This is a genomic window from Leifsonia sp. SIMBA_070 (assembly GCF_046534635.1).
Classification (GTDB): Bacteria; Actinomycetota; Actinomycetes; order Actinomycetales; family Microbacteriaceae; genus Leifsonia.
Genome location: NZ_JAWRYK010000001.1, coordinates 57,672 through 173,014 on the forward strand (window position 1 = coordinate 57,672; position 115,343 = coordinate 173,014).

A 115,343-nucleotide genomic window follows, 5' to 3' on the forward strand; every position below is an offset into this window, starting at 1 on the left:
TGTTTGTCGCGGGCATCGGAGCGAAGACGAAGCTGTCTTTCGGTGCTTTTGCCTCGACGGCGCCGATGACAGCCGAGACGTCGACGATACCCAGGGCTTTGCCCGCAGCGACCTCATCGCCACCTTGGTTTCGATCGCGACCGAGCGCGCCCTCACCGAAGCAGCCCTTGTCCTGCATCTTCTTATAGATCTCCAGCTGGTCCTTCCAACCGGATTTTGCGAAGTTGAAAGTGCCGGCGGGAGTCTGCTTGGCTGCATCCGGGTGCGGGCCGTAGACCAGTGAAGCGGTCTGCGCGTATGAAAGCATCTGCGGCCCGGAGAGTGCGTCGCCGAGCCCCTGCGCGTAGGCGTAGACGCCTGCCTTCTTCGCGGCGGCGCAGAGGGTGTAGACCTCGTCGATCGTGGTCGGGATCTTGAGTCCGAGCTTGTCGAGAGTGCTCTGGTTGTAGATGGCGCCCATACCCTGCGCGATGCCGGGGTACGCGTAGGTCTTGCCTTTGTAGTCCACCTCGCTCTTCCACTGGTCAGGGATCGTCTTGGTCCACGCCGAGGAGGAGATGTCGAGGAGCCGGCCCTGGGACGCGAGGGTAACGACGTTGGTGCCGCCGCCGGCACCGGGTGTGCCGCCGGGGAATGTGATGAGGAGGTCTGGGGCCGTTCCGGCCTGAAGCTGAGTGCTGAGGACACCGCCCAGGTCTCCGCCCTGGTAGGAGATGTCCATCTTGACTCCGGGATGCTTCTTCTCGAAGGCTTTTGCGATCGGATCGATCGAGTCCTTGAAGGTCGAGTCCCAGATGCCCGTCACCGTTCCGGTGATCTTTCCGTCGGAGCTTGCGGGGGCGGGGCTGGCGCTGCCGGAGCAGCCGGCAAGGAGGCTGCCGGTCATGACTAGCGCGCCGATGGCTAGTCCAGTTCGAATCTTCATCGATCCTGCTTTCTGTGAGTGCTGGTGGTGGTTGGGGGTGATGCCGACCGGTTCGGGACCGGAAGCGCTGGTTGTAGCGGGTCGCGCCAGAGGCGTCAGCCCTTGAGGCCTCCTGCGAAGCCTTGGATGACGTACCGCTGGAAGAGGAGGTAGATCGTCAGCACAGGGACCATCGAAATGATCAGCGCGGCGAAGATGAGCGACCAGTTGGTCGAGTAGGCGCCGACGAACTGGTAGATCGCGACAGGAATGGTGGTGATTCCGCTACCGGCGAGGTAGAGCAGTGGGCTGAAGAAGTCGTTCCAGATGCCGACGCCGATGAGGATGATGAGGGTTCCGAGCACTGGTCGAAGCAGCGGCAGGACGACGTGGAGGAACACTTGCGAGTCACGGCATCCGTCGATCCGTGCCGCTTCCTCGAATTCCAGGGGAACGCTGGAGCGAAGGAAGGTCGTGGTCAGGAAGATCGCGAACGGCATGTTGCCGCCCACGTACAGGACGATGAGTGCCCAGGGGGTGCCGAGCAGGCCCAAGTCGCGCATTGTCAGATAGAGCGGAAGCAGAGCAACCTGCGCCGGCAGGAGCAAGCCGATGAGGAAGAAGTAGAAGGTCGTCGTCGAGAGCTTTGCCGTCGATCGCGCGAGCGGGTACGCCGCCATCGTCGAGATGATCAGGATGGCGAGGCAGGACACGGTCGTGATGAGCATGCTGGTCACGATGGCTGAGGGCAGTCCCGACTGGGCCCAGACTTGGGCGAAGTTGTCACCTGTGGCGTGGATGCTCGGGACGAACGCCGGCGTGAAGTCACCAGCGGGCCGGATCGCCAGGTTGACGAGAAGGTAGACAGGAATCAGAAACAGGAGACTGCTGCCGTAGGAGAAGGCGTAGGCGCCGGCGCGACCGGCCTTGAGGGCGTTCATACGTTTCTCTCCTGACGTCGGAGCACGGCGAATTGCACGAGCGAGAGGATGGCGACACCGATAGCGAGAACGACCGCCAGAGCGGCGGAGAGCCCGTAGTCGCCAAATTGTGAGAAGTATTTGAAGATGAGGGTCGAGATCGTCTCCGTCGAGCCGGCCGGTCCGCCACCTGTGATGGCGAAGATCTGATCGAAGATTTTCAGGCCGCCGATCAACCCGATCATGAGGTTGATGGTCACAGCGGGTGCCAGTAGCGGCAGGGTGATGTGCCGGAACTTCGCCCACGTTCCCGCGCCGTCCAGGGAAGCCGCCTCGAGCAGCTCGGGTGGCACCCCCTGGAGTCCTGCGAGGTAGATGATCATCGTCGATCCGGTGAACTGCCACACGACGACCAGAATGATGATCCACAAGGCGGAAGTCGGATTGCCGAGGAAGTCGATCTGCTGCACACCGAACGACTTCAAGGCGACGTTGATCGCGCCGGTTCCCGGGGGCCCGAAGATGTACTTGAAGAGGTATCCGACCACGAGGGGTGACACCACCATCGGCGCGAAGATGATGGTTCGAAGGACGTTTCTTCCTCTGAGACGCCCGTTGAGCATCATCGCCAGGAGAAGTCCGATCACGTTCTGAACGAGGACGGTGGCGACCGCGATGAAGAGCGTTCTCAGGGCCGCGGCGCCGGAATCCCCATGGAAGAGGGTCACGAAGTTGTCGAATCCGATGAAGTTCGGATCGAGCTTGAAGGCCGACCAATTGGTCAGGGCCATGTAACCGCCCTGGACGGTCGGGATGATGACGATGAGCAGGTAGACGGCGACCGCGGGCAGGGCGAACCACCACAGTGCGCGCCCGACGGAACTGCGTCGGCGGCGTGGCCTGCGCGTCTCGGTCGGGGTCACCGGCGCGATGTCGGGAGTCTGGAGCGTCGTCGTCATTGACCTACCTGCTTGGAGCTGTGGGTTCGGGGCCGCGGTGGGGTGGGCTGCGTCCGGGGGATCGCGGGTTAGTGGTGTGATCGTACGTCGATGACCTGTAGTGACGCGTAGCGTTTGCGCAATAAGATGTGACTCAGGTCGGGAGGGAGAACGGGCCGATGCAGAACGCCGGACGCGTTTCGATGGCGGATGTCGCGGCCGCAGCAGGTGTGTCCCTGTCCACTGTGTCCCGTGCCCTCTCGGGTCGGGGGGACCTGCCTGCGGATACGCGTTCTCGGGTCCAGATCGTGGCTCGAGAGCTCGGGTATCAACGGAGCCCGACACCTCGTGGACGACCGTCGACGACGGACCCGCGCATGATCGAGCTCGTCCTCGGTGTTTTCGATGACCCGTGGACGGATGAAGTTGCCAGCGGAGCTCGGTCCGCTGCCGCCCGACTCGGTTACGACCTCGTCCTCACCTCCGAACGTGACGACCCTGCTGACGACTGGCCTACGCGCGCCGCTGCCCGGAAGTCGGGTGGCATCATCCTCGGTCTGATCCGCCCGACCCAACGTCAGTTGGCGCAGTTGCGCGGCTTCAACATCCCGGTGGTGCTGCTTGACCCGCGCTCTGATGCGCATGGGGAATTGGAGAGCATCGGCACGACGGATGAGGCTGGTGGGTATGACGCCGGCATCCATCTGGCCGAGCTCGGAATCCGACGCTTCATCGTGGTCGTCGGCCATCCGCCGTTCCGGTTCGGTCGAGCTCGTGAGGCCGGCTTCCGGCGCGGTATCGAGGAGCGCGTCCCGGACGCTGAGGTGACGACCGTCAAGGCTTCGTGGACGGACGCCGATCTCGCACCCGCGTTTCGCCCGCTACTGAGCAACGCATCGCTCCCGGTCGGAGTGTTCACCTGCAATGACGCCATGGCAGCCGGGGTGTACCGAGCGGCGAAGACGCTGGGCCTGCGGATCCCGGAGGACCTGTCCGTTGTCGGGTTCGACGACACCCCTCTCGCGGTCTCCCTCGTACCGCCGCTCACAACCATTCGTCAGCCGATCCGCCAGATGGCATCGCGGGCGGTCGAGTTCATTCAGGAAGTCCGATCCGGTACTGCCCGGCCGGGTGAGCGCATCGAGCTTCCCACCAAGTTGATCGTGCGTGAATCAACGTGTGCGCCTGGGAGTCGATAGCCCCTGTCCTTGGGGCTGGAGGTGGAGCACCTGTGGAGTGATTGCGAAGAACCGCTCCCACTCGCTCTCGATCTCTCCGCCGGGGACGACCGGCCCGGCTGGTGCCCCGTATCCTCCGCGGCCCGGCCGCCGGCACTGCGACGCCGGTCACGGACGTTCCGTTCGGTCTAAAACGGAATCACGAGCGTAGGTACTCGAGGAAGGGCGCTACGTGCGCTTCCATGTCGATAGTGGGGTCGTAAAGCCATTGCAGCTGCAGACCTCTGATCATCGCGGTGAGTTGGCGAGTGGCGATATCGAGGTCAAGGTCGGGGCGGATGCGCCCGCGATCGCGTTCCCGTTCGAGTTCACGGTTGACGTCGATGTTGAGCTGGTTGATGCGCTGTTTCATGTAGCGGTGCGCGGGGTGTTCGGGGCGGATGCTTTCAGCTTGCATAGTTGCGTCGAGCAGGACGAGGCCGGGTGTCGTTTCGCTTTGCCTGATCAGTTCGGGGAGAAGGTCCAGGATGCCCCGCTCGGCGAGCGCCTTCTCTAGCAAGGGGAGGTCGTTCTCGGTCTGCTTGTCGAAGACGGCTTCGAGGAGATCTTCTTTCGCGGGGAAGTGGTAGCTCAGGGCGGCGTGGCTGACGCCCAGTTCTTCCGCGATCTTGCGGAGGGAGAGCCGCTGGAACCCTTGGTTGGCGAAGAGGTCGAACGCCTGGTTGACGAACTCTTCCCGACGTTGCTGGCCGTTCGCGTACCGGCCCCGCCTGCCTTTCGCTCGCTCGGCCGGTGGCTCTGTGGTTGTCACGGGCTCCTCCGCTCCTCGCTGCCTCCAACGCTCTCCGTCAAGTTTAGCCACATCGAAACCTGTCCGCCACGAATACTTTCAATATGGCTAAAGTTGCGGTATGGTCGGGCTTGCGTCCTTGATCGAGGAAGTCAGCCAGGGTTCCGGGCAAGGGGTCCAGCTTCGAGGGAGAAGACAATGACCGAGCTCTCAGCACCACAGCGACGGGCCGTGAACCCCTGGTGGGTGGGCTGGGTCGCCGGGATGGCATCGTTCGTAGATGGGGCGGCCCTGGTCGGAACCGGCTTGGCGCTGGTGATCTACCAGCAGACGATCGGGCTGAAACCGGAGGAGATAGGGCTGCTGACCAGTGTGCTGACCTTCGGCGTCGCAGTGGGCGCCATCATCGGCGGTCGGCTGGGGGACCGTTTCGGTCGCCGGCGCGTCTTCATCACCACGATGCTGCTCATTGCGGTCGGTGCCACCACGGCGACCTTCGGCACCCAGTTCCCGGTGATCTTCGCCGGCATCGCCCTCATGGGAATTGCGATCGGCGCGGACATTCCGGTATCGCTGTCCACCATCGCGGAAGCTGCGACCGATGAGAACCGAGGCAAGATCCTCGTGTTGTCGAACCTGCTCGCCGGCGTCGGAATCGGCGCGGCCGTGCTCGTTGCAACGTTCACTGGCGGCATGGGCAGGGCCGGTGCTCAGGCGATCTTCGGCATGATCGCTGTCGTCGCGGTCCTGGTCCTGGTTCTGCGGCTCAGCATCCCGGAATCGGCGTCATGGATTCAGGCCCGGAATGAGCGACGCAGTGGGATCCACACCATACGAGCGGAGCGAACCCGGTTCCGTGACCTGGTGAAGCCGCCCCTGCGCTTCCCGTTCCTCGTCCTCGCGGCGTTCTTCACTCTGGTGAGCATCCCGATCACGCTGGTCAGCTCCTACGCAGCGTACATCGCGGCCAACTTCGCCGGCGTCCCAGTCTCCCAGTTCTCCGTCTTCATCCTGCTCCTGGTACCTCTGGCGATCATCGTCCAGTACCTGTTCATGCGCGTGGTCGACACCCGGTTCCGGCTCACCTTCTTCCTCATCGGCGGAGTGATGTTCGTCGCCGCGTATCTGATCCCTGTGGTGTTCGGCGTGAGCCTCATCACCCTGGTGGCGATGATCCTCACCTCGGGGTTCGGCACCGTGTTCTGCGGAGAGCCGATCTTCCGAGTATGGGTCAACGAGGCCTTCCCGACCCTGTTGCGTTCCACCGGTCAGGGAGTCATCTTCTCTGGGGCCCGCCTGGTCCCCGCGCTTCTGCTCGCCCCGATCCCGGTGCTGCTGACCACATCGCTGCCAGGGTTCCTGATTGTGATGTCCGTGCTCGCCGCGGTCGGTGTCGGGATCGGCTGGTGGGGGGTGCGCAGCGGCCGCATGATCAACGAATTCGACCACGAGACCGAACCGGTCGACGAGACCGCCGTTTCGGCGTGAGGACCCAGGAACAACGATGATGACGTTAATCAGCACCGACGGGTACGTGGCCAAAGGATTCGGGAAGGTCGCGGACGCCTTCGCCGAGAACTTCGCCGAGCGAGGTGACACCGGAGCGGCATGCACGGTCTACGTGGACGGCGAACTTGTCGTCGACCTCTGGGGCGGCAGCACCGGTAGCGGCCCCTTCACCCGCAACACGCGGAGCGTGATGTTTTCCGTCAGCAAAGGGATCACCGCGGTCTGCCTGCTGATGGCCGCCGAGGAAGGCCTGCTCGAGCTCGACGCACCCGTCGCGCAGTACTGGCCCGAATTCGGCGAGCAGGGCAAAGAGCGGCTCACCGTGCGGCAGCTGCTGGCGCACCGAGCCGGCCTAATAGCCCCCGACGAGACCATGACCGTCGAAGAACTGCGCGCCTGGTTCCCGGTCACCGACGCCCTCGCCCGGCAGGAGCCGCTCTGGCAGCCAGGCACGGCCTTCGCCTACCACGCTCTGACCATTGGCTGGCTCGCGGGAGAAGTGCTGAGGCGAACCACGGGCAAGCGACCCAGCGAATGGCTCCGTGACAGGGTCGCCGGCCCGCTCGGGCTGTCGATGACCTTCGGAATCGGCGCGACTGATGCGGATTTCGCCCCTCTGGGTGAGCCGCTGCCCAGCACCCCCCCGGCGGCCGTTGCCATCCCAGACCTTGACCTGATCGAGCGGGTGATGGGGATGAACGGCGCGTTCGACGGCCTGGACATCTTCGCCAGCGCGAACGGACCAGAGTTCCTCTCGTATGAGATCGCCGCGGGGAATCTGGTCTCGTCCGCGCACGACCTCGCCCGGGCGTATGCGGCGACCGTCAGCGACGTCGACGGGATCCGGCTTCTGCGACCGGACACCATCCGGGATGCGCGCCTCCCAGTCTCCGCCGGCGCCCCGTTCGTCGGTGTCGATGCCGGCCACCGGTGGGGGACCGGCTTCATGCTGAACTCCGCAACCCGGCAGATGGCCGGCGAGGGAAGCTTCGGCCACGACGGAGCTGGAGGGCAACTCGGCTTCGCCCGCCTGGAAGGCGAGGTCGCCCTCGGATACCAGACCCTCCGCCCCGGCGGCGAATCCGACACCCGGGCGGAAGAACTCTGCCGCGCACTACGCCACTGCCTCTAACGTCAGAAGGAATTCTCATGGCACTTGATCCGATCCTCACCGCCTTCGTCCCTACCCCCCCGCTGCCCGCCGAGATCGACTTCCCCGCGTGGCGCGCCCTGAGCGAGGCGGACGGGGCTGCCCTGGTCGAGCTGGTCGCGGAACCCGGTCCCGAAGTTGCTGAGAAGCGCATCGTGCACATTCCCGTCGAGGGGGGCACGATCGCTCTCGCGATCTACCGCCCCTCTCTGGACGAGACGCTTCCCGCGCACCTGTACTTCCACGGCGGCGGCTGGGTCGCCGGTACCGGGCTGAGCGTATACACAGACATCATCGGCCGGGAACGAGCCGTCGGCGCCCACTGCGTCGCCATCACGGTCGACTACCGGAAGGCACCCGAGTACCAGCACCCCATCCCGCTGAACGACTGCCAGGCCGCACTGCTCTGGGTCATCGAGCACGCCGACGAGATCGGTGTCGACGCGTCGCGGATCACCGTGGGCGGCGGATCGGCCGGCGCGAACCTCGCTGCCGCGCTGTGCCTCAAGAACCGCGATGAAAACGGTCCCACTATCCTCTTTCAACTTCTCGAAGTGCCGGCAGTCGACCTCACCATGAGCCTGCCCTCACACTCCGACGCGGAACTCGGCTCCAACTATGCCCTCCATCGCGCAGACGTCGAACGGCTCGTGACCTTTTACCTGGGCGAGGACGGCGATCCGCGTGACCCGTACGCCTCACCCCTACTCGCGAAAACTCACGCCGGCCTGCCGCCGGCCCACATCATGCCCTCCGAGTTCGACCTGCTCCGCGACGACGCCGAGGCCTACGCCGAGAAGCTCCGGGACGCCGGCGTTTCCGCCACGTCCTCCCTGCAGCACGGCCACATCCATCCCTCCAGCGCGTTCACGAAGATCATGCCCGCCGCCCGCGCATGGCGGGACGAGGCAATCGCCACCCTGCGCGCAGTCCACAGCGGACACCTCGACGATGCCCGTTCTGCCGACCAAGCTGCGGAGTCGTGACCGCGTCGTCGGTTTCCGCGTGACCGCAGCCACTCCCGGTGCCGGCGGCGCGGGCGCCTCCTACGGGTCCGGCACCAGCATGACGCCTCTTCTCGGGCAGACCATCGGCGAGAAATTCGATGAGATCACCGAGCGCTTTCCTGACCGGCTCCGTTGGTTGACTGTGCCAGCGGGCGCAGGTGGCCACTGGTTCGCGCATCAGGCAATCCTCGGACTACCCAGGAAAGAGGATCGTGTCGAAGGCGCCCAGAAGCGAATGGCGAATATCGACCGGACCACGCTGACGAGCTGCACCCCCTCTACCAAACCGCATGGGTCGTAGCGGTCAGGGCATCCGGTCGAGCTCCGCCATCGCGTGCACCGGTTGATGCCGTCCTAGGGGCGCCGCATTGTCTGTCTGCATCCCGTTCGATACCCGGTACACGAGCCTGAGCGAGGAGCGGTATTCCAGACCCTGGCGCAAGAACGCTAGCGCCGTCAGGCGGGATCGAGCTCAACTTTCGTTGCCGGGCCCATCGGAGCGCTCGTCGACGACGGTGTGCCCTGCCGCGACCAAGCTCGACACGGCGGCCTCAAAGGAACGCGCGGGGACGAATACCAGGTCTGCTGACATGGTGGAGGCGACAAAAATGGGGATACCTGCGACCGACAAGGGAGCGATCAGGGACACGGTCATGCCAGCCGTATCGAGGTCGTGCGCCGTGTCGCCCGTGTACAGAGCTATCCAGTCCCCGCCACTGCCCGCGTCCTCCACAAAGGTCTGCTCATCGTCCACGACGACCGTGACCATGCGGGCGTTGTCAACGTCAGCCAATCGAGTCGAGTCGACCACCTTGTAGGTGCCGGGGAGCCGCCTTACCCGCTGTGCAACGATTGAGATCGTCAGCTTAGGGGTGGGCGTCGGGTATTCAGTCACGTGAAGACATTACAAGTCAGGCCTTCATCAGCTGTGGCAGTGTTGCACCCGACTTCTCGGGGGAGAGAGCGCGCCGGGGAGGCCAACGCTGTGAATCTATTCCTCGTACATGACTGATGGCGTTTGTCGACAGTCGGGTCTTCCACTTGGCAGGCCCCAACATCTCCGTGGGCTGCCACTACAGCGGCGTGAGTCGGCAGGCGTCCTAGTGCTAGCGTCGCCCGCATGACTGTCACCTCCCTCCTCGACCTGCGCTTTGCGACCGACCACCTCGAGGACGGACCGCGCGCGCTGCTCGATATCCTCGCGGACACGCGCGCTTTCGACGGTTGCCTTGGTGTGCAGGTCGTCACGGATGTGACAGACCCCGCACACGTGCTTGCGGTCGAGCACTGGCAATCGCTTGAGCATGACGAGGCCTACCGGGCCTGGCGGGCCGGGCCCGGCGCTTCGGGACTAGGCAACTACCTGGCCGGACCGCCAGCACTGACACGGTTCACCGACGTCGTTTCACTGTGACTCTCGATACCTTCTGCCGGCTGGCTCCCACTTGACGCCGCACTCCACGCGAACAACTCGTGAGGGGGGAGTGCCGCATTTTCAGCCTGTACTTGGACATCGACGTCGGGCGACCAGCCCCCACAAAAACCCCACACTGAGGTCCTTGAAGGCCGCCCCATATGCGTGAACAAGCGCGTCATCTCGCTAATTTGAGGGCACCTCGAAACCGCTTAAGAGGCCGCGGCAGGGGTTCAAATCCCACCGTCTTCGTCGATGTGCGAGTCAGCACCGGCCAGACCTGCTGAGCGAGTACGTGGACACAATTTGGACACACTTGTGCGGCGTGCGTGTGATTGGAGGCGGCTCGATTGGCCCGCGATTCCTTGGATTTCCGGGACTTTCGACCTTCGCACAGAGCACGCGAACCCTGCCATACGAGCACACGGCTCATAATCGTGGTGTCGCGGGTTCGAGTCCCGCCCTCGCTACAAGGCTTATCAACAGTGGGAACGGCGGTCCTTATCGGACCGCCGTTTCTTCGTTTCCGGGACGATTTGCCCGCATTATGTCCCCACGTGAAATCGCGACTGCGAAGGTCGCAGTTCGAGTCCGTGCGAACCGTGATCCAGGGGTTGGCCGGTGAACGTTCCCCGCCGCGTGCCGCCTGCTGGTCGAAACTCAGGATGGCCATGACCCGATGTCAACGTTGACACGAATTGTCATCGTTGACATACTGTGCGGGAACCGAGCACGGCGCCCGGGCACTCACTGAGGAGCGGCGGTCACGATGGCACATCGTAGGTGGATCAGCGCGGTAGGAACGTTAGGCGCCGTGCTGGCGCTTTCGGTGGCCTCACCGGCGGTGGCGGTCGCGCCTTCATCCGCACCGGTAGGTCAGCCGGCTCAAGCGAATGGCGGCCTCACGGTCAAGGATGTCCATATTCTCGGCCCCGTCGACCAGAACGCCCACGTCGCTGCCCGTGACAACGGCCAGAGCGTCGAATACCACGGCAAGTCGTACTGGTTCTTCGACGACACCATGCTCCAAGACCCGACCGGCTTCCTCTCCAGTACGGCTGCTGTCACCACCGACCTCGACGCCAGCGACGGGATCAGCGTGCAGTCGGCGAACCCATTCGATCTCACTGACACGAGCTCGCCCACCGAGTTCGTCCCGTACTCCGCAGCGGAGACGCAGTTCCAGAACGCGCACGCCTCTAGCGACTGCTCCGGATCGACGGATGTCAACTGCGGGACGCAGTTCGCATTCTGGCCCGGTTCTGTGGTGGCCGACCCGGCTCACCAGCGCATCCTCGTGTTCTACGGCAAGCTGTGCCGGGGCGGGCTCGACACCGGACCGTGTGCATCCGGATTCGTCGGACAGGCTCTCGGCAGCGGCATCGTCTCAGTGGACATGCGAACCCACCAGATCACTCGACTGAACGTCGAGCACCAGGATTCCTCCCTGACCAGCCCCGAGGGCGAAGATCCCACCCTCCTGTTCTCCCCGTCGCAGAACTTCGGCAACGGTGGAACCGTGCTCGTAGGAAACGAGCTGTACGCCTATGGCAATTGCACGAACACGAACGCGTGCGGTGTTGCTCGGGCGCCGATCGACCGGGTTCAGGATCGGGCTGCCTGGAGCTTCTATGCAGGAACGGCGAACGGCCGGCCGGTGTGGTCCGCCGATGCGGCATCCTCGGTAGCGGTCATGAACGGCGGCGCAGCCGGGGAGACGGTCCACTTCGACCCTGCGACGAAGCTCTACATGAATAGCTACATGCCCTTCCTGAGCCATCAGGTCTACTACCAGACGTCCGCGACTCCCTGGGGGCCATGGAGTGCTCCGGACGTCCTGTACACGGCACCGACGACGTCGGGCGTCGAATACGCCGCATTCGCGCACCCGGAATACACCACTGATCATGGGCTGACCCGTTACTACACGTACTACACGTCCTCGACCGGTCAGCAGATCCTCGTCAGGGTCGACTTCACGAAGGGCTGAATCGCCGATGACGGTGAAGGCATCGTCATGTGCAGGCCACCAGCGCTCCCTGCCCGCCCCGCATCCGCGGCGGTGGGCAGGGACGTTCGGCGGTCCGGGCACACGCGTAGGTCGAAGACCTCCTATTCTTTGATCCAGCAGTGCACCGAACTGGAGGAAGGGGGAGCAGTGAGCGAACACGGAGCGAGCACGCCCGCGATCCGGCCGCGAATGCAGGATGTGGCCGACGCGGCGGGGGTGAGCGTCAAAACCGTGTCTCGCGCCCTGATGGGTGGCGTCGTGCGCGAGTCGACCCGCCAGCGGATCCTGCTCGAAGCTGAGAAGATCGGCTTCCAGCGGAACGACATCGCCGCAGGCCTGCGCCGCTCCGGCCAGGCGATGCGGACGATCGGAGTCATGCTGGGCGACCTGTCGAATCCTTTCTTCCCTCCGCTGCTGCGTGGCATCCATGAGGTCGCTGCAGCGCATGACTTCCTCGTGCTCAGCGCGGACGCCCAACGCGACCCCGCGATCGAACGGCGTTCGATCGAGTCCTTTCTCGCCAACCGTGTGTCGGGGCTCATCGTCGCGCCTACCGGAACGGATTTCTCTTACCTTGCTGCGCAGACGCGATTCGGGTCGGCGCTCGTCTTCGTGGACTCCGATCCGCTCGGCACCGGGGCGGACTCGGTCGTGACGACGAATACGGCGAGCTCGCGGGAAGGCGTCGAGCATCTGCTCTCGCTCGGCCATCGGCGGATCGGTTACCTTGGTCATCCTGCTGCAGGCCACGGCGTGCCGAAGCGGTGGGACGGTTATGCGGAGGCCCTAGCGGCGGCGGGCATCCCGATCGACGCGTCGATAGTGCGGCGGGGATTGCGTACGGAGGCGGAGAGCGCAGCGGCGACCACGGAGCTGCTCGGATTGGACGATCCGCCGACGGCTCTTTTCTCGGACAACAACCGACTCACGATCGGCGTTCTCCAATCGAAGGCATTCGCCCGCCGCCCCATCGCCATGGTCGGCTTCGACTCCTTCGAGCTGGCGGAGCAGTTCGGCGTGACGGTGATCGACAGCGACCCCTTCGCTGTGGGTCAGGCGGGTGCCGAGCTGCTCTTCGAACGCCTGGCGAATCCGAGCGACGAGCCGAGGCGCCGAACCATCCGGGCGCGGCTTCAGGTGCACTCCGACCCCATTTACGGCCCCGCTCGCTGAAACGGCCGGAAGTCGGCTTGCGTTCTAGCACCGTTCTATGTCAACGTTGACATTAATGCCAACGTTGACATTTGCGGTTCGTCCGCAGATCAGGAGAACCTCGTGCACGACACCACCGCGCTGACCCTTGCCCGGGCTCGGCGACTTTCCGCTGAGCGGCTGACGCCGGCCATCGAGCTGGGCACCGCGGAGGTGCAGATCACCAGCCGCACGCTGCCGGGCGAACCGGAGCCATTCGCCGCAGCCGTCGCAGCCGAGTTCGCTCCCTTCGAGGTCGGGATGCCCTGGGGACCGGCCTGGTCGACGACCTGGTTCCGACTGCGCGGAGTCGTTCCCCCGGAATGGCGCGGCCACCGGGTGGAGGTCGCCATCGACCTCGGATTCGACCCAGGGGCCGGCCCCGGGTTCCAGGCGGAGGGCCTCGCCTTCGCCGCGGACGGCCGCTACCTCAAGGGCATCGAACCGCGAAATCAGTACGTCACCGTCGTGCACGATGCCGAGGGAGGTGAGGCGGTGGACATCTACGTCGAAGCCGCCGCGAACCCGGACATCATCGCGAATGCCTTCCTGCCCACCGACCTGGGCGACAGGCTGACCGCCCCTGATCGGCCCCTGTACGTGCTGAAACGCGCGACGTTGACCACGCGTGACCCGGAGGTCGAGGCACTCGTCGTCGACATCGACGTCGCCGCAGGGCTCATCGAGCAGTTGGCCACCACGGATCCCCGGCGTGCGCGCCTGACCGCCGCGCTCTCCCGAGCGTGCGACGCCGTCCGTCTCGACGACGTGCGCGGCACGGTCGGAGAGGCGCGCGCGCAGTTGGCCCCTGCACTGTCCGGGCCCGCCGCGCCGAGTGTGCACCGCGTGTCGGCGATCGGGCACGCGCACATCGATTCAGCGTGGCTGTGGCCGACACGCGAAACGGTGCGCAAGGTCTCACGGACCTTCTCCAACGTCCTGGCGCTGATGGACGAGTATCCGGAGCTGCTCTTCGTCGCCTCCTCGGCACAGCAATACGCCTGGCTGCGTGAACACCATCCCGCACTGTTCGAGCGGGTGCGCGATCGCGTGGCCGAAGGGCGCTTCCAGCCGATCGGCGGCATGTGGGTCGAATCCGACACCAACCTGCCAGGAGGAGAGGGACTGGTTCGCCAGTTCACCCAGGGCACGCGCTTCTTCCGCGATGCGTTCGGCACGGAGTCCGACGTGCTCTGGCTCCCCGACTCGTTCGGATACACTGCTGCGCTGCCTCAGATCGCGCGTCTGGCGGGGATGCGCTATTTCGTCACCCAGAAGCTTGCGTGGCAGCCGGTGAACCGATTCCCGCACCACACGTTCGTCTGGGAGGGGATCGACGGGTCGCGTCTGCTCGCCCACATGCCGCCGGTGGACTCCTATCTCTCCGAGCTCACACCGGCCGAACTGGCCCATGCGTCGCGGAATCACCGCGACCACCACGACTCCAGCGCGTCTATCGTGCCGTTCGGGCACGGCGACGGAGGTGGCGGGCCGACCGCCCTCATGATGGAGAGGGCGCGCCGCCAGGCCGACCTCGAAGGCTCTCCGACCGTGAAGGTGGAGGCGCCTGCCGACTTCTTCCGCACACAGGTCGAGCCCCAGAAGGACCTGCCGGTGTGGGTCGGAGAACTGTATCTGGAGGGACACCGCGGGACCTATACGTCCCAGGCGGCGATGAAACGGGGCAACCGGCGCAGCGAACACCTGCTTCGCGAGGCCGAGCTGTGGAGTGCGCTGGCATGCGTCCGCACCGGCGCGACCTATCCCTACGACGAACTGGACGACCTGTGGCAGCGCGTGCTGCTGAACCAGTTCCATGACATCCTGCCTGGAAGCTCGATCGCGTGGGTGCACCGCGAGGCGCGCGAACAGTACGACGCGATCCTCGCCGACGGGCAGGGAATCGTCGAGCGGGCGATGCGATCGCTCGCCGGCGAGGGTGACCGGGCCATCGTCTTCGACGCCGTGATCGGCGCGGCCTCGGCTGTCGACGGCGATGGCCCGGCCGGCGGCGCCGTGGCGCCGACGGTGACCGAGACGGAGCACGGCATACTGGTCGATAATGGGCCGCTCCGGCTGAACATCGACAGGGACGGCCGGATCGTGAGCGTGCGGGACATCGCTGCCGGTCGCGACATCGTTCCAGCAGGGGAGGAGCTGGGACGCCTCGTCATGCACACCGACCTCCCGAACGCATTCGACGCCTGGGACCTGGACGAGTCCTACCGTTCGTCGCGACGTTCCCTTGGGGCCCCCTCCTCCGTGAAGATCGGCACGGAAGACCGCGCGGTCGTCGTCGACACCGAATATGAGGTCGGTGCGTCGCGCATCCGCCGCCGGGCGACGATCGTCCAGGGGGAGCGTGCTGTCGATTTCGGCCTCTCCGTGGACTGGCAGGAGCGGGAGACGATCCTCAAGGCTGAGTTCCCCCTGCAGGTCAAAGCCGAGAGCGCGCGGTCCGAGATCCAGTTCGGTTACATCGACCGGCCGATCACGACCAACACCACGTGGGAGGCGCAGAAGTTCGAGGTCAGTGCGCACCGTTGGGTGCATGTCGGCGAACCGGGCTACGGTGTGGCGATCGTCAACGACTCCACGTACGGGCACGACTTCCGGCGAGAGGTGTTCGGCGACCGGGCGCGGCCGGGAGTCGTCGCCCGGCTGTCCATCCTCCGGTCGCCCAGCTTCCCCGATCCTGCTGCCGACCGCGGCGAGCACGCGTTGCGTTACCGCGTCGTGTTCGGCGTGACGCCGCTGGACGCGACTGACGAGGGATTACGCGTCAACCTCCCACCGCGACAGGTCGCGGGTACCGGCGCTCCTGTGGCGCCTCTTGCCGTCGCCTCCGGCTCTGCGCGAATCTCGGCGATCAAGCTCGCCGACGATCGCAGCGGCGATCTCATCGTGCGGCTTTACGAGGCGGCGGGGGAGTGCTCCCGCGCCGTCGTCCGCCTCGACGAGTCAGTGGTCGGGGTCGGTCGCGTCGATCTGCACGAGTCACCGCTCGACGACGAGCCCGCGCTCATTCTCGAAGACCACGCGGTCGAACTGGACCTCGCGCCGTTCGAGATCGTCACGATGCGAGCCACCCGGAAGCCATGACGCGCGCGCGCGGCGGACTGCGCCTCCTCAGGGGCGTCGGCCCCTCGGTGGCTCCGGCCGACCGCGCGGGTGTCGCCTTCGACCGAGGGCCGTGCCTGGCGTATTCGGTGGACCCGCGGGCCTCAGATGCCGGCGTCGCTACACTCGCCATCATCGACCACCTGATCCGTACCGACGACGAGGTGCGCGTTGCCGTCTTCCCCGAATGGGGACACCCGGTGGGAGAACAGCTCGATGTCGGCGGGTCATACGTCGGCATCCGCTTGCGCCTGGCCGACGGTACGACGACGGGAGACGACCTGCTGGACCAGTACGGTTTCGCCGCCTCGCCGCTGGCACAGGGCGATTCGGGGACGCTCCCACCATTCCAGTGGACCCTCAAGCGTTTCGGGTTGTCGCCGTGGGTGGGCGCGCGGGCCACAGCCATCGAGTTGCTCTGGGCCGCACCGGAGTCGTCGCGGTCGCCTACGACGCGTCGAGTCACCGGCTGGGTCGAGTTCGACGGGATGGGCCCGGTGTCCCGGCGCGGACCCGATCCCATCGACTGGGCCGACACCCGGCGGGGCACACGCTCGACGATGGAGCTCTCGCGCGGGAACACTGCTCCTCTTGCCGCTCTTCCGCACGGTTCGGTTTTCGCAGTCCCGGTGACGGACGCATCCCGGGACGACTGGATCTACTCGTGGTCCGCGCACGCCGACGAGCACGGGCGGACCGGACTCGAGGCGCTTTCCGTTTCGAGCATCCCCAGTCCGTGGGTCGGGGAGCGCGGCGCCCTGCAGGTCTTCCCTCGCGCCCGGAGCGGCGCCTCTGGCCGCCGTGCACGGCGACGGACCTTCCGGCACGATGCCGAGTCGGCGCGGCCGCACGAATACACCGTCAGGTTCGACGACGGGTCGAGCGCCGCGGCTCGCGCGGCCGGACATGCGGTGGAATTCGCATTCGCCGATCCCGCTGGGATCTCAGCGCTCGTGATCGACCAGCTCACCGACGACGGCGTCATCGCCGAGGAGCGCGACCGTGACGGCCGTACCGTCGTGGTTGCACGGGTGGATGGGACGTCCGCGGCCTCCGTGGGCGCGCCGGCGCGCTTCGTCTGGATCACCTGTGACGCGGAGGTTCGAGGGATGGACGCGGACAGCGATGGGCCGCGTCCGCGCACACGCAGAACGCTGGAGTTCGCCGCGCCGGTGGTCGCCGTGCGCGTGCGCGTTGGCGTCTCGTACGTCGGAGTCGCCGAGGCGCGGGCTCACGTGGAGCGCGAGATGCCCTGGTCGGTGAGTTCAGCGGAGCTCGCCGATCATGGGCGGCAGGCTTGGGAACCGTATGTCGCGGCTCTCGCATTCGATGGCGCGTCCGACGAGCAGCGACTGAGCCTGATCTCTTCACTTGCGCGGATGCACGTCTACCCCAACGATGTCGGTGAGCCCCGTCCCGATGGTCGCGTCGTCCATGTCGACAGCGTGAGCCCGAGATCGTCGCCCGACGCCACGTGGCGCAGTTCACGGCGCGTGCTCGACGGTCCCGCCGTCGTCAACAACGGCTTCTGGGACACCTACCGGACGGTCTGGCCGTGGTTCGCCCTCCGGGATCCGGAGGAGGCGGCGCGCCTGTTCGACGGGATGGTGGCGCACGGCATCGACGGCGGATGGATGCCGCGTTGGAGCGCTCCAGGCTGCCTGGACGCGATGGTCGGCACCAACTCCGATATCGTGGCCGCCAACATCCTGCAGGCCCTCCCGGATTGGAGCGGCGCCGAAGCCGCCTATGATCTTGCGGTGCGCAACGCCACGGTGCCGTCCCGTCGCTCTGCGGTCGGCCGCCGCGGTCTGGGCCGCTCCCGTTTCCGCGGATGGGTCGACGACTCCGTTGCGGAGTCTGTCTCGTGGACGCTGGAGGGCGCGAGTTGTGACGCAGCCATCGCACAAATGGCGCGCACCCTGCACCATCGTGACCGGCACGGGCCACGGGCGGACGAGTTCGCGGCCGACGCCGTGTACTTCGGCCTGCGTGCGCGGGACTACGTCAACGTCTTCGACCCCGGGACGGGATTCTTCCGGGGGCGGGACGATCAGGGAAGGATGCGCGACGGATTCGACCCGCGACGTTGGGGTGGCGACTACACCGAGACCAACGCGTGGGGGATGGCCTTTTCGGTACCGCACGATCCGGACGGCCTGGCAGCCCTGCACGGAGGCCGCGGTGGGCTCGCTCGTGCCCTTGACGCGTTCTTCTCAACACCAGAGACTGCGCAGCAGCGGTGGCGCGGCAGCTATCCCACGGTGATCCACGAGATGATCGAGGCACGCAACATGCGCATGGGCATGTTCGGCCTGTCGAATCAGCCGGCCCACCACATCCCGTACCTGTACGCGGCGACCGACCGGCCGTGGCGCACGCAGGAGATCGTGAGTGCGGCAGTCCGCTCCCGGTTCACCGGTTCGGACATCGGCGGAGGGTATCCCGGAGACGAGGACAACGGCGAGATGTCTGCGTGGTTGGTGCTCTCCTCCCTCGGAATGTATCCGCTGATGCCCGGTGCCGAGTTCGTCCTCACGACGCCGATGCTCCCGCGCATGCGTCTTCGCCGGCCTGTGGGCGACCTCGTCGTCGAAGCACGAGGAGATCCGCAGCGCCATCGGTGGGTCCGCGGGGTCACCATCGACGGGCAGGCGTGGGATTCGCCCAGGGTGCCTGCCGCAATGCTCGCGGAGGCGCGGCACATCGTCTTCTCGCTCGGCGATGCGCCCAGCGGATGGGGAGCGCCGACCGCGGACGAGCCGACAAGACCCCGTGCACGACGAGACCTGACCCGGGGATCGCTCACTCGCGGCGTCCCCGACTGTGAGGCTCTCACCGACGACCGCGGCGAATGCGTCGTGTCTCTGGCACCCGGCAGCAGCTGCAGCGTCGAGCCCACTGAGGCGCATCCCGCATCGGTATACACGCTGACCGTGGCGTCGCCCGGGGACTATCGCTGGCGCGTCGCCTTCGAGACCGCGGACGGCGGCCACCTCTCCCACGTCGTGGCAGCCCATTGGGACGAAGCGCATCGCACACGAGCGTTCGCGGTGCCCGCGGCTGGTGCGATCCGCCGGTTCACCGTTGAGAACTGCGGTGGACGACTGCTGCCGCTGACGCAGGTGGAGTTGCTCGAGGCGGAATGTCAACGTTGACATTGATTGTCCGCTCGGGTAACTTCATGCTTGTCCTCGAAATGTCAACGTTGACAGGAATGGCGATATGAGTACTCTCACCACACCGCTCGCGGCTGACGCGCTTCAGGCCGAGCCTCAGCCGGACCCGGTCGCCCGGCCCCGCCGACGTTGGCGCACCACGCTGACCGGCTACCTCTTCATCGCGCCCGGCATCATCGGCTTCCTGCTGCTCGTGCTGTACCCGGCGATAACCTCCTTGTACCACTCGTTCACGAAGTGGAACGGCCTGACGCCAGCCATCTGGAACGGCCTCGACAACTACGCCTACATGTTCACCAAAGACCCGGTGTTCTGGCCCTCCCTCGGTGCGACCGCCTACTACGTGCTCCTGACCGTGCCCGCGTCGATGATCGCAGGACTGTTCCTCGCCGTGCTCGTCAACCGCGGCCTCCGTGGTGTCCGGGTCTTCCGGACGATCTTCTACCTCCCCGTGGTGCTCCCCGCCGTCGCAGTACTCACCCTCTGGAAGTACATCTACGAGCCGACCTACGGTCTAGCCAACGAAGTCCTGCGATTCCTGCACCTCCCCACCTCGATGTGGCTCGGCGACGCCCACGTCGCGATGCCCGCGGTCGTCATCGTCAACATCTGGGGCGTCGGCGGAACGATGATCATCTTCCTCGCGGGGCTGCAGACGGTTCCCCAGGAGTTGTACGAGGCGGCCATGCTGGACGGAGCCGGGGCGGTGCGCCGCTTCATCAAGATCACCCTGCCGATGATGGGGCCCATCCTCGTCCTCCAGCTCGTCCTGCAGCTCAATGGCGCCTTCCAGACCTTCACGCAGGTCGCCGTCCTCACCAAGGGCGGTCCGGGAACGGCGACGAACCTGCTGATGTACAAGATCTACAACGACGGCTTCGCCGACTTCATCTCCGCGCCGCAACTCGGGTACGCGACGGCTGAGGTCTGGGTTCTCTTCGTCATCGTCATGGTCGTCACCGCCGTGCTGCTCCGCGTCAGCAGCCGTTACACCTACGAAGGGGATGCCGCATGAGCGCCGTCGTCACCCGCAGCCGCCCGCTGTCATCGCGGGTCCCCCTCAGGTTGTCGCGCATCGCCTGGTACGCACTGTGCGTGCTGCTCGCGATCAGCATGCTGCTGCCCCTGGTGTGGATGGTCTCCATCTCGCTAAAGAGCAACGGCGACATCCAGCAGCTGCCACCGTCCTTCTTCCCGAAGGAGTTCGACTGGCAGAACTACGTGGTCGGCCCCGCGAAGATCAACTTCTTCCGGCTCCTGCTGAACACCGCGATCGTCACACTCTTGTCGACGATCGGCGCTGTCGTGAGCTCGATGGTCGTGGCCTACGGGCTGTCGCGCATCTCCTTCCCCGGCCGGAAGCTCTGGTTTGGAATCATCGCCTTCAGCGTCTTCGTGCCACCCGTGATCGGTCTGATCCCGCTGCAGCAGCTCTACATCAACCTCGGACTGATCGACACCTTCGTGCCGCTCATCCTCCCTGCCTTCCTGGCGAGCCCGATCTTCGTCTATCTCGCCCGGCAGTATTTCCTGTCGATACCCCGCTATATCGACGAATCGGCGATGTTGGACGGAGCCAGCCACTGGACGATCTTCACGCGGATCATGATCCCGCTGACGAGACCGGCCTGGATCACCATCGCGATCCTCGCCTTCCAGTTCTCCTGGAACGACTACCTGAACCCATTGATCTACCTGCAGTCCAGCGACAACTTCACCCTCGCCATCGGCATGGCCTCCTTCATCGGCGACCACGCCGGCGATTCGGCCTACAACTACTACATGGCGACGAACCTGCTCTACATGCTGCCCCCGCTCGCGCTCTTCTTCCTGGCCCAGCGGTACTTCATGGAAGGGCTCGGCGCACTCGGAACGACCGGCAAATAGGACCACCACCGCACCACCCACCACCCACCGCCACCACCGCACCACCCACCACCGCATATCCACGGCGCAGCGCGCCGCTCAACGAAGAGAGAGAACATGAAACGACGGACTCTGGCGCTCATCGCCACGGTCGCCGCAGCGGGACTCACCCTCGCCGGCTGCAGTTCCTCGGGCCAGTCCGATTCGTCGAAGGGGGCGACCGTCAGCTACATGACGTGGGAGTCGACGGACACCAACGCCGCCCTCGACGCCACCTTCAAAAAGTTCACGAAGAGTGACGACATCACGATGGCGCGACAGGATGCGCCGAACACCGACTACGCGCAGAAGCTTGCCTCTCTCCTGCTGGCTAAAAAGGCGCCCGACTTCTTCTGGTGCTCCACCACTCAGGAGCAGAACCTGGCGGCCGAAGGTCTGCTTTTCGACTGGACCAGCTACCTGAAGGACAAGAGCAAGGGCCTCGACGAGAAGAGTTTCGCTCCGGGAGCGCTCGATCTGTTCACGTCGACGGACGGAAAAATCTACGGCATTCCGACTCTCGCGAACACGTACGGCGTCTTCTACAACGCCGCCATCTTCAAGGCAGCCGGCGTTCCTCTGCCGACACAGGACTGGACCTACGATGACATGCTCGCCGACGCGAAAGCGGTTACCGGTGCCGCCGGAACGCAAGGACCGGGGCTGGTGACCCAGTGGCCCCTGCTCGAGAGCCCCCTTGGCCTGTCCGCCTATTCGGTCGCGAACGGCGGAAAGCCGCTCCTCGACAAGGACCTCGGCGCGAAGAAGGTCACGGCGAGCCCGCAGCTCAGGTCCGGCGCTGAGAAGTACGCCGACGCGGTGAAGGCGGGTTCTCTCACCGGTCCGACGTTCGACGCGACGAATTCGATCGCCGTGTTCTCCAACGGGGGCACCGGAATGATGTTCGGCGGCCAGTGGCTCGCCCAGCTCATCAAGCCGAACGGAGCGGGTTTCGACTGGGGCTTCGCGCCGTGGCCGGCCGGCACGAAGGAGAACGTGCAGCCGATCGAGGCGAACGGTGTCTGCTCGCCGGCGTCGCTCAAGAATCCCGATGCGACGTACCAGGCAATCGCGTACATGGAGGCGACCGGCTTCAATGACGTGATGTCGAAGGTTCCGGTGGCGCCGATCGCATACACGCCCGGATCGGCCGGATACTTCAAGAACCTGGAATCGCAGGGCGGAGCGCTCGCGACCATCGGCGCAACTGCGAAGTTCGAGCTCGCTGCGAAGAACAAGTTCGTCACCCAGCTGCTCGACCCGTGGGCGACCAAGGCCGGCGATGTAGTGACCGCCAGCTGGAACCCGGCGCTCGGTGGCACGGCGGATGTCGCCTCCGGTATCTCCAGCACCGTCAAGGGGATCCAGTCGCTGATCGACACGCAACACTGAGCACCTCGGAGGCGCGGCCGGGTGTCAGCCCGGTCGCGCCTTCACGAATCGGGAGGAACCATGAACCACCCCGCCATCGACTACCCCCTCGGGCCGTTCACGCCGTCACCGCTGAACCCGGTGCTGCGTCCCGGCCCTGAGCCCTGGGAGTCGGCTAATGTCTACAACCCGGCCGCCATCGTCCACGAGGGTCGGGTGGTGCTGCTCTACCGGGCGCATGCGGAGGACATCGTGTCGTCGATCGGCTTCGCCGCGAGCGAGGACGGGTACACCTTCGAGCGGGACGCCGAGCCGGTCCTGGTGCCCGAGCACCCATACGAGATCCACGGGTGCGAGGATCCCCGTGTCGTGAAGATCGACGATACCTTCTACCTCACCTATACGGGCTGGGACAGGAAGACCGCGCGGCTGTGCCTAGCCACCTCGACGGATCTGCGCCACTGGACGAAGCATGGGCCGATCCTGCCGGGGCTGAACACGTTCGCCGGTCTTCGCGAGACGCCCACCGATGAGTGGAGCAAGGGCGGCGTCATTCTCGAGACCCCGGTCGATGGCCGCTACCTGATGTACGTGGGCGAAGGCAACGTCTACCTTGCCGAGTCGGAGGATCTGCTGCGGTGGCGACTGGTCGATCAGGAGCCTGTCCTCATCCCGCGACCCGGGACGTTCATGGGCGATCTGGTGGAGACCGGACCCCAACCGCTGCTCACCCGCACCGGTCACATCCTCCTCGTGCACAACAGTGCCGTGCACATGCCGGGAGGCGGCGTGTACTACTCCTGCGGCCAGATCCTGTTCGATCCCTCCCGGCCGACCGTGCCGGTGGCCGCCATGCTCGAACCCTGGCTCGAACCCACGACGGATGCGGACAGGCACGGGCTCGTCGACAACGTCACATTCGTCGAGGGTCTGGTCTGGTTCGGCAATACCTGGTTCGCCTATTACGGGCAGAGCGACACGACCGTCGGCGTCGCGATTTTCCGGCCCGAAGAGGAACGATGACCACCCAGTGACCGGTTCTTCGGTCGCGTCGGTGGACGGGACACGACCGCTTCGTAGCCTGCTCGGACTGCTCCGGCCTTTCCGGGCGACGCTGGCGGCCTCGGTCGTGCTCTTCGTCGTGAAGGACAGCCCGCTGTGGCTCCTTCCCGTGCTGACGAGCTCCATCGTCGACATCGTCGCCACGCGCGGAAGCGCATCCGAGCTGCTGGCGCCCACCGCGCTCGCCACCGCCATGGTGGTGGTCAATGTGCCGACGAACATCCTCTTCCTGCACCTCTACAACGGTGCGAGCAGGCGGATGGGATCGCGGCTGCGCAACGCGCTCACCCAGCGCCTCCAGAGCCTATCGATCGGTTTCCATTCCCGCTCCAGCGCAGCGGTCATCCAGTCGAAGGTCGTGCGGGATGTCGAGAGCATCGAGCTGATGCTGCAGCAGGCGGGACCCACTCTGCTCTCCTCTGCCCTCGTCGTGGTCGGGGCCGTCACGATGACCGCCCTCCGCGCCCCCGCGTTCCTCCCCGTGTACGTGCTGACCGTCCCCGTCGCAGCCGGACTGGGCAGGGCGATGCGGCGACGGTCGGGCACCCGCAACGAGGCCCTGCGCCGCGAGGTGGAGCGGCTGTCCTCTCGGGTCGGCGAGATGGCCAGCCTCATCCCGGTCACGCGGGCGCACGGCCTGGAGGACGTCGCTTCCAGCCGTATCGCCGACAGCACAGAAGGGGTCCGCAGGGCGGGTGTGCAGCTGGATGCGCTGAACGGCCGCTTCGGCGCGCTCTCCTGGGCTTTGTTCCAGGTGCTGGCGCTCGGCTGCCTGGTGCTCGCCGCCCTCATCTCGGTTGAAGGCTGGCTTCCCGTCTCGGCCGGGCAGGTCGTGCTGATCGGCAGCTACTTCGGGTTGCTGACGGGCGCGCTTGACCGGAGTCTCGGCGTGCTCCCGATCGGCGCGCGCGGGTCGGAGTCACTCCGGTCGGTGGCCGAGGTGCTTCAGGAGCCCGACATCGAACGCAACGAGGGCAAGCGCGCGGTCGAGGATGTCCGCGGTGGAGTCATGCTCGAGGGGGTCGGCTACCAGTTCCCCGGTGCCACGTCGCGCGCGCTCGAGACAGTCGACCTGGAGATCGCCGCCGGCGAGACGGTCGCCCTCGTGGGGCACTCCGGGTCCGGCAAGTCGACACTCCTCAACCTGGTGCTCGGCTTTCTCCGGCCGACGACCGGACGCATCCTGCTCGACGGGGTGGACATGGAGGAGCTCGACCTGCGCACTGCGCGGCGATTCGTCTCCGTCGTGCCGCAGGAGTCCGTGCTGTTCGAGGGCTCCATTCGAGAGAACGTGACCTATGGTCTGCCCGATGTCGACGACGCTCGGGTTCGCCGTGCGCTGGAGCAGGCGAACGCGATGGACATCGTCGACGTGCTCCCGGAGGGCTGGGACACCGTGGTGGGCGAACGGGGGGCGCGACTCTCCGGCGGGCAGCGCCAGCGTCTCGCGATCGCGCGGGCCCTCGTGCGGGATCCGCGCATCCTGCTCCTGGACGAAGCAACGAGTGCGCTGGATGCGGAGTCCGAGTACAAGATCAAAGGGGCGCTGAGCACACTCATGCGCGACCGGACGACCCTGGTGGTCGCGCACCGGCTGTCGACGATCCGCGAGGCCGACCGGATCGTCGTGCTCGAGGCAGGCCGCATCATCGAGGTGGGGTCGCACGAGCAGCTGCTCGCCGCCGGGGCCGGTATGCGCAGCTGCACCGACTGCAATCCGCCTGACGTCGTCGTCGGACGTCTCAGGGGGCGCTCGGGACAGCCAGCTCGATCGTGTGCTCGGTCAGGCGTCCGCGCCTGACGCTGCGGCGACCGCGCTCGACGCCCGCGCCGCCGGGAACCACGACGGACACATGGTTCGGCACCGTGACCCGTCCGCGGATCCACGGCCCGCGATCCTCCCACTCGACGTCGATGGGACCGGAGATCGTGTCGAGAGACGCCCGGCAGGCGAAGGCGCCGTCCCCGGGAAGCCGCGGATCCAGACGGACGACCGACCAGCCGTCGGCCCCGGGCGACAAACCGGCGACATCCGCGAACAGCCATTCGTCGATACTGCCGAACATGGCATGATCGTGCGACCGGCCGTCCAGCTCCCAGTTCTCGTAGAGGGTCGTCGCGCCGTTGCCGATCCAGTGCGACCAGCCCGGATATCCCGGCGCCCGAACGACTTCGAACGCGAGCCGGGGCAGGTGACGGGCGAGCACACGCAGCAACTGCCGGGTGCCCACCATTCCGGTGTCGAGGTGCATGTCACGGGCACGAAGGTCTCGTTCGAGGCTCTGGAGGACGGCCGAGCGCCGCTCGCCCTCTGCGAGCCCGAACGATACGGCGAGCAGGTTGTTCGTCTGGCGGAAGTCGCCGTCGCCAGGTCCGGCGTACCAGCCGGCCGCATTCCAGAACGTTCGGTTGAAGCGAGCACGCACGGCCTCGGCCCGTGCAGCGTAGGTGTTCGCGTTGTCGCTCGCACCGACGCGTCTCAGAAACGAGACCATGAGCGTCAGGAAGCGGTAGTAGTAGGCCGTTGACACGACGGCCGGATGCTCGGGGGCATGATGTGCCCAGGCGCGTTCCAGTCGCCGAGGCCGACATCCACGATCCCGCCGGGGAAGCGTTCGGCGAGGAACCCGAGGTAGCGGCGGAGGGCTGGGAGTGAGCGGCGCATCATCGACAGATCGCCGTAGTGGCGGGCGAGCGTTTCCGGAACTTCGAAGAGGACGGCGTCCCAGGCGGGTGACGGCGTGTCGAAGATCCAGTCTCCCGGCGGCGACGGGGTGATGCCCGGAAGGGACCCGTCGTCGTGGAGGCTGGGCAGAACACTGCTCTCGAACCATCCACCGAGGTAGTTCGGCATCCAGTAGTTGTACGCATAGGTCTCGGTCAGAAGTTGCGCGTCACCCGTGTATCCCTGCTTCTCGTACAGCGGTGTGTCGACGGGCGTGCCCTGCAGGCAGTTCTCCAGCGTCAGCCGGGTGACCCGGTGGATGGTGTCGAGAAGAGGATCGGAGGAACTGAAGGAGCCGACGGACGTCGGGGCAGCGGACACGCGGTCGACAATGATGGAGACGGGTGCGGTCGTTCCGGACACTTCCGCGTATTGGAATCCGGCATAGCTCAGCCCGAAGGAGATCGTCGCACCGGAGGGCGCGCCGATCACTGTCGAGCGTTGCAGCTCCCCGGGCACGGCGGGATCGTCTGCGAGCACCTCGCCGGCGTCGCCCAGTTTCTCGCCGAGCTTCACCTGGAGCGTCGGTGAGGTGCCGTCCTCGGTGCTCACCGCAATCATTCCTGCGATGTTCGCCGCCAGATCGAATCGGTGGCGAGCGCTACCTGTGCGCACAGTGCCGAGGATGTCGACGCGCTCGCGGCGCGTGACCGGAGGCTGGCGGCTGATCCGCAGGGCGCCGGCGGGCGCGGTGGCGGGAGCCGCCGCCCCGATGGCCTGCGGGCGGCGGAAGTCGATGATCTCGCCCGTATAGAAGGAATCGTCCGTGACCTCCGTCAGCTCGGAGGTCCAGGTGCTGTCCGAGACGAGCAGAGGGCGACCGGGACGTTCCACGTCATACACGACCGCGCGAAGTTTGGGCACACCGCGCCACGGTGCCGCATGCCATCCGAAGCTGGTCGGCGTGGACATGGCGTAGAACCCACGGCCGAGGCGGGCCGCCAGTGTGTTCGTGCCCGGGCGCACCAACTCCGAGACGTCCCACAGTCGATAGTGGACGATGGCGTCGTAAGCGCTCGGGGGCGGATCGAGCACCGCCTCCGAGACGGGCGAGCCGTTGACGCGGACATCGACCACACCGAGCCCGGAGACCGCGAGGCGCAGGTTGCTGGAGGCGGCGCCGTCGAAGCGGGTGGAGAGGATCGGGCTCGCTCCCGCCAGCGCCGATCGAATCCAGCGAGACTCGCCCCAGTCCGATTCGCGCAGCAATGCGGTCTCGAATCGAGACCACTCGCTCCACGGGCTCCAACGACTGGCGCTCGCGGTTCGGATGCGCCACATGAATCCGGTCATGGATGCTGGCGGCAACCCGAGCTCCCAGCTCGCCGAAGCGGAACGGCGGCGCTCCAGCGTGGTCTGTCCGCCGACCGGCCCGAATTCGAGCTCGACCGCCTCCTGCCGGCCGTCCGGCTCCCACGTCAGAAGCGGAGGGGCGTCGATGTCGATCGGCGCATCCCGGAAATCCGTTCGCAGCCGCCGAGGAGCGGATGGGTCGCTCACGGTTCGCGGGAGGCTCGAAGTTCGATGCTCACTTCGCGTCGTCCACCGTGTGGTGTGATCGTCATCGGCCCATTGCTCGTATCCCACGCCACGCCGTCCACCGTGGCGGAAACGACGGTAGATCCGCAGCCCCGCACACGTATGTGCAACTCGTCGCCTCGCCAGGGAAGACCCGTGAGCTCGATGTGGTCGATTCCGGCCGGCAGGATGGGTTCGAAGTGCATTCCGTCGATGCTCGCGCGCATCCCGAGGAGCCCTTCATGAACGCATCGGAGGAAGGCCGTCGCGCTCCAGGTCTGGTCGGGCACCGAGGGCCACCAGGTGCCGACCTGCCAGCCTCCCGAAACGGAGCCGTCGCGCGCGTCGTAGACCTCGAAGAACGCGTCGTCGGACGTTGAGACGGCGGACACCAAGTCCTCGAGGCTGGAGGCAAAGGGTGCGTCGGCACCGCGGCGGGCAGCTGCCACGGCCCACTGACCGGTCGCCATGGGCCACACCATCATGTTGTGCCGACCCGGTCTCGTGTCGTCGTAACGCGGGAAGTGCGGGTACACGAGGGGGATGCCCGCCGGGCATCGCTGGACGCCCTCCGTCAGCGTTGCGGCTTCGGCGTCGCTCAAGTCGCCGTGCTCGAGCAGGAGCGCCAGCCCGAGCAGCTCCTGATAGCCCATCCGTCGCCCGGCCTCATCGACGAGGTAGCTCCAGGTGCCCGTCGCCGGGTCGCGGAACGCTCGTCTCACTGCTGCGCGCAGCTGAGCACCACGGGTGGGCTCTAGGGCGACGTCCGATTCCCTACCGGCGATCTGGCGGAGCCACACGGCGGCGTCGGAGGCGGCGGCGTAGATGACGTTGGTCGAGAGGGCCGCGATCTCCCGCGAGCCGGGGTAGTCGCCGATGAAGCTCGAGTCGTCGAGGCGGTCGATGTCCGGGAACGGGTAGCCGGAGATGCCGTCCTGCATGAGGGCCCCGCCGGCGTACAGGGCGAGCTCGGGTCGGTAGGCATCGGAACGGAGCGCGAGGGTGCGTTCCACCACTCCGGCCGCCCAGTGCGCGAACTGCCGATCGCCCGTCACTTCGACGTGCCGCCTGGCACCGATCGCCCACACCAGTTGATCCCACAGCTGATCGTCCTGCTGCACGACCGGTCCCCGTGCTCCCACCTCGGTGACCTCTCGCAGGGTCGCTTCAGCCAGCTCGGGGTCGAGGAGGCTGACGGCGCTCCACGAATTGATCGCGGCGTCGCGCGTCCACGGCGTCGGGTAGTCGGCGCCCGCGCACAGGATCCGCGAGCCGGCACTGGTCCGCACATTGCGACCGATGGCGCCGAGGGCTGACTCGTAGAGCCGGCCGATACGCTCATCGCCGGCTGTGACAACCGGCCGACTCGCCGCCGGCGACGGGAACGTCATGGTGTGTCCCTCCGTTAGTCGAGGCCGTCGGGGCCGCGATGCGCCCGTTCACGCGGCGCTCGTGCAAGCCTGCGGCACAAACCTTGCTAATGTCAACGTTGACACTAGCTGGACAGGCGAAGGGACAAATCGATGACGATCACACTCGAGACCGGAATGCGGGTCATGTTCACCGGAGACTCGATCACCGACTGCGAGCGAACGGTCGGCGAGAACCCGCTCGGATACGGCTATCCGTTGCGCGTGGCCGGACAATGGGGTCTCCGTCACCCGGACCGTCAGCCCGCATGGCTGAACACGGGCATCGCAGGCAACCGCGTCTCGGACCTGACAGCGCGGTGGCAGGCCGACGTGCTCGACGCCGAACCCGACGTCGTCTCGATCCTGGTGGGGATCAACGATTGCGGCTTCCACTATTCGCTCGGCTTCGAGGAGGTCACCACAGACCAGTACCGGGACGGATACCGGGGCTTGCTGGCACCCCTGGCGGAGCGAGGGGTACGGCTCATCCTCATCGAGCCCTTCCTGCTTCCAGTGAGCGACGAGCAGCGCGCGTGGCGTCCCGATCTGGACGCCAAGATCCAGGTGGTCAGGCAACTCGCCGAAGAGTTCGACGCCCACCTCGTCGCCGCGGACGGCATGTTCGCCGGCCTAGCGGCGACGACAGGCAACGCGACGTGGGCGGCCGACGGTGTGCACCCGAGCCCTGCCGGGCACGCGGCCCTCGCCGAGGCGTGGCTTCGTCAGGTGGATTGAGGGGGAGGTGGTCCCGGGTGCCATGCTGGCTCCTCGCCCGGCCCGCGACAGGAACCGTCCATGCTCGTGGGCGCCTTGCCGACGAGACGGTTAGACCGTACCGTCCTGCTGCCCGGTGATCGCCTGTGCTGCGCGCCGTCGCTGGCTCACGCGCTGCACAATCAGGGTCGCCACCCCGCCGAGTGTGATCGCGGCGAGGTTGATGACCAACTGGATGAGCGCACCGACGGACTGCTCGGTGGCCCCGTAAGCGAAGGCGACGGCGGCGTTCGCGGCGGCCGGAATGGTCGTCACCGAGATCAGCACGCCGACGAGTGCGCCCGACTTCGCGGTCGACAGAGACAGTAAGCCGGCGATGCCGGCGAGGAAACCGACCACCCAGCTGAGCACGTTGGGACGCCAGATGAAATCAGTCAGAGGCCGGGAGCGCAGCAGGTCGGCCGGTGACATCAGGTGAAGCGCGGTGAGCAGCAACGTGAACAGGATGGTGATCGCGATAGCGACGGCGAACCCGACGGCGAGCGCGAGGACGGATTGACCGATCATCCGACGTCGCCACCGCACGAGGCCCACTGAGAGCGCAGCGAGCGGGCCGAAGTCTGGGCCGACGACCATCGCGCCGACGATGAGGATGGGTTCGTCGAAGACCACACCGATCGCACCGATCATGGTGGCGACGGACATGAACGTCAGGAAGGTGGGAGAGAGGCTGGTCTCTTCATGTGTGCGCTGCTCGATCTCTTGCCACACAACTGCGTCTGCGGCGTGCCCGGGGGCGGCTCGGCTTGCGCGCTTCGCCGCATCCGAGATCTCGATGCCGATGTCGTCGACGGAGATCGAGCCCTCGTGCTGCACCCCGAGTTTCTGAAGCTGGTCGAGCAGGATGCTCACCCCTTCCCGGGCGACATCGCAGAGCACCAGGTCGCCGGCAGGTCGGGTAGCGGCATTCGGGATGCGAACGATGTTGGTCGTCGCCACGTTGTCCTGGAGGGTCGTGAGCACCTGGTCGACGAGGTTGGCGGGGGCGACGATTCGCAGATGCTGCACGTGGCCAGTGTCACCGCAATCGAGCCGCGCGTCTGGCGATCGGGGGCGTGTCGGATAACGCGGCCGATCGGGGCAGCCCAGCCCGGCCGATACAACGGCGGGCGCGATCCACCGTGGCTCATGAAAAGGCCTGGGGCTCACGGCGCAGTAGTAGCGCTCCAGGCGTGGAGAGCTGGCGGACCCGACCGGTGTCCGTCAGCCCTCGCACGCGTTCAGCTACTTTCTGGTCCAGAGCTGGTTCGACTGGCCGTTGCAGTACCAGAGGTCGACGGCGGTGCCGTTGCCCGTCCCGGCCCCTGAAGCGTCCAGGCACAGTCCCGGGTCGGCGGCCGTTGTGACGCTGCCATCACTTGTGAAGCTCCACTGCTGGGTTGCTGCGCCCGTGCAGTCGGCCAGGACGACCGCGCTACCCGGTGCCGCGGTCACTCCATCCGTCCCTGCCTGCATGCAGAGGTTGCCGTAGATCTGCAACTGGTTGTCCGCCGTCAGATTCCATGACTGGTTTCCTCCGCCGTTGCAGTCCCAGAGATCCAGTGCCGTCCCGGGTGTGGTGCTGAATCCGGGGACCTCGGCGCAGCGCTGCGAGGCCTGTCCGATCAGGCTCTGGCCGGGCGGAGCCGCGGGGAGGTTGTTCTCTGGCTCCTGCGACCCGTAGCCGTAGCCCCACTTGAGCTGGGCGACCCCGGTTGCGCTGTTATCGGTCAGGGTTCCGTTCGGGGCGAGCGACTCGATCGAGTAGGAATCGCCCGCTCGCAGACCGGGCCAGTAGACGATGCCCATGTGGTGGTCGCGCGCGAAGTCGGTGACGGCGGCGAAGTAGGCGGTGTAGACGTTGCCGTTGTGGGCGCCGTAGTTGAGCCCGATGGTCATCGGGGCGCCGGCCTCGTCGATCAGGGTTCGATCGGTATACGTTCCGATCCGCTTCGCGAGATCCGCTGTCCATTCGGCCTGTGTCGTGTAGGACGCCCAATACCCGTAGAAGTGAAGGGAGAGGAGCGTGCCCTTCAGCTCGGGCGCTTGGCCGACACCGACGACGTTGTCGTTGTATCCGGTGCCGCTGATCACCACGCGGTTGCGGGGAACCTGCGGATGGTCCGCCAGCCACTGGGACGTGATCCCGACCCATTGCTGGAGGCTGTAGCCGTGCGGCTCGTTCATCGGCTCGAAATAGACGTTCGGATACAGGCGGAAGGTGGAGACGACCGTGTTCCACATCGACTTCCACTGGTCGACATTGTCGATGACTCCGTCTTTGCTGGTGTCCGCTTCCCAGTAGCTGATGATGACTTTGTACCCGGAGAGGGTGGCCGCATCGACGGTTGCCCGGTAGGACTTCCACCAGGCGGTGCCGACGGTGGAGGGATTGATCGGCAGGCGGACGGTGTTGCTTCCGAGGTTGCGGGAGAAGCCCTGGAGCACGCGGTGGCTGGTGCTCAGGACCTGCAGATAATCGTCCGTCGTGCTGAGGCCGGTGGGAACGAGAGCGTCGCTGGCGTAGTTGTCTCGCGGATCCGCCCAGTTCACTCCCTTGAAGTCCGCGGTATCAGACGCGTGCGACCAGTTCTGCGGTTGGGCGGAGGCGGGGGCGCCGGCGAGCGATCCCGCGAGCGTGATGGCCGCGGCAGCGGCGACGGCGGCCGCAGTAAGCTTTAGTCTCCGCTTGAATGTTGACGTTAACATCAGAGTGTGCAATGGATCCTCATCGATCTGCTGGAGGGGTGGGCGCGGCTGCAGCGAGAGCCTCGTAAGCCGCGTGCGGTCATGGTGCCACCGATCGCCCGAAGCAGTCAAGAGTCGCTTCCGTGCCACCTAGGCGGTGAATGACTCGATTCCCTGCTGGAGGGCTTTCCGCCTCTTCCGTGCGGCCCGGAGCATGGCGGCGCTGAGGACGAGGCTGAGGACCACGGGAATGACCGACGCCTCGAGACCGAATTCGCCTCCGGTCAGGATGCCGGGGCCATGCGCCACGGTGATCGATAGTCCGGCATCCCGGTGGCCGGAGACGGCGATCCCGAGGAGGCCTTCGAGGATGTTCCAGGTTGCGTGGAGTCCGATGACCAGCCAGAGGTCACGACTCCAGAGGAACGCAGCTCCTGTGAGTACGCCCGCCTCAAGAGCGATCGCGATGCCGCTCCACAGTGTCGCGCCGGGGTTGAGCATGTGCGCTCCACCGAAGAACGCCGCCGTGAGCACAAGAGCAAGGGTCTGGCCGGCAACGCCGCCGCCGGCGAGTCGTTCAATGGCCTGGAATGCCACGCCGCGGAACACGAGTTCTTCAACCACGGCCGCACCGATGTTCACCGCGACCACAACCGCCACCGTTCGCGCCGGATCGATCGGCTGCCAGGTGATGGTGTATCCACCCAGCACGACGATCAGCCCGACCGACGTGCCGATGAATGCGGCGCCGATGCCGGCGCCGAGCAGTGCTCCTCGTGCGGCCCGTCGCGGGACGAGGGTGAGTTCGGGTGTGGAGCGGCCGGCGAGGCGTGTCATCACCAGGCGGTAGATCAGAATGGAGAGCACTCCGCCAAGGAGGGCCCCGAGGATGGTGCCCACCGTGCCAAGCGCTGAGCCGAGGGCCGTGCACACCGCGTCCACTGCGACGATCGCGACGATGCCGACGAGCATCCACGAGAGCGGGTGGGCCAGCGTCCGGCGGAGCCGAGACGGGGCTCCTGTTGTGTCGATGGTGGTGTTCATTGAGATGTCCTCCTCGTACGGGGCCGTGATCCGGCCGCGTTTCGAGCGTAGGAAAGGCTGAACATCCACGGTTCCCCCAAAGGATGATGATCGGGGTGGATCAGTCGTCGACGATTCCCGCCCGGTACGCGAGGACCACTGCTTGCACCCGGTCGCGCAATCCGAGCTTGCTCAGCAGGTGCGATACGTAGGTTTTGACCGTCTCGCGGGTCACGACCAGGTGGTCGGCGATCTCCGCGTTCGACATCCCGGCTGCCAGCAGTCGTAACACCTCGTGCTCCCGCTTCGTCAGCATCGCGAGAGCTTCGACCGGCTCCGCAGGCGGCCGGATCCGCCGCGCGTGCGAGCCGATAAGCGCCCGCGTCACGCTCGGGTCGACCATCGCGTCGCCGCGCGCCACGGTCCTGACTGCGGTGACCAGGTCGTGAGGTGGCGCATCCTTGAGCAGGAAGCCGCTCGCTCCCGCTCGCAGCGCCTCGTATACGTAGCTGTCGAGGTTGAAGGTCGTGACCATGAGAATGCGTGGCGCGCGCGGACCGGCGCCGAGGATCCTCCTGGTGGCGCCGATACCGTCAAGGCCAGGCATTCGGATGTCCATGACGATGACGTCTACGCCGCCGGTTTCGGCGATGGCGACGGCGTCATAGCCGGTGTTCCCGGTGGCGACAATAGAGAACTCCTCGCGCGATTTGAGGACGCGCACGAATGCTTCCACCACGATCTGCTGGTCATCCACTATGGCGACCCGAATCGGGTGGGCTTGCCCTGCGGAGTCACCGGTCATCGTCGGTCTCCTGAGGGGTGATGAAAATCGATCGGCAGTAAGGCGGTGATGCGATACGTGGGTGCTCGCTCGATCCGTACACTGCCGCCGGCTGCCGAGACCCGGCGTTCGATGATGTTCAGACCCCGGCCGCCACCTCCGCTGGGCCGGGGCCGAGGGGAGTGGGATACCGCGGGGAGCGGGTTCTCGATCAGCAGCTCGATCCGCGCGCCGCTCACCGCCGTCAGCTGTATATGCACGGGAGCGCCGGGCGCGTGCTTCATAGCGTTCGTCACCGCTTCCCGGCACACATCGTGCACGACCGCGGTCGTCGCCGGTCCGAACTGAAGGGTGTCGGCGCCATCAAGGGTGATCGGGTAGCCGGTGGACCGTATCCGCGCCACCAGATGTTGAACACTGGCCGGCGGGCGGACACCTCCGTTGTCGTATCCCGGGTCCAGGGCGTCGAGCAGCCCTCGGAGGTCGTCCAGTGCAGCCCTCCCGAGAGTGCCGATCGACTCGAGTGCGACCGTGCGTTCGTCGTGCTCGAGCGGGTCGGTCGCGAATGCGGTTGATTCGGCCTGCACCACCATGGCCGTGACGTGATGCGCGACAACGTCGTGGAGATCTGCGGCGATGACGGAGCGGGCGTCGGCGGCGGCCTGGGCGGCGAGCAGGCGTTCACGCTCTGACTGTCGTGTGCGCTGTTCGCGGATCACCGCGCCGGCGCACCACGGGGCGGCGAGAACGATCCAGAACGTCACCCAATCGACGGGCCGTTCTGGAGAGCCCGCCGCTACGAGCAGCCCGGCGAGCAGCCCGTAGGCGAGGGTGCCGCCGGCGACGGTCCAGCGGCGATGGGCCGATTGATATCGCCCTGATGACCACAGGGCGATGAGGAGACCCAGGCCGGCGAGACCTGTGTCGGCGCCGAGGAGCTGTGCACCGCCCCACGCCACGCCGATGACGGCAAGCGCGACCGCGGGGGCGCGCCGTCGGATCGCGAGCGGAAGCGTCTGCAGAAGGAGCAACACGAACGCGCTGTATGCGGAGGTGCGGGCTGCCAGTTCGCCCAGTTCGAGCGCGGGCACGCCGAGAGGCGCCACGGCCAGGACAGCGAGCCCGACGGCCAGCGCGATGTCCTCGGCAGCCGGTCGAAAGCCGGCTCGCTTGACGCGCTCAGGTCGGAGCGCCCATCCGCGTCCGTCGTCGTCACGTTCCGGCATCAGCGGGCAACACGCTCGTCGTCATCCGATCCCGGGTGGTCGTGGTCAGCGTCTTTACGGGGATGGCGCTGGGGCCGGAGACCGTCGAGGAGGATGTCGAGCAGCCGGTCGGTGCGGACGGCACCGCCGGCTTGTCGGGTGACCGTGAAGATGCCGATGAGGCTGGCGGAGACATCGAGGGCGGTCACATCCGACCGCAGCGCGTTCTCAGCGGCGCCGGAGTCGAGGATGGTGGAGATCGCCGCGAGGATCTCATCGCGGGTCTTCGCGTGGGCCAGATCACCGGATTCGACCATGGCGAGAAGCGTGTCGAGCATGCCGCTCTTGGTGGCGATCCACCCGCCGTAGAGATCCATCCACTGTCGCAGTGCTTCGGCGGGGGGGTTCTGTGCGAGCAGCGCGCGAGCGCCGGTCGTCAGCCGCTCGACCTGGTCGCTGTAGACGGCCTCGACGAGGGATTCCCGGGTCGGGAAGTGACGATACAGAGTCGCGATGCCCACGCCGGCTTCGCGGGAGATGGCGCGCATCGAGGTCTCGGCGCCCTCTGTGGCGAGTACCCGCGTGGCTACGGCGAGCAGCTGCTCGCGATTGCGCGCTGCGTCGGCGCGGGTCGGACGATGATCGGCAGTGGACAAATGGAACACGCTCCGTTTAGAGTGGCAGGCGATACGGAGCATAGTCCGTTTTTGGACAGGAGACAGAGAAACGCATGCAGCAGAGTGGCGGAGTACGCGAAGTCAGCGAGAGCAGAGCGGTTCTGCTCGAATCGTTCGGGGGCCCGGAAAGGCTGGCAGTGCACAACGTCCCAGCGCGGCACCCGGGGCCAGGGCAGATCCGGATCAAAGTGACCGCGGCCGGGCTGAACCCCATGGATTGGTTCATGACTTCTGACGCCGCCACCGCCGCCCGGTTCGGGCTTACCCTGCCGTCTGGCTTCGGCACGGACTACGCCGGATTCGTCGACCAGCTCGGCGACGGAGCGACCGGGTTCCAGCGTGGCGATCGCGTCTACGGTGCGGCGCTCTCGCGGGCCCTGGCGGATTACGTGATCGTGGACACCCATGGTGACATCACCACGGGCGTAGCCCACCACACGCCCGAAGGTGTCGACGACCGTACGGCGGCGACGCTGGCGATCGCCGGCAGCACCGCGGCGGCCGCCCTGGCTGTTCTCGAGCTGGGCCCCGACGACACCGTCTTGATGGGTGGAGCGGGTGGCGGCGTCGGCGTCTTCGCAGTGCAGCTCGCCCGCATCGCGGGTGCGAGCGTGATCGGGACAGGCTCTCCGGCAACCGCCGGATACCTCGCGAGCCTCGGTGCCGAGCCCGTCGCCTACGGGAGTGGTCTCGCCGACCGAATCCGCGCACTCGGTGTCCCGATCACGGCCGCGCTCGACCTGCACGGCACCGACACCGTCCGCGTCGCGCGCGAACTCGGCGTCCCCGATGCGCGAATCTGCACGATCGCAGCGGTCGTGGAAGGCGTGCCGGCCGCGAACGGGGCCAATGCCGGCGCCGAGGCTCTCCAGAACATCGCTCGCCTGGTCGCCGCGGGCCGGCTGCGAGTGCCGATCGCTGCGACGTTCGATCTCGAGCACGTCCGTGCTGCGGTCGAACTCCAGGCGGGCCGGCACGTACGCGGCAAGGTCGTCGTCGACCTCTGATCGTTCAGAGGCCTGGGCGGTGAGGCTGATGGGCGCGCGAAGGTCGGCCCCCGCGGACGCTGGGTGCCGTTGTCCCGGAAGCAAGCCGATCCACGATCTCATTCATCACGAGTTCCACGGCGGCAGGCATGTCGGCCGCTTCCGGGTCGAGCAGCCACTGCACCTGCATCCCGTCCATGACGGCGATCAGTGCGCTGGCGGCGTCGCGCAGCTCTTTCTCTGACGGGCCGTGACCGACGACCTCGCGTAGCACTGCGACGAGCTTTTCGCGAAGCTTGGTCATCCGGCTGCGGAAGTACTCCTGGGCCGGATGGCCCTCAGTCACCGATTCGGCCGAAAGCACCGCGTACGTCTGCACCACTCCTCGCTGATGAGTGTTCTCCTCAACCGTGTCGAGCAAGTGCGGGAGAAAGGCCGGACCGGTCACTTGGGGCCGGCCCTGCACTCCGCCGACCGCCTCTCCGTCGCGGTAGCGCAGCACGGCGACCAGTAGGCCTTCTTTGCTGCCGAAATGGTGGAGCACTCCCGCGTGGGTCATGCCCGCCTGCTGGGCGATCTCGACGAGCGCGCCCTTGTTGTAGCCGTGCGCACCGAAGACCTGCATGGCGGCCTTGAGCACCGCCTCTCGGCGTTCCAGCGTACGTGCCTGCTGCTTCGAAATCGGCTGGTCGACGCCATCGAGGGCAGGGCCTTCGTGCATGGGAGACCTCCTTGTGAGTCCGATGAGCCGGCGACGGCTGTTATGGAAGCGTTACAACCAGGCGCTTACTGACATGTAAGTAACTATGCCAGCATGGGGTCCGGTACTCGATGACGAGCCCTCCGATTGGAGTATAGGTGTGAGCCCAGAGCGAGCAGGCACAGTGCAAGACATCGCCCGTCCAGGACGGTTGTCGCCCCCTCTGTCCGAGCCCATTTCGACGTCGCCGTCAGATTGCGATTCGGGAGTGGTCGCAGTGAATAGCGGTATTCAGGCATGGCGAACGGATGACGGATTCACTGTCAGCTTCGCCTTCGCGGATGCCGAGCTCATCACTGCCGGTATGGAGTACGTGGAACAGCGGCTCATCGGCCAGATGCCTGCCGTTTTCGCACGCATCGAATTGGCGCTGTGGGCGGCGAACGATCGAGCCGACTGAGGGCTCAATGAGCGTAAGCGGCGGCCCTGTCCATGCGCGGGATTCCGGTCGCAACTACAGGTAGGCGACGCCGGTGAGGACTTCGGCGGCACTCCACAGGCGTTGGCCGACAGTCGGGTCTTGCGCCTCCTTCGACGCAGCGACCCGGGTCACGTGACCTGTGCGTTCGCCTCTACCGCCGGGGCCGAAGAAGTCACCGCCGTGCACCCCCGGCGCCGTTGCGGCGTGGAGTTGGTTCAGGGCGCCTTGTTCGGTGGGCTGGGTGGCGATGGCGGAGAACAATCGGCCCAGCAGCTGTGCCGCAGCGCTGCGGTCCTTCCAGGCGCTGTCGATGAAGTTCGATCGGGACAGCCCCGGGTGAGCGATGGTGCTGATGATCGGTGACCCAGCCTTTCGGAGTCGGCGGTCGAGTTCGATGCCGAATGTCGTGGTGGCGAGTTTCGAGGCTCCGTAGGCCCGGTTGGCATCGAAGTGCTCCTCCGACTGAAGGTCGTCGAAGTCGAGATGGGCTCTCTTGTGCGTGATGGAGCTGAGGGAGACGACACGTGGACCGGCGCCTCGAGTGATCGTGTCGAGCAGCAGCCCGGTCAGCGCGAAATGGCCTAGCATGTTGGTCCCCAGGTGGAACTCGAACCCGTCGACCGTGCTCCGGCGACCGGCGAGATTCTCCGCGCCGGCATTGTTCACCAGAAGGTCGATGCTGTCGTACTCGGCGGCGATTTCCGCGGCGAACGCTCGCACCGAGGCCAGCGAAGCGACGTCGAGGGTCCGGACCTCGAGCTTCGCCCCCGGCACCGCAGCACGGATGCCGTCGGCAGCGGTCTCGCCGGATGCCGGCCTCCGGACAGCGAGAACCACCTGCGCTCCATGCCGGGCGAGTTCGGTGGCGGTGACGAGGCCGAGGCCGGAGTTGGCGCCGGTCACGATGGCGGTGCGTCCGGTCTGGTCGGGGATGTCCGATGCGGTCCAGTGAGTCATGTTTCCTGACGCTACGAACGATCCGTCGGATCTCCGTCGCCCCGGTTCGCCTAGGTCTGCCAGGACGACCCTGCCGGGGCCGTCGTACGTGACAATGATGCAATGCCCACCGAATCGTCGCCCGCCCGCGAACTCGGTCTGTTCCTGCGGTCTCGACGGGAGCAGACGACCCCGGCACAGCTCGGACTCGAGCCGGGCGGACGTCGCCGCGTCGCCGGCCTGCGGCGCGAAGAGGTCGCCGCCCTGGCCGGCCTCAGCACCGACTACTACCAGAGGCTCGAACAAGGCCGGAACGCGCACCCTTCCGACGCGATACTCGACTCCATCGCTGAGGCCCTGGATTTCGACGACGTGGAACGCTCCCACCTGATGCGCCTCGCCCAGGCCGCCCGGAACCCACCCGCAACACCCCGTCGGCGCCCCACTCGCGTTCCCCGGAACGCCCGAGCCCTCCTCGACGCGACAGCGCTGCCCGCGTTCATCATCAGCGAGCACCTCGATGTCCTCGCCTGGAATCCTCTCGCCGCCGAACTTCTGGGCGACCCGGAAGACGTTCCCCCCGCGGAACGGAACGTGCTGCTCACCCTGTTCCGGGACGAGGCGCAACTACGGTTCGCCGACTGCCGCGCCATGGCCATCGAATACATCGGGATGCTCCGGACCGCTATCGCCCGAGATCCTGAGCACCCTCGGGCCATCGCCATCGTCGGCGCCCTGTCTGTTCGCAGCGCCGAATTCCGGAACCTGTGGGCTCGACACGATGTGCGCGACCGCGTCGAAGGAGGGAAGACCATCCGGCACCCCCGGGTCGGCGACATCGATGTCGAGTGGGACGCGTACGGCCTCGCCGGCGGAGCCAGCATGATCGTCATGACTCCGAGCGCCGGTCACGAAGACCGCCTGCAGCTCTTGTCGGTCCTCGCCCCGGCGACCCGATCCGCGGACGTGCTGAACGACACCGCGCCCGTTGCCCCGCGCTCATCGCGACCGGTCAGCTGATCGGCGAGGCGCTCTGCTCCACCGGCCGGATGTCGCTCTCTTCGGTCTCGAGGGTGGCGCGGAGGGGCGCCTCCTTGATGAAGACCGCAAGCACCAGACCGACCAGCACCATGGGGATCAGCATGGCGAACACCGGGGTGAGCGCGTCGTTGTACGCGCCCTCGATGAGGCTCCGCACGCCCTCGGGGAGGGCGTTGATGGCTGCGGGCGTCAGCGAGTTGCGGTCGGCGACGCCGCCGCCGCCCGGCAGCCGCTCGCTCAGAATGCTGGTGAGGCGCGACGTGAACAGCGCACCGACGACAGCGCCACCGAGAGAGGCCCCGATCTCACGGAAGAAGTTGTTGGACGCGGTCGCCGTGCCCACCAGCGAGTCCGGGAACGAGTTCTGCACGATGAGGATGAGGATCTGCATGCAGAGGCCGATTCCCGCGCCGAGGAGGAAGAGGTAGCCGAGCAGCACCCAGAGCGGCGTCGAGACGGTGAGTGTGGAGAGCAGCAGCAGCGCCGTTGCGATCACCACCATGCTGGCGATGGGCATCCATTTGTAGCGTCCGGTGCGGGAGGCGAGCTGGCCGGTCAGCAGCGCGGTGGCCATCAGCCCGACGATCATCGGGATCAGCAGGAGGCCGGAAACCGTCGCGTTCACGCCGGCGACGATCTGCAGGTAGGTGGGCAGGTAGGCGAGGGCGCCGAACATGGCCACGCCGATGAAGAGCCCTGTGATGGTGGCGAGCACGAAGTTGCGGCTGCGGAACAACGACAAGGGGATGATCGGCTCGGCGGCCTTGTGCTCGGCGAGCACGAAGGCGGCGCTGGCGATGACGGCGACGACGATGAGAGTGATGATCATCGAGGATCCCCACTCGTACTGCGTGCCGCCCCACGAAGCGACGAGGATGATCGAGGTGACGGCGACCGCCATGGTGATGGTGCCCCAGATGTCGAACCGGACGCGTGCGCGACGCCTCGGGATCTTCAGGAACAGCACGGCGAGAGCGATCGCGATGAGGCCGAGCGGGATGTTCATCCAGAAGGCCCAGCGCCAGCCGACGCCCTCGGTGAACCAGCCGCCCAGGAGCGGGCCGGCGACGCTGGAGATGCCGAAGACGGCGCCCATGACGCCCATGTACTTCGATCGTTCCCGGACGGGAACGACGTCGGCGATGATCGCCTGCGACAGGATCATCAGTCCGCCGCCGCCGATTCCCTGGGTGGCGCGGCTGATGATCAGCCACGTCATGTCCTGGGCGAGGCCGCCGATCACCGAACCGACCACGAACGCGACGAGCGCGCCGATGAACAGCCCCTTGCGGCCGATCAGGTCGCCGAGCTTCCCGTAGATCGGCATCATGATCGTCGATGCCACCAGATAGGCGGTGGTCACCCAGAGCATGTGGTTGACGCCGTGCAGTTCTCCCACAATCGTGGGCAGCGCCGTCGAGAAGATCGTCTGGTCGAGCGAGGCCAGCAGCATCGCCACGAGAAGGCCCGCGAAGACGAGCAGGATGCGTCGCTGGGCGCCGGGCGCCTGCGGGTTCGCCTCCGAAGAAGCCACAGGAGAAGGAGTCGCAGAAGCGGTCGAATCGGTCACGTCCCCATGCTCGTTCGCGGCGTGCCGGGGCGCGTCTTCCCGGCGCGGCATTCGGCGTACCGCGACCGCGGTATTTCGGTGCTCGTCAGCTGCCGGGGGTGAGGAGGCGTGACTCGTACGCGACGATCACGAGCTGTGCGCGGTCATGCGCGTGCAGCTTCGACATGATGCGGTTCACGTGGGTCTTCGCGGTGTGCGGGGAGATGTAGAGGTCTTCCGCGATCTCCTGGTTGGAGCGCCCCCGTGCCACCAGGAGCAGCACCTCCCGTTCCCGCTCGGTCAGCTGGCTCACCTCCGGGATGGAGCCGGCGGCCGGCCCGGCGCCGGAGGCGAGGAACCGGTCGACGAGGTTACGGGTCGCGACGGGGGAGAGCAGGGCGTCTCCCAGGTGCACCGCGCGGACGGCGCGAGCGATCTCGTCCGGCTCCGCGCCCTTTCCCACGAACCCGCTCGCGCCCGCGCGCAAGGCGGCCACCAGGTATTCGTCCTCGTCGAAGGTGGTGAGGATCAGTACCCGCACCTCGCTCAGGTCCGGGTCTGCGCAGATCTCTGTGGTGGCGGCGATGCCGTCCAGTTCGGGCATGCGGATATCCATGATGACGACGTCCGGGTGCAGGCGCCGGGAGAGCTCGACGGCATCCCGCCCGTCCGTCGCCGTGCCGACGACCTCGATGTCGTCCGCGTCGCCGAGAAGCTCGGACACGGCACGCCGGATCAGAAACTGATCGTCCACCACCAGCACCCGGATCATCGGACCTCCTTCGGCAACGGGATGCGCGCCACAAGCTTCCAGCTTGCCGCCGTCAGACCGGCCTCCACCGTGCCGCGGACCGCGGCCACCCGTTCGCGCAGCCCCACGAGCCCCAGTCCGGAACTGTGCGCGTTCCGTTCCCCGGCCATCGCCATCGGGTTCACCACGGTGATCGTGAGTGCGTCATCCACCTCGACGAGGATATGCGCACGGCCTTCATCGCCGTGCTTGAGCGCATTGGTCAGCGCTTCCTGCACCACCCGGTAGCCGACCCGGCTCACGGCCCCCGCCACCCGCGAAGGGTCGCCGTCGACGCGCAGGTGCACTCGGAGGCCGGAGCGGTCGAACTGGCCGATGAGCTCGTCCAGGCTCTCCAGGCCCGGCTGCGGGGTCGCCCCCACGTCCGCGGCCTCGTCGGACCGGAGGACGGCGAGCAGGTCGCCGATCTCGCCGAGCACACTGCGCGAGGCGGCGCGGATGGTCGCCAACGCCTCCTGGGCTCGTTCCGGACGGGCGTCGAGCGAGGACGACGCGACTCCCGCGTTGAGGCTGATCACGGCGATCTGGTGGGCGACCGCATCGTGGAGGTCGCGAGCGATCCGGAGACGCTCCTCGGTGACCCGGCGTCGCGCTTCCTCCTCGCGGGTGCGCTCGGCGCGCTCAGCGCGTTCGGTGATCGCCGCGATATAGGCACGATGGAAGCGGGCGCCGTCGCCGGCTGCTGCAGCGAACGCCACGATCAGGGCGAACTGCAGCACCCGGGGGTCGAAGACGTTTCCGATGGACACGGGGTAGGTGGCGACGACCACCACCATGACGACGACAGCGACCCCCGCCGCGATGAGGCCGACCGTGCGGGTGCGGCGGGTGGCCACCTGGAACACCGCGACGGCAACGGCGATGCCGATCCCCGGTGACAGGGTTCCGAGGAACGCCACCACCGCGAACAGCACAAGGAGGATGCCGAGCACCGGGAGCGGCCACCATCGGCGCAACGGGAGGATCAGGATGGGCAGCAACGAGAGCACCATCGCCACCGGGCCCGCCGGATGGAACTCGGCACCGGGAACCGGCAGGAAGACCGTCGCGACGATCAGCAGGCTCACGACGACATCCGACAACCACCACGGAGGCCGCGGCAGCGGGCCCGCGGAGAGGTCGCCGGACGAAAGCGGGCGCATCATCTCCCCAGTCTGCCGGTTTCGAGGCTCGAGCGAGTCCCCCTGCGGCGGCATGCGCGGATACCGCGGTCGCAGTATCCGGAGTCCCTGTGCGGGGGACGCGCCGCGGCGGCGCAGCGGTGACGCTGGAACGGTCCCATCATGCGGACACACCCTGACCACCCCGAAGGAGCACCATGAGCACCCCGATCATCTCGGTCACCGACGTGCGCAAGTCGTACGGCCGCGGCCAGAACCGCTTCGATGCACTGAGTGGAGTGAGTTTCGACATCTACGAGGGCGAGTCCGTCGCGATAGTCGGAAAGAGCGGTTCGGGAAAGTCCACCCTCATGCACCTCCTCGCCCTTCTGGATGCACCCACGTCCGGAACCGTCGCGCTCGAAGGTGTCGACACAGGCACCTTGCGGGGGTCCCGGCTCAATCGCACGCGAAACAAAACGTTCGGGTTCGTCTTCCAGCAGTTCTTCCTCACCGGAAACGACACGGTGCTGGAGAACGTCGTCCTGCCGCTGAAGATCGCCGGGGTCCGGCCCGGTGAACGCCGGCGCCGCGCGCATGCCGCACTCGAACAGCTGGAGCTGGATGACAAAGCGCGCAACAAGGCCGCCAATCTGTCGTGCGGTCAGAAGCAGCGGGCCGTCATCGCCCGGGCGCTCGTGAACAATCCGCGCATCCTTTTCGCCGACGAGCCCACGGGAAACCTCGACTCCGCCACAGGCGGGGTCGTAGAGGACATCCTCTTCGGGCTCAACCGGGAGCACGGGATCACGCTCATCGTGGTCACGCATGACGAGGACCTCGCTGCGCGTTGCGACCGGCGCATCCTCATCCGTGACGGCGCCATCGTCGAAGACTCCGCGATCGAGGTGGCCGCATGAAAACCGGCGACCTGATCCGCTCCGCCGTGTCGAACACGTTCCGGTCGCGGACGCGGACCATCCTCACGATCCTGGCGATCTTCGTCGGAGCGTTCACCCTCACCCTGACCAGCGGACTGGGCACGGGCATCAACGCCTACATCGCCTCCACCGTCTCCGGCGTCGGCGCCTCCGACGCGATGACCGTCACCAAGACCAGCACCGACAGCACCGGTCCGCAGGCGGACGCGAAGCCGAAAGAGTACGACCCGGAGGCGGTCGCCAGCGGCATCCCCGGCCAGACCGTGACGGCACTGACTCCGGCCGACATCACGACGATCACGGCCATCCACGGCGTCGTGAAGGCGGAGCCCGTCCGCAGGATCACCCTCGACTACGTGCAGGTCGGCAGCGGCACCAAGTACGTCGCGAGCGTCGGAGAGCTCGTTCCCGGCCAGACCACCGTGCTCGCGGCCGGGAAGAAGCCGGAGAAGTCGTCGCGCGAACTGCAGGTCGCTCTCCCCGATTCCTACGTCGCGCCGTTGGGGTTCTCCCGCGACAGCTCGGCGCTCGGCGCGACCGTCCGTCTCGCGGTCACCGACGCCGGCCGAACGCAGCACGTCATCCAGGCCCGGGTCGTCGGCGTCACCGAGAAGGGTCTCGCCAGCCCCACCGGCGCCAGCGTGCTCACCAACGACGCGCTGAGCGACGCTCTCTTCGCAGCCCAGAGCACCGGGCTGTCCGCGGAGCAGGCCGACCGCTACGCCTCGGCGACCGTCTGGTTCGACCCGAACGCCTCGGACACTCAGATCCACGCGCTCAAGGGCAGGCTCACCTCCTCCGGCTACACCGGCACGACGATCTCCGATCAGCTCGGCACCATCACCACGGTGATCGACGGCATCGTGCTCGTGCTCAACGCCTTCGCGATCATCGCCCTTCTGGCGGCCGCTTTCGGCATCGTCAACACGCTCTACATGTCCGTCCAGGAACGCACGCGGGAGATCGGGCTCATGAAAGCTCTCGGCATGGGCAGCGGGCGCATTTTCGGCCTGTTCAGCCTCGAAGCGGCGTTCCTCGGCTTCCTCGGCAGCGCGATCGGAGCGGTGATCGCGATCGGCGCAGGCACAGCCATCAGTTCGGCACTCTCCAGCAGCCTCCTCTCCGGCCTGCCGGGGCTGTCGCTCATCGCCTTCAACCCGGCATCCATCGCCTCGATCATCCTGCTCGTCGTGGCCATCGCCTTCCTCGCCGGCACCCTCCCCGCGGCGCGTGCGGCCAAGGCGGACCCTGTCGAATCGCTGCGGTACGAGTGACCGGCATTCACGGCCGCTCCGGGGTTCAGCGATCGAGCTGGCCGTCGAGCCAGGTGTGCAGGTCGCCGAGTGCTGCACTGGCCATGGGCGTCGGGTGTCCGGTGAAACCGTGGGGCGATGCAGGATAGACCTTCACGTCGACATCGATGCCGGCTGCGGAGAGCTGCGCGGCCATGGCGAGGTTGTCGCGCAACAGGATGTCCTCCTCGCCCACCATGATCAGCATCGCCGGCAGGTTTGCGAGGTCGGCGTAGATCGGGGAGAAGTCCGGGTGGGTGCGGTCGAGTGCCGCGCCGGCGTAGGCCTCGATGAAGTACTCGTCCGCAATCAGGCGCCCCCAGGGGGTCCGCCCGCTGAGGTCGTACGTCCCGAACTGCAGCACGCCGGCGCTGAAAGCCGCCATGCCGCGATCGCGGAGGCGAATAAGAGTGGTCATGGCGAGGGTGGCACCCGCGGAGAAGCCGCCTAGGGTGAGCTGCTCTGTTCCGAATCGGTCGGCTGCGTTTTCTGCAAGCCACAGAGCTGCCGTCTCGCCGTCGTCGGGTGCCGCGGGCCATGGGCTCTCCGGCGCGAGCCGGTAGTCGACGCTGACGACGACGATACCGAGCGTGTCGGCCAGCTCACGGTTGCGGACATCGCTTCCTGCTGCCGTACCCATGTAGAACCCACCGCCGTGGAAGTCCAGGAAGACACCCCTGGGGGTTGCCGACGTCGGGTAGTGGATCCGCACGGGGACGCTCCGGCCGTCGTGACGGGCAACCTCGAGGACCGGAGGAGGGCTCGAGGGTGCGGGAGATCTCGCCGCGTCGCGGATCGCCTGAAGCTCGTTCCAGCTGTTCGGGCCTCGTCCCGTCCCGCGTTTCTCATAGAACGCACGAGTGGAGTCGATCAGCGGAACTAGGCGAGGGTCGAACGACTGGTAGAGGCCGAGCTTCATCGGCTCACAGGGCCACGCATGCGGCAGCCTCCACACCGAACAGCTGGCCGGGGTACCTCAGGCCGTCGAAGTAGCGATTCGTGTGCGCGACGATCTGCTCGCCACTGATCGCGACGCCCTCCCATTCCGTATCCGTGGTGGTGTGCGCGTCGGAGACCAGGACCACATCGTAGCCACGGACCGCCGCGCTCTGAGCGGTGGTCCGCACGCAGTAGTCGCTCTGCGCGCCGGTCACCACCAATCACGAGCAGGGCGGAGGGCACGATGTCGGTCACCAGGCCATCCTGCCAGCAACACTGTCAGAGAGCGGTGCCGGACGCCAGAGGCGACGTGCCCACCGCGGGCGCGCGGGTGATGTCCTCCTGGACGAGTTCCGCGTTCACGGCGCCGGCGGTCAGCGAACCCAGGCCGAGCGACACCGAGACGTTCGCGCGTGGATCGACGACGTTCCCGACCGCCCACACCCGGGGAAGGGAGGTCCGTCCGTCCCGGTCGGCGTCGATCCATGACCCGGCGGGGCCATCCGCCGCCCTCGCGCCCAGCGACCGCAGGAGGGCGTCATTGGGTCTGAGGGTGGGCCCGGTGAAGACCACGTCCACGGGCACCGTCCGCTGAGCGAGGCGGATGCCCTCCAGCCGGTCGTTCGAGGTGACGAGACTCTCCACGGCACCGCGTTCCACCCGGATCCCGCGACGTGCGAGGGCGTCCGCCTCGGCCGCGTCGGGTTCGCCGACGACGTTGGGAAAGTAGACGACGCGATCCGACCACTGACGAAGCAGCTGCGCCTGCCCGACGCTCTGCGCTGATGTGGCGACGACGCCGATGACGTGGTGACGGTGCTCCCAACCGTCGCAGTACGGGCACACCACGGCCCCCGTGCCCCACTGCTCACGCAGGCCCGGGATCTCAGGCAACTCGTCGGTCAGACCGGTCGCGACGATGAGGTGACGTGCGCGGATCGTACCGGCGTCGGTCGTGACCTCGACACCCTCCTCGTCCGCCCGCGCCGAGACGGCGTCGCCGACGACGACGCGCACACCGTAGGCTGCGATCTCCCTTCGCCCCTTCTCGAGCAGTTCCAGGGGCGGGAGCCCGTCGTGCCCCAGCACTCCGTGCATGTGGAGTGCTGTCCTGTTCCGTGGTCGCGCCTGGTCCACGACGAGAACCTGACGGCGGGCGCGGCCCAGGGAGAGCGCGGCGCTGAGGCCGGCAGGTCCGCCACCCACGATGACCACATCGGTGTCGACGTCGCGATGAGTGCTGTTCATGGGTTCATCGTGGGGGACCCAGATAGAATCGACAACACATTTTGCCAAGCTGTCAACACTCGGGAGGACCTGTCACGGATGAGTTAGCGGGGATCGGTAGTCGATTGCGGGCCATTCGGGAGTCCCGGAAGCTCACGCTTCGGGCCGTCAGTGATGCCACAGGCATCGCTGTCAGCACGCTCTCCCGCGTGGAGTCCGGTGCTCGGCGCCCCCAATTGGAGCATTTGCTGCCGCTCGCCCGGCTCTACCGCCAGCCGCTCGACAACCTCGTCGGCGCTTCCTCGTTGGGTGATCCGAGGATCCATCCGAAGCCGCGCGTCCGGGATGGTGTGGTCACCGTTCCACTGTCCGGCGGCGCGGGATCCTGGGAGGCGTTCAAACAAGTACTGCCACCGACGCCGGGCAAGGACATCGCGCAGTGGGTGCATCCGGGATGGGACTGGATCTACGTGATCTCCGGTCGGATGCGTCTCCTGCTTGCCGACGACGACCTCATCCTCGAGGCCGGCGAGGCCGCCGAGTTCGACACCAATGTCCCGCATGGTTTCGGCAATCCCGGCCCCGGGGTCCTCGAGGTGCTCTGCCTCTTCAATGCGGAGGGTGCGCGCATTCACACCCGGGCATCCGCGTGAGGCCCGGCCGCTCAAGCGTTCTGCTCCAATAGCCCGATCGGCTCGGGTCACCGATGCCGTCTCGCCGCCCGCCTCGTCGAAGTGCCCGAGATCGCGTTCGCGATCTTCCTGGCGTCGATGCCGAGCTGGCGGAGGTTGCCGGTCAGCGGGTTCGAATACCCGAGGAAGAAGAGCCCTGGATGCGCGGGCAGTTGCGCCGCTGCGTTGACCAGCGGACGACCATTGCGGTCGAGAACGCCGAGTTCACCGACCAGCGGCTCGAGGCCGCGCCGGAAGCCGGTAGCGAGCACGACGGCGTCGGGGTGCAGTTCCGTGCCGTCGGCGAGCACCACGGCATCCGGGGTGAACCTCGTGATCGCCGCCACCACGGTGACACGACCGGCCTTGAGGGCGCGCAGCAGGCCGACGTCGAGCGTCGGCGTGACATCGTCGCGGGCCTGCTGGGTGGCGATCCCGCGTGGCGACTTCGGGATGCCGTACGTGCGCAGGTCTCCGACGGCCACTCTTTGCAACGCGCCCGCGAGCGCGTCCTGCACTTTCAGTGGGAATGGGGCCATCGACAGGATGAGAGCCTGGCTGGGGATGCCCACGACCGCGCGGCGCACGATGTTCGGCGGTGTGCGCACCGCAAGCGAGACCGTGGCACCCGCCTCGGCGAGGTCGGCCGCGATCTCGGCTCCGCTGTTTCCAGGCCCGACGACGAGCACATCGCGAGCGCCGAGGGCGTCGAAATTCCGGTAGGCGCTCGAATGCAGGACGGTGCCCGGATAAGCATCGAGCCCGGGCCAGTCTGCGATCTTCGGGCTGTGGTTGTAGCCCGTCGCGATGACGACGGCGTCGGCAGTGATGACACCGCGCTCGTCGCCTCGAGCCCAATAGACCTGCCATTCGCCACCGACACGCTCAACGGCCGAAGCGGCAACCCCCAGCCGGACGTCGAGGTCGTGCACGGCGGCGTACTGGGCGAGGTAGCGCAGCACGTCGTCGCGCGCGACCCAGCGACCGTAGCGGCGCGGGATGCGGAAGCCGGGCAGCCCGGAGAGCCCGCGCGACGTGTGCAGGTGCAGACGGTCGTAGTGGCCGGCCCAGCTCGAACCGACCCGGTCGGCTTTGTCGATGACGACAGCCTCGACTCCTGCGCGCTTCAGCTCGGCCGCCGCGGCGAGACCACCGGGACCGGCCCCGATGACCACTGTCGAAATGCGAGAGGGGAGGGCGTGGTCGCTCACGCGAGTCACCCTAGCTCGGGAGATCGCGGGGAGGCGACCGACGATCGAGCGACGGGCGAGTCTCCGGGCGAGGTGGCGCAGCTGTTCGAGGGGAACCACGACCGCTTACCCAACACTCCGGACCCGCGTACGGTGACCCGGAGCACAGGGATACATGCGGACCGATGAGGAGGACGTCATGGGCATCGACGACAAGCTCGACGCGACCGGAGACAAGGTGAAGGGCAAGATCGACGAGGTTGTCGGCAAGGCGACCGATGACGAGTCTCGGGTGGTGAAGGGCAAGGCGGAGCAGGCGAAGGGCAGCGTGAAGGATACGGTCGCCGACGTGAAAGCGCACGTGGAGGACAGCGCGGACAAGACGCGAGACGACCGAAGCGACGACACGGACGTGCCGTACGAGGGCGCCGATCGCGGCAACCTGGAATAGCGTCACCAAGCGGCGCCCCTGCAGGCCGAGCCTCCCTCACTCCGCCTGAGACCTGCGGACATTGTGGCACCCGAGCTCGACAGAGGCGTTGAACGAAGTTCTCGGCGTGATGGTCGGGTAGTCGTTCACGGCTGGAGGAACTCGACGACTCGGGGCGCGAAGTCTTCGTGGTACTGGAAGATGCCGCCGTGCCCCGAGTTCGGGTAGATGATCAGCTCGGAGCCGTCGATGCGGCGGTGGAGGTCGTGGGAGAGCGTCGAGGGCACCATGCGGTCGTTGTCCCCGTTGGCGATCAGCGTCGGCATGGTGAAGGCCGACAGGTCGGAGGGTGCCGATCGGCCGAAGCGCTGGATCGCACGCAGCTGCGTCTGGAACCCCTTCAAGCGCATGGGGGCATCGCGGCCGGCGGTGCGCTCCCGGAGGCGCTCGATGAACGCCTTGCCCGCGCGCTTGCCCACGGCGTCCCGGTTGAAGAACAGGAACTCCTTGGGGTCGGAGCGTGTCAGCGTCGCACGGAGGGTGTCGTAGTAGGTGACGCCGACCACCTTGTCCATGTCCGTGCCGCCGCGCGGGCCGGTGCCCGTGAGCACGAGCTTCCGCACCAGCCCGGGATGCTTCACTATGAGGTCCTGGGCGATCATCCCGCCCATCGAAAACGAGAAGACGTCGATCGTTGTGTAGCCGAGAGCACTGATGAAGCGGAAGGCGTCGTCGGCGGCCTCCTCGAGGGTGGCCGGCACCGTGCCTGATGAGCCACCGACCCCGACATTGTCGAAGGCGATGACGTGGCGGTTCTGGGCGATGGGATCGACGATGCGAGGGTCCCAGTTGTCGAGGGTGCCGGCCAGGTGCACGAAGAAAACGACGGGTACGCCGCCCTTCGGCCCGAGTTCACGGTAGGCGAAGGAGGTTCCTCCTGTCGTCAGGGTCTGGTTCGGCGCTTTCGCGTAGGAGGTGTTGGCGGGTTGTCGGGCGTTCATGGTCGTGCCTTTCGCGTGGTCGGTTCAGGGGTTCTGGGTTGGATCGTGGAGGCGTCAGCCGATGAGGCTGACGACGATCTTTCCGCGGAGGCCGCCGGCCTCGACGGCGGCGAGCGCGGCGGGGGTCTCGGCGAAGGGGAAGACCCGGCCGATCACCGGATGAAGCGTGCCCGCGTCGACGAGCGCCGCGATGTCGGCGAGCTGCGCGCCATCCGCACGCATGAACAGGAAGGAGTAGTCGACGCCGAGGCGTCGCGCCTGCCGGCGGATGTTCGCGCTGAGGCCGCGCATGGCCACGCGGAGGGCGGCGTTCAGCCCGAGCTGGCGGGCGAAGCCCGGGTCGGGCGGCCCGACGAGGCTGATCGCCTGGCCTCCCGGGCGCAGCACGCGCAGTGACTTCTCGAGGTTCGCGCCGCCGACGGTGTCGATGACCAGGTCGTAGCCCTGCAGCCGGGACTCGAAGTCGTCCGAGCGGTAGTCGATGACGTCGGCGCCCAACTGCCGCAGCCATTCGACGTTCGAGCCGCTCGCGGTCGTGGCGACGGACGCCCCGAGATGCTTGGCGAGCTGGATCGCGATCGAACCGAAGCCGCCCGCTCCGCCGTGGATCAGCACGCGCTGCCCGGCTTTCACGTCGGCGCGTTCCACCAAAGCCTGCCAGGCGGTCAGGGCGACCAGCGGCAGCGATGCCGCCTCGGTCATGGTGAGTGTCGTCGGCTTCAGGGCGACGTCGCTCTCGGCGATCGCGATGCGCTCCGCGAACGTGCCGATGCGGAGGTCGGCTGGCCGGGCGAACACCTCGTCGCCGACCGTGAAGCGGCTGACTTCCGACCCGACGCGTTCGACCACGCCGGCGACGTCGTGGCCCAGGATGAGCGGCAGTTGGTAGGGGAGCGTCGCCTTGAAGTCGCCGCGCGCGAGCATGGCGTCGAGGTGATTCACCCCGGCCGCGTGCACGCGGACGAGCACATCCCGCTCACCCACGGTGGGTTCGGGAACATCCGCCTCTGTGATGTCGCCCTCGTAGCGGTCGATCGTGAATGCCTTCATATGTCTTTCGCGCCTCGTTTCCTGGTTGCAAGAACTGAGTCTACTCATGTTTGAGTACAGTCGCAAATGATCAAACCCATGAATGCGGTACTCTGGAAGTCTGATGACCGCGACACAGCCCTCCCCGCTCGGTCGCCGCGAGCGCAACAAGCAGCAGAAGCTGGAGCGCATCACGGCAGCCGCGGCAGAGCTCTTCGACCGCCACGGAGTCGACGAGGTGACGACGCAGCAGATCGCGGACGCGGCCGATATCGGCACCGGCACCCTTTTCCTTTATGCCAAGAACAAGGCAGAGCTTCTCCTGCTCGTACAGAACACCCACTACGCCGAGGCGGTCGAGGCCGGTGTGTCCGCCGCCGCCACGAAGGCGTCCCCGGTCGATGCGGTCATGGCCATCGTCGAGCCCATCGTGGAATGCAACCGCCGGCAGATCGAGAACGGCAGGACGTACCTGCGGGAGCTCGTGTTCGGTGACCCGGAGGAGCCATACCACCGTGTCGGCCTCGAACTGAGCCAGCGAGTCGACGATGCCTACGTGGAGATCCTGCGCAGCGACGAACGACTTCGGCGAGAAGACGCCGCATTACTCGCCCGAACCATCTCGGCCGCCATGTTCCTCACTCTGGCGTCGCCCCTCCATCTGCACTCCACCGACGCGGAGGTGTGCGCCGACATCCGCGAGCAGGTCCGAGCCATCCTGCGCTGATTGTCGGCCACGCTGACCTGGCTCAGTGGGCCGTCGACCGCTCAGCGAGGCTGATCGCTCGCGATCCGGGCACGCCGAGGGTGAGCAGGCTGGTGATGGTGGCGGCGCGGACGTCCAAGGTGCCGTCTGCACGATGGATGTCGGCGATGGTGAAGACCGCCGAATAGGCGAGCTGGCCGAGGACGAGTGCGGGGAGGTGCTGTCCGAAGGCGCCCTCCTCCTGCCCCCGGCGCACGAGGTCGGCGAGGGTCCGGTCGACGGACGCCAGCAGAGCGTGGATCTCGTCCCCCTGCTCGCCGCGCCGCAGTGCGAGCAGCACCCGGTACCGGTGCGCGAGAGGCCAGACGCGTGCGACGAACTCCGCCCAGGCCGCATCGGCGGGGACGTCCGCGGTGTCGACGTCCTGGACCGCGTCGGTGATCTCCTCGGCGGCGCGCTCGGCGAGGGTGCGGATCAGGTCGCTGCGGGCGGGGAAGTGCCCGTACACCGTCCGACGGACGACGCCCGCCGCTGCTGCGATGTCCGCCATGCCCGCATCGGGGTTCGTTCCCAACAGGTCCCGGCCCACGTCGAGGATCCGGTTCCGTGTGTCGTCCATGGCACGCGCCCGGGTGGAGTCTGGCCTCATGCCTCCATCATTGCACACGGCTGTGCAATGAGGTACGGTGGCGCCACAAGCGTTGCACACGCATGTGCAACGAAACGTCGCACCAGATACCGAACAGGAGTGCACCCATGACGACCTCGACACAGATCCGGCCCTTCGCCGCGGCGGTTCCCGACGCAGACATCGCCGACCTGAAGGACCGGCTCGGGAGAACCCGCTGGCCCGACCCCGAGACGGTCCGCGACTGGTCCCAAGGCGTTCGTCTCGACAACGCGAAGTCGCTGATCCAGCACTGGCTGCACGACTACGACTGGCGTCGCTTCGAGACGACGCTGAACCAGTACCCGCAGTACCTGACCGAGATCGACGGTCTCGACATCCACTTCATCCACGTGACCTCACCGAACCCGGATGCGATGCCGCTGATCCTGACGCACGGGTGGCCCAGCTCGATCGTGGACTTCATGAAGCTGATCGGCCCGCTCACCGACCCGGTCGCGCACGGTGGGAGGATCGAGGACTCCTTCGACGTGGTCATTCCGTCACTTCCCGGCTTCGGGTTCTCCGGCAAGCCGGCCGAGACGGGGTGGAACGTCGAGCGCATCGCCGCCGCCTGGACCGAACTCATGCGGCGCCTGGGCTACACGCGATGGGCCGCGCACGGCGGCGACTGGGGCTCCGTCGTGACGACCACGCTGGGGGCGATGCCGCCCGATGGCTTGGTGGGCATCCACCTGAACACGCCCTACGCGTTCCCGGCGGACATCCCTCAGGCGCTGTCACCGGAGGAGCAGCACGCCGTCGACACCCTGGCCCTGTACGGCGGCCCGCTCGGCGGATCGAACCACCTCCAGGGCACGAAGCCGGAGACCCCCGGCTTCGCCCTCGCCGACTCGCCGGCAGGGCAGGCTGCGTGGATCTACGAGAAGTTCCAATCCAAGACGGACAATCAAGGGCTCGCCGAAGACGCGATCGCGCTCGACGACATCCTGGACACGATCTCGCTGTACTGGTTCACGAACACGGCCGCATCCTCCGCCCGCATCTACTGGGAGAACCGGACCGCAACGATGGCCGGCCCGAAGCTGACGCTTCCCGTCGCCGTGACGGTGTTCCCGCGAGACATCCCCCTGCTGCCGCGGACCTGGATCGAAGACACGTACACCGACCTCATTCACTACGCAGAAGCCCCCAGAGGAGGCCACTTCGCCGCGCTCGAGCAGCCCGAGATCCTGGTCGACGAGCTCCGCGCAGGCCTGCGGAGCCTGCGCTCCTGAGGTGGGTCATCCGCGCGTCGGCCGGAGGAGGTATGGGAGCGACCTACAACGTTGTACAGTAGGCGCGACGGCGTCGGGAGGACATCGGTATGGCAGCGACCTTGCAGGATGTGAGTCGGCTCGCCGGTGTGTCGATCAAGACGGTCTCGAACGTCATCAACGACTACCCGCACGTGCGGGACAGCACGCGGCGTCGGGTCCTGGCCGCGATCGCGGAACTCGACTACACGCCGAATCTGTCTGCGCGGAGCCTGCGCTCGGGGCGGACGAACGTGATCAGCCTGATCATTCCGGAACTGCGCAACGCGTACTTCGCGGAGCTGGCCGATTCGGTCATGCGGGCTGCGAAGGAGCACGGCCTGTCTGTGCTGATCGAGCAGTTCGGCAACGACCGCGAGAGCGAGCTCTCGGTCCTGCGCAATCGTCAGGGACGGATGGTCGACGGCATCCTCTACAGCGTCCTGGCGCTCGACGAGAGCGATCGCGCGGCAATCGCCGAGATGGCCACGCCGATGGTGCTGCTGGGAGAGCGCATCTTCAACGGCCCGAAGGACCACGTGACGATGCAGAACGTGGAGGGGGCGCGCGCAGCGACAGAACTGGTCCTGGCCGGGGGTCGCCGCCGCGTGCTCGCTCTGGGCGCGCACCCCGGTGAGGTGATCGGGTCCGCAGGGCTCCGGCTGGCCGGCTATCGACGTGCCCTGGAGGAGGCCGGCATCGGCTACGACGAACGCTTCGTAGTCCCGGCGGGCACCTGGCATCGGGCTGACGGTGCGCAGGCGATGCGGGGCTTCCTGGAGACCGGGCACGAGTTCGACGCCGTCGTCGCGTTCAACGACACACTGGCCCTCGGCGCCATGCGCGTGCTCCAGGAAGCCGGCTTCCGGGTGCCGGAGGATGTGGCGCTCGTCGGCTTCGACGACATCGACGAGACCCATTATTCGATGCCGACGCTCTCGACCATCGATCCCGGTCGCGACGAGATCGCCCGGCGAGCGATCGAGCTGCTGCTGCGGCGCATCCAGGGCGGCGCCGAGCCGTTCGCGCCGGAGGAGATCGCGGTCCCGTTCCGGGTGGTTGAGCGGGAGTCGACGCCCGCCCTCGTCGCCGCCCTCGCAGCGGAGAGCTGAGCGGAGAGCTGAGCAGGAGGAGGGGCGACGGCGGCCCGATTCGCCGTCGCCCCGGTCGGTCGGCCTACTGGATGCCTTCGCGCGTGAGCCGCCACTGCTGCGTCGCACTGCCGTCTGCCGTGCGCTGCTGGGCGAACGCGCCGTCGGCCGTGGACGACCCGGCGATCTCGAGCGGCTTGCCGCTGTTGGCGTTGGTCAGCGTCCAATAGCCGCCGGAGGTGCTCGGCGACCACACCTGGGTCGCGTTGCCCGTCGGGCCCCACTGCGACGCGCGGACCCCGTCGGCGGTCTGAGCGCCGGGGATCTCGAGCAGCTTGCCGCTGTTCGCATTGAACAGCTGGAGGCCGTTCGACACCGGGTGCACGTTCCACACCTGGCAGGCGTTGCCCGTGTCGCCCCATTGACCGGCGCCTGCACCGTCCGCGAGCGAGGCGCCCGCGATCTCCAGGTACTTGCCGCTATTCCTGTTCACGACGCGGAACTGCGGGTCCAGCGCGGTGCCCGGCTGGTAGACCTGGATGGTGTCGAGCTCGGCGAACGAGCTCCCCTTGGTGAACGCGATGGTGTTCGACCCGGCGTTGAGGGTGACCGTCTTCTGCGCCCATCCGTAGCGGCCCCAGTTCACGGTCGGGGGATAGCTGAGGGTGGATGCGGTGCCGCCGTTCACGCTGACGTTGTGCGTCGATGTCGCGCCCGTCCCTTTGTCGTAGCGGACGTTCACCGTGTAGGAGCCCGCCGACGGGACGTGCACGGTGAACGTCACCGAGCTGGTCGCGTTGTTGATGTTGCCGACCTTGCTGCCGTTGGACGCGTCAGGGTCGGTGACGAGCGAGGTGTCGGAGGTGCGTGCCGCCTTCTCGGCCTCGTAGTGCTGCGCATCCAGCGGGATGGAGCCGACCCGGATGTCGTTGTACGTGGTCGTCAGGTTCTCGACGTTCGTCGCCTGGTACAGCGTGCGTCCGTCGACCGAGTAGTCGATGCTCTGGGCGAAGCCGCTGAAGGTGCCGCCCTCCGCATCGGGGCCGTCGTAGGTGACGGCCATCGGCAGGCGCTCCCACGGGCCGGCACCGAGGTTGTAGTTGACGTAGAAGTTCTGGCCTCCGTCGATGGTGCCCGAGGCATCCAGCGACCACTTCGAGGCCACGACGACCATGCCGTTCGGGCCGCCGCTCGGCACCCACTTCACGTACGGAGAGGAGCCGATGCCCCGGCCGTTCGCCAGGGTGATGGGCGTCCCGATGCTGGTCGTCGGCGACCAGTTCAAGCCGTCGGGGGAGGTCTTGAAGTAGACCGGCGCAGTGTTGTTCGACTGCGACGGCCGGTTGACGACCTCGAAGGTCGCCAGGTAGCGGCCGTCGGGGAGCCTGGTCACCGTGATCATGCCGGGTCGATCGGACTGGTTGTTCGGGGCCGACACGTTCGACTCCGCTCCCCAGGTCGCGCCGCCGTCGGTGGACCGCCGGTACGCCACCGCCTGCAGGACGCCGCTCGCCTTCTGCCGTTCGTCCGAGAAGTACGCGACCAGGCCGCCCTGACCGTCGATCGCGAGCGACGGCTCCCAGACGGTCGAGGTCGTGGAGGTCGGGCTCGGGTCGTAGGTGGCGGGGCCTCCGGTGTCGATGGTGCTCAGATACGACCAGCTCGTCCCCTGGTTCGTGCTCTTGTACACGACCAGGCGGCTGCTGGAACGGTCCTGCGGCATGATCATCCCGGCGAGCAGGATGGTGCCGGCGGCCAGCCCGCCCGTCGCCTGCGAGACCTCGAACAGGAACGGCTGGGACGTGCGGGTCAGCGTCGGGAAGGTCGCACTCGGGACCACGTCGGAGACATGGGTCCAGCTCGTGCCGTCGTCCGTGCTCCGGTAGATCGGGTAGACCTGGACGCCGTTCACGAGGACGAGCTGGTCGTAGGTGACGAGCTGGGTGCCGTTCGCTGCGCCGCTGTTCTTCAGGACGATGTTCTTGGCGTAGGTGGTGCCCGCCGCGCGGCCGCCCTCTGGGTTGAAGGAGGTGCCGGCCGCCGGCGAGTAGACGAGCGACCCGTTGCCGGTTGTGACGGCGGACGCCGGGGCGGCCGTCAGGCTCGCGGCGACCAGGGCGCCGGCGACGGCGCCGGCCAGGGCGAGCGCCCTGAGTCGTCGCCGGGGCGACGAACCCGATGTGGTGCGTGATGGAAACATTGTCGGTTCCTTCTCTCACTGGAGCCCCATCCGCGGGCGCGGAGGGGCCGTCACGACGTCGGGCTCGTCGTCACGTCCGGCTCAGCTCAGCAGGATCTCCGTCCAGGAGATCGCGGGGAGCTCGACGATCAGGAGCGATCCGTCCCGGCGCACCGGGAGCTCGCTCAGGGCGACGCGGTCCGGGTTCTCGCGGGTGTTGGCGGCGTCCGGATCGGGGTCGCTGAGCGTGGTGGCCGTCGCGGTCAGGGAGGCGGCGTCGTCGCCGAGCACGGCCAGGTCGACGACCAGTTCCGTCGCCTGGTCGACGGAACGGTTCACCGCGAAGAGCGCGTACCGGCCGGCCTCCGCGTCGTGGGTGGCCACCGCATCCACGAGCGGCACGGCCCCGAAGCGCTCGGTGTCGTACGTGGCGCTGGCGACGTGGACCCGCAGGGCGGTGCCTCGCCCGTGCGCCGCGGTTGCGGCGAAGGGGAAGAAGGTCGTCTGCTTCCAGGCAGGACCGCCCGGCTCCGTCATGATCGGGGCGATCACGTTCACCAGCTGGGCCAGGGATGCGCTCTTCACCCGGTCGGCGTGCTTCAGCAACGTGATGAGCAGGCTGCCGAAGACGACGGCGTCGGAGACGGTGTACGTGTCCTCCAGCAGCCGCGGTGCGATCGGCCAGTTGTCCGTCCCGGTGATGCGGTCGACGTTCTCGAAGCGGGTGTTGTACCAGATGTTCCACTCGTCGAAGGAGATGTCGATCGTCTTAGAACTCCCGCGGACGGCCTTCACGCTGTCGGCGGTGGCCACGACGCTGCGGATGAAGTAGTCCATGTCGACGCCCGAGGCCAGGAAGCTGCCCAGGTCGCCCGTGTTCTCGTAGTAGGCGTGACAGGAGATGAACTCCACGTCGTCGTAGGTGTGGCTGAGGGTCACACGCTCCCACTCGCCGAAGGTCGGCATCGACGAGCTGGATGAGCCGCACACGACGAGCTGCAGCTCCGGGTCGTACATCTTCATGGCCTGGGCGGTCTTCGCCGCGAGGCGTCCGTATTCCTCGGCGGAGCTGTGGCCCAGCTGCCAGGGGCCGTCCATCTCGTTGCCCAGGCACCACATCCTGACGCCGAAGGGCTCGGTGCGGCCGTTCGCGACCCGCCGTTCCGAGAACGTGGAGCCGCCGCGGTGGTTGGTGTACTCGAGCAGGTCGAGGGCCTCGGAGACACCGCGCGTGCCCAAGTTGACCGCCAGCATCAGTTCGCCGCCGACCTTGTCCAGCCAGTTCTGGAACTCGTGCAGCCCGACCTCGTTGGTCTCGGTGGAGTGCCAGGCGAGGTCGAGCCGCTTCGGCCGCTCCTCGCGGGGACCGACGGAGTCCTCCCAGCGGAAGCCGGAGACGAAGTTGCCGCCCGGGTACCGCACGGTCGTCACTCCGAGTTCCTTCACGAGCTCGATGACGTCGGTGCGGAACCCGTCGGCGTCGGCCGTCGGGTGCCCTGGCTCGTAGATGCCGTCGTAGACGGCGCGGCCCAGGTGCTCGATGAACGAGCCGTACAGGCGCGGGTCGACTTCGCCGATCGTGGCGGCGGGCTGGAGGGAGATATGTGCGTGGTGCATCGGTTCTTCCGTCATCGGGAGGGGGTGGGGGCGAGGCGGCGGGCGTGCTCGCGGTAGCGGTCGGCGACCGGGTTCGGGGCACGCAGCAGCCCGTCGGGGGACTCGACGAGGTCGTGGAGTCCCATCGTCAGCAGGTGGTCGGCGCGGGGGCGGTCGCTGTGCCGCCACGTCCACTCGTACATGTCGAACAGCGGCCACCAGACGTACCCGACGACCGGGGCGCCCTCGGACCGCATGCCCTCGACGAGGGCGAGCGACTCGTTCAGCCAGTGGATGCGCTCCTCGACCGTGCCCGTCACGCACGTCTCGGTGACCATCACCGGCGCGCCGTACCGGGCGGCGAACCGCTCGAGCGCCTCGCGGAGGCCCTGCGTGCCGCGATCGACGCTGGGCCGGGGGTCGGCGAAGCCCCCGCCGTGCCGGACGCCCGCCTCGAACAACTCGGTGGAGTGCCGCGGGTAGTAGTTGACGCCCATGATGTCCGGGTGCACGGCGTGGGCGGCGAACCAGTCCAGTTCGGCGTCCGTCACCGCAGGAGCGAGCCGTGAACGCAGCGGGTGGGCGCCGTCGACCCGGCCGGTGACCAGGTCTTCGACCAGGTGCACCTGGTGGCGCAGCCGCTCGGCCTCCTCGTGGTGCTCCGGCGCGCTGTCGTCCCCGACGTAGCTGATGGCGGCGTCGACGTGCACGAACGTCGCGCGGTCGCCGATCCGGGCGGCCAGCGCCTCCTGGCTGAGGACGAAACCGCGCGCCAGGTTCGCGGCGATGGTCGCGAATCCGTCCGCGCCGGTGCGGTAGGGAGGCCAGTAGCCGTACTCTCCCGAGAACAGCGCGTGGATGACCGGCTCGTTCACCGGCGTGTAGTCGACGACGCGATCGCCGTAGCGCTCGCCGAAGCGGTCCGCGAACTCGGCGACGTGCTGGGGGTAGTCAGGTGCGGCGAACTGCTCGGCCAGCCATACGGGGGTGCCGTAGTGCAGCAGGTCGATGATCGGCCGGAGGCCGGCGCCGAGCAGCGCATCCACGGCCCGGTCGGTCCACTCCCAGTCCCAGCGCCCGGGCTCCGGCGCGATCCGGTACCAGGGCACGCCCCACCGCAGCACTTCGGCGCCCACTCCCGCTGCGAGAGCGAAGTCCTCGCGGTAGCGGTCGTAGTGCTCCGTGAGCTCGTACTCGTCGATGGCGCGTTCGCCGGGCCGCTCCTGCGGCACGAAGGTGTCTTCGATCCCGAGCCCGAGGTGCAGGCGGTCGTCCTCGAACCAGCGCGGCGCGGTCACTTGAGCCCCGTGGTCGCGACGCTCTCGATGAAGCGGCGCTGCATGATCAGGAACATGACGGCGAGCGGCAGGACCGCGATCAGCGAGCCGGCCATCATCGTGCCGTAGGGGATGATGCCGCTCGGACCGGTGAGCAGCGTGAGGCCCGAGGTGATCGTCCCCATGTCGGGCGAGGTCGTGAAGACCAGCGGCCAGAGCAGGTCGTTCCAGTTGTTCACGAAGGTGAAGATGGCGAGGGTGAGCAGCGCGGGGACCGCATTGGGAAGCACGATGCTCCGGAAGATGCGGAACTCACCTGCCCCGTCGATCCGCGCCGCGTTGTCGAGGTCGCGCGGGAGGGCGATGAAGAACTGCCGCAGGAAGAAGATGCCGAAGGCGTCGGCCGCCCGCGGGATGATCAGCCCGGCGAAGGTGTTGACCCAGCCGAGCTGCGCGACCAACTGGTAGACGGGGATGAGCGTCGCCTGGAACGGGATCATCAGGCTCGCCACGATGAGGATCAGCACGAAGCGGTTGCCGCGGAAGTCGATCCGGGCGAGCGCGTAGGCAGCCAGTGAGTCGAACGCCAGCGCGAAGACGGTGACGCCGCCCGCGAAGACCACGCTGTTGAGGAAGAGCCGGCCGAACGGGAGGTCGCTGAAGATCTTGGTGAAGTTGTCCAGCGTCCACGTGCCGGGCAGGAGGGTCGGCGGGTACGCGTTGATCTCCGACGCGGGCTTGAACGCCGTGAGGACGATCACGATCACCGGGAGCAGCACGATGGCGGTCAGCACCAGAGCGGCGGCGAAGAGGAGCCAGCGCTCGGTGGTGCGTCCGATGCGCCGTCCGCGCGGCGCTGTCGCCGGCCTCCGTGTGGCGGCGGGGCTGAGGGTGGCGGTCATGCGAGGTCCTTCTCACGGCGTCCGAAGAAGCGGAACTGGATGAGGCTGAGGATGAGGGTGGCGGCCAGCAGCACGTACGAGAGCGCCGTCGCGAGCCCCAGGTCGAGCTTCTTGAAGCCCTCCTGGTAGATCTCCATCACGACCGTCTGCGTCGAACGGTAGGGGCCGCCTCCGGTCATGACGTAGATCTGATCGAACGCCTGCAGCGCGGCGATCATCGCGAAGACGACCACGAAAGCGAGCGTGTTGCTGAGCTGGGGGAGGGTGATGCTGATGAACCGCCGCCAGGCTCCGGCGCCGTCGATCTTCGCCGCCTCGTACAGCGACTCGGGGATCTCCTGGAGTCCGGCGATGAAGATCACCATGTAGAAGCCGAAGCTCTTCCAGATCGCCACGAGGACGACCGTCGGCATCGCGAGGGCCGGGTCCTGCAGTACGTTGCCGAGCTGGATGCCGGCGCTGCGCAGCCAGAAGTTGAGGAGGCCGACCTGCGGGTCGAGCAGGTACGTCCAGGCGAAGGCGGCGACGGCGAGCGAGACGATGAACGGGAGGAACAGCGCCGTGCGGAAGAATCCGCGGCCGATCAGCCGTCGGTTGGTGAGCAGGAGCGCGAGCAGCAGGGCCGCGATGAGCGCCGTCGGCGTGAACAGCACCGTGTAGAGGGCGGTGTTGCCCAGGGTGGCGAGCACGCGGGGGTCGGTGAAGACCTGCACGTAGTTGTCGAAGCCGACCCACTCCTCCAGCCCGAAGCCGCTCGCGTTCGTGAACGAGAGGCGCAGAGCCGAGAGCATCGGCCATCCCACGAAGGCGATCAGGATGACGATCGCGGGGAGCATGAAGAGCAGAGCCATCGGTCCCCGGCGCTGTGCCGACCGGGGTCGGCCGCCGAGCGGGGCAGGCGGCCGGTACGGCCGGCGGCCCGTGCGGGAGCGGGTGAGAGTGGTCATGATCGCTTTCGAGGGAGGGGGGTGGACCGCCGCCGGGGGGAGCGGCGGCCCACCGTCTGGATCACTTGCCGAGAGCCTGCTGCACCTGACTGGATGCGGACTTCAGCAGTGCGGCCGGGTCGCCGCCGGTCAGTGCCTTCTGCGTCGCCTCGTCGACGGCCGAGAGCACGTCCGTGCTGTTGGCGACGCCGGGGAGCAGCGGTCGCGCATCTCCGACCAGATCGGTGAGGGAGGCCACCACCGGGTTCGACGACACGTCGGACGACGGGATGTCCGTGCGCAGCGGCGGCCAGCCGGAGCCCAGCGACCACTTCGTGGCGACCGTCTTGGTGAAGAAGTAGTCGAAGAACTTCTCCGCCGCGGCCTTCTTCGCCGAGTCCGCCTGTGCGGTCACGGCGGCAGAGATGCCGATCGCCGACGCGGCCGAGCCCTTCGGACCGGCCGGGATGCCGGCGATGCCGTAGTCGATCTTGTTGTCGGTGGCGACACCCGCCATCCATGGGCCCCCGATCTCCATCGCGGCCTTGCCGGAGGAGAACAGCTTGTCGGAGGCGACGCCGTCGAGCCCGGTCGGCGAGATCTTGTCCGCGGTGACGGCCTTCGCCCAGTACGACAGGGTCTCGGCGTTCTGGGAGGAGTCGAGCGCGGACTTGGAGCCGTCGACGATCTTCCCGCCGTTGCCGTAGAACAGGCTCGCCCAGACGCCGTTGCCGACGGTGGCGTGGTCCGGGAGGGCGAGGCCGTACTGCTCGGGCGTCCCGTCGCCGTTCTCGTCGACGGTGAGCTTCTTGGCGTCCGCCACCCACTCATCCCACGTCTTGGGGAACGCGGTGATGCCGGCCTTCTCGAAGAGCGCCTTGTTGTAGATCACCGAGAGCGGGACGAAGCCGGTGGGCACGCCGTAGTAGGAGCCGTCGACCTTCTCCATGTCGACGGCAGCGGGACGGATCGAGGCGCTCTTCGTCGCGCTGCTGGAATAGAAGTCGTCCAGCTTCGCGAACGCGCCCTTCGACGCGTACACCGGGAGGGTCTCGGCCGGCATCGCCACGATGTCCGGCCCCTTCTTGGCGGAGAGCGCGGGGAGCAGGGTGTCTCCGATCACGGCCCAGGTCTTGGTGGTGGTCTTGATCGTGATCTTGTCCTGGGACTTGTTGAAGTCGTCCACGATCGAGTCGAGCACCTTGCCGTCGGCCTCGGTGTAGCCGTGCCAGAAGGTCAGGGTGACCGGGCCGGAGTCGCCGGAGCCGGGGGAGGTGGAGCAGCCGGCCAGCGCGAGAGAAGCGCTGGCCGCGACGGCGAGCGTCGCAAGCATCTTCTTCATTGAATGCCTCTCATGGGACCGACGGCTTCGTCGATCAGTCGGGTTTACAACGATGTACTTCAACGTTGTAAATGGAGTATAGGCATGGTCCCGTGAGGCGGGCAAGTGTTCTTTCCGGCCGGGAGCCCGGGAGGGTGCGCTCGTGCGAGGTTCGCAGGCGCACCGCACCCGACGGGTTAGCAGTACCCGAGTGATCCGTCCGGGCGCCGGGGGACGTGACGCTCCCAATGGACGTAGTCGTCCTCGGAGAGAGCGCTCTGGTCGATCTCGATTCCCCAGCCGGGCCGGTCGGGGCGCAATTCGAGATGGCCATCGACCGGCAGGTAGGGGTCCGGGCACCAGCTGGTGCTGTCGAGCTTGTACTCGAGGATCGAGAAGTTGCTGCAGGCCGCGGCGAAGTGGAGGTTGTGGGCGGTGGCGAGGGGACCCATGGGATTGTGCGGCGCCACCATCGTGTAGTGCGCTTCCGCCAGCACGGCGATCCGTCGCATCTGGGAGATTCCGCCGACGACGCAGATGTCCGGCTGCACGATGTCCGCACCCCCGACCGAGAGCAGGTCGAGGAACTCGTTGGAGGAGTAGAGGCTCTCGCCCGTGGCGAGCGGAACGTCGAGCCGGGAGCGGAGGTAGGCCCAGGCCTGCTTGTTCTCCGGCCGGATCGGCTCTTCGAGGAACATCGGCTGCCAGGGGGCCAGCGCGTTTCCCAGGGCGACCGCTTGGTGGGGTTCGAAGATCTTCGCGTGCGCGTCGAACGCGAAGTCCCAGGCGGGATCGCAGGCTTCGCGGACCGCACGGAAGTAGTCTGCGCTCTCGTTCACGACGAGCCCCCAGCGCTTGTCGAAGAGGTCGCCTCGGTAGGGGCTGAGCTTGAAGGCGTCGAACCCGAAGCGTTCGTGCTGTTCGGCGCAGATGTCTCGCACCGTGTCCGGATCCGGGGCTGTGTAGACCCCGCTGTACACGCGCACCCGATCGCGGACTGCTCCACCGAGCACGGCGTAGACCGGCACGCCCATGCTTTTCGCCGTGATGTCCCACAGTGCGTGGTCGATGGCGGAGATCGCCGCGAGTCCCAGCGCGCCCTGGGGGAATCGGGCAGTCCGAAGCAGCTTCTGCGACAGATACTCGACCCGTCGAGGATCCTCGCCCGCCAGCTGGAGCTCGAGGTAGTCGAGCAGCGGGGGCAGTGCTCGATCCGGTCCGTGGTTGTAGGCCTCGCCCCAGCCGTGCACGCCGTCGTCCGTGTCGATGCGGACCAGGAGGCGCGGACGGTCGCCGACCCGCTGCATGAAGGTGGAGATCCGCTCGATCCTCATGCGCCGACCGCCACGAGTGCCGACCCGGCCGGTGCGTTCGCCCGCCATTGGTCGAGGATGGCGGCGATCTCGGCACGGACCTCCTCCGTCACGGCTCGACTGGGGGGTCTGACCCGGCTGTCGCAGAGCCCGAGCTGCGCCATGGCCTCCTTGACCACGCTGACGTTGTTCGCCGAGCGCGATTCGGCGCGCAACTCCTCGAAACGGGCGATGCGACGCAGGATGACATCGGCCTCCGCGTACGCGCCGGCGCGCAGCGCATCGCGCAGGCTCAGCGAGATCGCAGGGTCCACGTTGACCAGACCGGAGGTGAAACCGTCGGCGCCGTGCACTGCGTAGGAGAGCGCATACGGCTCGGCGAGACCGGCTATCCACACGAAGCGCTCCGGGCCGACGGCCCCGCGCACGGAGGCGAAGACAGTCGGGTCGGGGATGGCGTACTTCACTCCCACGATGTTGGGGGAGAGATCGCCCAGCCGCCGGAGCATGCCGCCGGTGATCCACTCCGACCGGACGTAGAGGACGAAGGCCATGTCGGGCTGGGTCGCGGCGATCGCCCGGTGGTAGTCGATCCATCCGTCGCCGGACTGGTGGGGATGCAGGGGCTGGTGGATCATCGCCATCCGGATGCCGTGCTCGGCGGCGACGGCCAGGTCTGCGGACGCTTCTGCGATGTCGTGGCCGACGCCGACGAGGAGTTCTGCAGAGCCGCCGACGCGAGCCGATGCAGCGATGAGCGAGCGACGCTCGACCGGGGAGAGCGCATAGAACTCACCGGTGTTTCCGTTCGGCGTGATCGTGCGTACGCCGTTGCGGATGAGGCGGTCCAGGAGCGTCTCGTACGCGTCGATGTCGACCGCTCCGTCGGCGGAGTACGGCGTGACCGGGATGGCGACGACGTCGGCCAGTGCTTCCCGCTGGGCGGCGAAAGTCATTTCACTCCTTGCAGCTGGCGGATCGCCAGGGTCTCGAAACTGCGGATGTGCTCGAGAACGCGGGCGGAGGCGGCGGCGGCATCGCCGGCCTCGACCGCCTTCAGGATCAGCCCGTGCTCAGCCGCCTCGTCCTTCCAGCTCGGCCTTTTCGTCCAGGCGTTGACCGTGATCAGGGCGGTCTGCTCACGGAGGCCGTCCAGAGTGGCGACCAGGATGTCGTTCCCGCACCCGGCGTAGAGCGCGCGGTGGAAGTCGCGATTGGCGAGACTCCGCTCGGCCTCGCTGCCCGCTGCGTCTGCGCGACGCAGTGCCGAGCGTGCTGCCTCGGCGTCGGCGCCGTTCTCGACGGTTCGCGCCACCGCGGTCGGCTCGAGCAGGGCCCGCATGTCGAAGACGTTGTAGGCCATCTGCGGGTCCACGACGCGGACGACGGTTCCGCGGTATTCGCTCATCGTCACCAGCCCCGCGCCGGAGAGGGTCTTGAGCGCTTCACGCACGGGGGTCTTGGAGATGCCGAAGCGCTCGGCGAGGTCGGCTTCGACCAGCGGCTGGCCGGCGGGAAGTTCGCCGGAGAGGATCGCCAGGCGTAGCGCTTGGACGACCAGGCCGGTGCGCGAGGCCGACTGTGTGAGCCGGGTTATCGGGCTGTCCATGAGCTCTCCTTCGAGGTGTATGGTGCGAGGTACACGATCCATAGTATATGATCGACCGAGTCGAGCGGAACCACGTCGACGAACGATCTTCGCACTTCACGCACAGCACTCATCGGAGAGGAAACGCAATGACGCGTCACGCACGTTCGGCCTCCGGCCGCGCCCTACCCGTCCGGCGCATCGTCGCCGTCGCTTCAGCAGCAGCGCTCATGCTCGGGCTCGCCGCCTGCTCGAGCGGCGGCGGCGGCGATACCGACAAGAAGGTGACCCTGCAGCTCTGGGACACCGACACCCGGCCGGATCGCACCGCCAACTTGAAGGAGTTGATCGCGATGTTCGAGAAGGAGAATCCGAACATCACCATCAGCTACCTCGGCCTCCCGACCGACTCGTACATGCAGAAGATCAGCACCGCCATCGCCACCAAGTCGACGCCGGACCTGGTGACCCCGAAGGCTTCGGATGTCGCAGCTCTTGTCGCTCAGAACGCTCTGGCACCGCTGGATGATCGGCTCGCGAGCTCACCCATCGCCACGAAGATCGACCCGGGCATGCTGAAATCGGCGAAGGCCGCCGCTCCGGACGGCAAGCTCTACCTCACGCCTGCCACAGCGCTCGCCGACGTGCTCTACTACCGGTCCGACTGGTTCGACCAGGCCGGTCTCAGCACGCCGACCACCTGGAGCGACTTCTTCGGTGCGGCGAACGCCCTGACCGACCCGTCGGCCGGCCGATTCGGCTACACCATCCGAGGCGGCGCCGGCTTCTTCCCGCAGTTCGTCCAGATGGTCTACCCGATGGCCGGAGTGGGCTCGTTCTTCGACAGCAAGGGGCGCTCCACGCTCGACTCGCCGGCCGTCGTCGCCGCTACGGAGAAGTACGTCTCCCTCTACGGCAAGGACACAGCCAAGAGCGACGTGACCGCCGACTTTAAGACGATGGTGGCCCAGTTCGACAACGGCGGCGCCGGCATGCTGAGCCACAGCATCGGCTCCTATCCGACCCACATCGCGACGCTGAAGCCTGCGCAAGTCGGCGTCGTAGGGACGTTCCCCGCCGACAACGGCAAGACGATCGTCACCGGGCAGATGGTCACCGGATTCGGGATGTTCAAGGCGAGCGCCCATCAGGACGCAGCGTGGAAGTTCCTCGAATTCACCATGGGCAAAGAAGGCGACTCCTTCTGGGCGCAGAAGTCCGGTTACCTGCCCGGAAACACCGACGTTGCCAAGGAGAGCTGGGTCACCTCGAACCCTGCGATGACCGCCGCTTTGGCGACGCAGAAGACGAAGAACGCCGTCGTCCTGCAGCAGCCGTACTACCTGCCGCAGTTCACCTCGATCACGACGACGGATCTTCTTCCCAAGTGGCAGAAGGTGCTGCAGGGCGATCAGACGGTGAAGGCGTTCCTGACCGACGCCGCGAAGCAGCTCACCGCGGCGCAGCAGGACTACCTGAAGCGCACCAAGAAGTAGTGCGGGAAGGATCCACGATGACGATCGCTCTCGCCCGCCAGGGACGCCGGCGCAGCCCGCTCACCGCGCGGACACGGTGGTACCCCTACCTGCTCATCGCGCCGACGGTGGTGCTGGTACTGGTCTTCCTCGTCTACCCCGTGGGAAGCGTGTTCTACTACAGCCTGCAGAACGCGAACGTGACGCAGCCCTGGAACGACGGCTTCGCGGGACTCGGCAACTTCACCAGGATGTTCGGCGACCCGCTGTTCTGGCAGAGCCTCCGCTTCACGGCGCAGTGGGTCGTCGTCGAGGTGGCGCTGCAGTTCGTCTTCGGTCTGGCGCTGGCACTCCTGCTCAACCGGACCTTCGTCGGGCGGGGAATGGCGCGGGCTCTGACGTTCTCACCGTGGGCGGTCTCCGGCATCCTGACGACCACCATCTGGATCCTCATCTACAACCCGGCGACCGGGATCGGCCGTTACCTGGCCGATCTCGGCATCGGGGAGCACGGCACCTCCCTGCTTTCCGGGCAGGGTACGACGTTCCTCGCGGTGGTCATCGCGGAACTGTGGAAGGGCGTCCCCTTCTTCGCCATCCTGATCCTCGCGGATCTCCAGTCCGTGCCCGGTGACCTGTACGAGGCGGCGGACGTCGACGGGGCTGGGCCCTGGCGGAAGTTCACGTCCGTCACGTGGCCCCACATCCGCCAGGCGGTCGTGCTGGCCACGCTGCTCCGCGGGGTCTGGGAGTTCAACAACGTCGATCTGCTCTACACGCTCACCGGCGGAGGCCCGGCCAGCTCGACCACCACGCTGCCGCTCTACGTGGCGCAGACGGCCATCCAGAGCAGAGACTTCGGCTACGGCTCAGCGCTCACGGTCGTCGCGTTCGTCATCCTCACCTTCTTCTCCCTGTTGTATCTGCGTCTCACCAAGAGAGGAGCCGAGCGATGACCGTTCTCGATCGGCCAATGACTCATCCCCCGGCAGAGGAATCGGTGCAGACTGCCCCTGCTCCGGATCGGCGCCGACCGAACCGCCGCGGTCGCAGGGCTCTCGACCGCCTCAGCCTGTGGGTGCCCCTGGCCCTCTTCCTGCTCTTCACCCTCGTGCCGATGTACTGGATGGTGCTCTTCGCGTTCCGGCCGTCGGGCTCCACATCGCTGATCCCGTGGCCGATCACCTTCGACCACTTCGCGAGCGTCTGGAACGGCTCCGGCTTCGGAATCTACTTCCAGAACAGCATCATCACGGCGGTCTCGACACTCGTGGTCTCGACGGTGATCGCCCTGCTGGGAGGCTACGCACTCGCCCGCTTCGCATTCCGCGGGAAGACGCTCTTCCTGGTCGTCCTGCTCTGCACCCAGTTCATCCCGGGCGCCATGATGCTGATCCCGCTGTTCTCGATCTTCAACACGCTGGGTCTCACCAACAACCTGATCAGCCTGATCATCGCGGACACCGTCTTCCACCTGCCCCTCTCACTAGTGCTGATGTCCGGGTTCATCCGCAACGTGCCCGTGGAGATCGAAGAGGCCGCCTGGGTCGACGGGTGCACCAGGATCCAAGCGTTTCGGCTCGTCGTGCTCCCGCTTCTGAAGCCGGGTATCGTCGCGGTCGGCTCGTTCGCATTCATCAGCGCGTGGAACAACTTCTTGTTCGCTCTGATGTTCATGAGCCAGCAGGACAAATTCACTGTGCCGGTCGGCCTGAGCTATCTGCTCGGAGAGTTCGGCGCCGACTTCGGAGCGCTCGCCGCCGGGGGACTGGTGGCGATCCTGCCGGTGGTGATCCTGTTCGCGTACGTGCAGAAGTTCCTCGTGCAGGGCATGAGCGCCGGGGCGGTGAAGGGATGAGCGTGCGCGACACTGTGGCGAGCGCCAGTGCGGCTGTCGGGGCTTTGCGCGACCTGGGGGCGTCTGGACGAGCCGACCTCTTGCGCGGGATCGCAGCAGAGCTCGACGACGCACGCGCGGCGCTCGTCGCCGCCGCTCACGAGGAGACGCACCTCACCGAAGCGCGCCTCGATGGAGAAGTCACGCGCACTGCAGGTCAAGCGCGGCTGTTCGCCGACATCCTCGACGAAGGCGACTACCTCGGGCGGATCGCCGATGGGAATGCCCTGCGCCGCGTGCTCGTGCCGCTCGGGGTCGTGGCTGTGTTCGGCGCGAGCAACTTCCCCTTCGCCTTCGGCGTTCCCGGAGGCGACACAGTGTCCGCCCTAGCGGCGGGATGCCCGGTCGTGGTGAAAGCCCATCCCGGTCACCCCCGGACGAGCATGCTCGCATTCGAGGCCATCCGACGGGCCATCGCCACTGCTGGGCTGCCGGAGGGGGCCGTCGGGATCGTCAGCGGCTTCGACGATGGTGCGCGGCTCGTCACCGATCCGGGAGTCGCGGCCGTCGGCTTCACCGGATCCACGGCGGGCGGTCGCGCCCTCTTCGATCTGGCCGCCTCACGGCCGGTGCCGATCCCGTTCTTCGGCGAGCTCGGCAGCGTGAACCCCGTGCTCATCAGCCCTGGCGCCGCACGACAGAGGGCGACGGCTCTTGCGAACGCTCTGGCCGACTCCGTGGTGGGGACCACCGGTCAGCTCTGCACCAAACCCAATCTGGTGCTGGTTCCCGGCGACGCCCCTGAACTCGTTGCGGCCCTGCGGAGCCGTTTTGCGGAAGCCGGCCGGACGGAACTGCTCAACGACGGGATCGCGCAGCGGTTCGACGCGTCGCTCGGCGAGTGGCGTGACCGCCGAGGCGCTCGAGTGCTGGTCGCATCGACGGCGGGAAATCCCGGCGCGCGGTCGGCGGAGCTCGTGCACTTGGACCCAGCCGACGATCTGGGCGACTTCGACGAGGCGTTCGGTCCGGCAACGGCCCTCCTGTCGTACACCGATCTCGCGGACGCCGCTGACCGGATCGCCGGCCTGCCGGGCCAACTCACGGTTTCCGTTTTCGCCGAGGACGACGAGTTCACGGCGCTTCGCCCTGTGGTGGCGGCAGCTGAGCGAATCGCGGGGCGCGTCGTGTTCGACCAGGTGCCGACGGGTGTGGCGGTCACACGATCGATGACACATGGAGGGCCGTATCCGGCGACGACGGCGCCGGGCTCGACCTCCGTCGGGGGTGCGGCGATCCAGCGCTGGCTGCGGCCGGTCACCTATCAGAACGTGCCGGACGAGTTGCTGCCGCGCGAGCTGATCGACTGACCGGCCTGGCCAGGTTCGATCCAGCTCGCGAGCAGATGCAGGGCCTGGGGAGGCACCTCCACGCCGTCGGTCAGCGCTTCTGCGGGATCGCTGCCGAGTGCGACGATCCGGTTCTCGGCGTTCACGTGGACGATACGGGGCGTGAAGCGGCGGGCCTCGTCATCGTCGAGCTGGACGTAGGAGATGACGATGATCGTGTCTCCGATTTCGATGAGGTGAGCGGCGGCACCGTTCACCCCGACGACCCCGCTGCCGCGCTCCCCGGCGATCAGATACGTCTCGAGCCGGGCTCCGTTCGTCACGTCGACGACGGCGACTTGCTCCCCAGGGAGGAGGTCTGCGGCGTCCATCAGATCGAGGTCGAGGGTGAGTGATCCGACGTAGTGAAGGTCTGCATGGGTGACGGTTGCGCGGTGGATCTTCGATGCGAACATGGTTCGGAGCACTCGCCCATCAAAGCACGGGAGGCCGAGGATCAAGGACGCATCACCCGGAACGTGAGGTGTGTGGCGGCGGGAGTGATTCGCGCATCGATCCGCTCGAGGGCGACGGCGGACTCGAGGGGGCCGAACAGCCGGGTTCCGCCCCCGACCAGGATGGGCATCACGTGCAGATGGAGTTCATCCACCAGGCCCAGTGGCAGCGCCTGCTGCATCACCGTCGCTCCGAACAGGTGCACGTCCTTGCCGGCTGCAGCAGTCTGCGCCTGCCGGATCGCGCTCGCCACCCCATCCGTCACGAAGGTGAACACCGGAGGGTATGGGCGATCGGGCGCGTGATGGGTGACGACGAAGCACGGGACGTCCCCCATGGGTCCGGCCTCCCCCCAGCCGCCGTCTCCCTCGTTCTTCTCGAACGACTTCCGGCCCATGACGATGGCGCCGACGGTCTCGATGACCTGCTGCACGATCGCCCGGTCGTCATCGGAAGCCGTCGGTCGCAGCCAGGCGTGCAGGTCTTCGGCTCCGTCGCCGAATGGATTCTCTCGGCTGTCGTTCGGGCCGGTGACGTAGCCGTCCAGCGAGACGGACATGTCGGTGAGCACCATTCCCATTCGATGCCTCCTCCTTCGTCGGATCGACGAAGGTTATCGCCAATAAGGATGATCTCGCTAGGGTCTCCTCGCGGGAGCCGTAGGGGCGAACCCTCTGAGCAGGGCGGCGAGTCCGGTCTCGAATTCGTGGTCCTGGCCGAGCTCGACGACGCGTCGAACGCTCTCGATGAACCGTTGTGCGGCAGTGTCTGTCCGCTCGGTCTCGATGACGATGTCGCCCCCATCGCGGGCGGACTGCTGTTCGATCACCGAGCCGATCGTGTAGCGCGCAACGGCGATGAGGGTGAGGATGGCGTCCTCTGGGGTGAAGCCCCCGCTTTCCAGCAGATTCACTTGAGCGATGGCGGCAACGAGTTGCGGGCTTCGCGACCCGGACGATGCGATGAGGCGACCGCCATCGCGGATGCTGAGCATCGCCTGCCGCAGGCTGCGCGCGTTCCGGGTGACGAACTGGTCCCAGTGTTCCCCGGCCGTCGGGAGGCGGTCGCTGTGCCGCTGAGCGAGGATCGCGTCGGCGACCGCATCCAGCAGCTGCGACTTGCTGGCGAAGTGGTGGTACAGCGCCGGCTGGCGGATGTCGAGGCGCGCCGCGATCGCACGGAGCGACACGTCATCCAGACCGTGCTCGTCCAGTACCGCGATCGCGGCGGCCACGATGGCGGCGCGGTCGGTGCGAGCGGGGTATGGCATGGACCCAGGATACCGGCCTTGGCAGCTAAGACTATCGTTGATAAGGTTCCCGCATCGGACAATGAAGGGGGAATCGCATGGGACCCGAAGACGCCTGGAGGACACGATGAAACTCACCATCAGCCTGCAGCTCACCCTCGATGGAGTCGCCCAGGCCAACGGAGGCAACAACGAGGAGATGGACCCCGGCTTCACCCGCGGCGGCTGGGCGATACCGCACAATGACGCGGAGGCCGTGCAGTACATCCTCGAGACCTGGCAGCGGCCGGATGCGTTCCTGCTCGGCCGGAAGACGTACAGTCTGTTCGACACCTACTGGGGGGCGCGCAGCGACGACGGCGGGTTCGGCGAGGCGATCAGCTCCAAGCCGAAGTACCTGGTCTCCACCACCGTTGACGACCCCAGCTGGGAGCAGACCACGGTGATCTCCGGCGACGTCGCGGCCGGTATCCGCGAGCTCAAGGCGCAGCCCGGCGGCGAGCTGCTCGTGGTCGGCAGCACGGCGCTCGCGCGGTGGCTGCTCGAGAACGAGCTGGTGGATGAACTGAACCTGGTCCAGTTCCCGGTGATCGTCGGCGAGGGCGAGCGTTTCCTCCCGCAGCAGGGTCTGGACTTCGCCCTCGACCTGGTCGACTCGCGCGTGTTCGGCACGGGCATCGTCGCGCTGACCTACGGCGTCGGCGGTCGACCGCAGTACGCCTGAGCGGCCCCGTTCCGCGTGGTGCTCAGCCCTGGCGGGCCTTCATCCGCGTTGAAAAGGAGAGGCGGCCGTTTATTCTCTTGCCACACGTTCGACGACGGCGGTGCAATGGGCGAATGAGAAACGAGACAGGTCCATTCGGGATGCGGATGCCGGATATCCCGCCGGCGAGACAGGCCATCATGATCGCCGTGATCGCCTGGAGCCTCGCCTGGAAAGGCGTGTCGCTGTGGCGGGCGGCCAGGAATGGCAGCAAACCGTGGTTCGTCGCCCTGCTGCTGTCGAACACCCTGGGCGTGCTGGACGCCATCTACCTCTTCGCCGTGGACCGTCGTCGGCCGAGTGAGGAGAAGGTGGAGGAGGCCATCCTCGCTGCCACCGGCGAACCGGAGCAGGAGGGCCACTGGGACGAACCTCGGGGCCCGGTCGGTCCCTGAACGCCGCGCATCTGGATGAAGGCGGCAGGATGAAGGCGGCACGGTTCAGCAGGTTCGGTGGTCCGGAGGTCCTCGAGATCGCCGAGCTGCCCGAGCCCCATGCGGGTCCCGGCGAGCTCCGCATCCGGGTGCGGGCGGCCGGAGTGAACGCGAGCGACTGGAAGAAGCGGTCCGGGGAGCTGGACCAGGAGCTCCCGCAGACGTTGGGCTACGAAGCCGCCGGCGTCGTCGACGAGGTCGGCGACGGCGTTACCGGTGTGCGGACCGGAGATCGCGTCGCGGGCGTGGGTGGCGGAGGTGCGGCGCAGGCCGAACTCGCCGTCCTGTCGATCTGGGCTCCGATCCCCGAGTCGGTGGGTTTCGTCGAGGCGGCGGCCATGCCCTCGACGGTGGAGACCGCCGCGCGCGCCCTGGATCAGCTGGGCGTCGCGCGCGGAAGCACCGTGCTGATCAGCGGTGCGTCGGGGAGCATCGGGAGTGCGGCGGTGCAGCTCGCCGTGCATCGTGGGGCCCGCGTGATCGGCACGGGAAGCCCGGGCAGCCACGACTACCTGCGCCGCCTCGGCGCAGAACCCGTCGCCTACGGCGAGGGCATGGCCGACCGGGTCCGCACGATCGTCCCGGCCGGGGTCGATCGTGCCCTCGATGTCGCGGGCAGCGGTGTCCTGCCGGAGCTGATCGACGTACCGGGTGGCGCGGAGAACGTGATCACCATCGCCGACTTCCCGGGCGCGCAGCAGCATGGCGTCCGGTTCAGTCGCGGCGACTCCGGCCGTGCCGACTACGCGATCGGGGTGGCGATGCGGCTGATGGGCGATGGCATGTTCCGGATTCCAGTGGGGCGGACGTTCCCGCTGGAGGACATCGCGGAGGCGCACAGGGCCGGGGAGTCGGGCGAAGTCCGCGGCAAGCTCGTCCTCACCGTCGGCTGACGCCGACTCTCAGGGAGCGCACCCTCTCCTCATAGGCAGCTCTAGTCTTCTCGAAGCTTTCGCATAGGACGCTCATGGCGGCCCCGGAATCGTGTGCGGTGTGCTGAGCACATCAGCGATGCCGAGAGGACACGAGCCATGAACACCATCGACGGAGCCCCCACCGGAGGCGGGCAGACGGACAACGCAGCCGAGAAGCACACCGTGCGGCGGCGGCGCCGCCGAGGCGCGATCGCCGTGTCGACCGCTCTTGCGGTGGCGGTCGTCACCGGCTCCGCCTTCGGGTTGGCGGCGACTTCAGGCGGCTCCGGTTCCGGCGTCACCGCCTCGTCCGGCAGCGCCTCTCCTCAGATCAGCACCGCGCTGGGCCGCTCGGGATACGGATATGGATATGGATACGGCTACGGCTATGGGTCCGGCGACGGTTCGACCGGCACGGGATCGTCGACCGGCACGACATCCACCCTGGCCGGCGCCACCGCCGCCCAGGAGGTGGGCGTCGTCGACATCACCTCCGAACTCACCTACGCGGGGGCCGAGAGTGCAGGGACGGGCATCGTGCTGACGGCGAGCGGCGAGATCCTGACGAACAACCACGTCGTCGAGGGCGCGACCAGCATCAGCGTGACCGTGGTCGCCACCGGCACCTCCTACACGGCGACGGTCGTCGGCACGGATGCGACCGATGACGTCGCGGTCCTCCAGCTGAGCGGAGCGTCCGGGCTCAGCACCGCCTCCATCGACACGTCGGCGGATACTGCGGTCGGGGAGGCGGTCACCGGTGTCGGCAACGCTGGAGGGACGGGAGGCACTCCTTCTGCGTCGCCCGGGACCGTGACGGCCCTGGAGCAGACCATCACGACCCAGGCGGAGCAGACCGCCTCTTCGGAGACGCTCGACGGTCTCATCCAGACCGACGCCGACATCCAGGCCGGCGACTCCGGCGGCCCGCTCTTCAACGCCGACGACCAGGTGATCGGCATCGACACCGCCGCTGCGGAGGGCGGCTCCACCGTGGCCGGCTACGCCATCCCGATCGAGGACGCGCTGGCCATCGCCCAGCAGATCGAGACAGGGCAGGCATCGTCCGCCGTGACCATCGGCTACCCGGCCTTTCTAGGCGTGGAGGTGGCCTCCGACGACGTGACGGGCGGCGTCTCCGGAGCCGGCGCCTCCCTCTCCGGCGTGGTCGATGGCGGCCCCGCCGCGGTCGCCGGACTCACCGACGGCGACACGATCACCGCCCTGAACGGCACGACGATCACCTCGGCCCAGGCGCTGACCCAGGCGCTGAGCACGCTCACCCCCGGCCAGTCGGTCAGCGTGACCTGGACCGACGTCGAGGGAGCCTCCCACACGGCCGACGTCAGCCTGGCGAGCGGGCCTGCTGCCTAGCAGTCCCCGCAGCCGGCCGGGTCAGCGCGAGAAGAGGCGGACCCTGCTCGCGGCGTAGACGGCCGCACCGACGAGGATCACCGCAACGGTGATCCCGGCGGCAACGACCGCGATGGTGCCGTATCCGTTCCCGGGATCGAGGAACGGGTACGGCACCCAGCCGTCCGTGGCGCCGCGGATCAGCACGACCGCGAGCCACACGGCCGGGTAGATCAGCACCGTCCAGAGTGCCGACCACCGCAGCGGCGGACGGTCCGGGAAGATCAGCCAGTCGAGGGCGCCGTACAGCGGTGTGACGATGTGCAGGACGACATTCGCCCAGGGGACCGGCACACCTCCTGCCTGCCCCAACGGTGCGAGCAGAGCCGCGTACACGATGCCGACGATGACGATGTAGTCGGTCGTCGCCGCGCGGACGTACGCCAGAACGTCGCCACGGCGCCTGCGCCGGTCGGCGACCGACCAGATGAGGGCGCCGGCCAGCAGGAGGTTGGACTGCACGGTGAAGTAGCCGAAGAAGTTGAAGGGGTTCAGCGGCGCGCGCGAAGCGACGTCGAGGGCCGTGACGAGCACCGCGATGAGGATGGCGGCGGCGACGATGGTCCGGGTGACGTTCCGCAGAGAATCCACGGGCCGACTCTAGTGCCTGGTCCGGCCTACTGAGGCCGACCGCCGACGGGGCCGGCCAGCGCGAACGCCGACCGGCCCCAGGCCGTGGATCAGTGCGAACCGAAGAGCTGCGCGACCTCGTCGGCCGACAGGGCCCGGTCGAACGCGCGCACATCGTCGACGGCGCCGCTCAGGTAGTCGACGGGGTTGCCGCCGAACTTGCCCCGGCCGACCGTCAGCGGGCCGGTCGCCGTGTCGGCATTGCCGAGGACGCTGGCCTGACCGGCCTTCGCCCCGTTCACGTACACGGTGAGAGTGGAGGCCGTCACATCTCGCACCCCGACCACGTGATACCAGACGTTCGGCTGCACGGCGACGTCGTTCGCCAGCGCGCGGATCCCGGCGAACGAGAACGCGAGCTTGCGGTCGGCGCCCGACCACTGCAGGAAGAAGGCGGAATTCTGGTCGCCGTCCTCACCCACGATGGTCTGGAACGCCCCGTCCAGCTTGCTGAACCTCACCCAGGCCGAGACGCTGTAGTTCGTCCCGTCGGTCTTGAGCACGGTCTTGTCCGAGACGGCCGAGCCGGTGCCGTCCAGCTGGAGCGCGTTGCCCTTCGAGCCGGACACCCACTGCGCCCCACCCTTGACGGTGAGCGGATTCGTGCCCGCCGAGTCGGCCGCGGTCGCGCCGCCGGTCTCGTCGAACTGCCACGAGCTCACCCCCGAGAGACCCGGCGTGCCCGCCGGCGGTTTCGGCGGAGTCTTCGCCCCGGCCGCAATCGTCTCGAGGTTGACCTTCCGCACGGCGGCCTCATCCACCTTCTCGACCTGCCGGTCGTAGGTGAAGAAGCCGTTCTGCTCGCCCTCCACGTCGGTGATCTGCGTGTAGATGGAGCCGGACAGGCCGTACGGGGCGCCCTGATCACGCAGCACCGCCGTGTTGGCGACATAGCCGGCGGTCAGCGCAGCGCTGTCTTTCACCGCGCCGTACGGGTTGACGTCGGCGCCCGGCCAGCTGTGGCCTTCGACCGGCAGCGTCAGACCGCCGTGCTCACCGTCGATGGAGGCGCGCTTGGCATCCGGCACCGGAAGCGCCGGCCCCTGGTACACGTGCCAGTCGATGATGTCGCCGTTGCCCGGGTCTCCCGGTGTGTCGCAGCAGTTCGCCCCGCTTCGGGCGTTGACCAGCCGGGTCGGGTCCTGCGCCTTCACCTGGTTCGCGACGTCTGCCGCGGCCTGCACGCTCCACTGGCCCCATCCCTCGTTGAACGGGATCCAGCCGATGATCGAAGTGACACCCTTGAGCTGGTCGACCATCCTCGCGGTCTCGGCGCGGAAGTTCGCCTTGTCGCCCGTGCTGAGGCTGCCGTTGCGGCCGGTCGGGACCGAGGGCGAGTCCTGCCAGACCATCATCCCCAGCTTGTCCGCCCAGTAGTACCAGCGGGCGGGTTCGACCTTGATGTGCTTGCGGATGGTGTTGAAGCCGAGGTCCTTCGTCTTCTGGATGTCGAACTTGAGCGCCTCGTCCGTCGGCGCGGTGTAGATGCCGTCCGGCCAGTAGCCCTGGTCCAGCGTCCCGAGCAGGAACGTCTGCTTGTGGTTGAGGGTGATCCGCTGCTTGCCGCCGACGTTCTCGACGGCGATCTGACGGAGACCGGCGTAGCTCTCGACCTTGTCGGTCGACCCGTGAGCGTTCAGCGTCGCCGTGAAGGTGTACAGGAACGGGTCGTCCGGCGACCAGAGGTGCGGCTTGCGCACCGCCAGGGTGATCGGACCGCCCGCCGCCCCGCTGGACGAGGCGACCTTCTTGCCGTCGGCCCACGCGTCGACGGTGAGCTTCGCCCCGGCGGCGTCGCCGTTGAAGGTCGCGGCGACCGAGAACGACGAGGTGTCGATGTTCGGCGTCGCGGTGAGCGTCGCGATGCTGACCGGCTGCACCGGCTCCAGCCAGACGGTCTGCCAGATGCCGCTCGCGGCGGTGTAGAAGATTCCGCCGGGGTTGAGCCGCTGCTTGCCGACAGGGATGGTGGCCGAGTCGACGGGGGAGTGCACCGCGACCACGACCTCCTGCGGGCCCCTGTCCGTCAGGGCGTCGGTGATGTCGGCGCTGAAGCCGTCGTAGCCACCCAGGTGCCGGGCGACCTGCTGCCCGTTGACGTACACGGTCGCGTCGTAGTTGACCGCGCCGAAGTTGAGGCGCAGGTGCTTTCCGCCGTTCGTGTACTGCTTGGGCACGTCCACCGTCCGTCGGTAGAGCATGTAGTCGGCATGCGATTGGATGCCCGAGAGCGCGGACTCCGTCGGATACGGCACCAGGATCTGCTTGCCCAGGTCCTTCCCGAACGGGATGGCGCTGTAGCCGTCCCACGCCTGGTACTGCCACAGGCCGTTGAGGTTGAGCCAGGTCGGGGCGGCGGCGCTCGGACGGGCGAGCTGCGGGCGGGGGTAGTCGGGCAGGGCGTTCGTGGGGCTGACCTTGCTCGTCCACGGCGTGCTGAGGGGCGGGGTGAGGCCGCTCCAGGTTTCTCCGGGGGCCGCGGCGGCGCCGGTCGCGGGCGCCGCGACCAGTCCGATGGCGATGGCCAGCGCTGCGGCGACCGCCGCTGCGCGTGGTCGTGGTTTCTTCATCACACTCTCGCTTCCTTGTCGATCGGACGGCTTTGTCCGTAAGGTGATGTATCCAGACAGATAGTCGCAAAACTCTGTCCGAAACACCAGTACTCCTTTTGGAGGACAGTGGATCGCCTATGCGTCGCCTGGGATTCGCGTTCCGGCGCCGCGGATGCGACGCGCCCGGGTGCTACGATTCGGACCAGGTTTCGGACAGCGTGAGGTGGTGAGCGCGGGTGGCCGTGATCGGGTACATCTACGTCGGCCCGCTCGAGCACAACGCCGAGTTCCAGCGCGACCTGCTGCGTAGGCAGGGCGCCTCCACGATCTTCGAGGACATCAGCCTCCACACCTCCTCGCCCCGCCGGCCCGAGCTGTCGGCGGCGATCGACGCGGTCGACCGCGGCGACAAGCTCCTGGTCTGGAGGCTCGACCGGCTGGGCAGCACGTCCGCATCCGTTCTCTCGCTGCTCGAACTGCTGGCCCAGCGGGGAGTCGGGGTGCAGACCCTCGCCGAACAACTGGACACGGGAGGGATCGACGGCCCGACGATCGTCCGCGCGATCTCGGCGTTCAACGAATTGGAGCGCAACCTGATCCGCGAACGCACGCTCGTCCGCGTCTACGCGGCGAAGGCCCGGGGCCGCACCGGCGGCCGGCCACGCGCGCTCTCCGATATGAACGTCGAGCGCGTGCTCGCGCTGCGCGACCAGGGGGCGTCGGTCCGCGAGATCGCGGAGGAGCTCGGCACCTCCCGCGCCACCGTGTACCGAGCGATCGAGTCGGCCACGACCGAGCGCCGCGAGCCGGAGGACGACCGCTCGATCACCGTGACGTTCCCCAACCCGGTCACCCGCGAGCTCGGCGACACCTGAGCCGTTCCGAAACGATCGGAACTGGACAGAATGCATCGCGACGGGTAACCATACCCGTGTGATTGCAGCGCAGAGACGCACCCTCATCGCCGAGATCGTGCGCGACGAGGGGGCGGCCTCCATCGCAGCGCTGGCGCGTCGGCTCGACGTCTCCCCAGTCACCGTCCGGCGCGACCTGGACTTCCTCGACTCGCTCGGACTGGTCCAGCGCTCGCACGGCGGCGCCACCGCGGGATCGCAGAACCCGGAAGCGCCCTACGCCGACAAGATCGGGCAGGCGATGCCGGAGAAGGCGGCGATCGGGCGGCTCGCCGCCGGCCTGGTGCACGACGGCGACGTGATCGCAGTCGGGCCGGGCACCACGACCGAGTGGCTGGCCCGGGCGCTCACCGGCCGGACGGGGCTGACGATCGTCACGAACTCGCTGCTGGTCGCCGATGTCTTCGTCGATTCCTCGTCCAACCAGGTGATTCTGACGGGCGGTGAGTTGCGCGGATCCATCCGGGCCGTGGTCGGTGACGCCGCCGTGCGCACCTATCGCGGCATTCACGCCGATCTCGCCTTCCTCTCGGGCAACGGGCTGGACGCCGGGTTCGGGCTCTCCACCCCGAGCATGATCGTCGCGGAGACCGACCGGACCATAGCGGGGTGCGCGCGCGAACTCGTCGTGCTCGCCGACCACACCAAGCTCGGCACCCGGACGGCCGTGCAGACGGTGCCGACGGAGCGCATCGCACAGCTGGTGACCGACGCGGGGTCGGCCGCTGCCCAGCTCGAGCCGATCGCCGCCCGAGGGGTGACTCTGCACATCGCGGCGACGCCCGTGACGTGATTTGTCCGAAACCTCGTCCAAATCTTTCGGACAGAGTTCTGGACAATCGGCGCAGACTTTGGCATAAAAGTATTCAGCACGGATCGTTCTGATCTGTTCTGACTCGTTTCGTGCGATCCCGAGCGGGTCCTGCAGCACACTCAACAAGGAAGTTGGAAATGAAGACGAACCGCAAGACGCAGCACGTCGCGGCGACAGTCGCGGCCCTCGCTGCCATCGGCCTGGCCATCACCGGCTGCACCAACACCGGCACGTCCGACGCGGCCGGCGGCTCCGGCGCTCCGGCCACCCAGAAGGCGGCGCCCGCCTCCGGCCCCACCTGCGACATCGGCACCTACGGCGGCGACAAGGCCGACCTGAAGGACCTGGTCGTCGGCTTCTCGCAGTCCGAGAAGGAGGACAACCCGTTCCGCATCGCCGAGACGCAGTCGATCAAGGACGAGGCTGCGAAGGTCGGCGTCAAGAAGCTCATAACCACCAACGCGCAGTCGACGCTCTCCAAGCAGATCTCCGACATCCAGGACATGATCTCGCAGGGGGCGCAGGCCCTCATCGTCGCGCCTCTCAACAGCGACGGGCTGGAGCCGGCGCTCCAGGCGGCGAAGGCGAAGAAGATCCCGGTCATCACCGTGGACCGCCTGCTGAGCTCTGGCGCCTGCGACACGTACGTGTCGTTCCTCGGCTCGAACTTCGTGCAGCAGGGCAAGCGCGCCGCCGACCAGCTGATCGACGGAACCGGCGGCAAGGGGAACGTCGCGATCCTGCTCGGCGCGTCGGGCAACAACGTGACCACCGACCGCACCAGCGGCTTCGTCGACGAGATCAAGGCGAAGGGCCCCGACATCAAGATCGTCGCCCAGCAGACCGGCGACTTCGCCCGCGACAAGGGCCAGTCCGTGACGGAGCAGTTGCTGCAATCGAACCCGGACATCACGGCCATCTACGCGGAGAACGACGAGATGGGTCTCGGCGCCCAGGCGGCCATCATCGCGGCGGGCAAGACGCCGGGCAAGGACATCCAGCTCTACTCGGTCGACGGCACGAAGAACGCCGTCTCGCAGATCGTCACCGGGTCCTACAACGGTGTCATCGAATCCAACCCCCGGTTCGGCCCGCTCGCCTTCGCCACGCTGAAGAGCTTCCTGAACGGCGACAAGGTCGGCCAGAAGATCGTCATCGAGGACGGCTCGTACGACTCCTCGAACGCGAAGGACAAGGTGAACGAGGCCTACTGACCGGATCCGCGCGATCCTCCGCCTGCCGCACCGGGCACGACGCCCGGCGCGGCAGGCGGGAGTAGTAGGTTGACCCCCACCGCCCTCCACGTCCGGCCGGCCGGCGACGGCCGCACCCACGAAAGGCACCGACGATGATGTCACCGCACGACGATCCGCCCGTGCTCGAAGCCCGCACCGTCACCAAGCGTTTCGGCGGTGTCACCGCGCTCGACGCGGTCAGTTTCGAGGTCCGCGCCGGGCAGAGCATCGCACTGATGGGCGAGAACGGCGCGGGCAAGTCAACCCTCATCAAGGTGCTCACCGGCGTCTACCAGCCGGACGACGGCGAGGTCCGCCTCGGGGGAGACGTCGTCACCTTCGGTCGGCCGCTCGATGCCCAGAGGGCGGGCGTCTCGACGATCTACCAGGAGGTGAACCTGGTTCCGCTGATGAGCGTTGCGCAGAACATCTTCCTCGGGCGGGAACCGCGCAACCGCCTCGGCCTCATCGAGAAGAAGCGCATGCACTCGGACGCGCGCGACCTGCTCGCGGCCTACGGCATCCACGTCGACGTCCGCCGCCAGCTGCGCAGCCTCCCGCTCGGCATCCAGCAGATGGTGGCACTCGCGCGGGCGGTCAGCATCAACGCGCGGGTCGTGATCATGGACGAGCCCACCTCGTCGCTGGAGGTCCGGGAGGTGGAGACCCTGTTCCGGGTGATCGGCCAGCTGCGCAGCGAGGGCATCGCCATCGTCTACGTCAGCCACCGGATGGACGAGATCTACCAGGTGTGCGACCGGGTCGCCGTCCTCCGCGACGGCAAGTCGGTTCACGTCGGAGACCTCGCCGACCTGCCGCGCGTCGAGCTGGTGTCGCTGATGCTCGGCCGGTCGGTCGAACGGGTGGAGCGCGCGGGCCTGACGGCGTTCACGCGCGTGAAGGAGTCGGACGCCCCTCCTGTCCTCGTGGCGTCCGACCTCTCGCGGGCGCACCAGATCGATGGCATCGATGTGACGATCAAGCCGGGAGAGGTGGTCGGCCTCGGCGGTCTACTCGGCTCGGGGCGGTCCGAGACGCTCAAGGCGCTCTCGGGCGTCATGAGCATCGACCGCGGCCAGGTGGAGGTCGACGGCCGCGGGGTCCGGAGCGGCTCGATCGGCGCCGCGATCCGCGCGGGCGTCGTCATGCTCCCGGAGGACCGGAAGACGGAGGGCATCATCCCCGGGCTGTCGGTGCGGGACAACATCGTCCTCGCCGCGCTTCCGCGTCTCTCGAAGGCCGGCTTCAGCAGCCGTCGCAACCAGGACGCGGTCGTCGACGTGTTCATGAAGCGACTGAGGATCAAGGCGTCCAGTCCCGACCAACTGGTGTCGGAGCTCTCCGGCGGCAACCAGCAGAAGGTGATGATCGCACGCTGGCTCGCGATGAGCCCCAAGGTGCTGCTGCTCGACGAGCCGACGCGCGGCATCGACGTCGGCGCGAAGGCGGAGGTGCAGGCGCTGATCGACGAACTGGCCCGGGAGGGGCTCGCCATCGTCCTGGTCTCCAGCGAGGTGGAGGAGGTGGTCGAAGGCTCCAGCCGGGTCATCGTGCTCCGCGACGGGTCGGTCGAGACCGAGCTCAGTGGCGACGAGGTGGACGAGCGGACCCTGCTCGCCGCACTGGCCGGTGACTCCGCGGCCGACGCGGAGCCGGCCATCGATGTCGAGACCGTCCCCCCGACGACCAATGAAGGAGCCGCCTCGTGATGAGCCAGGCCAGCGTCACCATCAGACTCCCGCGCCGTGGTTCGGCTCTCGGGCTGCTGCAGAAGTACGGCGTGTACTTCGCGCTCGGCCTGATCCTGCTGTTCAACCTCCTCTTCACGCCGAACTTCTTCGAGCTCGACAACTTCCGGACGCAGTTCGTGCAGGTCGTCCCCGTGCTGATCGTGGCGCTCGGCATGGCGCTCGTGATCGGCACGGAGGGAATCGACCTCTCCGTCGGGGCCGTGATGGCGCTCGCCGCGGCGATCGTCCCGCTCTACATCGGCTACGGCGCGATCCCCGCCATCCTGATCGCCATCGCCGGAGGCCTCCTCGTCGGGGTGATCAACGGCTCGATGGTGGCCTTCATCGGGGTTCAGCCCATCGTGGCGACGCTCTCGCTGATGGTCGCCGGGCGGGGAATCGCCCTCCTGATCGCCAACGAGCAGCTCCGTCCGGTCACCGACGCGTTCGTGCTGGATCTCGGGCGCGGCAACTTCCTGGAGGGGGCGCCCTGGCGCATCCCGTACGCCGTGATCATCGCGGTCGTGCTGGTCGTCCTCGTCGCCCTGCTCGTCAACCGGACGACCTTCGGCAAGCAGTTGCTCGCCATCGGCGGCAACCGCAGGGCGGCCCAGCTCGCCGGACTGCCGGTGAAGCGGATCCTGCTCTCCGTCTACGTGCTCTCGGCGGCGCTGGCCTCGGTCGCCGGGATCATCGGGACCGCCCGCCTCGGTGCGTCCGTCCCGTCGACCATCGGCAACCTGATCGAGCTGTCGGCGATCACGGCCGTCGTCGTGGGCGGCACGCCGCTCACGGGCGGCCAGGTGAAGATCGCCGGCACCGTGGCCGGCGCACTGCTCCTGCAGTTCATCACTGCGACGCTCGTGAAGCACGACGTCCCGGATGCGTATTCGCAGATCGTGCAGGCGGCGATCATCCTCGCCGCCGTCTACATCCAGCGTGGAAGGATCTTCAAGCGATGACGCTTCTCGAGACCCCGGCAGGTCCTGCCGCGGAGACGCAGATCACCCGCGAGCGGATCGCCGCCCTCGCGCAGAGCTACGGCGCCGCGGTGATCCTGGTGATCCTGCTTGTCGCCGGCAGTATCGCGTTCCCGACGTTCCTCACGGCGTCCAACTTCGCCAACATCGCGACGCAGTCGTCGTTCCTGCTGATCATCGCGATCGGCATGACCTTCGTCATCCTCACCGGCGGGATCGACCTGTCGGTCGGGTCCATGTACGCCCTCGGAGGCGTGCTCGCCGCATACGGGTCGACCTGGGGAGTCTTCGGCGCACTGGCTCTGCCGCTGGTGGTGAGCGCCGTCATCGGTGCGGTCCAGGGAGCCCTGGTCGCCTACGCGAAGATGGCCGCCTTCATCGTCACGCTCGCCGGTCTCCTCGGAATCCGCGGGCTGGTGTATGCGATCACGGACGGCGGCTCGAAGACGCCGCTCATCTCGGACGCTGCGACCGCCGGTCTCGGCCAGGGTGGGATCGCCGGCCTGCGCTGGCCGGTCTTCATCGCGCTGGCGGTGCTGGTGATCGGCTCCGTGCTGCTGGCGCGTTCGCGCGGCGGTCAGGCGGTGCTCGCGGTGGGAGGTTCGGAGAGCGCCGCGACCCTGATGGGCCTCCCCGTCGCGCGCGTGCACTTCAGCGTGTACGTGCTCAGTGCGATGTGCGCCGGGTTCTCCGGCGCGCTGACCGCCGCCTACTCCTCATCGGGCGTGCCGAACGTCGGCGTCGGGCTGGAGCTGTCCGCCATCTCGGCCGTGGTGATCGGAGGGACGCTGCTCACCGGTGGCCGTGGCAACCTCGTCGGCACGCTCGCGGGTGTCCTGCTGCTCACCGTCATCCAGAATCTGATCAACCAGGTCGGCTCGCTGTCGAGCTCGGTCCAGGCCGTGGTCTCCGGTGCCTTCCTCGCCATCGTGGTCATCATCCAGACCGTGCTGGCCCGGACGCAGCGCTTGTAGTCGCACACGCGGCAGCCGTCCACGATCTGTCACAATGTGATTGTTAACACAATCTCACTACCTCGTGGAGGGGCCGAATGGTTCAAGCGGAGCATCCGCTGCCGACCGACTTGTTCATGGATCTCGAACGTTCCGGTCCGGTTCCCATCTACTACCAGGTGGCCAATCGTCTCGAGAAGGCGATCATCGACGAGACGCTGCCCGCGGGCGCACGCCTCGAGAACGAGGTCGCCCTCGGCCAGCGTCTGGGACTCTCGCGGCCCACGATCCGTCGCGCCATCCAGGAGCTGGTCGACAAGGGCCTGTTGGTGCGCCGCCGCGGAGTCGGCACGCAGGTCGTGCACGGGAGGGTGACCCGCAACGTCGAGTTGAGCAGCCTGTACGAGGACCTCGAGAACTCGGGGCAGAGGCCGGAGACCACCGTCCTCGACTCCCAAGTGGTCGCCGCGGACGAGCGGGCGGCGACGATCCTCGACATCGAACGCGGCAGCCCGACGCTTCACGTCAGACGGTTGCGTCTGGCGGACGGTGTGCCGATCGCGATTCTCGACAACACGCTGCCCCCGGACTTCGTCGACCTCGATGCCGCCGACCTCAACACGCACGGGCTCTATCAGCTGCTTCGCGCACGCGGGGTCACGATGCGCGTGGCCAAGCAGAGGATCGGCGCGCGGGAGGCGACCCCGAGCGAGGCCGACCTGCTCGACATCCGGCGGGGGAGCGCGGTGCTGACGATGTCGCGTACCGCTTTCGACAACTCGGGACGCGCCGTCGAATTCGGCCAGCACTGCTACCGCCCCGACCTCTATTCCTTCGAAGTCACCCTCGTCAACCGCTGACACCTCCGACGGACGCGAAGCGCCGGGCGCGCGCTCAGCCGAGGAGCGGCCGCTGTCGCGACCGTGCTTCCTCGTAGCGTTCGCGTGCCTCCTGCGTGCTCGCGAGTGTCGACGCTTCGGCGACCGGCACATCCCACCAGCCTTCGCCGTCGGGGGCGTAGTCGAGCGGGTCGCTCTGAATGTGGATGAGCGTCGTGCGATCCGACGCCTTCGCCTCCGCCATGGCGGCGCGGAGCCGATCGATCGCGTCGTCGCCGGGCGTCACCTCGATGACGTCCACACCGTAACTCCGGGCGTTGGCCGCCAGATCGATCGGGAGCACCTCCGAACCGTCGAAGCCGTGCTCCGCATCCTGCCTGCGGTATCGCGTGCCGTAGCGCTCGGAGCCGATGGTCTCGCTCAGGTGGCCGATCGACGCGTAGCCGTGGTTCTGGATCAGAACGACGATGATCTTGATGCCCTCGGCGACCGCCGTGACCAGCTCGGTGTGCAGCATCAGGTAGGAGCCGTCTCCGACCATGACCACGACGTCGCGGTCGGGCGCCGCGCGCCTGACACCCAGTCCGCCGGCGATCTCGTAGCCCATGGTCGAGAAGGCGTACTCCACGTGATAGCCGAGGGCGTCGCGCACCCGCCACAGCTTGTGCAGGTCGCCGGGAAGGGAGCCGGCGGCCTGGACGATCACGTCCCGCGGGTCGGTCCCGCTCTGCACGGCGCCGATGATCTCGGACTGGCCCGGCAGGGCGGCCCGGGATGCTGCGAAGGCCGAGTCGACCGTCGCGTGCCACTCCGCGGTGAGGCGGCGGAGTTCGGCCGCGAACGCGTCCTCGACCCGGTAGTCCGCGAGCTCGCGGCGGAGCGCGACCAGAGCCTCCCGCGCATCCGCGATCACCGGGAGCTGCGACCCGTGCTTGTACGCGTCGAAGGAGGCGACGTTGATGTTGACGAAGACGACATCCGGGTTCTGGAACGCCGTCCGGCTCGCCGTGGTGAAGTCGCTGTACCGGGTGCCGATGCCGATCACGACGTCGGCCTCGGCCGCCGCCCGGTTGGCGGGCACGGTTCCGGTCGCGCCCACCCCGCCCAGGTACTGCGGATGATCCCAGACGAGGGAGCCGCCGCCGGCCTGGGTCGTGCCGACCGGGATGCCCGTGGCTTCGACGAGCTCGCGAAGCGCGTCTTCGGCCCCGGAGTAGAGGACGCCGCCGCCCGCGACGATGAATGGCCGGGAGGCGCCGCGGATGGCCGCGACGGCGCGGGCGAGCGGGCCGCGCTCCGGCACGGGCCGGCGCAGGTTCCACTCGCGGTCCTGCAGGAAGGCGAGCGGCACGTCGAGCGCCTCCGCCTGCACGTCCTCCGGCAGTGCGATCGTCACGGCGCCTGTCTCCGCCGGATCGGTGAGGACGCGCATCGCCTGGAGTGCGATGGAGTACAGCTGCTCGGGCCGTTGGACGCGGTCGAAGAAGCGCGACAGCGGGCGGAAGGCGTCGTTGACGGTCACCCCCGTGTCGTGCGGCAGTTCGAGCTGCTGGAGCACGGGGTCCGCCACGCGCGTCGCGAACGTGTCGCTCGGCAGGAGCAGTGCAGGGAGGCGGTTCGCGGTCGCGAGCGCCGCTCCGGTGAGCATGTTCGCGGCACCCGGTCCGACCGATGCCGCGCTCGCCATCGTGCCCAACCGCCGCCGCATCCGGGCGTACCCCACGGACTGGTGGACCATGGCCTGCTCGTTGCGGGCCTGGTGGTACGGCATCAGCCCGGGCTCGTCGTGGCTCAGCTGCTTGAGCGCCTGCCCGACACCGGCGACGTTGCCGTGCCCGAAGATGCCGAACGTCCCGGCGATGGTGCGTTCCCGGTGGTCGCCGTCCACCGTCCACTGGTGGGCGAGGAATTCGACGAGAGCCTGGCTCACGGTCATCCTGCGAGTGGTCATCGAATGTCTCCCGTTCGGTCGTCCGGCGACAGGTAGGGGAGCCGAGGGTCGATCTCCTGTCCCTCCCACGAGCCGCGCACCCAGCTGTGCGCCGGGTCGTCGCTGATGTTCCAGACGCGCTCCGGGTCGGGCCCGGCCATCACGTTGAGGTAGTACAGGTCGTAGCCGGGTGCGGCGACGCACGGCCCGTGCCAGCCGTACGGGACCAGGCCGATGTCGCCGGTGCGGACCTCCGCGAGGGTGTCGATGTCCCCGGCATCGGACGAATAGGTCCGGAAGTAGCCGAACGGGTCCGCACCGTGCGGAGCAGCTGCGGGCGGCACGGAGCGGGACAGCGCCGTCTCGAAGTAGTAGATCTCCTCGAGCCGTGACTCGCCGTCACCGTGCGCGTCGTGCTTGTGCGGAGGGTACGACGACCAGTTCTCGGCGGGGGTGATCACCTCGCACACGATGAAGCGGTCGGCGGCGAGAGCCTGCGGCGTGCCGAAGTTGTGGACTTGGCGGCTGGAGCGGCCCGCGCCGCGCAACTCCACCGGCACCTCGTCATGGTGGATGTGCTGGGTCGGGTACGCGACCGATGCCGGGGCTTCCGCGACCGCCACGCGGCCCTGCCCCCTGATCGTCGCGGCCGATCGCGTGGACAGGTAGAGCACGTCGGTGGGTCCGTCGAACACCGACGAACGTCCGGCCAGCTCCGAGGAGCCGTCGTCATGGTGCACCGTGAAGCTGCCGGTGAGGGGAACGACGAGGCGTTCCACCGGGTCCGCAGGGAGCGGCAGGACGTCGCCCGGCGCGAGGTCGGCGATCCGCAGCCCGGTGTGCCGCCATCCCGGCACGCGCTCGTCGATGACGGACTCCCACCCGTCGCGCGCGAGTGCGCCGCGCGGGAAGTACCACTCGTTCCGTCGGGTCATCGGCTCAGTCGTGCTCGCTGATGGCCAGAACCGGCGCATCCTCGGCCGGCGCAGAGGTGTGGACGAGTGCGGCGGCTCTGTCCACGGCCGCGGCGACATCGTGATCGGACGGGTAGATGAGGCTGCGGCCGGCGACGAGTCCGCGAACCCCGGGCAGGCGCAGAGCCCCCTCCCACAGTTCGAAGACCTCTTCTTCTGCGGCCCGGGCCTCGCCACCGAGCAAGAGGGTGGGCAGGGTGGTGGCGGCCATCACCCGCTCCATCTCCGGCACCACGGGCAGCTTCAGCCAGGTGTAGACCGAGCTCGACCCCAGTCCGGCGGCGATGGCGATCGAGCGGATGACGGCGTCGGTGCTCAGGTCGTTGACCACCCTGTCGCCGACCCAATCGCAGATGAACGGTTCGAGCATGATCGGCATCCGGGCGCGCGCTGCGTCGTCCACCGCCCGTGCGTTGGCCTCGATCGTGGCCGCCGAGCCAGGGTCCGCGAAGTTGATGCGGAGCAGGGTCTTGGCGAAATCGAGGCCGTCCCGCACGATTCCCGGGATGTCGTACGCGGTGAAGCGGTCGTCCATCTCGAACGACGCATGACGGAGTCCACCGCGGTTCATCGAGCCGACGACGACCTTGTCGTCGAGGAGGCCGAGGAGCGCCAGGTCGTCGATGATGTCCGGGGTGCCGAGCACGCCGTCGACGCCCGGACGGCTGAGTGCGGTCGCCAGGCGGTCGAGCAGGTCGTAGCGGTCGGCCATCGCCAGCTCGTCGCCGCGGATCCCGAGCGCACCCCGGGCGGGGTGGTCGGCCGCGACGATGAACAGCCGGCCGTCGCCCGCGAGGAGTGGACGACGGCGGCGGGAGGCGAGAACGGTGCGCAAGCGCGCCGGGTCCTCGGCTCGGGTGCGGCGTAGGCGGTCGAAGTCCGCTTCGCTCAGCCGTGCCCCGACGAAGCGGGACGGACCGTCAACGCTCAGCATGCGCGTCCCCGACCAGGAGGGCGTCCACTTCGGCCGTGGTCGGCATGGCGGTGGAGCACTCGCGACGCGACGCCACGATGGCCCCCGCGACATTGGCGAAGGTCAGGATCCGTTCGAGGCCCCAGCCCTCCAGCAGTCCGTGGCACACGGCGCCGCCGAAACCGTCGCCGGCTCCCAGGCCGTTGACGACTGCGACCGGGAACGGCGGGACCTCCACCGTCTCGCTGCGCGTCTTGGCCAGAACCCCTTTCGGCCCCTGCTTCACGATCGCCAGCTCGACTCCCCGTTCGAGCAGGGCATCCGCCGCTCGCAGAGGACCGGTCTCACCGACGGCCACCTCGCACTCCTCCCGGTTGCCGATGGCGACCGTGACGTGGGGGAGGGCCCGCCCGATCTCCGCAGTCGCATGCGCGGGGGAGTCCCAGAAGATCGACCGGTAGTCGAGGTCCAGGATGGTGAACTCGCGCCGGTCGCGGACCTGCCAGGCGCGATGATGCGCGCTCCGGCTGGGCTCCTCGCTCAGCCCCGTCACCGTCGCCCAGAGGATCCGGGCCCGGGAGATGGCATCCACGTCGAGCGACTCCGCCGTGATGGCCAGGTCGGGCGCCTTGGGCTTGCGGTAGAAGTAGATCGGGAAATCGTCGGGCGGAAAGATCTCGCAGAACGTGATCGGCGTCGGCAGCTCCGGTACGACGCCGACGAAGCGATCCGACACACCCAGACGACGGAGCTCGCGGTGCACATAGCGGCCGAACGGATCGTCGCCGGTGGCCGAGATGAGTGCTGCGCTGCGCCCGTGACGCGCAGCGGCAACGGCCACGTTGGCGGCGCTGCCTCCGAGGTACTTGCCGAAGGTGTCGACGTCTTCCAGCCCCACGCCGTCCTGCAGCGGGTAGAGGTCGACGCCGACCCGGCCGATGGCCAGCACGTCGGGGGCGTCGCCGGATGGTTCGTGCTTCACGGGGTCTACCCTAGTATGTTCTGACAAGAGAACATAACTATCTGGAAAGTCATGACTACTCCGTGAGAAGGACACTGGCATGCGGTGCGAGGAAGTGGTCCATCACGAGCTCTGCGGCGCCCAGCGCCGCAATCTGCTCGCTCACCGCCGAGCCGACGACGGTGAACGTGTCGCGGGAGACGACGAGTTCGTCGCGCACGGCACCCTCCATCACCGGCAGGAACGCCGCGCTGAGCCGACTCCACATCGGGCCGCCCAGCACCACCTGCGGCACATCGAGGAAGTTGACGAGCACGCCGATGCCGGTCGCGACCCGGCGTGCCGCGCGCTCCAGGATGAAGGAGGCCGGGGGATTCCCGTCGGCGGCCAGCTGCGACAGCGTCGTGCACGCGTCATCGAGAGCGAGATAGTCCCGCAGGTCGGGCAGGGGGAGGACGCCGGCCTGCGCCGCCTGGATGACCAGGGCTTCGGGAACGCAGGCTGCGGCGAGCCCTCCGCGACGCCCGCCCCAGCCGAGGTCCTCGGCGGTGGGGTCGACCAGGATGTCGCCGATCTCGCCGATGTTGTTGCTCCCGCCGCGAAGCACCTGTCCGCCGAAGACGACGGAGGCGCCGACGCCGGATCCGAGATAGACGAACAGGAAATCGGGGCTGGCCGAGCTGCGCAGTTCCGCGGTGGCGGCGGCCGTGACGTCCTTGTCGAGGAGCACGGGCAAGCCGGTGGCGTCGTGCAGATCGGCCCGCAGGTGCACTTCGTGCCAGGCGGGGAGCTGCGGGGGACGGAGCACCACGCCGGTTCGGACGTCCAGTGGGCCGGGGGCTGCGATCCCCAGCCCGAGCACGCGGTCGCGGTCGACGCCGAACTCGCGGATCAGGCGGCCCGCGCTGACGGCGATGAGCGACGTCAAGTCGTTGGGGCTGGACGGCTGCGGCATCCGCAGCTGCTGCTGGTGGCGCACCTGGCCGGACACATCGACGAGCACCAGGGTCAGCCGGGCGGGGTCGATGTGCACGCCGACGGCGAAGGCTCCGTCGCTGTTCACCGTCAGGGGGATGCTCGGCCGCCCTCGGATCACCTCGGTCGGCGCGCACTCGAGGACCATCCCGGCGTCGATCAGACGGCGGGCGATGTTCGACACGGTCTGCGAGGCGAGACCCGAGCGCCGCTGCAGGTCCGCCCGGCTCGCGCCGGGATCGCGACGGATGAGGTCGAGGATGACGGCCTGGTTGTAATCCGCCAGGCGGGGGAGGTTGGCGCCCCGGAGCATGTCGCCCTCCCGTCTCGCCGGATCGGCGGTCGTTGCCGTCCGTGCAGATTATTCTATCGAGTAGAGTCGCAGGCGAAAGGCTCCCGACACGACCGCTGGAGTCGGCGAGAATTCGCTTGACTCCTGTCAGAACAATGTCCTAACATTCTGACGAACGTTTGTCCCATCGATTCGGCAAAGTAGCCAACGGGGCAACCAGGAGAGGCACCGCAATGAAGCGCACCCGCGTTATCGCCGCCCTCGCCGTCAGTATCGTCGCGGTAGCAGGGCTCAGCGCCTGCTCCCCCGGCGGCAACGGCAGCAGCAGCGGTGGGCCCACGACCATCACGGTCATGGAGTATCAGCAGACCCGTATCGACTCCATGAAGAAGCTGCTCCCCGGATTCGAAGCGGCGATGAAGAAGCAGGGCAAGGACATCAAGGTCAAGCTCGTGGCCGATGTCCTCACCGACGACCAGTTCAAGACCAAGATCACCCAGCAGCTCATCGCGGGCCAGGCGCCCGACCTCATCGACATGGGTGACAGCCTGGTCCCCGGATTCGCCGGAGCGGGCTACCTCGCGCCGATCGACGACTACCTGACCAAGTGGAGCGGCTGGAGCCACTACTACCCGCAGTTCAAGAAGGCCATGGTCCGGCAGGACGGGCACATCTACGCTCTCGTGCACGACACGGGCGTGCAGAACCTCTTCTACCGCAAGGACATCCTCACCCAGCTCGGCATCGACACCAGTCAGCCGAAGACGTGGGACGACCTGATCTCGCGCCTCGTGCAGGTGAAGGACAAGACGGGTGACACGCCCATCGTGCTCCCGGCGGGCACCGCCTGGGGCGGCGGCGCGTGGAACGAAGGCTTCCAGCCGATCCTCGGTGGCACCGACAAGTCCTACTACGACCTCAAGTCGGGCAAGTGGGACCTGAAGAGCAGTGGATTCCCGGCGGTCTTCGACCTCTACAGCGAGCTGTACACCAAGGGCCTCCTGCCGGTGCAGGATCTGGAGAACCCGAACCCGTGGCAGCCGACCAAGTACGTCAAGTTCCCGGCCGGCAAGATCCAGGTCGCGGCCCAGGGCACCTGGGGCTGGAAGTACGACTGGGGCCCGGAGGGAGCCACGCCGATCCCGGATCTGACCACCAAGGTCGACACCTGGCAGTACCCGGCGCTCCGCAGCGGCGACAAGCCCTTCGGCTGGAGCGGTCTCGGCTTCGGCTACGCCACCCCGGCGAAGTCGCAGCACAAGGACGAGGCGATGCTCCTCGCCCAGTACCTCTCCAGCGGCACGCCGCTGGCCGACCAGCTCGTCGCCTCCGGCGCCGCGGCCCCGCGCGACGACCTCGCGTCGGTGAAGCCGTACGCCGACGAGCCCAAGCTGCTCCAGGCCGGCAAGGACCTCAGCACGAGCGTCTACGTGCCGACCGGTGACGGCTCCGACCAGATCGCCCAGGCGATCGCCACCTCGACCGAGCTCATCCTCAACGGGAAGGCGGATGGCGCGCAGGCCTATCAGGCCTTCGTCAAGGATGCGACCGACCTGCTCGGCCCCAACCTGGTGAAGTAGTGACATCCATCACCGACGTAGACGTCTCGCCGACGGCGGCCATCCGGCCGCCGTCGGCGCGGCGGCGCGGCAAGAGGCGCGTGTGGCCGCTGGTCCTGATCCTGCTGGGGCCGGCTGTCGTGCTGGTCGCGCTGTTCATCGTGGTGCCGGCCGTGTACGGCGTGTACCTCAGCTTCACGAACACCCAGCTGACCGGCTTCGCCGCCCGCGACCCGAAGTTCGTCGGGTTCGACAACTACGCCTATCTGCTGACGAACGGCGACTTCCTCTCGTCCCTCGGTCAGACCGGTCAGTTCGTGCTCTACTCCGCGATCATCGGGCAGACGGTGCTGGGAATGGTCGCGGCGATCCTGCTCAGCAGGCCGTGGGTGCGGGGCAAGGGCATCTTCGGCGCCGCCATCCTCATGCCCATGGTGGTGCCGGAGGTCGTGGCGTCGCTCGCCTGGGCGAGCGTGCTGTCGAACAGCCCCTCCGGCACGCTCAATCAGCTGACCGGGCTCTTCGGGGGCAGCCCGACCGACTGGCTGCAGGTCGTCCCGATGGTGTCGATCATCACGGTCAACATCTGGCGCGGCATCGCCTTCGCCATGATCATGTTCCAGGCGGCGCTCGAGGATGTCCCGGTCGAGCTCATCGAGGCGGCCAGGATCGACGGCGCCCGAGCTCTGCAGGTGTTCCGGCACGTGACGCTCCCACTGATCCGCGGTCCGGTGTTCCTGTACCTCCTGCTGACGACGATCAGCACGGTCGGCGTCTTCGGACTCGTCTACTTCCTCACGCAGGGCGGTCCGGCGGGCCAGACCCGCCTGGCGGCGATCTACATCTACGAACGTGCGCTGCAGTTCTCCCAGGTCGGGATCGGCAGCGCCGCGTCGATGATCCTGCTCGCCATCGTCCTGGTCCTGGGGGTCGTCTACGTGCGGCTCGCGAAAGTCGAGGTGTGAGATGACGTCAACGACCAGCCGTCTTTCGCCGGCGGAGGCCTCCGTCCCGGCTCGACGCTTCCGCAAGCGGCCTCTCACCGCGGTCGACAGGGTGCAGCGGGTTCTCGGCTACGTCCTGCTCGCCCTGCTGGCGCTGTTCTGCCTGGTGCCCTTCGCCTGGGTGGTGCTGAGCTCCGTCGACGGGCACGCGGGCCCCATCGTGCAGGTGCCCGCCCTGTCGCTGGAGAACTTCGTGCGCTTCTTCACGAACTCCGGCACGCCGCAGCTCCTGATCAACAGCCTGATCATCGGGATCGGCGCGACAGCGCTGAATCTGACCCTCGGGGTCGCAGGCGGCTACGCCCTCGCCCGGTTCAACTTCCCCGGCCGCCGCACGTTCATGTACGGCATCCTCCTGATCCGCGTCATCCCCGCGCCGGCGACCATCGTGCCGCTCTACCTGATCATGGTGAACCTGCAGCTCACCAACACCCTCATCGGGCTCATCCTCGTCGAGGCGGTGCTCCAGCTGCCGATCACGCTCTGGCTGCTGAAGGGCACCATCTCGGCCGTGCCCATCGAGCTGGAGGAAGCGGCCTGGGTCGACGGCAACACCCGCTTCCAGGCGATCTGGCGCGTCGTGCTGCCGCTCGTCGGTCCGGGCCTCGGCGCCGCGGCGATGCTGACCTTCATGGGGGTCTGGGGCGACTTCCTCACGCCGCTGGTGATGCTGCAGAGTCAGGAGCTGTACCCGCTGTCGATCGGTCTGTTCCGGGCCTTCAGCGAGCACAACCAGGTCGACTGGGGCCTTCTCGCCGCCAGCGCGATCGTCTACGTGGCCCCGCCCGCGATTCTCTACGTCTTCGTGCGCAAGCACTTGCTCCGCTCCAGCCTCGGCGGCGCGGTGAAGGGGTGACCTCCACCATGACTGATTCCATCGACCGTTCCGCAGCGCCCGGGGAACGCCTGCCTGTCGTGGTCGTGGGCGCCGGAGCAATGGGCGGCGAGTGGATCCGGATGCTCGCGCAGTCCCCGCACGCCGTCGTCGCCGGCGTCGTCGACCTGGATGTGGAGCTCGCCGCGTCGACGGTCGCGTCGGCCGGTCTGGACGGCGTCGCAGTGGGCAACTCCGTCTCGGAGATCGCCGAACGCGCGGGCGCTGCGGCCGTGATCAACGTCACCGTGCCGCAGGCGCACCGGGTCGTGAACGAGCAGGCGCTCCGCGCCGGATTCCCGGTGCTGTGCGAGAAGCCGCTGGCCCCGACGGTCGCCGAGGCGCTCCGCCAGGTCGCCCTCGCGGACGTCACGGGCGAGCTGCTGATGGTGAGCCAGTCCCGCCGCTACTTCAACCACCTGACCGCCTTCCGCGGCGCCGTGGCCGCCCTCGGCCCGCTCGCCGTCGTGGACGCGGAGTTCTTCCACGCCGACCACGAGCCGGGCTTCCGGGAGCAGATGGCGCATCCCCTGCTGGTGGACATGTCCATCCACCACTTCGATCAGCTGCGCTACCTGACCGGAGACGAGCCGGTCGCGGTGCGGTGCAGCTCGTGGAACCCGCCGTGGAGCTGGTTCGCGGGCGACGCCGCGGCATCGGCCGAGTTCGAGCTGGCCTCCGGGGCGCGGTTCGTCTACGCGGGGAGCCGCTGCACGCCGGGACTGCAGACCTCGTGGAACGCCGACTGGCGTGTCCAGGGGGAGCGCGGAGCGGCGGCCTGGGACGGCGACGACGTCGTCCGGGTCGAGGCGGACGGGGTCGGGTTCGACGTTCCGGACAGGAGCGAGGGCATCGCGGCATCCCTGGAGGAGTTCGTCGGCGCCCTCCGCACCGGAACGACTCCGCAGAACGAGGTGCGGGCGAACGTCCTCAGCCTCGCCATGGTCGAGGGCGCCATCCGCAGCAGCGAGCGCGGGGGCGAACGCGTCGTCATCGCGGACCTGCTGGAGGAATCCCTCGCCCAGGCCATCGCCGACGAGCAGCGCGACGATGTCGCCGGGCTGCTGATGTCGTGGACCAGCGCTGCCGACGGTATCGCAACACCGGCCTGGGGATCCGCCCCGGCCTCGATCGCGTCAGGAGGCGCCCGATGACCAGCACACAACCGATCCGAGTGGTCGTCTGGGGCGAGAACCGCCACGAGCAGGTGAACCCCGTCGTCCGCGGCATCTACCCGGACGGGATGCACGCCACCATCGCCGACGGCATCCGTGCTCTGCTCGGCGACGATGTGACGGTCTCCACGCGTGTGCTCGACCAGCCGGAGCATGGCATGACCGAGGAGACCCTGGCTGAGACCGACGTCCTGCTGTGGTGGGGGCACACGGCGCACGACGAGGTGGACGACGAGGTCGTCGACCGCATCCACCGCCACGTCCTGGAGGGGATGGGCATCATCGTGCTGCACTCCGGGCACCACTCGAAGATCTTCCGCCGCCTGATGGGCACCACCTGCAGCCTGCGCTGGCGCAACGACGCCGACCGCGAGCTGGTCTGGACAATCGCGCCACGGCATCCCATCGCCGAAGGCGTGCCCCAGCCGATCGTCATCCCGGGCCAGGAGATGTACGGCGAGTTCTTCGACATCCCCGAGCCCGACGAGCTGGTGTTCATCAGCAGCTTCTCCGGCGGAGAGGTGTTCCGCAGCGGGGTGACCTACCGCCGCGGCTACGGGCGCGTCTTCTACTTCAGCCCCGGCGACGAGGTGTTCCCCGTCTATCACCAGCCGGAGGTGCAGCGGGTGATCGCGAACGGCGTCCGCTGGGCGCGCCCCGAACGGGCGCGGGAGCCGTACGTCGTGACGCCGATGTACCTGACCGGGGAGTTCGACCGGCCGGTCCTGCCGTCGCCCGACGGTCTCGTCGACTACTACACCCGCGAGCCGATCGCGCCGCGGGGAATCTGAGCGTGGCCGACGAGTCCAATCCGAACAGCCGAGCGCGCCTGGATGCGGAGGCGCTGGCAATGCAGCGCGTACGCCGGTTCGCCCGCTTCCGCCTCCAACCCGCCCTCTATCGCGAGACGCGGCCGGTAGAGGTCGGCATGTGGCAGGTCGGCGGGGAGCCTGTGCCCTTCGCCGATGCGGTGAGCCGGTCCTTCGAGCCCGCCGCGGTGGGCACGCCGTGGGGCCGGCCGTGGGACACCGTCTGGTTCGACGTGTGGGGCGAGGCGCCCGCCGACTGGTCGCCCGAGGAGGCCGAGCTCGTCGTGGACCTCGGCTTCGCGGGCGACCAGCCCGGCTTCCAGGCCGAGGCGACGGCCTACCGGCCCGACGGCTCGATCGTGAAGGCGATCGAACCGCTCAACGCGTGGGTGCCCCTCCCGGAGCCCGGTCCGTTCCGGCTGCTGCTGGAAGCGGCGGCGAACCCGACCATCCAGGTGCCGTACGAGTACGAACCGACGCGCCTCGGCCACCGGGCCACTGCCGGCGAGGAGCCGATCTACCGGCTGGCCCGGCTGGAGGTCGCCCGCCGCGACCTGGCCGTGTGGGAGCTGCTGCAGGATGTCGTGACCCTCGACGGGCTCGTCGACGTCCTGCCCCGGGAGGGCGTCCGTCGCGCCGAGATCGTGCACGCCCTCGAGCGGATGGTCGACGTGATGGACCCGGACGACGTGTCCGGGACGGCGGCGGGCGGTCGGGATGCGCTCGCCGCCGTGCTCGCGTCACCCGCTGCCGCGAGCGCCCTCCGCGTCTCGGCCGTCGGACACGCCCACATCGACTGCGCTTGGCTGTGGCCGACCCGCGAGACCGTCCGCAAGGTCGCCCGCACCTTCTCGAACGTTCTCGACCTCATCGAGCGCGACCCGGACTTCGTCTTCGCGGCGTCCTCCGCGCAGCAGTACGCCTGGCTGCAGGAGAGCCAGCCGGAGCTGTTCGAGCGGGTCCGTGCCGCTGTCGCCGCCGGACGCATCCGGCCGGTCGGCGGCATGTGGGTCGAATCCGACACCAACATGCCGGGCGGCGAGGCCCTCGCGCGCCAGTTCGTGATGGGCAAGCGGTACTTCCTGGAGCAGTTCGGCATCCAGAGCGACGAGGTCTGGCTCCCGGACTCGTTCGGGTACAGCGCAGCCCTCCCGCAGATCGCGCGTGCCGCGGGAGCCCGGTACTTCGTGACGCAGAAGCCGTCCTGGAACGAGACCAACCGCATCCCGTTCTCGACCTTCCAGTGGGAGGGCATCGACGGGTCGCGCGTGTTCACCCACCTGCCGCCGGCGGACACGTACAACTCCGACCTCGGCGCCCTCGATCTTGCGCGGACCGAGCGGACGTTCAGTGAAAAGGGGACGGCCCGCGAGGTCCTCGGCCTGTTCGGCTGGGGCGACGGCGGAGGCGGACCCACCCGCGAGATGCTCGCCCAGGCCGCCCGCAAGCGCGACCTCGAGGGCTCTCCGCGGGTCGTGCTGTCCGATCCGCAGTCCTTCTTCACCGCGGCGGAGGCGGAGCTGACCGACCCGCCGGTGTGGGTCGGCGAGATGTACCTCGAGCTGCACCGCGGAACGCTCGTCTCGCAGCAGAAGACCAAGCGCGGCAACCGCCACAGCGAGGCGCTGCTGCGGCAGGCGGAGCTGTGGGCGGCGACCGCGTCCATCCTGCGCGGCACGCCGTACCCGGCCGCCGAGCTGCGGGATGCGTGGCGCACCGTGCTGCTGCAGCAGTTCCACGACATCCTCCCCGGCACCTCCATCGCCTGGGTGCACCAGGATGCGGAGGCCGCCTACGAGCGGGTCGCGGCGATCCTCGACGAGGTCATCGAGGCGTCGCTCGCCGCGCTCGCGGGGGACGGCGACATCCCGCTGGCCGCCAACGCCGGGCCTCTGCCGGTGCAGGGCGTGCCGGCCATGGGGATCGGCCCGGCGACCGCTCCCGAGGCGGCGACCCCGTACGCCGACGGCGACGCCTTCGTGCTCCAGGATGCCGCCCTGCGCGTCGTCGTCGACAGGCGGGGCGCGCTCGTCTCCGTACGCGATCTCGTCGCCGACCGCGAGGTCCTGCCGGAGGGCATGGCGGGTGGCGTGCTGCAGCTCCTGCGCGACACCCCACGGGAGTGGGACGCCTGGGACATCAACGAGGAGGACCAGCGCTCCGGACGCGAGCTGCTGGAGCCCACGGCCGTCCGCATCGACGGTGACGCGGTCGAGGTCCGGCACCACTTCGGCGATTCGGTCGTCGACGTGCGCCTCCGGCTCGTCGACGGGCGTCTCGATTTCGCGTTCGACATCGACTGGCACGAGTCCCAGAAGCTGTTGAAGCTCTCGTTCCCGCTGGACGTCCGGACCGACCGTGCCGCGTCGGAGATCCAGTTCGGGCACCTGCACCGGGCCATCCACCGCAACACGTCGTGGGACTCCGCCCGGTTCGAGACGGTCGCGCACCGCTGGATCCAGGTCGGGGAGCCGGCCTGGGGAGTGGCGATCGCCAACGACGTCGTCTACGGTCACGACATGCGCACAGTGGCAGCCCCCTCCGGACGGCCCATGGTGATGGCGAGGCTGTCGCTGCTTCGCGCGCCGCTCTACCCGGACCCGGCCGCCGACCAGGGCGCCCACCGCTTCACGGTGAGCCTGCGACCCGGAGGCATTGCCGAGGCGATCGAGGACGGCTACCGGCAGAGCCTCCCGCCGCGACCGACGCGCGGAACGCCGGTGGCGCCGCTGGTCACGGTCTCCGACCCCGCTGTCGTCGTCGAGACGGTCAAGCTGGCGGAGGACGGCAGCGGCGACCTGGTGGTGCGGCTCTACGAGGCGCACGGCGACCGTTCGTCGGCGACGGTCACGACCTCCATCGACTGGCAGGCCGTGGAGGCGACGGACCTGCTGGAGCAACCGGTCGAGACGACCGCCCTCCGCTCCTCCTCGCCGCGCCGCCTCGAACTGGACCTGCGACCGTTCGAACTGCTGACCCTCAGATTCCGTTCGCCCCGGGCGGCGGTGTAAGGAAGACACATGGAACAGACGGTCCACTACCTGAACGATGTCGGCCCCGGACGGGGCCGTCGTCGTGTTGCCCGCTCGTGGCTGCACTCCGACGCACCGGCGATGTCGCTGAACGGAGACTGGCGCTTCCGGATGCTGAGCGGCGTGCCCGGCAGCGTGGGAGCGCCCGACGCGCTCCCCGACGGGGAGGCGCCCGAGTCGTTCGCGGACCCCGCCTTCGACGACTCGGGATGGGACGAGCTGCCGGTGCCCAGCCACTGGGTGCTGCACGGCGACGGCCGTTACGGCATGCCGCAGTACACGAACGTGCAACTGCCGTTCCCCCAGGACCCGCCCTTCACACCCGACGAGAACCCGACCGGCGACCACCGCCGGACCTTCTCACTGCCGGCGGAGTGGCTGGCCCGCGACGCCTACGAAGCGGTCGTGCTGCGCTTCGATGGTGTCGAGTCGCGCTACCGGGTCTGGCTGAACGGCGTCGAGATCGGCGTCGGCACCGGGTCACGGCTCGCGCAGGAGTTCGACGTGACGGAAGCGGTCAGGGCGGGACTCAACACGATCGCCGTGCGCGTGCACCAGTGGTCGGCCTCCACCTACGTCGAGGACCAGGACCAGTGGTGGCTACCGGGCATCTTCCGGGATGTCACGCTGCAGGCGCGCCCGGTCGGCGGGATCGAGGACCTCTGGATCCGGACGGGGTACGACGAGCGGACCGGCTCCGGAGCGGTGACGCTGGAGCTCCGCGCGGGCGATGCGGCCTTCCCGGTGCGCCTCCGCATGCCCGAACTGGACATCGACGTCGAGTGGGCGGAGGCCTCGGCCGTCGCGCCCCTCCACATCGACAAGGTCGAGCCGTGGACCGCGGAGAGTCCCCGCCTCTACGACGCGACCGTCGTCAGCCGCGACGCCGCGGAGACCATCGCGCTGCGCCTCGGCTTCCGGACCGTCGAGATCGTCGGCGACCGCTTCCTCGTCAACGGGAGACGGGTCGTGCTGCACGGGATGAACCGCCACGAGACCCACCCGGACCTCGGCCGGGGTTTCGACGAGGAGTTCGTCCGCCGCGACCTCGAGCTGATGAAGCGCCACAACGTGAACGCCATCCGCACCTCCCACTACCCGCCGCATCCGCGGGTGCTCGACCTCGCCGACGAGCTCGGGTTCTGGGTGATGCTGGAGTGCGACATCGAGACCCACGCCTTCCACCACGGCGGGGACCAGTTCGGGCCGGGCACGGACGAGTGGATGGACAACCCGAGCGAGGATCCGGCCTGGAGGTCGACCTTCCTGGACCGCATCGAGCGGACGGTCGAGCGGGACAAGAACCATCCGAGCATCGTGATGTGGTCGCTGGGCAACGAGTCCGGAACCGGCGCGAACCTCGCGGCGATGGCGGAGTGGGTGCACGCCCGCGACCCGGAGCGGCCGGTCCACTACGAAGGCGACCACGCGGGCGACTACACCGACGTCTACTCGCGGATGTACGCCACTATCGCCGAGGTCGAGAGCATCGGCAGCGACTCGACGGCGCTGCTGCTGAACGCGACGGGTGCGCAATCCGTGCGCCAGCGGACGAAGCCCTTCCTGCTCTGCGAGTACGTGCACGCCATGGGCAATGGGCCGGGTGGGATCGACCTCTACGAGAAGCTGGTGGACCGCTACCCGCGCCTCCACGGCGGCTTCGTGTGGGAGTGGCGCGACCACGGCATCCGGACCCGCACGCCGGACGGGGTGGAGTTCTTCGCCTACGGCGACGACTTCGCCGAGGCCGGAGTGAACGACGGTCACTTCTGCCTGGACGGCATGGTGATGTCGGACGGCACCCCCACGCCGGGGCTGGTCGAGTTCGCCGCCGTGACGGCGCCCCTCCGCTTCGCCATCTCGGTCTCCGAGCGGACGCTGTCGGTGACAGTGAGCAACCTGCGCCACTCCTCCGACGCCTCGGATCTGGTCTTCCCCTGGCGGATCGAGCGGGACGGAGAGACGGTCGCCACGGGCGTGCTCGGCGTGGCGGGGCCTGACGGTCGCTCGCTGCGTGCGGGCGAGTCCGTCACCGTCGGGGTGGAACTCGATGACGATCTTCTTCGGGGAGGCTCCGGGGAGTTGTGGTTCACGGTGGAGGCGGCGCTCGCCGCCGACACTGCCTGGGCCGTTGCTGGCCACGTGCTCGCCACGGCGCAGGCGCCGCTGCCGCAGTCCGGGCCGGAAGCGGTCGTGGTGGCGGCACCGGCCGTGCGAACGCGTACGGGGCGGGAGCCGTCGCTCGAGGTAGCGGGCCGCTACACGCTCGGCCCGGCGGAATTCGCGGATGGGCGGCTGATCACCCTCGGCGGCACGCCCGTCACCGGTCCACGCCTGCAGCTCTGGCGCGCTCCGACCGACAACGACGCCGGAACGCACCTCGGCAGCTACGACGTCAGCGACCCGATGGAGGGTCGGGGGATGGGCATCCCGGGTCCGTCGTACGCGACGCTCTGGCGCCAGGCCGGCCTCGACCGGTTGCGTTCTCGCGTCCTCGAGGCCACGAGGACCGAGAGCACCCTCCGCCGGCGGACCCGGTGGGCGGCGGCCGACACGCGCGTGTCCGTGACCCTCGACGAATCCTGGGAGACGGACGGGGAGACGGTGCGGCTCGCCCTGCAGCTGATCCCCAGCTCCCGGTGGGACATCGTCTGGCCGCGCCTGGGCGTCCGTTTCGACCTGCCGGTCGAGGTGGACGAGGCGGAGTGGTTCGGAACGGGTCCGGGGGAGTCGTACCCGGACTCCCGCCGGGGAGTGCGCGTCGGCCGCTACCGGGCCGGCATCGACCAGCTGACCGTTCCGTACGCGTGGCCGCAGGAGAGCGGCCACCGCAGCGATCTGCGGCAGCTCGCCCTCCTCTCTCGGGGGCGCGACTGGCTGCGGATCGACGCAGAGCAGGATTCGCGGGGACGGCGTCCGGGCTTCACGCTCGCCCGGCACACAGCCGAGGAGGTCGGGCTCGCGGCGCACCAGTACGAGCTGGGGGCGCCGGTCGCGACATACTTGTATCTCGACGCCGCCCAGAACGGACTCGGATCGCGCGCCTGCGGCCCGGATGTCTGGCCGGACGCCCTGCTGCGTCCGGAGGCCCGTTCGCTCACCCTGCGAATCGCGGCCCGGTGACGCACTGACCACGCACCCCGACGAAGGAGTTCCCGTGCCCAAGACCTTCCCGCCCGACGTGCTGCTGCACCTCTCTGCGAGCGGAGTGAGTGTCGTCCTGGATGCCACCGGCGGCCGGCTGCCATCGGTCATCCACTGGGGGGCATCGCTCGGGCCGCAGACGGCGGAGAGCGTCAGTGCGCTGGTGGTCGCCGCCGAGGAGCAGGCCGCAGGGAACGTGGTCGACCAGGCCGTGCGCGTGGCCCTCCTCCCCGAGCACCATGCCGGGTGGCAGGGGCGGCCCGGCCTCTCGGGTCACCGGAGCGGCGCGGACTGGTCGCCCCTCTTCACGGTCGCGTCCATCGCCGTCGCAACGTCTGACGACTCTGATCCACGCCCCGACGGGCGACTCGTGGAAGCGGGCCCGTCTCTCGTCACGGTGGATGCGCACGATGAGCGGGCGGGGCTGGAGCTCACCCTGGAGGTCGAGCTCCTGGCGAGCGGACTGCTGCGCGCGCGGGCGGAGGTGCGCAACGTCGGCCAGGGCGTCTACGAGCTGACCGAGCTGAACGTCGCCCTGCCTCTCCCGGCACGCGCGCGCGAGATCCTGGACTTCGCCGGGCGCTGGAGCAAGGAGCGCATCCCGCAGCGCCGCGAGCTCGTGGTCGGGACCCACGAGCGGGAAGGCCGCAAGGGCCGCACGGGTCCGGACGCCGCCACCGTGCTCAGCGTCGGCACGCCCGGATTCGGGTTCCAGCACGGCGAGGTGTGGGGTGTGCACGTCGCCTTCAGCGGCAACCACCGGCACTACGCGGAGCGGCTCTCCACCGGATCCCAGGTGGTGGGTGGCGGCGAGCTGCTCCTGCCCGGCGAGATCCTGCTGGAGGAGGGCGCCGGCTACCGGGGCCCGTGGCTGTACGGCGCGTACGGCGCGGGACTGGACGATCAGGCGCACCGGTTCCACCGCTTCCTGCGCTCGCGGCCGACGCATCCGTTCCGTCCGCGGCCGGTCACGCTCAACGTCTGGGAGGCCGTCTACTTCGATCACGACCTGGACCGGCTGATCCGCCTCGCGGAACGCGCGGCGGAGGTCGGCGTCGAGCGCTTCGTCCTCGACGACGGCTGGTTCACCGGGCGCCGCGACGACACCAGCGGCCTCGGCGACTGGACCGTGGACGAGGACGTGTGGCCCAACGGCCTCGCTCCTCTCGTCGACCACGTCCGCGGTCTGGGGATGGAGTTCGGCCTCTGGTTCGAGCCGGAGATGATCAGCGAGGACAGCGAGCTGGCGCGGGCGCACCCGGAGTGGATCATGCAGACCGGCGGACGCCTCCCGCTCCGCGGCAGGAACCAGCAGGTCCTCGACCTGGGGATCCCCGAGGCGTACGAGCACATCCTCGAGCAGATGACCGCCATCCTCACCGACTACGAGATCGCCTACATCAAGTGGGACCACAACCGCGATCTGGTCGACGCCGGAACGCTCCCGGCGGGCGCGGCGGGCGTCCACGAACAGACGCTCGCCGCCTACCGGTTGATGGATGAGCTGAAGCGCCGATTCCCGGGGCTCGAGATCGAGTCGTGCTCCTCAGGCGGTGCGCGGGTCGACCTCGGTGTCCTCGAGCGCACCGATCGGGTGTGGGCCAGCGACTGCGTCGACCCGCTCGAGCGCCAGCAGATCAACCGGTGGACGATGCAACTCGTGCCGGCCGAACTGGTCGGATCGCACGTCGGCTCGCCCGTGAACCACACGACCGGGCGGGCGCACGCGCTGTCCTTCCGGGCGGGCACCTCGGTCTTCGGCCACTTCGGCATCGAGTGGGACATCAGCCGGGCAGGCGAGCAGGACATTCAGGACCTCGCCGAGTGGGTCCGGCTCTACAAGGAGCACCGTGCGCTTCTGCACACCGGCGACCTCGTGCGTGCCGACGAGATCGACCCCGCCTTCCAGCTGTACGGAGCGGTGTCTGCCGACAAGACGGAGGCGCTGCTGTTCCTCGCGTTCGTGGGCCGGTCCGGCGAATCCCCGTACGGCCGGTTCACGCTGCCGGGCCTGGACCCGGACACGCAGTACCGGGTGGCCCCAGTCGTCGTCGGCACGCCCGACGAAGGCCGCGCGGACCCGCGCTGGTACGGGGACGGCTCAGGGGTCGTGCTCAACGGCCGGGCGCTCGCCGAGGCCGGGCTTCAGCTCCCGCGATCGTTCCCCGAGCGAGTGGTCGTCCTGCGGGTCAGCGCTCTCGGATGACGGCGACCGCTCCGGCCCGAAGGGCGACTCGCCCCTCGTGGGCGGCGCCCGTGAGGAGGTCCGTCCCGGACGCATCGGCCCAGCCCTCGGTGTCGGCGTGATTGATGAGGAAGAGATACGAGGACTCCGCCGACGCACGGCGCACCGCCTCCACGCCCGGTGACACGGTGGCGACGGGGACGATGCCCGCTTGGGCGATGATGCGTGCCGCGAAGTCGTCCAGGCTCGGCCGGTCGAGGTCGACGGACAGATACCAGGCCGCACCGCCTCCGGTCGTCGCGCGGCGGGTGACCGCCGGCCGGCCCGCCAACGCGCCTCCGCTGTGCGCAGCGACGACGTCGGCGTCCACGGAGCGCAGCAGTTCCGTCCAGCGCACGCCCCGCCAACCGTTGTCGAGGTCGACTGACTGCTCCGGAGTGAGCGGGGAGAACTCCTCTCCCCGCACGCCGAGCAGTTCGCGGAATGCCCCAGGGTACCCGCCGGTGATGACGGTATTGTGCTCGTCCACGATGCCGGAGAACCAGGTGACCACGACGGTCCCGCCGGCCTCGGCGAAGGCGGCGACGTGCCGGGCGGTCTCCTCCGAGGCGAGGAAGAGTCCGGGGACGACGACCAGCTTGTAGCCGTCGAGAGGCACCCAGGCCGGAACGACGTCGACCGTCACGGCTCGATCGAAGAAGGCGTTGTGGAAGGCGCGGGCGGTATCGGCGTAGGAGGGCTGATTGGTCGGCTTGAGGCCGCTCTTGAGCGCCCATCCCGCCTCGTTGTCGTGCAGGAAGGCCACCTGAACGTCAGCGACGACCGTGTCCATGACCTCGTCGAGGTGCGTCAGGTCGGCGCCGAGCCGGACGATGTCCTCGAACATCCGGGAATCCCGTCCAGCGTGCGGCACCATCGCGGAGTGGAACTGCTCGGTGCCCGACCGGGACGCCCTCCACTGGAAGAACATCACGCTGTTCGATCCCCGTGCCACGTGGGCGAAGGCGTGACGAGCCAGCTCGCCCGGTCCCTTCGGCTGGTTGATCGGATGCCAGCTGGCGGCTCCGGCGGCGTGCTCCATGAGCATCCACGGGCCGCCGTCCGACATGCCGCGCATCCGGTCGCCGCTGAAGGCCAACTCCTGGCGCCGGAGGGGATCGGGGCCGTAGGTGTAGTGGTCGTTCGCGACGATGTCCATCTCGGGCGCCCAGCGTGCGTAGTCCACCACATCCGGGCCGAGTCCGACCATGAAGTTGGTGGTGACGGGGACGTCCGGCGTCCACCGCTTGAGGATCTCGCGCTCCGCCCGGTACTGCTCCAGCAGGGCGTCGGAGGAGAACCGTTCGTAGTCGAGCAACTGGCCCGGGTTGTGCGCGGTCGCGCCCGACGGCGTGGTGATCTCGTCGAACGACGAATACGTGTTGCCCCAGAACGCCATGCCCCAGGCGGAGTTGACGGCATCGATGGACGTGTAACGGTCGCGGAGCCAGGCCCGGAAGTGGTCGTTCGACACGGGGCAGTGGCAGCGGGCGTTCCCGCCTCCGAACTCGTTGCCGACATGCCAGAGGGCGATCGCGGGGTGCCCGGCGACGTGCTCGGCCAGCGCCTCGACCACACGGAGCGCATAACCGCGGAACACGGGCGAGGAGGGGCACCAGCCGAGCCGGCCGCCCGGAGCGAGGGGATGCCCGAACGCGTCCTGCGGGAGGATCTCGGGATGCGCGAGATGGAGCCACATCGGGACGGCCGCCGTCGGGGTGGCGAGGTCGACCCGGATGCCGTTCTCGTGGAGCAGGTCCAGCATCCCGTCGATCCAGCTGAAGTCGAACTCGCCGTCCCGGGGCTCGTGGACGACCCAGGAGAAGACGCCGAGGGTGACCAGGTTCACGCCGGCTTCGCGCATGAGCGCCAGGTCTTCGAGGACGACCTCACGCGACCACTGTTCGGGGTTGTAGTCGCCGCCGAAGGAGAGCCCTTCGGTGGGCCAGGCGGTGCGGGCTCGGTCGTGGGGGAGGGACATCGTGGTGCTCCTGAGGGTCAGCGCTGACAGAGAGCGCAAGCCGCGCCCGCGCCCATCCACATTACTTCAACCCCTTAACAAAGGCCACGCTCACTCCCGCCTGCGCACCCTCCCGCGCCCCGATTCGTGACGAATGTGCCCTCCCGCCGCCGCGGAGCCCCGATTCGTCACGAATGTGCGATTGGCGCCAAATGCCGATTCGTGACGAATGTGTGTTCTGCGCGCGGCGGAGCTCCGATTCGTCACGAATGTGGCAACGGCGCGGCAGACGGACGCGCATGGGACGAGATGCGATAGCGGCTCACTCGACCGCGAAGCGGCCGATCGCGAACGAGCGCGGCGCCAGTTCGCGCTGCAGCACCAGGGTCGCTGCGCCGACGGCGGCCGCGTCGACGACGTGCTGGGAGAGCGCTGCCTGCACCGGGTGCTGTTGACGCGCACTGAACTCGGTCGCGAGGCGGTGCTGGATCGCCAGGAGGTAGAGCGGCCCGGCCACGGCGAAGGACGGCCCCGCCAGCACGACGGAGTCGACGTCGAGGATGTCGGCCAGGGCGAGCACCGCATCAGCCAGATACTCGGCCGACTCCGCGATCAGCTCACGGGCCAGCCCGTCGCCGTGTGCGGCGGCGACCGCCACGGACGAGAAGGCGTCGAACGGATCGTCGCCCGGCTTCAGCCGGATCGACGTCGCTCGCCCCGCTTGGATGGCGGCGCGCGCGGCGGCGGCGACCGCGCGCGGAGCGGCGACGTCTTCGATGGTGCCCACTGCGCCCGTCGGCGTGCGCGTCCGCAACTGGCCGATCTCGCCGGTGTTCGAGCTCGCGCCGCGGTACACCGAACCGCCGACGACGATCCCGGCGCCGATTCCGGCGCCCATGTACACCGTGCAGTGGGCGAGCGATTCCGCCGTGCTCCCGCCCCAGAACTCGCCGACCGCGGCGCAGGTGGCGTCGTTGTCGAGAACCGTCGGCAGGCCGAGCGCCTCCTGCACGGCGTCGCGCACCGGGAAGCCGCGCCACGCGTCCATGGTGGGGGCGCCCACGATGCTCCCACCATCCAGATCCAGCGGACCGGGGGCCGCCACGCCGACCCCGACCACGACAGAGCGCGGGATGGCGAGGGTCTCCAGGAGGTCCGCGGCGCGATCCGCGAGCAGCGGAACGACGTCGCCGGGGAGGGCGTCGCGGAGGCCGTGCTCGCGCACTCGGCCGACCACGTCGCCCCGCACGTCGATCACCACGTAGGTCGTGCTGTCGGCGCCGAGCTGGATGCCGAGGGCGTAGCGCGAACGAGGGTTCAGGGTGAGCATCACCCGCGGCTTGCCGCCGGTGTACTTCTTCTCGCCGGACTCGACGACGAGTCCCTCCGTGGTCAGCTGGCGGACGACGTTCGAGATGGTGGCCTGGGTGAAGCCCGTCGCGGTCGCCAGCTGCACCCGGCTGATGGGCCCCCTCGTCCGGATGAGGTCGAGGACGACGCCGCGGCTGGTCGCACCGCCGAGGTCCGGCTTGGGGTTGACCACGGCTGCTCCTCTGGGACGGACTCGTTCGCGACGCGCGATGCGTAATACTACAAGCGTGCAGCACTCCGCCCCGGGACCCGTGAGGATGTCGATCGCCGTCCGGCCGCGATCCGACCGGTTCGGGGTCGACTCGTTCTACCGGGACTTCGTGGCCGGGATGGAGGACCGGCTCGGTCCGGACGGCGGTACCGCACTGCTGCGGATCGTCGAGGACGAGCAGGAGGAGATCGCCGACTACCGCCGGTGGGCGGCCGACGGGCGCATCGACGGAGTGGTGATCGTGGACTTCGTCGAGGACGATCCTCGTGTCCCCCTGGTCGAGGAGCTCGGCCTCCCGGCGATCCTGCTCGGCGGAGGGCGCCGGCTGCCCACGATCGACGTCGACAACGCTCGCGCCATGAGCGACGCCGTGGCGTACCTGGTGGGGTTGGGCCACCGGCGCATCGGCCGTGTCGGGGGGCCCAGGCACCTCATCCACACGGCCGCCCGCACGCAGGCGTTCGACTCGGCCCTTGCGGCCCAGGGAGCGACCGGGGTGTCGGTGGAGGGCGACTACAGCGCCGAGAGCGGGCGCACCGCAACGCTGGCCCTGCTGGCGGACGCGGATCGGCCGACGGCCATCCTCTACGACGACGCGACGATGGCCGTCGCGGGCGTGGAGGCTGCTCGCGCTGAGGGGATCCGGATTCCGGGGGAGCTCTCGCTGCTGGCCTGGGACGACTCGGCCGAGTGCCAGCTGAGCGACCCTCCGCTGTCTGCGATGGACCGGGATGTGCGGTCGCTCGGCTCCGCGGCCGCTGGAGCGCTGCTGGAGGTCATCGAGGGTCGGACGGTCGCTGTCGTGAAAGCGCGCGACGCGATCGTCGTCGAGCGGGGCAGCACAGCTCCGCCGGCGTCCTGACGCGGATCACCGCCCGGCCGGAGCGCCGCTTCTGGCCGTCCGCGCCTCGAACGACCTCCGCAGCACCGCAACGGCCCCGCCGATCGCGGCAGCGTCCGACACGTGGTCCGACAGCTCCACCACGACCGGGTGCGCGAAGCGCATGAAGGCCGCACGGTCGACGGCGGCCTGCGCAGCATCCCGATACAGCGGACCCGCCGTCGCGAACGCTGCGCCGGCGATGACGACGCGTGCGACGTCGAACAGGTTCACCAGACTGACCGTTGCGGTCCCGAGGACGGCGGCCGACTCCTCCAGGATGCTGAGAGCGTCGGGGTCGCCGGACGTGGCGGCACGCGCGATCCGCTCGAAGTCGGCCACCGTGTCGCCCCGGAGACGCAGCCGGTCGGCCAGCCCGGGGATGGTGTTCGCCTTGAGCACCACCGCCGTCGGACCCGCGATGTTCTCCACACAGCCGCGGTTGCCGCAGCTGCACGCCGGCCCGAAGGCGTCGATCGAGATGTGCCCGAGCTCCACGCCGTTCGAGGTGGCGCCCCGGTAGGGCTGGCCGCCGAGCACGACTCCCGCGCCGATACCCCCGGCCATGTACACGGTGGCGAAACTGGACCGGGCCCCGCCCAGCCCCTCCTCGCCGATCGCGGCCGCCGTGGCGTCGTTCTCGATCAGGACGGGGACGCCGAGCGCCTCCGACAGTGTCTCGGTCAACGGGTACTCCAGCCAGGAGGCCGTCGGCTGCGCGGTGAGCAGCACTCCCGCCGTGCGGTCCTGCGGGCCGTAGGTGGCCAGCCCGACTCCGAGCACCTTGGATTTGGGTACGGCGGCCGTCGCCAGCAGGTCGTTCACGTGGTCCGCGACGAAGCGCAGCACCTCGGCCGGCTCGCCCTCCTGGGCGCCGGCCATGCTCGACCGGGCGACGATGTGGCCTGCCAGGTCGACGACCACTCCGGTCGCTGTGAACCGGTCCAGCTGGATGCCGACCGTGTAGCACGCGGTCGGCTCCAGCTCGAGCAGACGCCGGGGGGTTCCCCCGCTGGATGCTGCGGTCCCGACCTCGTGCACGAAGCCGACATCGATCAGTTCGCGGATGGCATGCGTGATGGTCGCCGCGGTCAGCCCGGTGGCTTCGGCGAGCTCGACACGGCTCACCGTCACCCGCTCGCGGATGACGTCGAGCACCGTTGCGAGGGTCGGAACCCGCGCGGCGGTCTCTGTCCGGCTCATGGTGCCCCCGTTCTCCTGTAGCCGATGTTAGCGAGGAAAGGTGGTCGTGGAAACAATACTTGACCTACTTTATTTATCTGCGTAAGAATGAGCGTCACGGCGCTCAGGGCGTCCGCAACCATGTGATGCACCGTCGCTTCCGTATGCGTTCGACGGGCCGGAAAGGATCAAAGATGTTCCTCAGCACAGCACGAGGTCGACGGCTGGGACGCCGTGCGATCGTGGCGGGCGGCGCCGCACTGGCGGCCACCCTCGCCTTCACCGCCTGCACCGGTTCGGCCGGCGGGGCATCGTCGTCCGCCTCCTCGACCCTGGTGGCCTACACCGGCCAGGCCGGCGACTACCAGATCAACTTCAACCCCTACTCGCCGTCGCAGATCGGCGGCATCGGCACCATCTACGAGGGCCTGTTCTTCATCACCAACGTCAACAACAAGGACGCCAAGCCCCTCCTCGGGACCAAGTACTCGTGGAACGACGCGGGCGACAAGCTCGACGTCACTCTGCGCAAGAACGTCACCTGGTCGGACGGGCAGACGTTCACTGCCGACGACGTGGTCTTCACGTTCGACATGCTCCTGAAGACCCCCTCCATCAACACCGGCGGCTTCGACGGGACCGTCGCCAAGGTCGACGACTCGCACGTCACCTTCACCTGGAAGCACCCTGCCTTCGTCAGCGGGCCGTCCGTGCTCGCCCGCACCCCGATCGTCCCCGAGCACATCTGGAAGACGGTGAACCCCGCGACCGACGTCATCGAGAAGCCGGTCGGAACCGGTCCGTACACGCTCTCCAACTTCAAGGCCCAGGCGTACACGCTCACCGCGAACCCGAAGTACTGGGGAGGCGCGCCTGCCGTGAAGAACATCCGGTACCTGTCGCTGTCGGGCAACACCGCAGGAGCCGATGCGCTCGCCGCCGGGACGATCGACTGGCAGACCGGCCCCGTGCCGAACATCGCGAACGTCTCCAAGACGTATCCGGGCTACCAGGCCATCACCGTGGCGCAGAACCAAATGGCCTTCATCGCGTGCGCGAACACGTCCCTCGGTTGCACCGGGCCGCAGACCGACCCGGCCGTGCGCCAGGCCATCTACAACGCGCTGAACCGGACCCAGCTCAATGCGCTCGCCTTCCAGAACACCGCGAGCGACATCTCGCCGACCTTCGCTCTGCCGACGACGCAGAAGAGCCTGATCTCCTCCTCCGTCGAGCAGCCGATCGCCCCCAACAAGCCGGACACCGCGAAGGCGGACTCGCTGCTCCAGTCGGCGGGCTGGGCCAAGGGCGCCGACGGGATCTACCAGAAGGACGGCGCGAAGCTTTCGCTGACCGTCGAGGTGGTCACCGGCTGGACCGACTACATCACCGCCATCGACACCGTCGCTCAGCAGCTCAAGAAGGCCGGCATCCAGCTGACCGCTTCGCAGTCCTCCTGGAACGAGTGGACCGACAAGAAGTCGAAGGGCACCTTCCAGCTCGCCATCGACTCACTGGGCCAGGGGCCGGCGTCCGACCCGTACTACCTCTACAACAACTACTTCACGACCAAGAACACCGCCCCGGTGGGAACCGCCGCACCGATGAACATCTCGCGGTTCAGCGACCCGGAGGTCGACAGCGCAGTGAGCACGCTCGCGACGATCAACCCGAACGACACGGCGGCCCGGCAGAAGCAGTTCGACACCATCCAGAA

99 protein-coding genes and 1 tRNA gene (2 of these 100 cut by a window edge) are annotated in these 115,343 nt (G+C 68.0%); 52 read left to right on the forward strand and 48 right to left on the reverse strand.

Features of this window, described 5'->3' with window-relative positions; translation table 11 throughout:
- From SB754_RS00235 to SB754_RS00245, 3 genes are all read right to left on the reverse strand, one after another.
- Window positions 1–886, reverse strand: partial view of an ABC transporter substrate-binding protein gene (locus SB754_RS00235; RefSeq protein ID WP_410780342.1) — the 5' portion only. 365 nt of this gene lie to the left of the window's left edge; the window shows 886 of its 1,251 coding nt (coding positions 1–886); the start codon lies at window positions 884–886; the stop codon falls past the left edge of the window.
- Window positions 887–1,020: 134 nt separating this feature from the next.
- Complete coding sequence (locus tag SB754_RS00240) at window positions 1,021–1,845, reverse strand: carbohydrate ABC transporter permease (protein WP_410780343.1); 825 nt, start codon at window positions 1,843–1,845, stop codon at window positions 1,021–1,023.
- A complete protein-coding gene (locus SB754_RS00245; RefSeq protein ID WP_410780344.1) occupies window positions 1,842–2,783 on the reverse strand; it encodes a carbohydrate ABC transporter permease in 942 nt (313 codons plus the stop codon). The genes SB754_RS00240 and SB754_RS00245 overlap by 4 nt, the downstream gene beginning before the upstream one ends.
- Before the next feature lie 182 nt (window positions 2,784–2,965).
- On the opposite strand from SB754_RS00245, the gene SB754_RS00250 reads away from it, so the two are divergent.
- Complete coding sequence (locus tag SB754_RS00250) at window positions 2,966–3,961, forward strand: LacI family DNA-binding transcriptional regulator (RefSeq protein WP_410783236.1); 996 nt, start codon at window positions 2,966–2,968, stop codon at window positions 3,959–3,961.
- Window positions 3,962–4,139: 178 nt separating this feature from the next.
- Here the strand turns inward: SB754_RS00250 and SB754_RS00255 are convergent, their stop codons facing one another.
- Complete coding sequence (locus SB754_RS00255; RefSeq protein WP_410780345.1) at window positions 4,140–4,751, reverse strand: TetR/AcrR family transcriptional regulator; 612 nt, start codon at window positions 4,749–4,751, stop codon at window positions 4,140–4,142.
- Window positions 4,752–4,928: 177 nt separating this feature from the next.
- Between SB754_RS00255 and SB754_RS00260 the strand changes: the two genes are divergently transcribed.
- From SB754_RS00260 to SB754_RS00275, 4 genes are read left to right on the forward strand one after another with little or no spacing between them, the layout of a single operon-like run.
- Window positions 4,929–6,218, forward strand: a complete 1,290-nt coding sequence (locus tag SB754_RS00260; RefSeq protein ID WP_410780346.1) for an MFS transporter — start codon at window positions 4,929–4,931, stop codon at window positions 6,216–6,218.
- A gap of 16 nt (window positions 6,219–6,234) precedes the next feature.
- Complete coding sequence (locus SB754_RS00265) at window positions 6,235–7,371, forward strand: serine hydrolase domain-containing protein (protein ID WP_410780347.1); 1,137 nt, start codon at window positions 6,235–6,237, stop codon at window positions 7,369–7,371.
- Window positions 7,372–7,388: 17 nt separating this feature from the next.
- Window positions 7,389–8,375 (forward strand): alpha/beta hydrolase, encoded by a 987-nt coding sequence (locus SB754_RS00270; protein WP_410780348.1) that lies wholly within the window; start codon window positions 7,389–7,391, stop codon window positions 8,373–8,375.
- A gap of 19 nt (window positions 8,376–8,394) precedes the next feature.
- Entirely contained in the window at window positions 8,395–8,697 is a 303-nt protein-coding gene (locus SB754_RS00275) for a hypothetical protein (RefSeq protein WP_410780349.1), read from the forward strand.
- Window positions 8,698–8,868: 171 nt separating this feature from the next.
- Here the strand turns inward: SB754_RS00275 and SB754_RS00280 are convergent, their stop codons facing one another.
- Window positions 8,869–9,291: an ACT domain-containing protein gene (locus tag SB754_RS00280; protein ID WP_410780350.1), complete on the reverse strand. Its 423-nt coding sequence runs from the start codon at window positions 9,289–9,291 to the stop codon at window positions 8,869–8,871.
- Window positions 9,292–9,516: 225 nt separating this feature from the next.
- On the opposite strand from SB754_RS00280, the gene SB754_RS00285 reads away from it, so the two are divergent.
- The 11 genes from SB754_RS00285 to SB754_RS00335 all read left to right on the forward strand — a co-directional run bounded on the left by SB754_RS00285 (window position 9,517) and on the right by SB754_RS00335 (window position 25,450).
- The gene (locus tag SB754_RS00285; RefSeq protein ID WP_410780351.1) at window positions 9,517–9,810 is read left to right on the forward strand and encodes a putative quinol monooxygenase; all 294 of its coding nucleotides are present in this window, start codon (window positions 9,517–9,519) and stop codon (window positions 9,808–9,810) included.
- A gap of 340 nt (window positions 9,811–10,150) precedes the next feature.
- Window positions 10,151–10,280: transfer RNA gene (locus SB754_RS00290), tRNA-Met, on the forward strand.
- A 344-nt stretch (window positions 10,281–10,624) separates the two neighbouring features.
- The gene (locus tag SB754_RS00295; RefSeq protein ID WP_410780352.1) at window positions 10,625–11,800 is read left to right on the forward strand and encodes a DUF4185 domain-containing protein; all 1,176 of its coding nucleotides are present in this window, start codon (window positions 10,625–10,627) and stop codon (window positions 11,798–11,800) included.
- A gap of 168 nt (window positions 11,801–11,968) precedes the next feature.
- A complete protein-coding gene (locus SB754_RS00300) occupies window positions 11,969–12,994 on the forward strand; it encodes a LacI family DNA-binding transcriptional regulator (RefSeq protein ID WP_410780353.1) in 1,026 nt (341 codons plus the stop codon).
- A gap of 102 nt (window positions 12,995–13,096) precedes the next feature.
- Window positions 13,097–16,114: an alpha-mannosidase gene (locus tag SB754_RS00305; protein ID WP_410780354.1), complete on the forward strand. Its 3,018-nt coding sequence runs from the start codon at window positions 13,097–13,099 to the stop codon at window positions 16,112–16,114.
- Window positions 16,111–19,290 (forward strand): GH92 family glycosyl hydrolase, encoded by a 3,180-nt coding sequence (locus SB754_RS00310; protein ID WP_410780355.1) that lies wholly within the window; start codon window positions 16,111–16,113, stop codon window positions 19,288–19,290. Before SB754_RS00305 ends, SB754_RS00310 begins: the two co-directional genes overlap by 4 nt.
- 67 nt (window positions 19,291–19,357) lie before the next feature.
- Entirely contained in the window at window positions 19,358–20,326 is a 969-nt protein-coding gene (locus tag SB754_RS00315; protein ID WP_410780356.1) for a carbohydrate ABC transporter permease, read from the forward strand.
- Window positions 20,323–21,198 carry a carbohydrate ABC transporter permease gene (locus SB754_RS00320; RefSeq protein WP_410780357.1) on the forward strand — a complete coding sequence of 292 codons (876 nt, stop codon included), beginning with the start codon at window positions 20,323–20,325 and terminating at the stop codon, window positions 21,196–21,198. The genes SB754_RS00315 and SB754_RS00320 overlap by 4 nt, the downstream gene beginning before the upstream one ends.
- 96 nt (window positions 21,199–21,294) lie before the next feature.
- Window positions 21,295–22,608, forward strand: coding sequence for an ABC transporter substrate-binding protein (locus tag SB754_RS00325; protein ID WP_410780358.1), 1,314 nt, complete (start codon window positions 21,295–21,297; stop codon window positions 22,606–22,608).
- Window positions 22,609–22,668: 60 nt separating this feature from the next.
- A complete protein-coding gene (locus SB754_RS00330; protein WP_410780359.1) occupies window positions 22,669–23,610 on the forward strand; it encodes a glycoside hydrolase family 130 protein in 942 nt (313 codons plus the stop codon).
- Window positions 23,611–23,617: 7 nt separating this feature from the next.
- On the forward strand, window positions 23,618–25,450 hold the full coding sequence (locus SB754_RS00335) for an ABC transporter ATP-binding protein (protein ID WP_410780360.1): 1,833 nt from the start codon (window positions 23,618–23,620) through the stop codon (window positions 25,448–25,450).
- Here the strand turns inward: SB754_RS00335 and SB754_RS00340 are convergent.
- The 3 genes from SB754_RS00340 to SB754_RS00350 are packed head-to-tail and all read right to left on the reverse strand — an operon-like array spanning window position 25,392 to window position 29,283.
- A complete protein-coding gene (locus SB754_RS00340; RefSeq protein WP_410780361.1) occupies window positions 25,392–26,180 on the reverse strand; it encodes an alpha-L-rhamnosidase C-terminal domain-containing protein in 789 nt (262 codons plus the stop codon). The two genes, SB754_RS00335 and SB754_RS00340, sit on opposite strands and share 59 nt — an antisense overlap.
- Complete coding sequence (locus SB754_RS00345; RefSeq protein WP_410780362.1) at window positions 26,150–27,874, reverse strand: family 78 glycoside hydrolase catalytic domain; 1,725 nt, start codon at window positions 27,872–27,874, stop codon at window positions 26,150–26,152. Before SB754_RS00345 ends, SB754_RS00340 begins: the two co-directional genes overlap by 31 nt.
- Window positions 27,871–29,283, reverse strand: coding sequence for an MGH1-like glycoside hydrolase domain-containing protein (locus SB754_RS00350; protein ID WP_410780363.1), 1,413 nt, complete (start codon window positions 29,281–29,283; stop codon window positions 27,871–27,873). Before SB754_RS00350 ends, SB754_RS00345 begins: the two co-directional genes overlap by 4 nt.
- Before the next feature lie 132 nt (window positions 29,284–29,415).
- On the opposite strand from SB754_RS00350, the gene SB754_RS00355 reads away from it, so the two are divergent.
- Window positions 29,416–30,039, forward strand: a complete 624-nt coding sequence (locus SB754_RS00355) for an SGNH/GDSL hydrolase family protein (protein ID WP_410780364.1) — start codon at window positions 29,416–29,418, stop codon at window positions 30,037–30,039.
- Between the two features lie 90 nt (window positions 30,040–30,129).
- On the opposite strand, the gene SB754_RS00360 is transcribed toward SB754_RS00355, so the two are convergent.
- The 6 genes from SB754_RS00360 to SB754_RS00385 form a co-directional block, all read right to left on the reverse strand.
- On the reverse strand, window positions 30,130–31,086 hold the full coding sequence (locus tag SB754_RS00360) for a DUF389 domain-containing protein (RefSeq protein ID WP_410780365.1): 957 nt from the start codon (window positions 31,084–31,086) through the stop codon (window positions 30,130–30,132).
- 216 nt (window positions 31,087–31,302) lie between these two features.
- Complete coding sequence (locus SB754_RS00365; protein ID WP_410780366.1) at window positions 31,303–32,766, reverse strand: ricin-type beta-trefoil lectin domain protein; 1,464 nt, start codon at window positions 32,764–32,766, stop codon at window positions 31,303–31,305.
- Between the two features lie 129 nt (window positions 32,767–32,895).
- Entirely contained in the window at window positions 32,896–33,789 is an 894-nt protein-coding gene (locus SB754_RS00370) for a CPBP family intramembrane glutamic endopeptidase (RefSeq protein ID WP_410780367.1), read from the reverse strand.
- A gap of 100 nt (window positions 33,790–33,889) precedes the next feature.
- Complete coding sequence (locus SB754_RS00375; protein WP_410780368.1) at window positions 33,890–34,573, reverse strand: response regulator; 684 nt, start codon at window positions 34,571–34,573, stop codon at window positions 33,890–33,892.
- Window positions 34,570–35,778, reverse strand: coding sequence for a sensor histidine kinase (locus SB754_RS00380; protein ID WP_410780369.1), 1,209 nt, complete (start codon window positions 35,776–35,778; stop codon window positions 34,570–34,572). Before SB754_RS00380 ends, SB754_RS00375 begins: the two co-directional genes overlap by 4 nt.
- Window positions 35,778–36,413 (reverse strand): TetR/AcrR family transcriptional regulator, encoded by a 636-nt coding sequence (locus SB754_RS00385; protein WP_410780370.1) that lies wholly within the window; start codon window positions 36,411–36,413, stop codon window positions 35,778–35,780. The genes SB754_RS00380 and SB754_RS00385 overlap by 1 nt, the downstream gene beginning before the upstream one ends.
- A gap of 74 nt (window positions 36,414–36,487) precedes the next feature.
- Here SB754_RS00385 and SB754_RS00390 point away from each other — a divergent pair, with 74 nt between their 5' ends.
- Window positions 36,488–37,441 carry an NADP-dependent oxidoreductase gene (locus SB754_RS00390; RefSeq protein WP_410780371.1) on the forward strand — a complete coding sequence of 318 codons (954 nt, stop codon included), beginning with the start codon at window positions 36,488–36,490 and terminating at the stop codon, window positions 37,439–37,441.
- A 4-nt stretch (window positions 37,442–37,445) separates the two neighbouring features.
- On the opposite strand, the gene SB754_RS00395 is transcribed toward SB754_RS00390, so the two are convergent.
- Window positions 37,446–38,141 carry a TetR/AcrR family transcriptional regulator gene (locus SB754_RS00395; RefSeq protein WP_410780372.1) on the reverse strand — a complete coding sequence of 232 codons (696 nt, stop codon included), beginning with the start codon at window positions 38,139–38,141 and terminating at the stop codon, window positions 37,446–37,448.
- 247 nt (window positions 38,142–38,388) lie between these two features.
- Between SB754_RS00395 and SB754_RS00400 the strand changes: the two genes are divergently transcribed.
- Window positions 38,389–38,580 (forward strand): hypothetical protein, encoded by a 192-nt coding sequence (locus SB754_RS00400; protein ID WP_410780373.1) that lies wholly within the window; start codon window positions 38,389–38,391, stop codon window positions 38,578–38,580.
- A 54-nt stretch (window positions 38,581–38,634) separates the two neighbouring features.
- Here the strand turns inward: SB754_RS00400 and SB754_RS00405 are convergent, their stop codons facing one another.
- On the reverse strand, window positions 38,635–39,558 hold the full coding sequence (locus SB754_RS00405; protein ID WP_410780374.1) for an oxidoreductase: 924 nt from the start codon (window positions 39,556–39,558) through the stop codon (window positions 38,635–38,637).
- 102 nt (window positions 39,559–39,660) lie between these two features.
- Here SB754_RS00405 and SB754_RS00410 point away from each other — a divergent pair, with 102 nt between their 5' ends.
- Window positions 39,661–40,557: a helix-turn-helix transcriptional regulator gene (locus SB754_RS00410; protein WP_410780375.1), complete on the forward strand. Its 897-nt coding sequence runs from the start codon at window positions 39,661–39,663 to the stop codon at window positions 40,555–40,557.
- On the opposite strand, the gene SB754_RS00415 is transcribed toward SB754_RS00410, so the two are convergent.
- The 3 genes from SB754_RS00415 to SB754_RS00425 form a co-directional block, all read right to left on the reverse strand.
- Window positions 40,550–42,148: an MDR family MFS transporter gene (locus tag SB754_RS00415; protein ID WP_410780376.1), complete on the reverse strand. Its 1,599-nt coding sequence runs from the start codon at window positions 42,146–42,148 to the stop codon at window positions 40,550–40,552. The two genes, SB754_RS00410 and SB754_RS00415, sit on opposite strands and share 8 nt — an antisense overlap.
- An 85-nt stretch (window positions 42,149–42,233) precedes the next feature.
- Window positions 42,234–42,899, reverse strand: coding sequence for a response regulator transcription factor (locus SB754_RS00420; RefSeq protein ID WP_410780377.1), 666 nt, complete (start codon window positions 42,897–42,899; stop codon window positions 42,234–42,236).
- A complete protein-coding gene (locus SB754_RS00425) occupies window positions 42,896–44,083 on the reverse strand; it encodes a sensor histidine kinase (RefSeq protein WP_410780378.1) in 1,188 nt (395 codons plus the stop codon). The genes SB754_RS00420 and SB754_RS00425 overlap by 4 nt, the downstream gene beginning before the upstream one ends.
- Window positions 44,084–44,256: 173 nt before the next feature.
- Here SB754_RS00425 and SB754_RS00430 point away from each other — a divergent pair, with 173 nt between their 5' ends.
- Window positions 44,257–44,958, forward strand: a complete 702-nt coding sequence (locus tag SB754_RS00430) for an ABC transporter ATP-binding protein (protein ID WP_410780379.1) — start codon at window positions 44,257–44,259, stop codon at window positions 44,956–44,958.
- Window positions 44,955–46,253, forward strand: coding sequence for an ABC transporter permease (locus tag SB754_RS00435; RefSeq protein ID WP_410780380.1), 1,299 nt, complete (start codon window positions 44,955–44,957; stop codon window positions 46,251–46,253). The genes SB754_RS00430 and SB754_RS00435 overlap by 4 nt, the downstream gene beginning before the upstream one ends.
- A gap of 25 nt (window positions 46,254–46,278) precedes the next feature.
- Here SB754_RS00435 and SB754_RS00440 read toward each other — a convergent pair whose 3' ends face one another.
- From SB754_RS00440 to SB754_RS00450, 3 genes are all read right to left on the reverse strand, one after another.
- Window positions 46,279–47,190 (reverse strand): alpha/beta hydrolase, encoded by a 912-nt coding sequence (locus tag SB754_RS00440; RefSeq protein WP_410780381.1) that lies wholly within the window; start codon window positions 47,188–47,190, stop codon window positions 46,279–46,281.
- 4 nt (window positions 47,191–47,194) lie between these two features.
- A complete protein-coding gene (locus tag SB754_RS00445; RefSeq protein WP_410780382.1) occupies window positions 47,195–47,428 on the reverse strand; it encodes an isochorismatase family protein in 234 nt (77 codons plus the stop codon).
- Window positions 47,429–47,489: 61 nt separating this feature from the next.
- Entirely contained in the window at window positions 47,490–48,458 is a 969-nt protein-coding gene (locus tag SB754_RS00450) for an NAD(P)/FAD-dependent oxidoreductase (RefSeq protein ID WP_410780383.1), read from the reverse strand.
- 104 nt (window positions 48,459–48,562) lie between these two features.
- Here SB754_RS00450 and SB754_RS00455 point away from each other — a divergent pair, with 104 nt between their 5' ends.
- The gene (locus SB754_RS00455) at window positions 48,563–49,090 is read left to right on the forward strand and encodes an XRE family transcriptional regulator (RefSeq protein WP_410780384.1); all 528 of its coding nucleotides are present in this window, start codon (window positions 48,563–48,565) and stop codon (window positions 49,088–49,090) included.
- Between the two features lie 47 nt (window positions 49,091–49,137).
- Here the strand turns inward: SB754_RS00455 and SB754_RS00460 are convergent, their stop codons facing one another.
- Window positions 49,138–50,319, reverse strand: a complete 1,182-nt coding sequence (locus SB754_RS00460) for a flavin-containing monooxygenase (RefSeq protein WP_410780385.1) — start codon at window positions 50,317–50,319, stop codon at window positions 49,138–49,140.
- 178 nt (window positions 50,320–50,497) lie between these two features.
- On the opposite strand from SB754_RS00460, the gene SB754_RS00465 reads away from it, so the two are divergent.
- Window positions 50,498–50,749, forward strand: coding sequence for a CsbD family protein (locus SB754_RS00465; RefSeq protein WP_410780386.1), 252 nt, complete (start codon window positions 50,498–50,500; stop codon window positions 50,747–50,749).
- Window positions 50,750–50,874: 125 nt separating this feature from the next.
- Here SB754_RS00465 and SB754_RS00470 read toward each other — a convergent pair whose 3' ends face one another.
- Both SB754_RS00470 and SB754_RS00475 read right to left on the reverse strand, forming a co-directional pair.
- Complete coding sequence (locus tag SB754_RS00470) at window positions 50,875–51,729, reverse strand: alpha/beta fold hydrolase (RefSeq protein WP_410780387.1); 855 nt, start codon at window positions 51,727–51,729, stop codon at window positions 50,875–50,877.
- Between the two features lie 54 nt (window positions 51,730–51,783).
- Window positions 51,784–52,779, reverse strand: coding sequence for an NADP-dependent oxidoreductase (locus SB754_RS00475; RefSeq protein WP_410780388.1), 996 nt, complete (start codon window positions 52,777–52,779; stop codon window positions 51,784–51,786).
- 103 nt (window positions 52,780–52,882) lie between these two features.
- On the opposite strand from SB754_RS00475, the gene SB754_RS00480 reads away from it, so the two are divergent.
- Complete coding sequence (locus SB754_RS00480) at window positions 52,883–53,485, forward strand: TetR/AcrR family transcriptional regulator (RefSeq protein WP_410780389.1); 603 nt, start codon at window positions 52,883–52,885, stop codon at window positions 53,483–53,485.
- A gap of 22 nt (window positions 53,486–53,507) precedes the next feature.
- Here the strand turns inward: SB754_RS00480 and SB754_RS00485 are convergent, their stop codons facing one another.
- Window positions 53,508–54,083 carry a TetR/AcrR family transcriptional regulator gene (locus tag SB754_RS00485; protein ID WP_410780390.1) on the reverse strand — a complete coding sequence of 192 codons (576 nt, stop codon included), beginning with the start codon at window positions 54,081–54,083 and terminating at the stop codon, window positions 53,508–53,510.
- A gap of 137 nt (window positions 54,084–54,220) precedes the next feature.
- On the opposite strand from SB754_RS00485, the gene SB754_RS00490 reads away from it, so the two are divergent.
- Together SB754_RS00490 and SB754_RS00495 are read left to right on the forward strand one after the other, a co-directional pair.
- Window positions 54,221–55,369, forward strand: a complete 1,149-nt coding sequence (locus SB754_RS00490) for an epoxide hydrolase family protein (protein WP_410780391.1) — start codon at window positions 54,221–54,223, stop codon at window positions 55,367–55,369.
- 89 nt (window positions 55,370–55,458) lie between these two features.
- Window positions 55,459–56,499 (forward strand): LacI family DNA-binding transcriptional regulator, encoded by a 1,041-nt coding sequence (locus SB754_RS00495; protein WP_410780392.1) that lies wholly within the window; start codon window positions 55,459–55,461, stop codon window positions 56,497–56,499.
- Window positions 56,500–56,563: 64 nt separating this feature from the next.
- Here SB754_RS00495 and SB754_RS00500 read toward each other — a convergent pair whose 3' ends face one another.
- From SB754_RS00500 to SB754_RS00540, 9 genes are all read right to left on the reverse strand, one after another.
- Window positions 56,564–58,678 (reverse strand): RICIN domain-containing protein, encoded by a 2,115-nt coding sequence (locus tag SB754_RS00500; RefSeq protein ID WP_410780393.1) that lies wholly within the window; start codon window positions 58,676–58,678, stop codon window positions 56,564–56,566.
- An 81-nt stretch (window positions 58,679–58,759) separates the two neighbouring features.
- Window positions 58,760–60,274, reverse strand: coding sequence for an alpha-N-arabinofuranosidase (locus SB754_RS00505; protein ID WP_410780394.1), 1,515 nt, complete (start codon window positions 60,272–60,274; stop codon window positions 58,760–58,762).
- An 11-nt stretch (window positions 60,275–60,285) separates the two neighbouring features.
- A complete protein-coding gene (locus SB754_RS00510; RefSeq protein ID WP_410780395.1) occupies window positions 60,286–61,551 on the reverse strand; it encodes a family 1 glycosylhydrolase in 1,266 nt (421 codons plus the stop codon).
- Window positions 61,548–62,432 (reverse strand): carbohydrate ABC transporter permease, encoded by an 885-nt coding sequence (locus tag SB754_RS00515; RefSeq protein WP_410780396.1) that lies wholly within the window; start codon window positions 62,430–62,432, stop codon window positions 61,548–61,550. Before SB754_RS00515 ends, SB754_RS00510 begins: the two co-directional genes overlap by 4 nt.
- The gene (locus SB754_RS00520) at window positions 62,429–63,379 is read right to left on the reverse strand and encodes a carbohydrate ABC transporter permease (RefSeq protein ID WP_410780397.1); all 951 of its coding nucleotides are present in this window, start codon (window positions 63,377–63,379) and stop codon (window positions 62,429–62,431) included. Before SB754_RS00520 ends, SB754_RS00515 begins: the two co-directional genes overlap by 4 nt.
- A gap of 61 nt (window positions 63,380–63,440) precedes the next feature.
- Window positions 63,441–64,700 carry an ABC transporter substrate-binding protein gene (locus SB754_RS00525; protein ID WP_410780398.1) on the reverse strand — a complete coding sequence of 420 codons (1,260 nt, stop codon included), beginning with the start codon at window positions 64,698–64,700 and terminating at the stop codon, window positions 63,441–63,443.
- Between the two features lie 176 nt (window positions 64,701–64,876).
- Window positions 64,877–66,061 (reverse strand): mandelate racemase/muconate lactonizing enzyme family protein, encoded by a 1,185-nt coding sequence (locus tag SB754_RS00530; RefSeq protein ID WP_410780399.1) that lies wholly within the window; start codon window positions 66,059–66,061, stop codon window positions 64,877–64,879.
- Window positions 66,010–66,948 (reverse strand): dihydrodipicolinate synthase family protein, encoded by a 939-nt coding sequence (locus SB754_RS00535; protein WP_410780400.1) that lies wholly within the window; start codon window positions 66,946–66,948, stop codon window positions 66,010–66,012. The genes SB754_RS00530 and SB754_RS00535 overlap by 52 nt, the downstream gene beginning before the upstream one ends.
- Complete coding sequence (locus SB754_RS00540) at window positions 66,945–67,601, reverse strand: GntR family transcriptional regulator (protein ID WP_410780401.1); 657 nt, start codon at window positions 67,599–67,601, stop codon at window positions 66,945–66,947. Before SB754_RS00540 ends, SB754_RS00535 begins: the two co-directional genes overlap by 4 nt.
- 128 nt (window positions 67,602–67,729) lie before the next feature.
- Here SB754_RS00540 and SB754_RS00545 point away from each other — a divergent pair, with 128 nt between their 5' ends.
- From SB754_RS00545 to SB754_RS00560, 4 genes are all read left to right on the forward strand, one after another.
- Window positions 67,730–69,076: an ABC transporter substrate-binding protein gene (locus SB754_RS00545; RefSeq protein ID WP_410780402.1), complete on the forward strand. Its 1,347-nt coding sequence runs from the start codon at window positions 67,730–67,732 to the stop codon at window positions 69,074–69,076.
- Window positions 69,077–69,093: 17 nt separating this feature from the next.
- Complete coding sequence (locus SB754_RS00550; RefSeq protein WP_410780403.1) at window positions 69,094–70,011, forward strand: carbohydrate ABC transporter permease; 918 nt, start codon at window positions 69,094–69,096, stop codon at window positions 70,009–70,011.
- Between the two features lie 122 nt (window positions 70,012–70,133).
- Window positions 70,134–70,913 (forward strand): carbohydrate ABC transporter permease, encoded by a 780-nt coding sequence (locus SB754_RS00555; protein ID WP_410780404.1) that lies wholly within the window; start codon window positions 70,134–70,136, stop codon window positions 70,911–70,913.
- A gap of 2 nt (window positions 70,914–70,915) precedes the next feature.
- Window positions 70,916–72,262: an aldehyde dehydrogenase family protein gene (locus SB754_RS00560; RefSeq protein ID WP_410780405.1), complete on the forward strand. Its 1,347-nt coding sequence runs from the start codon at window positions 70,916–70,918 to the stop codon at window positions 72,260–72,262.
- Here SB754_RS00560 and panD read toward each other — a convergent pair.
- The 3 genes from panD to SB754_RS00575 are packed head-to-tail and all read right to left on the reverse strand — an operon-like array spanning window position 72,217 to window position 74,006.
- Window positions 72,217–72,708 carry an aspartate 1-decarboxylase gene (gene panD, locus SB754_RS00565; protein ID WP_410780406.1) on the reverse strand — a complete coding sequence of 164 codons (492 nt, stop codon included), beginning with the start codon at window positions 72,706–72,708 and terminating at the stop codon, window positions 72,217–72,219. The genes SB754_RS00560 and panD overlap by 46 nt on opposite strands.
- Before the next feature lie 29 nt (window positions 72,709–72,737).
- A complete protein-coding gene (locus SB754_RS00570; protein ID WP_410780407.1) occupies window positions 72,738–73,316 on the reverse strand; it encodes a dihydrofolate reductase family protein in 579 nt (192 codons plus the stop codon).
- Window positions 73,317–73,373: 57 nt separating this feature from the next.
- A complete protein-coding gene (locus SB754_RS00575; RefSeq protein ID WP_410780408.1) occupies window positions 73,374–74,006 on the reverse strand; it encodes a TetR/AcrR family transcriptional regulator C-terminal domain-containing protein in 633 nt (210 codons plus the stop codon).
- A 106-nt stretch (window positions 74,007–74,112) separates the two neighbouring features.
- On the opposite strand from SB754_RS00575, the gene SB754_RS00580 reads away from it, so the two are divergent.
- The 4 genes from SB754_RS00580 to SB754_RS00595 all read left to right on the forward strand — a co-directional run bounded on the left by SB754_RS00580 (window position 74,113) and on the right by SB754_RS00595 (window position 77,470).
- Entirely contained in the window at window positions 74,113–74,709 is a 597-nt protein-coding gene (locus SB754_RS00580) for a dihydrofolate reductase family protein (RefSeq protein WP_410780409.1), read from the forward strand.
- A 146-nt stretch (window positions 74,710–74,855) separates the two neighbouring features.
- Window positions 74,856–75,143, forward strand: a complete 288-nt coding sequence (locus tag SB754_RS00585) for a DUF5652 family protein (RefSeq protein ID WP_410783237.1) — start codon at window positions 74,856–74,858, stop codon at window positions 75,141–75,143.
- A gap of 29 nt (window positions 75,144–75,172) precedes the next feature.
- Window positions 75,173–76,075, forward strand: coding sequence for an NADP-dependent oxidoreductase (locus SB754_RS00590; RefSeq protein WP_410780410.1), 903 nt, complete (start codon window positions 75,173–75,175; stop codon window positions 76,073–76,075).
- A 138-nt stretch (window positions 76,076–76,213) separates the two neighbouring features.
- Window positions 76,214–77,470 carry a S1C family serine protease gene (locus SB754_RS00595; protein WP_410780411.1) on the forward strand — a complete coding sequence of 419 codons (1,257 nt, stop codon included), beginning with the start codon at window positions 76,214–76,216 and terminating at the stop codon, window positions 77,468–77,470.
- A gap of 21 nt (window positions 77,471–77,491) precedes the next feature.
- Here the strand turns inward: SB754_RS00595 and SB754_RS00600 are convergent, their stop codons facing one another.
- Both SB754_RS00600 and SB754_RS00605 read right to left on the reverse strand, forming a co-directional pair.
- On the reverse strand, window positions 77,492–78,100 hold the full coding sequence (locus SB754_RS00600; RefSeq protein ID WP_410780412.1) for a Pr6Pr family membrane protein: 609 nt from the start codon (window positions 78,098–78,100) through the stop codon (window positions 77,492–77,494).
- Window positions 78,101–78,189: 89 nt separating this feature from the next.
- Window positions 78,190–80,709, reverse strand: coding sequence for a LamG-like jellyroll fold domain-containing protein (locus tag SB754_RS00605; RefSeq protein ID WP_410780413.1), 2,520 nt, complete (start codon window positions 80,707–80,709; stop codon window positions 78,190–78,192).
- A gap of 218 nt (window positions 80,710–80,927) precedes the next feature.
- Between SB754_RS00605 and SB754_RS00610 the strand changes: the two genes are divergently transcribed.
- The 7 genes from SB754_RS00610 (at window position 80,928) to SB754_RS00640 (ending at window position 88,177) form a co-directional block, all read left to right on the forward strand.
- On the forward strand, window positions 80,928–81,566 hold the full coding sequence (locus SB754_RS00610; protein WP_410780414.1) for a recombinase family protein: 639 nt from the start codon (window positions 80,928–80,930) through the stop codon (window positions 81,564–81,566).
- Window positions 81,567–81,624: 58 nt separating this feature from the next.
- Window positions 81,625–82,398, forward strand: a complete 774-nt coding sequence (locus SB754_RS00615; RefSeq protein WP_410780415.1) for a DeoR/GlpR family DNA-binding transcription regulator — start codon at window positions 81,625–81,627, stop codon at window positions 82,396–82,398.
- A 158-nt stretch (window positions 82,399–82,556) separates the two neighbouring features.
- Window positions 82,557–83,633: an ABC transporter substrate-binding protein gene (locus SB754_RS00620; RefSeq protein WP_410780416.1), complete on the forward strand. Its 1,077-nt coding sequence runs from the start codon at window positions 82,557–82,559 to the stop codon at window positions 83,631–83,633.
- A gap of 134 nt (window positions 83,634–83,767) precedes the next feature.
- Window positions 83,768–85,363, forward strand: coding sequence for a sugar ABC transporter ATP-binding protein (locus tag SB754_RS00625; protein ID WP_410780417.1), 1,596 nt, complete (start codon window positions 83,768–83,770; stop codon window positions 85,361–85,363).
- Window positions 85,363–86,346: an ABC transporter permease gene (locus tag SB754_RS00630; RefSeq protein WP_410780418.1), complete on the forward strand. Its 984-nt coding sequence runs from the start codon at window positions 85,363–85,365 to the stop codon at window positions 86,344–86,346. Before SB754_RS00625 ends, SB754_RS00630 begins: the two co-directional genes overlap by 1 nt.
- The gene (locus tag SB754_RS00635) at window positions 86,343–87,338 is read left to right on the forward strand and encodes an ABC transporter permease (protein ID WP_410780419.1); all 996 of its coding nucleotides are present in this window, start codon (window positions 86,343–86,345) and stop codon (window positions 87,336–87,338) included. Before SB754_RS00630 ends, SB754_RS00635 begins: the two co-directional genes overlap by 4 nt.
- A 77-nt stretch (window positions 87,339–87,415) precedes the next feature.
- Complete coding sequence (locus tag SB754_RS00640; RefSeq protein ID WP_410780420.1) at window positions 87,416–88,177, forward strand: GntR family transcriptional regulator; 762 nt, start codon at window positions 87,416–87,418, stop codon at window positions 88,175–88,177.
- A 34-nt stretch (window positions 88,178–88,211) separates the two neighbouring features.
- On the opposite strand, the gene iolD is transcribed toward SB754_RS00640, so the two are convergent.
- From iolD to SB754_RS00665, 5 genes are read right to left on the reverse strand one after another with little or no spacing between them, the layout of a single operon-like run.
- A complete protein-coding gene (iolD, locus tag SB754_RS00645) occupies window positions 88,212–90,107 on the reverse strand; it encodes a 3D-(3,5/4)-trihydroxycyclohexane-1,2-dione acylhydrolase (decyclizing) (protein WP_410780421.1) in 1,896 nt (631 codons plus the stop codon).
- Window positions 90,104–91,021: a 5-deoxy-glucuronate isomerase gene (iolB, locus tag SB754_RS00650; protein ID WP_410780422.1), complete on the reverse strand. Its 918-nt coding sequence runs from the start codon at window positions 91,019–91,021 to the stop codon at window positions 90,104–90,106. Before iolB ends, iolD begins: the two co-directional genes overlap by 4 nt.
- A gap of 4 nt (window positions 91,022–91,025) precedes the next feature.
- Window positions 91,026–91,994 carry a class I fructose-bisphosphate aldolase gene (locus tag SB754_RS00655; protein WP_410780423.1) on the reverse strand — a complete coding sequence of 323 codons (969 nt, stop codon included), beginning with the start codon at window positions 91,992–91,994 and terminating at the stop codon, window positions 91,026–91,028.
- Window positions 91,981–92,955, reverse strand: coding sequence for a 5-dehydro-2-deoxygluconokinase (gene iolC, locus SB754_RS00660; protein ID WP_410780424.1), 975 nt, complete (start codon window positions 92,953–92,955; stop codon window positions 91,981–91,983). The genes SB754_RS00655 and iolC overlap by 14 nt, the downstream gene beginning before the upstream one ends.
- A 55-nt stretch (window positions 92,956–93,010) precedes the next feature.
- Window positions 93,011–94,222, reverse strand: a complete 1,212-nt coding sequence (locus tag SB754_RS00665; protein ID WP_410780425.1) for an ROK family transcriptional regulator — start codon at window positions 94,220–94,222, stop codon at window positions 93,011–93,013.
- Between the two features lie 212 nt (window positions 94,223–94,434).
- On the opposite strand from SB754_RS00665, the gene SB754_RS00670 reads away from it, so the two are divergent.
- The 8 genes from SB754_RS00670 to SB754_RS00705 are packed head-to-tail and all read left to right on the forward strand — an operon-like array spanning window position 94,435 to window position 108,004.
- Complete coding sequence (locus SB754_RS00670) at window positions 94,435–95,781, forward strand: ABC transporter substrate-binding protein (protein ID WP_410780426.1); 1,347 nt, start codon at window positions 94,435–94,437, stop codon at window positions 95,779–95,781.
- Window positions 95,781–96,725, forward strand: a complete 945-nt coding sequence (locus SB754_RS00675; RefSeq protein WP_410780427.1) for a carbohydrate ABC transporter permease — start codon at window positions 95,781–95,783, stop codon at window positions 96,723–96,725. The genes SB754_RS00670 and SB754_RS00675 overlap by 1 nt, the downstream gene beginning before the upstream one ends.
- A gap of 1 nt (window position 96,726) precedes the next feature.
- Complete coding sequence (locus SB754_RS00680; RefSeq protein ID WP_410780428.1) at window positions 96,727–97,620, forward strand: carbohydrate ABC transporter permease; 894 nt, start codon at window positions 96,727–96,729, stop codon at window positions 97,618–97,620.
- Between the two features lie 8 nt (window positions 97,621–97,628).
- Entirely contained in the window at window positions 97,629–98,792 is a 1,164-nt protein-coding gene (locus tag SB754_RS00685; protein WP_410780429.1) for a Gfo/Idh/MocA family protein, read from the forward strand.
- Complete coding sequence (locus SB754_RS00690) at window positions 98,789–99,604, forward strand: ThuA domain-containing protein (RefSeq protein WP_410780430.1); 816 nt, start codon at window positions 98,789–98,791, stop codon at window positions 99,602–99,604. The genes SB754_RS00685 and SB754_RS00690 overlap by 4 nt, the downstream gene beginning before the upstream one ends.
- 59 nt (window positions 99,605–99,663) lie before the next feature.
- Window positions 99,664–102,633 (forward strand): alpha-mannosidase, encoded by a 2,970-nt coding sequence (locus SB754_RS00695; protein ID WP_410783238.1) that lies wholly within the window; start codon window positions 99,664–99,666, stop codon window positions 102,631–102,633.
- A gap of 9 nt (window positions 102,634–102,642) precedes the next feature.
- Window positions 102,643–105,777: a glycoside hydrolase family 2 TIM barrel-domain containing protein gene (locus SB754_RS00700; protein ID WP_410780431.1), complete on the forward strand. Its 3,135-nt coding sequence runs from the start codon at window positions 102,643–102,645 to the stop codon at window positions 105,775–105,777.
- A gap of 34 nt (window positions 105,778–105,811) precedes the next feature.
- Window positions 105,812–108,004: an alpha-galactosidase gene (locus SB754_RS00705; protein WP_410780432.1), complete on the forward strand. Its 2,193-nt coding sequence runs from the start codon at window positions 105,812–105,814 to the stop codon at window positions 108,002–108,004.
- Here SB754_RS00705 and SB754_RS00710 read toward each other — a convergent pair.
- Both SB754_RS00710 and SB754_RS00715 read right to left on the reverse strand, forming a co-directional pair.
- Window positions 107,988–110,003, reverse strand: coding sequence for a beta-galactosidase (locus SB754_RS00710; protein WP_410780433.1), 2,016 nt, complete (start codon window positions 110,001–110,003; stop codon window positions 107,988–107,990). The two genes, SB754_RS00705 and SB754_RS00710, sit on opposite strands and share 17 nt — an antisense overlap.
- 301 nt (window positions 110,004–110,304) lie before the next feature.
- On the reverse strand, window positions 110,305–111,525 hold the full coding sequence (locus SB754_RS00715) for an ROK family protein (protein WP_410780434.1): 1,221 nt from the start codon (window positions 111,523–111,525) through the stop codon (window positions 110,305–110,307).
- 55 nt (window positions 111,526–111,580) lie between these two features.
- Between SB754_RS00715 and SB754_RS00720 the strand changes: the two genes are divergently transcribed.
- Entirely contained in the window at window positions 111,581–112,426 is an 846-nt protein-coding gene (locus SB754_RS00720) for a LacI family DNA-binding transcriptional regulator (RefSeq protein ID WP_410780435.1), read from the forward strand.
- Window positions 112,427–112,432: 6 nt separating this feature from the next.
- Here SB754_RS00720 and SB754_RS00725 read toward each other — a convergent pair whose 3' ends face one another.
- On the reverse strand, window positions 112,433–113,647 hold the full coding sequence (locus SB754_RS00725; RefSeq protein ID WP_410780436.1) for an ROK family transcriptional regulator: 1,215 nt from the start codon (window positions 113,645–113,647) through the stop codon (window positions 112,433–112,435).
- A 173-nt stretch (window positions 113,648–113,820) separates the two neighbouring features.
- On the opposite strand from SB754_RS00725, the gene SB754_RS00730 reads away from it, so the two are divergent.
- Window positions 113,821–115,343: the 5' portion of an ABC transporter substrate-binding protein gene (locus SB754_RS00730; RefSeq protein WP_410780437.1), read on the forward strand. 178 nt of this gene lie beyond the right edge of the window; the window shows 1,523 of its 1,701 coding nt (coding positions 1–1,523); its start codon is at window positions 113,821–113,823; its stop codon lies off the right edge, out of view.

Coding starts and splice junctions, on each gene's coding strand:
- SB754_RS00240 (WP_410780343.1), bottom strand. CDS start 1,845: ATGAACGCCCTCAAGGCCGGTCGCGCCGGCGCCTACGCCTTCTCCTAC.
- SB754_RS00245 (WP_410780344.1), bottom strand. CDS start 2,783: ATGACGACGACGCTCCAGACTCCCGACATCGCGCCGGTGACCCCGACC.
- SB754_RS00250 (WP_410783236.1), top strand. CDS start 2,966: ATGGCGGATGTCGCGGCCGCAGCAGGTGTGTCCCTGTCCACTGTGTCC.
- SB754_RS00260 (WP_410780346.1), top strand. CDS start 4,929: ATGACCGAGCTCTCAGCACCACAGCGACGGGCCGTGAACCCCTGGTGG.
- SB754_RS00265 (WP_410780347.1), top strand. CDS start 6,235: ATGATGACGTTAATCAGCACCGACGGGTACGTGGCCAAAGGATTCGGG.
- SB754_RS00270 (WP_410780348.1), top strand. CDS start 7,389: ATGGCACTTGATCCGATCCTCACCGCCTTCGTCCCTACCCCCCCGCTG.
- SB754_RS00285 (WP_410780351.1), top strand. CDS start 9,517: ATGACTGTCACCTCCCTCCTCGACCTGCGCTTTGCGACCGACCACCTC.
- SB754_RS00310 (WP_410780355.1), top strand. CDS start 16,111: ATGACGCGCGCGCGCGGCGGACTGCGCCTCCTCAGGGGCGTCGGCCCC.
- SB754_RS00315 (WP_410780356.1), top strand. CDS start 19,358: ATGAGTACTCTCACCACACCGCTCGCGGCTGACGCGCTTCAGGCCGAG.
- SB754_RS00320 (WP_410780357.1), top strand. CDS start 20,323: ATGAGCGCCGTCGTCACCCGCAGCCGCCCGCTGTCATCGCGGGTCCCC.
- SB754_RS00325 (WP_410780358.1), top strand. CDS start 21,295: ATGAAACGACGGACTCTGGCGCTCATCGCCACGGTCGCCGCAGCGGGA.
- SB754_RS00330 (WP_410780359.1), top strand. CDS start 22,669: ATGAACCACCCCGCCATCGACTACCCCCTCGGGCCGTTCACGCCGTCA.
- SB754_RS00350 (WP_410780363.1), bottom strand. CDS start 29,283: ATGACGTTCCCGTCGCCGGCGGCGAGTCGGCCGGTTGTCACAGCCGGC.
- SB754_RS00355 (WP_410780364.1), top strand. CDS start 29,416: ATGACGATCACACTCGAGACCGGAATGCGGGTCATGTTCACCGGAGAC.
- SB754_RS00365 (WP_410780366.1), bottom strand. CDS start 32,766: ATGTTAACGTCAACATTCAAGCGGAGACTAAAGCTTACTGCGGCCGCC.
- SB754_RS00370 (WP_410780367.1), bottom strand. CDS start 33,789: ATGAACACCACCATCGACACAACAGGAGCCCCGTCTCGGCTCCGCCGG.
- SB754_RS00375 (WP_410780368.1), bottom strand. CDS start 34,573: ATGACCGGTGACTCCGCAGGGCAAGCCCACCCGATTCGGGTCGCCATA.
- SB754_RS00380 (WP_410780369.1), bottom strand. CDS start 35,778: ATGCCGGAACGTGACGACGACGGACGCGGATGGGCGCTCCGACCTGAG.
- SB754_RS00390 (WP_410780371.1), top strand. CDS start 36,488: ATGCAGCAGAGTGGCGGAGTACGCGAAGTCAGCGAGAGCAGAGCGGTT.
- SB754_RS00395 (WP_410780372.1), bottom strand. CDS start 38,141: ATGCACGAAGGCCCTGCCCTCGATGGCGTCGACCAGCCGATTTCGAAG.
- SB754_RS00405 (WP_410780374.1), bottom strand. CDS start 39,558: ATGACTCACTGGACCGCATCGGACATCCCCGACCAGACCGGACGCACC.
- SB754_RS00410 (WP_410780375.1), top strand. CDS start 39,661: ATGCCCACCGAATCGTCGCCCGCCCGCGAACTCGGTCTGTTCCTGCGG.
- SB754_RS00420 (WP_410780377.1), bottom strand. CDS start 42,899: ATGATCCGGGTGCTGGTGGTGGACGATCAGTTTCTGATCCGGCGTGCC.
- SB754_RS00425 (WP_410780378.1), bottom strand. CDS start 44,083: ATGATGCGCCCGCTTTCGTCCGGCGACCTCTCCGCGGGCCCGCTGCCG.
- SB754_RS00430 (WP_410780379.1), top strand. CDS start 44,257: ATGAGCACCCCGATCATCTCGGTCACCGACGTGCGCAAGTCGTACGGC.
- SB754_RS00435 (WP_410780380.1), top strand. CDS start 44,955: ATGAAAACCGGCGACCTGATCCGCTCCGCCGTGTCGAACACGTTCCGG.
- SB754_RS00440 (WP_410780381.1), bottom strand. CDS start 47,190: ATGAAGCTCGGCCTCTACCAGTCGTTCGACCCTCGCCTAGTTCCGCTG.
- SB754_RS00450 (WP_410780383.1), bottom strand. CDS start 48,458: ATGAACAGCACTCATCGCGACGTCGACACCGATGTGGTCATCGTGGGT.
- SB754_RS00465 (WP_410780386.1), top strand. CDS start 50,498: ATGGGCATCGACGACAAGCTCGACGCGACCGGAGACAAGGTGAAGGGC.
- SB754_RS00470 (WP_410780387.1), bottom strand. CDS start 51,729: ATGAACGCCCGACAACCCGCCAACACCTCCTACGCGAAAGCGCCGAAC.
- SB754_RS00475 (WP_410780388.1), bottom strand. CDS start 52,779: ATGAAGGCATTCACGATCGACCGCTACGAGGGCGACATCACAGAGGCG.
- SB754_RS00480 (WP_410780389.1), top strand. CDS start 52,883: ATGACCGCGACACAGCCCTCCCCGCTCGGTCGCCGCGAGCGCAACAAG.
- SB754_RS00485 (WP_410780390.1), bottom strand. CDS start 54,083: ATGGACGACACACGGAACCGGATCCTCGACGTGGGCCGGGACCTGTTG.
- SB754_RS00490 (WP_410780391.1), top strand. CDS start 54,221: ATGACGACCTCGACACAGATCCGGCCCTTCGCCGCGGCGGTTCCCGAC.
- SB754_RS00495 (WP_410780392.1), top strand. CDS start 55,459: ATGGCAGCGACCTTGCAGGATGTGAGTCGGCTCGCCGGTGTGTCGATC.
- SB754_RS00500 (WP_410780393.1), bottom strand. CDS start 58,678: ATGTTTCCATCACGCACCACATCGGGTTCGTCGCCCCGGCGACGACTC.
- SB754_RS00505 (WP_410780394.1), bottom strand. CDS start 60,274: ATGCACCACGCACATATCTCCCTCCAGCCCGCCGCCACGATCGGCGAA.
- SB754_RS00515 (WP_410780396.1), bottom strand. CDS start 62,432: ATGACCGCCACCCTCAGCCCCGCCGCCACACGGAGGCCGGCGACAGCG.
- SB754_RS00520 (WP_410780397.1), bottom strand. CDS start 63,379: ATGACCACTCTCACCCGCTCCCGCACGGGCCGCCGGCCGTACCGGCCG.
- SB754_RS00525 (WP_410780398.1), bottom strand. CDS start 64,700: ATGAAGAAGATGCTTGCGACGCTCGCCGTCGCGGCCAGCGCTTCTCTC.
- SB754_RS00530 (WP_410780399.1), bottom strand. CDS start 66,061: ATGGCGGGCGAACGCACCGGCCGGGTCGGCACTCGTGGCGGTCGGCGC.
- SB754_RS00535 (WP_410780400.1), bottom strand. CDS start 66,948: ATGACTTTCGCCGCCCAGCGGGAAGCACTGGCCGACGTCGTCGCCATC.
- SB754_RS00540 (WP_410780401.1), bottom strand. CDS start 67,601: ATGGACAGCCCGATAACCCGGCTCACACAGTCGGCCTCGCGCACCGGC.
- SB754_RS00545 (WP_410780402.1), top strand. CDS start 67,730: ATGACGCGTCACGCACGTTCGGCCTCCGGCCGCGCCCTACCCGTCCGG.
- SB754_RS00550 (WP_410780403.1), top strand. CDS start 69,094: ATGACGATCGCTCTCGCCCGCCAGGGACGCCGGCGCAGCCCGCTCACC.
- SB754_RS00570 (WP_410780407.1), bottom strand. CDS start 73,316: ATGGGAATGGTGCTCACCGACATGTCCGTCTCGCTGGACGGCTACGTC.
- SB754_RS00575 (WP_410780408.1), bottom strand. CDS start 74,006: ATGCCATACCCCGCTCGCACCGACCGCGCCGCCATCGTGGCCGCCGCG.
- SB754_RS00580 (WP_410780409.1), top strand. CDS start 74,113: ATGAAACTCACCATCAGCCTGCAGCTCACCCTCGATGGAGTCGCCCAG.
- SB754_RS00585 (WP_410783237.1), top strand. CDS start 74,856: ATGCCGGATATCCCGCCGGCGAGACAGGCCATCATGATCGCCGTGATC.
- SB754_RS00590 (WP_410780410.1), top strand. CDS start 75,173: ATGAAGGCGGCACGGTTCAGCAGGTTCGGTGGTCCGGAGGTCCTCGAG.
- SB754_RS00595 (WP_410780411.1), top strand. CDS start 76,214: ATGAACACCATCGACGGAGCCCCCACCGGAGGCGGGCAGACGGACAAC.
- SB754_RS00605 (WP_410780413.1), bottom strand. CDS start 80,709: ATGAAGAAACCACGACCACGCGCAGCGGCGGTCGCCGCAGCGCTGGCC.
- SB754_RS00620 (WP_410780416.1), top strand. CDS start 82,557: ATGAAGACGAACCGCAAGACGCAGCACGTCGCGGCGACAGTCGCGGCC.
- SB754_RS00625 (WP_410780417.1), top strand. CDS start 83,768: ATGATGTCACCGCACGACGATCCGCCCGTGCTCGAAGCCCGCACCGTC.
- SB754_RS00630 (WP_410780418.1), top strand. CDS start 85,363: ATGAGCCAGGCCAGCGTCACCATCAGACTCCCGCGCCGTGGTTCGGCT.
- SB754_RS00635 (WP_410780419.1), top strand. CDS start 86,343: ATGACGCTTCTCGAGACCCCGGCAGGTCCTGCCGCGGAGACGCAGATC.
- SB754_RS00640 (WP_410780420.1), top strand. CDS start 87,416: ATGGTTCAAGCGGAGCATCCGCTGCCGACCGACTTGTTCATGGATCTC.
- iolD (WP_410780421.1), bottom strand. CDS start 90,107: ATGACCACTCGCAGGATGACCGTGAGCCAGGCTCTCGTCGAATTCCTC.
- iolB (WP_410780422.1), bottom strand. CDS start 91,021: ATGACCCGACGGAACGAGTGGTACTTCCCGCGCGGCGCACTCGCGCGC.
- SB754_RS00655 (WP_410780423.1), bottom strand. CDS start 91,994: ATGCTGAGCGTTGACGGTCCGTCCCGCTTCGTCGGGGCACGGCTGAGC.
- SB754_RS00665 (WP_410780425.1), bottom strand. CDS start 94,222: ATGCTCCGGGGCGCCAACCTCCCCCGCCTGGCGGATTACAACCAGGCC.
- SB754_RS00670 (WP_410780426.1), top strand. CDS start 94,435: ATGAAGCGCACCCGCGTTATCGCCGCCCTCGCCGTCAGTATCGTCGCG.
- SB754_RS00680 (WP_410780428.1), top strand. CDS start 96,727: ATGACGTCAACGACCAGCCGTCTTTCGCCGGCGGAGGCCTCCGTCCCG.
- SB754_RS00685 (WP_410780429.1), top strand. CDS start 97,629: ATGACTGATTCCATCGACCGTTCCGCAGCGCCCGGGGAACGCCTGCCT.
- SB754_RS00690 (WP_410780430.1), top strand. CDS start 98,789: ATGACCAGCACACAACCGATCCGAGTGGTCGTCTGGGGCGAGAACCGC.
- SB754_RS00695 (WP_410783238.1), top strand. CDS start 99,664: ATGCAGCGCGTACGCCGGTTCGCCCGCTTCCGCCTCCAACCCGCCCTC.
- SB754_RS00700 (WP_410780431.1), top strand. CDS start 102,643: ATGGAACAGACGGTCCACTACCTGAACGATGTCGGCCCCGGACGGGGC.
- SB754_RS00710 (WP_410780433.1), bottom strand. CDS start 110,003: ATGTCCCTCCCCCACGACCGAGCCCGCACCGCCTGGCCCACCGAAGGG.
- SB754_RS00725 (WP_410780436.1), bottom strand. CDS start 113,647: ATGAGCCGGACAGAGACCGCCGCGCGGGTTCCGACCCTCGCAACGGTG.